Source organism: Salinicola lusitanus (assembly GCF_038648475.1).
Taxonomy (GTDB): domain Bacteria; phylum Pseudomonadota; class Gammaproteobacteria; order Pseudomonadales; family Halomonadaceae; genus Salinicola; species Salinicola lusitanus.
On the sequence record NZ_CP151919.1, the window covers coordinates 1026100 to 1141163 of the forward strand.

Genomic DNA, 115064 nt, shown 5'->3' on the forward strand with positions numbered 1-115064 from the left:
CAACGTCCATGGTCAGGCTCTTGGCGGTAATCTGGTTCTGAGCCTCTTCCGCTTTCTCTGGGTCCAGGGTTGCCAACACACTAAGGTCGTTATGCATCCGGTTCTGGGCCTGCTGCTTCAGACCATCATCGTCCAGATCGTTTATTGCCAGAAGATACTCATCCCCTTCCTCACCGGTCATCGAGGAGTAGATTTTATCTACAAGTGCATCTTTATCCTTCAACTTGTCGGTGGCATCCGACATCATTTCTTCCGAGAGCGCAGCAAAATCCTCATCACTGAGAAGTCCTTCCAGCTCCTCGCTCAAAGCCTGTTCATCAACGAGTCCCCGAACGTCACTCTCCGACATCATTTGTGTGCTTTCGGCATAGTCCGATCTATCACCACCGGCAATATTCACGACCTGATAAGGAAGAATTTCAATGCCGTTCTTTAGATCCGACTTCAACTCCATGAGCCGGATGTACTTATCCAGTTTATCCTGGAGTTCTTTATCGTCGGTATCGTCTCTTTTGTCTTTCAGGTTCTGCATGAAGAGCTCACCCACGGAAAGGGACTCTCCATCCTCTTCAACCGTGGTTTCCGCCTCCATCAGGTCCGTTTCGCTCGCCAGTGGCAGGTCCCGGTCCCGGAAGGGATCATCGGCTTCACCGCGATACTTGTCTGCGGCATAGTCCGTGATGGTTTCATAGTGCTGTGGAGTTCTGGATTCGAGCACTACCAGCGTCTCACCGTCTTTATGGATGAGCTTGACGCCTTCGACGAGTTTTCCCTTCTCGTCGGTGACGTTCTCGACCTCGTCGTCTCCACTCAGCACGGGGATGTCATCGCTGCCGTTGAGCAATTCATACTCGTCGCTGTCGACTTTTTCCTCGATTCCGTCCCAGGTATCTTTGAGATTCTTGATTTGTTGATAAACCTCGGGCGTATACTCCTCAGAAACGGCGTAGCGCTTGCCATCACTGTCTTTATAGATAAGGGTTCCACCCTCGGTGCTGAACGCGTCGATATCATCGACCGTAATCTGAACGCCGGAGTGGAAGTCATCACTGCCTCCCCCGAATTCGGAGTACTCGAGGTCATTCAGGCCGGTAGGAAGGGTAATCTCGGAATCGGGGGTAATGACCTCGAAGCCCTGGTTCTTTTTCCGGTCGAGCCAACTCTTGTCATCCTTTGGGACATCGGCGCTCGACCATGCATAGTCGTCATCGAGGCTTTCGGCATCGCCATCCTCCATTTTCGATTTGACCTGCTCGTAGAGCTCGGGAGTGATGTCTTTCTGCACCAGAAATTTGTCGCCACTCTTGGTTCTGACCTCGAGCATGTCGAACCAGTAGGAGAGGACGATACCGCCGCCGCCAACATACTCGTCGCTGACGTATTCAATGTCATCTTGCGAGATAGGCGCGTCTATGGTCACCAGTGACGGTTTGCCGTCCATGTAAGGGGCGTATTCATCGCCTTCCAGCTTATCGAGCATCTCCTGGCCTTTCTCACTTCGCTCGGGAGTTGGTAGAGTGAGACCAATAGGGCCGTTGATGGGGGCAGGGTCTTTTACGTGCCGAGAGTTTCCTGTCAACAGTTGTTCGAATCCACCGGAAGGAGCTTCACTCCAGGGATCCGAGCGACGCTCGCTGTCTCTTGACTCGATAGGCATTTGATTCACTCCTGATAATCATTGTCTGAATCATAAGCGCTGTCATCGGCACGGCTGTTTTGATAACGGTTTTTCAAAAAACCCTACACACGAACAAGCACCTTTTTATCAATCAGCTTACGGATGGCATCTCATGTCGTAGAGGCACACGTCATGAAAGTCAGCCCATAGACATAAAGCTTTTATGTCGACTTCCCTACTTTCATGTTACCTATCCACATCACCCCGCCAGCCAACAAGTATTGTCTTTTGGTTGTCGTCATGTGTGATCGAGAAACAGGTAGTGTCTGATTGTTTTGGGACCGCTCGAGCGCTCGATCATGAAATCTCTCGAGCGAATCCGGAGCAGTTTGAAGTCCAGCGTTAATTAGTCTTCAAAAACAGACGGTTGATATCGAACTCGTCGAGCTTGTCTCATGTCACCCAATTGACATCCCGGCGTCACGGCAGCGTCATGCATCAGCGCCAGACTGCAAACGTTTTCATCGTTGCAGGCAAAGTCGCTGTCATGCCGTCATCACGTCCCTCACTGGTCCAGATCGCCGAACGGGTCGGGGTTTCCCCGGCCACGGTGTCGCGTGCCTTCAACCGGCCGGAGCTGCTCAGCGACGCCACTCGCGAGCGGATACTCACTACTGCCAGGCAGCTCGGTTTCCGGCCCAGCAAGGTGGGCAGCAGCCTGCGATCGGGCAGCACCCGGACACTGGGACTACTGCTGCCGACGATGTCCAATCCGGTCTTTGCCGCCTGCTTCGAGGGTGCCGAGGAGCGTGCGCTGAAGGCGGGCTACAGCGTGATGCTGGCGACCACCGGGTACGACAGTCGACGCGAGCGGGCGGCCGCGCACAGCCTGCTCGACCACCGTGTCGAGGGCATGATCCTGACCGTTGCCGACCCGGCACGCAGCGCCACGCTGGCCGAGCTCACCGCCAGCGGCCTGCCGTTCGTGCTCGCCTACAACGAGAGCGATCGGCATCCGTTCGTCAGCGTCGACAATCTCGCCGCCGCCGGCGACATGGTCGAGCATCTGGTCGCCAGCGGTCACCGCCGGCTCGCCATGATCAGTGGGCCGCTGGACGCCTCCGACCGGGCGTCGAAGCGTCTCGACGGCGTCCTGGATCGCGCGGCCCGCCTGGATCTACCCGCACCCACCCATGTCTCGATGCCCCGGCATACCGCGGCGGATCGTGATCGCCTGCGGAGCCTGCTCTCCTCGCCCAGGCCGCCCACCGCCCTGTTCTGCTCCAACGATCTGCTGGCCGCCTCGGTGATAGCGGAGTTGGCGACCCTGGGTCTGCGCGTGCCGGACGACCTTTCCGTCTGCGGCTTCGACGGCATGGCCTTCGGCGCGCTGATGGTGCCGTCGCTGGCCAGCGTCCACCAACCCAGCAGCGAGATCGGCAGCCAGGCCTGCCATGAACTGCTCAACGCCCTCGCCGGCGGAAGCAGCCGCTCCGTGCGCCTGCCACATCGCCTGAGTGGAGGTGGCACCGTCGCCCGCCTGCCGGTCGACTAGCACCGTCGAACCACTCCAACGTCGCACCACCCAACCACCGCATCGCCAACCCAGAGGATCGGATCATCATGAAACAGACGCTTCGCACCGCCGTCATGGCACTGGGATTCACCGCCGCAGCCCTCGGGTCGCTAGCGGCCCAGGCCGCCGACAACGCCATCTGCTACAACTGCCCGCCGGAGTGGGCCGACTGGGGCACCCAGTTGAAGGCCATCGAGGCGGATACCGGCATCCACGTGCCCCAGGACAACAAGAACTCCGGCCAGTCGCTGGCCTCGATCACCGCCGAGAAGAGCAACCCGGTCGCCGATGTCGTCTATTACGGTGTCACCTTCGGCATCCAGGCCGCCGAGCAGGGGCTGGTACAGGGCTACAAGCCGGCCCACTGGGACGAGATACCTGACGGCCTGAAAGACCCTGACGGCAGGTGGTTCGCCATCCACTCGGGCACCCTGGGCTTCATGGTCAACGTCGATGCGCTCAACGGCGCGCCGGTACCGCAGTCGTGGAGCGACCTGCTCAAGCCCGAGTATCGCGGCATGGTCGGCTATCTCGATCCGTCGTCGGCGTTCGTCGGCTATGTCGGCGCGGTCGCGGTCAACGGGGCGCTGGGCGGCTCGCTGGACGATTTCACCCCGGCGATCGAGTGGTTCCGGAAGCTGCAGGCCAATGATCCCATCGTGCCCAAGCAGACCGCCTACGCCCGTGTGCTCTCCGGCGAGATTCCGATCCTGCTCGACTACGACTTCAACGCCTACCGGGCGCGCTACGACGACAAGGTCAACGTGCAGTTCGTGATCCCCCAGGAGGGCACCGTCACCGTGCCCTACGTGATGAGCCTGGTCGCCAACGACCCGCACCCGGAAGCGGGCAAGAAGGTGCTCGACTACGTGCTCTCCGACAAGGGTCAGGCGATCTGGGCCAACGCCTACCTGCGCCCGGTCCGTCCCGGCGCGGCGTCGCCGGAAGCGCAGGCGAAGTTCCTGCCGGACAGCGACTACGCCCGCGCCGGAACCGTCGACTACGCCAGGATGGCCGCGGCGCAGCGGGCCTTCTCCCAGCGCTATGCCAACGAGGTGAATTGACGCCATGGGTCGACGACGAGCCTGGTTGGTGATCGCCGCACCCGCCGTGGTGCTGTTCCTCGCCTTCTGGTTACTGCCGATGGCCAAGCTGGCCGGGATCGGTGCCGCCACGCCACAGGGCATGGACGCTTCCGCCTACTGGCTGGTGGTGACCCAACCGCGCTACTGGCAGAGTCTGATCAATACCGTGGCGCTGTCGCTGGGGGCAACGCTGGCCACGCTCGTCATCGCCCTGCCCGTCAGCCGTTTCCTGGCTCGCCACCCCGACTTCCCCGGGCGGCGGGTGCTGATGTCGCTGCTGCTCTTTCCGCTCGCTTTCCCCGGTGTGGTGGTGGGTTTCCTGGTGATTCTCGCCACCGGCCGCCAGGGCGTGCTCAACACACTCTCGAAGGCGCTTTCCGGTGACCCGATGGTACTGGCCTACGGCATGGCAGGGCTCTTCATCGGCTATCTCTACTTTCTGCTGCCGCGCACCATCGGCGTGCTGATGACGGCAGTGGAGGGGATCGACAAGCACTGGCTGGAAGCGGCGCAGACATTGGGCGCAAACCCCTGGCGCCGGTTCGTCGATATCGAGCTGCCGGCGCTGACCGGCGCGCTGACCGCGGCCGGGGCGATGTGCTTCGCCACCGCCATGGGCGCCTTCGGCACCGTGTTCACCCTCGGTACCCGGATCGACGTGCTGCCGATCACCATCTACGACGAGTTCACCAACTACGCCAACCTCCCGGTCGCCGCGGCGCTCTCGGTGGTACTGGGGCTGGCCACCTGGGCGGTGCTCTACGTCGCCAACAGCCTGGCCGCCCGTACGGCAAGGGGAAACTGAGATGACCGCAGGAGTTCCCGCATGAGGCATTCACGCTTCGACACCCGGCTCGGCCTGACCGCCACGCTCGCCGTCGCCGCCTTCCTGATCGGCCCGGTGCTGCTGTCGGTGACCGCCGGGGTGACGAGGAACTATTTCGTCGGCCTCTCCAGCGGGCTGACGCTGGACTGGATCGTTCAGGTCTGGGATCTCTACGCCGACACGATCTGGCGCTCCTATGGCGTGGCACTGGCCACCCTCGCCATCACCACCATCATCGGCGTACCCGCCGCCTGGGTGCTGACGCTGTTTCCCGGCCGGCTCTCACGCCTGCTGGAGGAGCTGCTGACCCTGCCGGTGGCCGTCCCCGGGCTCGCCACCGCGCTGGCCCTGATCGTCTCCTGGGGCAGCGTCGGCTGGTTGCGCAGCAGCGTGGCGTTCATCGTCATCGGCCATGTGCTGTTCACGCTGCCGTTCATGGTGCGCGCCGTGCGCGCCGGGATGCAGGGGGCCGACCTGGTGGTGCTGGACGAAGCTGCCGCGACCCTCGGTGCCAGTCGCCGCCGGCGCTTCTTCGACATCATCGTGCCCGCTGCCAGAAGCGGCATCGTCACCGGCGCGCTGACCGTGGTGACGCTCTCCATCGGCGAGTTCAACCTGACCTGGCTGCTGCATACGCCGCTGACCAAGACACTGCCGGTGGGGCTGGCCGACAGCTACGCCTCGATGCGACTCGAGGTGGCCTCCGCCTACACCCTCGTCTTCCTGCTGATGCTGCTGCCGCTGATGGTCGGGCTGCAGTGGATCGCCGCCCGCTCGACGCGCCACGGCGGCCTCGGTCTTGGCGCATCGACATGACTTCATCACGTACATGAGCGACTCAACGACATGACACACCCGCTGACCATCAGGCTCGACAACTGCGCCAAGACCTGGCCCGACGGCACCCGCGCCCTGGCGCCGCTGAACCTGTCGATCGACGCCGGCGAGACGCTGGCGCTGCTCGGCCCCTCGGGCTGCGGCAAGACCACCCTGCTGCGCATGATCTGCGGACTGGAGAGCGCCGACGAGGGTGGCCGGATTCGCTTCGGCGACGACGACGTCACCCAGGTAGCGCCGGAAGCGCGCGGCGTGGGGGTGGTGTTCCAGGGCTACGCGCTGTTCCCCAACATGAATGTCGCCGGCAATGTCGGCTACGGTCTGAAGATTCGTGGCGTGGATGCCGCCAGCCGGCGCCGACGCGTGGCGGAAATGCTCGAACTGGTCGAGCTGGAAGCGCTGGCGGAGCGGCGTATCGATCAGCTCTCCGGGGGGCAGCGTCAGCGCGTGGCGCTGGCCCGGGCGATCACCATCGAACCCCGCGTGCTGCTGCTCGACGAACCGTTGACCGCACTCGATGCCCGCCTGCGCCAGCAGCTGCGGGTGGATCTCGCCAAGCTGCTCAAGACACTCGGCATCACTTGCGTCATCGTCACCCACGACCAGGAGGAGGCGATGATGCTGGGCGACCGGGTCGCGGTGATGTCCGCCGGCCGCCTGGAGCAGTTGGGCGCGCCGGAGACCCTCTACCGCGATCCCGCCTCGCCCTTCGTCGCCGATTTCCTCGGCACCCTGTGCCGGCTGGAGGGCGGCGAGGTGGCCACCCGCCATGGCGTCGCGGCGCTGACCTTCCGTCCGCACGAGGTCGAACTCGCGCCCCCCGGCCGGGGATTGCCCGCCTGCGTCCAGGCACGCTTCTTCCTCGGCAGCCATATCCGCTTCGAACTGGCGCTCGCCGACGGCCAGCGCTTCACCGCCCTGGCCGCGCCAGACGCCATCTGGCAGCCGGGCGATATCGTCTCCGCTCTCATCGAGCAGGCCCGCGTGGCCTGAATCCGAACAACCTGGAACCTCTGCATGCTGATCGCACAACTCACCGACCTGCACATTCGTCGTCCCGGCCAGAAGGCCTACCGGGTGGTCGAAACCGACCGCTATCTCCCCCCGGCGGTGGCAGCGCTCAACGCGCTCGTCCCCCGGCCCGACGTGGTGCTGATTACCGGCGATGCCACCGATTTCGGCCGCCCGGAGGAGTACGCCACGCTGGCCGAGCAGGTCCAGCCGCTGGAGATCCCGTGGTACCTGATTCCCGGCAACCACGACGATCGCCAGGCGATGCGCGACGCCTTTCCCGATCACGACTATCTCGGCGGCGGCGCGTTCATTCAGTACACCGTCGAACGCTTCCCGCTAAGGCTGCTGGCACTGGACACCCTGGTGCCGGGCGAGAGTCGCGGCGAGCTCTGCGCCGAGCGGCTCGAATGGCTCGCCGCGCGGCTGGCCGAACAGCCCGAGCGCCCGACCCTGATCTTCATGCATCATCCGCCATTCGCCACCGGCATCGCGCACATGGACGCCATCGGCCTGGCCGGCGCTGCCGAGATGGCCGCGATCGTGGCCGATTACCCCAATGTGGAGCGCATTATCTGCGGCCATGTGCATCGCACGATCTTCCAGCGCTTCGCCGGCACCATCGCCAGCTGCTGTCCCAGCACCGCCCATCAGGTCGCCCTCGACCTGCGCGAGGACGGCCCCTCCGCCTTCGTCATGGAACCGCCGGGATACCAGCTCCACCTCTGGCGCGCCAATGAACTGATCACCCACCACGGCGTGATCGGCGACCATGCCGGGCCCTATCCGTTTCACGAGGCGGGCGGGCTGATCGACGAGTGAGGCACCGGTGGCGCAAAGGTCTTCCCCGCGCGGGGGTGCCCTCCGCTGTCGTCACTGGTACGCCACGCCCGGCCATCCCGCCAGCCGCCCCAGCGATCGACTGCAGGGGCACTGGATAGACCACCGTGCACCGACCCCGCACCTGGGCCTGCCCCTCTCGTCTCCGCGGCAACGGACCAGGCGGCCTACGAAGAGGCGAGCCCGCGGGGCAGCATCATCGGTGCGCGGGTTTCCAGCCATTCGCGCCGGCAGGCCAGCAGGGGGCCGGCATGGCCTTCAGGCACGTCGATGCAGTGACATCCATCGCCAAGCAGCAACCATCCCGAGCTGGAGGGTAAACCCTGGCGGCCGGGCGCCCCCACCAGGATCAGCTTTTCACCCGCCGCTTCCAGCGCCAGCGTGTCGCCGGCACCGGCGGCGCCGATCCCGATGTCATCATCCTGCAGCACCAGGCCGAGATTGCGATACACTTCCCCCGCCGGCGTTGGATTGAGCAACCGGTCACAGAGCCCAGTACGCGGAAAATAGCCGCGGTCGAGACTGTTGAAGGTGTCGATAAACAGATCCTGATCCCGCCAGGCGCACGCGGCGATGACAGCCTCGGCCACGCGGGCGGCGATCAGTGCGTCGTCATCGATGACTTCCGACGGAATTTCGGACGCGAGGCGCACGTTGACGTTGACCCCGATGCCCAGCTCGCGCGCCCTGCGGCCCAATCGCTCGACCGCGCCGATCACCCCTTCGCGCACCGGCACGGTGAAGACGAAGGCGTCGATCAAACCGGCAGCGTCAGAAGTTCGGCTGAAATCCGCGATCTCCTCCCACCGGGATTCGCTGAATCCGTAACTCACGTAGTGGGCGAACTGACTGCCCACCGTGTCGCCATCCGCGGAGCTGGTAATGCAGGCAAGGGCCAACCTGATCGGCAGCGTCGCCCGCCGCGCCGCGATCGCCGCCAGCAGCGCGTGTCGCTCCTGCCACGGCGCAATGATTTCGAAGGTGGCGATCTGCGCGGCATGGCGCTCGACCAGCGACAGCGTCGCTTCGCCAGGGATCCCGAACTGGAAGGCGGTGATCTCGATGCCGAGTTCGCAGAGCAGCTCGAGACGCTCCCGATAGCTCGGGTCGTCGAAATCCCTGAGCGGCACCCTCACCTTGCGGACACCGAAGTCGACCAGGTTGAAAAGCGTGTAGTCGTTGCGCGCCTCCTTGCGCAAAAATTCATCCATCGGCCCGTTGAACGGCAGTTTGACCACTTCCGCCCAGTCGTGACGCAGGTTGACACCGAGACGATTGCCCCTCCAGCCGACCGGCGGTATCTGGCGCATGGCGCGATGTTCAGCCGTACTGCCGGCGGCGGCTCCCCGCGCCTCGAGCTCCAGTCCGAGCGTGCGGGCGGTGTGAACGACGACCGCATCCTCGAACACGTCGATGACGAGAAAGCCCAGCTTGGCTGCATCGTCGCGGCCGAGTTCGGCGGCAGGTGCCTGGCGAAAGAACTCCGCGTAGTCCTGGCGCACGAACGACGTCGAGGGCAGCACGTAGAAATCGGTCCCGCCCACGCGGTTGTGAAAGAAGTTATGCACGTGGCCCGAAAAGACCGCCGAGACGTTGGCCTGGGCGATCAACCCCATGAGCCACGAGCGCGCCGGCTCGTCGAGGTTGTCATAGTTCGAGGGCTCATCCGGCGCGAGGATATGGGTCGGGTAGTGGGTGAAGACGAAGGTGCGTCCGGCAAACGGCCGGGCAAGCTCCGCTTCGAGCCACGCTTTCTGGACCTGCTCGCGCTCGAGGCCCGAATTCAACAACTCGACGTTCAACAATACGAAGCGGCAGCCCCCGTGTTCGAACGCCTGCCAATCCTCGCCGAAGTTGGCCCGAAATTTCTCGATGCTCTCGGCGTCGACCGGTGCCGCTGGCAGCCCCGGCATGGGTTTGTCGCCGATGTCATGGTTACCGGGAATGACATGCAGAGGCGCGTCGAGTCCGGCGAGGATCTCCTTGGCCTCGCTGATGGCATCTTCGTAGCTCGACAGCGACGGCAGCGGATGGACGACATCCCCCAGGTGCAACACGAAAGCCGGCGCTGCCCGATTGATCAGTTCGACGGCGTAGCGCGCCCGCGCATTGGCCCTGGCATTGACCGGCCAGGGCGAGGAGTCGTCGATGACGCTGGGGCGTACATGGGTGTCGGAGACCACCACGTAGCGAAACAGGAATCGGGAGTCGTTATTCATCGAGGGCGTCCTTGACGGTGGAGGATGGCGTGGATTCAGAGGATCGGTCGCGCCTGACGGCCTGCCACCGGCTCCTGACGATCGAGACGATGGCGATCAGCGTCAGTGCGTAGAAAATCAGCGAGATGGGGCTACTGAAGAGCACGGAGATATCGCCGCCCGAGGCGGCCAGCGAACGGCGCAGCCCCTTCTCGAGCATTGGCCCCAGGATGAAGGCGATGACGAACGGCACCACCGGCAGCCCGACGCGGGCAAAGATCACGCCGACCACGCCGAAGATCAGCATGGTGGCGATGTCGAACAGGTGGTTGTTGCTCGCGTAGGCCCCCAGCACACAGAGCACGAAGATCATCGGGAAGACATAGCCGGTAGGCACGCGCGTGACGTAGCGCCCGATACGAATGAACACCAGGCCGACGAGCCTGAGCGCGATATCGCAGACCAGTAGCGCCACGAAGAGCCCGTAGACCAGATCGGCATGCAGGGCGAAAAACATCGGCCCCGGCTGCAGATTGAAGACCAGCAGCGCACCCAGCATGATCGCGGTGACCACGTCGCCCGGGATACCGAGCGTCAAAAGTGGCGCCAGCGTGGCGCCGTTGACGCCGTTGTTGCCGGATTCAGAGGCCGCGATGCCCTCGAGCGACCCCTTGCCGAACAGGTGGGCCTTCTTGCTGCGACGCTTGGCCTGCTCGTAGCTCACGAAGGCCGCGGGCGTCGCGCCGAGGCCGGGAATGACGCCGAGTGCGAGACCGATCACGCCGCCGCGCAGCATATGCGGCAGGGATTCGAAGAACTCGCGTTTGGTCAGCCGGTCGTTCGCGACGGTCGCACCGCCGTCGGCCAGGGTGATCGGTCCTGTCGCCATGCGGCTGCGACGGTACTGACGCACGAACTCGGGAATGGCGAACAGCCCGATCAACAACGGCACGAAGCCGACGCCACTCAGCAGCTCGATCGAACCGAAATCGAAGCGCCCCGAGCCTTCCACCGGGTCCATGCCGATGGTCGAGAGCAGAAACCCCATGATGCCGGCGATGATCCCGAGCACGATAGAGCGCCCCGCAACGCTGCCGACGATGGTGATGGCGAAGCAGATCAGCGCGAAGTACTCCGGCGACTTGAAATAGATCGTCACCTTGGCCAGCAGCGGAAACAGCAGAATCACCAGGCAGGTACTGGTGAGGTCGCCGACCATCGACGACACGTTGGCCATCTGGAGTGCCTTGCCGGCCATCCCTTTCTGGGTCAGTGCGTAGCCATCTACCGTGGTACAGGCCGCCGCCGGCGTACCGGGCGTATTGAACAGGATCGCCGAAATCGAGCCACCGTAGATCGCGCCGACATAGACCGCCGACAGCAGCGTGAGCCCGGTGAGCGGCTCCATGCCGTAGCTGAACGGCATGACCAGCGCGACGGCCAGCGTAATGCTCAAACCCGGCAGTGCCCCGAAGAAACAGCCGATGGTGACCCCGCCGAACACCGCCAGCAGGTTGTTCCAGCTCATGAACAGGTGTGCACCGGCCCACAGCCCATGGGCGATGTCGAGCAGGTAGCTCGCCACGGCCACGGGTAAATGCAAAATCGTCTCCATATCGAGTTCCTTGCTATGGGAGCAGGTCGAAAAGCGCGCCGGCGGGAAGCGATACGGAAGCCACCACCACGAACAGCAGATAGAAGAGCGCGATGGTGATCACGGTAACGCCGCCGATTCGCCACAGGCCGGGCATGCGGAAACGCCACATCAGCCACGCCATGAGCAGACCGCAGGTCGGCAGTACGCCGAGCCAGTAAACCGCCGGATAGACCAGCAGCAGCGTGACGACGACCGCGAGCTCGCGCCGCCAGCGCGACCCCGTCGTCACCTCCGAGTCAGGCGCCAGCGAAAGCCACAGCACCTGGACCAGGCGCAGCGCGGCAAGCCCGGCGAGCATCAGGGTGAGAATTTGCGGGAAGAATCGCGGGCCAGGGCCGGCGCCACCGCCGAAAACCGCAATGTGCTGGGGAATCAGCCAGAACCAGAGCAGCAGACAGCCCGCCAGCAGGCAGAGCGGCAGCCACAGCTCGGACGTATGGACCTTGCGCATGGGGATGTCCTGGGAGGGTGTCCGTCGTCACGGCGCCATCGTCACCGCGGCGCCGTCGAATTCGCAGGCGCGCGGCCGAGGCGTGTCGAATCGACACCACCGTCGGCCGGCCACCGGAGGGGTATCAGCGGATCAGTGCGTCAGCCCCAGGCTGTCGCCAATGGCGCGATAGCGCTCGAAATCCTGCTTTGCGAATTCGGTGAAGTCCGCCCCGTTCAGGTAGGCCGGGTCATCACCGAGCTGACGGGTTGCCTCGAGCCAGGCGTCCGACCGGGTGAGCTCGGCGAGCGCCCGATTCCAGCTATCGACGACATCCTGGGGCAGGTCTTTCGGTCCGGCGACGCCGCGCCAACCGACAATGGAGACATCGGGCAGCCCCAGTTCGGTGTAGGTCGGTACGTCCGGCAGCGCGTCGATACGCTCGGGCGTCGTCACCGCCAACGCCTTGACTTGGTCGCCCTGAATGGCGGAGGCCACGGACGGCAGGTTGGCCTGCACGAAATCCACCTCGCCCTGCATCAGCGCGAGCATGGCCGCCGGGTCCGAGTCGTAGTGCACCGGCGTTGCGGCCTCGGTCGGAATGTCCAGCGCCTGGTAGAGCAGAATCGGGCCGAGATGCGTCACCTGCCCTACCCCCGCCGTGCCGTAGCGCAGCTTGCCCTGCCGGGTCTCGAGCGCCTGCTGGAACTCGGCGAAATCGGCATAGGTGCCGTTACGCACGATCAGCACGTTGGGGTTGATCTGCGTGCGTCCGAGGTAGGTCACGTCGTCGTAGTGGTACGGGAGATCCGGGTTGAGCGCCGGGCGGAGGACGTTGGAGCCGATCGCCGCCATCAGTAGCGTGTAACCGTCGGCAGCGCTGTCGATCACCTGCTTGGTGCCCACCGCACCGCCGGCACCGGGCACGTTGATCACCGCAATGTCGGCGCCGATGATCGGCGGCAGCTCCTTGGCCAGCACCCGGGCAGCGAGATCGGTCGAGCCGCCGGGGCCGAACGGCACCACCAGGCGGATCGGTTGGGAGGGGTAATCGCCATCGGCTCGCGCCGGGCCGGCAGCCGCCATGGTCAACGTCGACAGTACCGCCAGGCCGACGGCCAGCCCCTTGAGAGGGCGAGAGAGATTCGCTACAAAAGTCATGGTGTTTCCCTTCCTATTGGTGTTGTTGGATTTAGGAAAAACGCTGTTTTTGTCATTGCTGTGCGGCTTTCAGCCGTGATCCTTCACGCTCCCGTGCTAGCTCATGCCTGCATCTCGGCCAGAAAGACCTGGCGATGCAACGCCAGTCGGGCGGCAGCGTCCTCCAATCGGGTAGAGACGACCGTCAGCTCGCCGTCCCAGCCGAAAGGATCCCGCTCGTTGGGGCTCAAGGCCTGGCGAACCCCCTGTTGATAACTTTCCATCTGCGCGACCGGCCCTGACAGCGCGATACGCTCGGGCGAGGCGATGACGATGCTCGACTTCAAGGCCTCGCCGAGCTGTTCGCCGGCGCGCTCGAGTTCATACGCGATCGTGGAATCGCTCGCCGCGCACGCGAGGACCTCGAACAGTCGGCTGGCCAGCGCGGGAGAGTGCTGCTGGGGCCGCTCGTAGCCCTCGGCACTGCCCAGGCGTCGCAGTACGGCGTACCCCGACGCCACGGTGTTGAGGCACCCCCGTCGACCACAGTTGCAAAGCGCCTCGACGCCCGCCACCGGCATATGTCCCATCGAGGCCAGCGTCTGCGAGCGCGCGCGAACCACCTTGCCATCGACGATCAGGCTGGAGCCGATACCCAGCGCCACCGACACCAGCAGCGACGAGCGCGTTCCCGCCGCCGCCCCGAAAGCGCACTCCGTCGAGTTGAGTGCGTTCTGCATCGTCTCGACGAATACCGGCGGGCCGAGCGACGCCTCCAGCCACTCGGCAACCGGGATCTGGAACCAGCCGATGTCCGGTGAGCTCTCTACCCGCCTGCCCGTGGGGTCGACCTGCCCCGCGCAGGCCACCCCCGTCGCGACCACCTGGTCGAGCGCGATACCGCACTCACTCAGCGCTTCCCTGGCAGCCGTGGCCAGCGCGCTCAAGGAGGCCCTGGGGTCCGGGCTCCAGGAGCGCGAAACTCCACGCCGCGCGAGGACCGTCCCGGTCAGGTTGGCGACTGCCACCGTCTGCTGATAGGCATTGATCGCGATACCAATCACGAAATGTTCATCGGCACACAGATGCAGTTCGATGGCGCGCCGGCCGGGTTGGCGCTTCTCGATCAGCGCCTCGCCCTCGCGCAGATAGCGCGCGTCGATCAACTGCTGCGTCAGCCGGGTCACCGTCGAGGGGTTGATCCCGACGTTCGCCGCCAGCTGGCTTCGCGGCATCGGCCCGCGTAGCAGCAGTTCGGTCAGTAGCCTGCGAATTTGGAGGGTCAGCATTCACGCCTCTTGATTAATTGCTTTATCAAAGCAATTAAATAATCAGACTAACGTCGAAGAGAGTCAACAGGGTTTGGCAAGATTGTGCGATGGACTGCGATAAACGCAGCGGGAGGGAGGACGGCAGGGGAGTGGCGAGCACCTGGATGAGACATGGCACCACGGCCGATGTCCCCGGGATGGCCGCGTTGTGGTCGATTACCCCAACGTGGCGCGCGTTATCTGCGGGCACGTGCATCGCCGATCTTCCAGCGCTTCGCCGGCACCCTCGCCAGCTGCTGCTTCAGCGCCGCCCTCGATCTGCGCGAGGACGGCCCTTCCGCCTTCGTCATGGAGCCGCCGGGGTACCAGCTCCACCTCTGGCGCGCCAATGAAGTGATCACCCACCACCGCGTGATCGGCGACCATGCCGGGCCCTACCCGTTGCACGAGGCGGGCGGCCTGATCGACGATTGAGGCACCGGTGGCGCAGACGTTTTCCCAGCGCGGGGGTGCCCGGCTGTCGTTCAGGCTGCCATCAGAGCGGCTTCCCGGCGTAGCGCTGCAGCGAGTCGATCAGCGCTTCCGGCAGCTGGATGCCGTCGGCCTCGAACTGGCGTCTCAAGCCGTAGCGCCGCTGCCCCGGGAGCCGCACGCCCTCTTGCGAGAGCATCGCCGAGAACAGCCGCTCGGCCCGGGCCAGATAGCCGGCGCCGAAGCGATCGGGATCGAACGCCAGCAGCAGATGCGCGACACTGGGCGGCTCTCCCTCCGCGTCGAAGAACGAGGTCGCCTCGAAGCCGAAGTGGCCGCCCGTGAGCCCGGCCGTGAGCAGCTCGATCATCAGTGCCAGCGAAGCGCCCTTGGCGTCGCCCATGGGCACCATGCTGCCAGCGAGGGCGGCATCGGGATCGGTGGTATCGCGGCCTTCGACATCGATGGCCCAGCCGGCAGGAATCGTGTCGCCGGCCTTCTTGGCCAGCATCACCTTGCCCCGCGCCACCTTGGACAGCGACAGATCGATCACCAGCGGTTCGGCCGAGGCTCGCGGGGAGGCGAAGGCGATCGGGTTGGTGCCGAACAGCGGTACCCTTCCCCCCCAGGGCGCCATGGCGGAGGGCGCGTTGCTGAACGCCATCGCCAGCAGGCCGGACCGGGCCAGCGACTCCACCGGATGGCCGGCGACCCCGAAGTGATGGGAGCGCCGGATCGCGATAGCGGCCACCCCCAGTTCCTTCGCCACCGGCAGGACACGGTCGACCCCCGCCGCGATGGCCGGAAACGCCAGCCCGTGTCCGGCGTCGACGTGAACCACGCTGCCGCGGACCTGGACGTCGGGGACGGCGTTACTCACGACCTTGCCGCTCAGGATCTGGTCGAGATAGAACGGCAGTCGAGCCAGGCCATGGGAGGAGAGACCGTCGCATTCGGCGGCGACCAGCGCCCGGCCAGTGATATCGGCCTCGCGGGCGCCCACGCCCGCCGCCTGCAGGGCCTGCGTTGCCAGCTCGCGGGCCTGGGGGATCGACAGTCGCCGATGGCTCATGCGTTGCCCTCCAGTACCCGGCTCACGTTGCGGGCGGTCATGGCGCTGATATTGACGTTCGACTCATGGGTGACGCCGGCGACATGGGGCGTCAGCACCAGGTTGCAGCCACTGGCCCGCCTCAAGCCGCTGTCGGCGGGCAGGGGCTCGCGTTCGAACACATCGAGCATGGCGCCACCGATGCGCCCTTCGCACAAGGCATCGGCGAGTGCCGACTCGTCGACGATTCCGCCGCGAGCGGTGTTGATCAGCACGCTGCCTGGGTGCAGGGAAGCGATCGCCTCGGTCACGCCATCGCTGCGGCTTAGCAGGGACTCGAGTGTCTCGACGGTAGTGGCATCCATGAACTCGCCGATCACCACGTCAAACATGTCATGACTCCATCTGTCGGTAACAGTCGTCGTAGGGCTGCCAAGGTCGTTGGCGTGCCCAGCGTGAAACAGCATGACCGCCAAACAGCATCCCGCGCGGTAGATCGAAGATGAAATAGGGATGGATCGTTGGCAGTGCGCTGACGGCATCCAGTCTGGCACGCTGACGAGCCGATAGCGTCACCTTCAGGGCCGCGATGTTCGCCTACAGCTGTGTCGGACGACTCGGACCGAGCAACAGCACCCCCCTCCTCGTATCACCGATGAGCCAAGCGAGCGCGACTTGCGCCACGCTCACGTCGATTTCTGCGGCCACTACGCGCGCTCACCGACTTTCTCAAGGTTTGACGTACCGACCGATCCTATCGCAGCTCCGACTCCACCAATCCCTCAAGCACCTTCCCCTCCAGCGAATCGGTGGAGAGTCCCAGTAGCCGGGCGAACGTCGCCCCGGCGCTGTCCATGCGCTGGATGCCGCGAGCGGTATCGAACGCCAGCTCGACGTCGGGCCGAATGCCGGCGCCGTGGAAGAACGCCACGCCGTGGTTGGAGGCGAACCCAGTGCTGGCGGTGGGCACCTGCGGGCCGTGGTTGGCGCCGGGGGTGACGAGTTCGGCGACGGTATCGCCCCGCTGGTTGGTGCCCCAGACGAAACCGGGGGCATAGGCGAAGAGCACGTCGCCCATCCGCTCGCCCCAGTAGCCGAGCGGGCTGGCGTCCTGCTTCTTGAGCGCCAGCGCGACCACGTTGCGCTCGCCGCCCGGCGTGTCGACATACCAGGTGTTCAGCGCCTTGAGGATGCGCGTCTGCACGCGATCGATCTCGCCACTCGGCACGAGGTCGCGATTGACGAAGATCTCCAGCCCACCGCGCTCGTCCTTGAGGAAGGCCTGGCTCGTGGCCACATCAGGCTTGCCCTCGCCATCGATCGTGCACAGGTCGAATTCCGCCAACCGCCTGTGGATATCACAGAGGTGGGAGTTGGGGACGTCACCGTGATCGGAGGCGAGCACCAGCGTGGTGTCGTCATCGCAGCCGGCCAGCGCCCGGCCCACGGCGTCGTCGAGAATGCGGTACGAGTGCCGGATCACCTCGAGATAACGCGCGTGATCGCTGGCGGTGTAGAACTTGGATTCGGGATCGCACTGGGCGAGACAGGTGTGGTGGGTCTCGTCGTTGAGCCGGAACACCGTGGCGAAGAGCGAAAATCCCTCGTCGCCCAGCAGTGTCAGCGCGCTGTCGACCAGCCATTCGAGCTGGTAGCGCCCCTCCTCGAAGCTGGTCTCGAAGTAGCGGGTATCGGGGTCGGCGGAGACCGCCCACTTGGAGATGAACGGGCCGTGGCGCTCGATCAGTCGGCGCGCCAGGCCCGGCCTGCCGCTGCTGCCTTCCGGGGCGGCGATCTGGGACTGCAGCAGGTCGATCCTGCCGTTGGCGACATCGAGATCGAGCAGCTTGAAGCGCACCGCCGCCGGCTTGCCTTCGAGGGCATGCTCGTCCGCCAGCGGGAGCCAGTCGCTCCATTCGCCGACGCTGAGGCTCGCTTCGGCCCGCGCCAACTGGAGCCGAAGCCGCTCGCCGTCGAGACGCAGCATTACCGGCACCGGCTTGTCACGATGGGCAGGGATCAAGGCGACGAAACCGTCATCCGTGCGCTCGATGGCGAAGCGATTGTGCTTCTGGTGATGGGCCAGCGTGCCGGTGGGCGGCCAGCCCAGCGCCTCGCTCGACGGCGTCGAGGTCCACCGGTCGAGATCGGTGCTGTGCAGGCACGCCGGCGCCAGCTCCATCGGCGCGGGGCCACTGCCGCTCCAGAACGGGGCGAAGCAGAGATCGCGCTCGCCCGCGGGCACCAGGCTTTCGGGAAAATGGACCAGCGCGGCACGATGGCCGGCGTCGCGCATCAGCTCCAGCAGGTGTCCGGTGCCGCTGGGCGGCTGGCGCTGGCCGACCCAGCTGGTGCCGGGCGCCTGGCCGGTGAGAAAGCTGACGAAGTTGGTGTCGCCCCAGGTCGAGATATAGGGCAGCAGCCGCGTGGAGCCACCTTCGTCGCGCAGGCGCTGAATATTCGGCAGCGCGCCCTCGGCGCAGAAGCGCTCGACCAGCTCGGGGATCAACCCGTCGACGCCCAGCAGCAAGATTTTACGATTCCGACTCATGAGGCTCTCCTGGGGCACGACTCAGCGAATGGTGTAGTGATCGATGACCGCGCGATCGATCTCGATCCCGAGACCAGGCTTGTCGAGCACCTCGACGCAGCCGCTGGCGTTGAGCTGGAACTCGCCGCCAATCAGCTCCTGACGGAACGGATGCGCCGATTGATCGTACTCGAGCATCGGTTCGTCGGGGGTGAGCGAGAGCGGCTGCGGCGGCAAGGTGGCGATCAGCTGCACAGCCGCCGCCAGACCGATACCGGTGCCCCAGACGTGCGGCATCACCGGCACGTGAAAGGCCTGGGCCAAGGCGGCGATCTTGCGGCATTCGGTCAGCCCACCGGCGGCGCCGATATCGGGCTGGATCACGTCCAACGCCCCTTCGCTGATCCAGTCCCGGTAGCCGATCTTGGAGTACTCGTTCTCGCCGGCGGCGATCCAGGTACGCGAAACGCCCTTGAGCTCGCGATAGCCGTGGCGGTTCTCCGGGCTCAGCGGCTCCTCGAACAGGTGAACCCGGCTCTCCTCCAGCTCCATCAAGATGCGCCGTGCCGCCGGCACGCTGTAGGCGCAGTTGGCATCCATCATCAGCGCGATCTCATCGCCCACGGCCTCGCGCACCGCGCGCATGTCGCGCAGGTCCGCCTCGATGCCGAAGCCGGTCTTGATCTTCATCGCGCGGTAGCCGTTGGCCTGATGACGCAGCGCCTCTTCGACCACTTCCTCGGGATAGTTGCCGCCCTCGCGACGATAGAAGCCAGTGGCGTAGGGGCGTATCTGATGGCGGAACGCGCCACCCATCAAGCGGTGGATCGGCTGGCCCAGCGCCTTGCCGGCCAGATCCCACAGCGCGGTGTCGATGGCGGCGATGCCGAACAGCGCCACGCCCTTCTGACCGTAGGGGCGGGAGTGGTTGTACATCGTCTCCCACAAGACTTCGCGCTCGAAAACCGAGCGTCCGATCACCAGCGGCTTGAGCGCGTACTCGACCATCGCCTGGGCGACCTGCGGCGGCTGCAGGCCGTGGTTGACGCATTCGCCCCAGCCGACCAGGCCATCCTCGGAGTGAACCTCCACCAGCATGGCGGTGCGCTGACGCACCCAGCCCTGGGAGAACGAGAACGGCTGATCCAGCGGCGCGGCGAGAACGTGAGTCTTGATATCGGTGATCTTCATGCAGGATCCCTTATTCGGAAACGGGTTGAGCGGAGGCAGCCTTGCGGCGAGTCGCGACTCTCGCCCGCCACTCGAGCACGCCCGCCGTCACCGTCCAGATCAGAAATAGCCCGATCAGCACGAACAGCGTGGTGGCGATACCGCTATGGGTGAAGAACGACAGGAAGTCGCCCCGCGAGATCAACAGCCCCCGGCGCAGCGAACTCTCCAGCGCTGGCCCCAGCACCATGCCGATCACCAGCGGTGCCAGCGGATAGCCGCCGCGGCGCAGCACATAGGCGAGAATGCCGGTCAGCGCCGCGACCACCAGGTCCAGCGGATTGCCGCGTACCGACACGGCACCGATGAAGCTGAACATCACGATGCCGCCCATGACGAAGCCCAGCGGCAGCTTGAACAGATAGCGGAACAGGCCGATGGAGGGCTTGCTCAGAACCAGCATGGCGACGTTGACGATGATCAGCACCACGAACAGCGCGTAGACCGTCTGCGCCTGGTCCTGCATCAGCCGTACCCCCGGGGTGATGCCGTGGATCACCATGGCACCCATCATCATCGCCGTGACCACATCGCCGGGGATGCCCAGCGCCAGGGTGGGAATGAAGGCGCTGCCGGTCACCGCATTGTTGGAGGACTCCGAGGCGATGATGCCGTCCGGCTCGCCCTTGCCCAGATTGGCCCGCCGCGGCGACAGTTTCTGGGCCGCGGCATAGCTGATGAAGGCCGCCGCGGCCGCGCCGGTACCCGGCAAGGCGCCGACGAAACTGCCGATGAAAGAGCCGCGCACCAGTTCGATCAGGCGTCGGCCGATATCGCGCAGGCCGGGAAAGCGCAACCGTGCCTCCGGAATGGTGGTGGCCTCCTCGTCCCGAGAGGAGAAACGCACGAAGACTTCCGACAGCGCGAAGGCGCCCACCACCACCGGAATCAGATCCAGCCCGGAGCTGAGCGCATAGGTGCCGAAGGTGAAGCGGTCGGCGCCGGTGATGGGATCGCTGCCTACCATCGAGAAGAAGAAGCCCATCATCCCGCAGACGAGGCCCTTGAGCAGGCTGCCGCGGGAGATCCCGACGATGCAGAGCATCGCCAGGCAGACCAGCGCGAAGACCTCGATCGAACCGAAATTGACCGCGAACTTGGCCAGCTGCGGGGCGCAGAAGATCAGCAGCACGCAGGAGAGCACGCCGCCGAAGAACGAGGCGAAGGTCGCCCAGCCGAGTGCTTCGTCGACCCGGCCCTGCTGGGTCATCGGGTAGCCGTCGAACGTCGTTGCCGCCGACTGCGGCGTACCGGGCGTATTGATCAGGATCGCGGTGATCGACCCGCCGTAGACCGAACCGCAGTAGACACCGATCAACAGCGCCATGCTGGTGATGACATCCATGCCGAAGGTGAACGGCAGAAAGATCGTCAAGCCCACCACCGAGCCCAGCCCGGGCAGCCCACCGATGATGATGCCCGCCCAGGTGCCGATCACGATGGCGAGCAGCGCCTTCCAGGTGAAGGCGTCGCCGACCGCCGCCAGAATCACGTCCATCTCAGATCACTCCATTCGTAAGCAGCGCCGGCAACCGGATCATCAGCACGTGATGGAACAGGAACCACAGCCCGCCGCCGATCACGATCGTTCCCAGCACCAACGGCAGCGGCCGCCGGATTCGAAACAGCCATAGCGTCAGCGCCACCAGCGGCAGCACCGGGATCAGGAAACCGAGGCTCGCCGTGGCCACCGCGGCGATCAGCACCGCCGCCATCAAAAGCGGCAGCGGCGAGCGCGCCCTTGGCGCCTTCGCCGTGCGTTGCCTCGGTGCTTGGCGGATCAGCTCGCCGACCAATATCGCCAGGGCCATCACACACCAGATCGTGAGCACGATACGCGGCACCAGCATGGCGCTCTCGGGCCCCTGCCAGGCGGTGATCGAGAGCCCTGCACCGGCCACCAGCAGCGCCAGTGCAGTCAGGACCCGAGGATGTATCAAGGTTGCCAACATGGATCGCGACTCCTGATGAGCGGTGGACGGATTACTGTGTCAGCCCCGCATCCTCGAGCACCTGCTTGTTGGCCTCGAAGCGCTTCTGAACGAACGCCTTGAAGTCGTCCGGCCCGAGATAGGCGATGTTCGCCTTGGCCTTGTCGGCAAAGGTCTTGAACTTGTCCGATTCGACGGTCGCCTTGCACGCCTCGGCGTACTGCTTGGCACGCTCGTCCGAGATCCCCTTGGGCGCGACGACACCCTGCCAGACCGAGAAATCCAGCGCCGGCAGGCCAAGCTCCTCGATCGTCGGCACGTCGTCATAACCCTCGACGCGGTGATCGGCGAATACCGCCAGCGGGCGCAGATCGTAGTTCTCGAGGATGGTTTCGGTGTCCGCCATGATCTGGATCTCGTTGCCGGCCAGCGCGTTCATCGCCGGGCCCGAGCCGCTGTAGGGCACGTGTTCGGCCTTGAGATCACTGTTGACCACGGTCGCCGCCATGGCGAGATGCGGCAGCGTCCCCGGACCGGAGGAGCCATAGAGGAACGGCTGATCCTGGGATTCCTCCACCAGCTGCTGGAACGAGGTGATATCGGAGGACTTCGAGACCATCAGGAACATCGGGTTGGAAACGGTGCGGCAGATGTAGGTGAAGCTGTCCGGACCGTAGGGCAACTTCTTCAGCGAGGGCTGGATCGACAGCGCACCGGCAGGCTCGTAGCCGATGATATTGGGGTTGCCCTCGCTGTTGGCGACCTCCGCCGTGCCCACCGTGGCGCTGGCACCGGCGACATTGCGCACCACCGACGTGACACCCAGCTGTTGCGAAAAGGTCGGCTCGAAGCTGCGGGCGACGATATCGGTCGCACCACCTGCCGCGAACGGCACGATGATCTCCAGATTGTCGGCCGCCATGGCCGCATGAGTGGTGCCGATCAGGGCCAGGGCGGCCAGGGAATAGCGCAGTGACTTCATGGTTGGCTCCATTTCGTAGCGCTGCGAAAAAAACCGAAACCAGCGCTGCCTTTAGATAATTGGTCTCATTCGAGACCATTCAGGAGAATTCGCTCTCGACATGGCTTAAAATCGTAGCGCTACGAATGAACGCTAACAACGCGTCGACATCGTCCATTCGTCGTAGACCCCGACCCAGGTCGCGGTCCGAGCGCGGCGCTTCTCCCCTTACGAAGCGCCGCGCCAGGCCCGTTACACTAGCGGGCGGGCCCTACGCTTTGTCTGAAAAATGCTGCACTCGCCCATACGGCGTTAAAAATTGACTCAAGATGCTCATTTACACCTCGTAAACTCCGCTCTTTCGTCAATTTTTGCCTTGTCTGGTCATCGCTCGCCGGTTTTTCAGACAGAGCTGAGAGGGGGACGAAAAAATTCATCTGCTTATCCGGTCCGAGCGCGGGGTCGGAGACGAGGTAACGGAATCTTGGCCAAACGACGACGACGCGGTTCGCAGCGCGTCACCATGGGGGAAGTCGCCAGACTGGCAGACGTGTCACCGAGCACGGTGTCACTCTATCTACGTCGGCCGGACGAGGTCTCCCTTGGGCGCGCCGAGAAGATCCAGGCGGCCATCGACCGGCTGGGCTACCTGCCCAACACCATGGCCGGCGGGCTGGCATCGTCGCGCTCCAACGTGATCGGCGTGCTGGTGCCCACCATCACCAACTCGTTCTTCTCGGAGACGCTGGAAACCCTCGAGCGTCATCTGCGAAGCGCCGGTTATCAACTGCTGATCGGCAACACCGAATTCGACGACTCGCGGGAAGAGGAACTGATTCGCTCGATTCTGAGCTGGAACCCCGCCGGCCTGGTGCTGACCGGCTTCCTGCACACCCGCAAGTCGCTATCGGTGCTGGCCAACAACGATACGCCCATCGTCGAGATGTGGGACTACGGCCAGCCGGGGCTGGACATGGTGGTGGGATTTTCCCACCACACCTGTGGCCGCCTGGTGGCCGAGCACATGCTGCGGCAGGGACGCCGACGGATGGCGTTCGTCAGCACCAACTTCGAGCGCGACGTGCGCGCGCGGGATCGCTACCACGGCTTTCGAGAGACAGTGGAAGCCGCCGGCGGGACGGTCGAGCTGCGGGAGCTGAGCGGACGCAGCCACGCCGAGAAGACCGGGCGGCTGACTCGAGCGCTGATGCAGGATCATCCGGAGATCGAAGCCATTGCCTGTTCCAACGACATGGTGGCGCTCGGCGTGCTGTGCGAGTGCCAGCGACAGAAGTGGGATATTCCTGGCCACATCGCCCTTGCCGGCTTCGGCAACCTGGACTTCACCACCAGCACCGTCCCCCCGCTCACCACTATCGAACCGCCACGCCGTGAGATCGGCCAGCACACCGCCCGGCTGCTGCTGGCCAGCCTCGCCAGCGAACTCCCGGAGGCGGAGAAACGTCTGGACCTGGGAGTGAAGCTGGTGGAACGAGAAAGCGTTTGAGGGCATCGGTCATCCGAGAAGGCGAGGTAAAGCCCTGTGGCGTCCTGAGCCGCCGGTAGCGTGATGCAGCGCCTTGGATAGACATGCTCAGGATTGCCGCGGTAGGGAAAATCGTCATCGTCGGCCGGTGTGTGGGTATCAGCATCAATCAGCCCAGGTGCGTCAGAGGCAAGCGCCAGCAGCTCGTCATAAGAAACGTCGATATATTCGATCAAGTAATCGTTCCCGCCGACGACATCTCCCCTACCACCACGGCGAGCGTCATTGAAGACAGGTCAATGGCTGCCTGTCTTGCGCATTGCAATCAAAATCGCCGAACCTTGTAACCGCCAACACCTTCTGCTCCCTCAACCTGATACTTTTGATAGATAGCCACTTTATTGTGAAAACGGTTTGACCGTAAATCTAACCGCTTCGCCTGAGTCACTCGTGTACTTAGAAACCTCACACTCATCTAGGGCTTCCAACCGTTCACCTGAGTTGACTTCCGCCTTATAAACAGAAGTATGATTAGGATCACTAGACCCAATAGACCCAAGCTGTTGATGCAACTTGGCTGCCCCAGTGGCCAGCACTTCCCCCTTGCTTTTGAAAGCAATGCTCACATGACCTTCTGGGGGAGGGCCCATGACTGGGGCAGTTGCAACGACAACAGCCTTTGCATCATCTGACTTGTAGAAGATGTTGCCAGGCTCGCACTCGAGAATACTTACGACGGCTTCCACCTTATCAGGCTGATCCTCTTCGCAGCCCGACAAGAAAACCAAAAGCCCACACAAAAGAAATACGCCTATACTTTTCAAAACAAAGTCTCCCAAGAGCACCTAAAACCCAACAAAACCTGAGCCACTCTCAAACACACTCTTGTTGAAGTTTTCTTTTTCGAGCAGGCGCTTATAGAAAATATCATTACTCAAAAACTGGCCGATCCTTTCAGGCTCTGTCCAGACAGACGATCTTTGAGAATGAGAAGCACATGAGGCCTCGACAAATTCCGGCCACTTGGGCTCACGGCATGATTTCAAAGCCAACCACTGAGTAAGGATCAAGGAAAATACAAGCGGATAGTAAAAAAAGAAAAGCTTATAGCGTAGAGACAACAAGAGAGGAGGAAGATTCGAAACAACTCTAACCAAACAATTCCTCAAGCTCACTCGTGTCGAATAATAAATAAACTCATCTCCAGAGACCGGGCCCGCATCTTGGGGCCCATGCTCCATATATTTTTCCAAGAAACACCAAAGAGAGAGCACACGATAAACCTCATCCCGATGGAAGAAGTTACCTACCGAAAAGGTATCCACAGCTATAGATTCATTTAACACATGCCCTCTCAGGGTGCATACCTTGCCTGTTTCGTCCGTCCCTATATGCCAATACACATCTCTCCAATCCAGAGCCAAGACCCCGCCAAACTCTTCGCTCCTGAACACAAAAACCTTACCCGTCACCCTGTTGAATCGAACAGGAAAATACCTCCAAGAAAAAAGTCATATCTAAGATACATTCTCCAGAGAAGCCAACTTCCTCCACCCGCGACAACGACGAAGATAAAAGTAAAAACGAGTAAAAACACGGCATCGATTGCTTGCGAAAAATAATCAGACAGAAGCATAAAAAAGACAGAGACCCCGCAAGAAAAAAGCACGAAGGCCCCCAATAAACAGACTAGTGTTTTTGACATCCCCCTTTGACGTTCACTACAATCTATCATCTCGCAAAACTCAGAGTTAAAGCGAACAAGCGCACCACAAGGGTCAGGCAGATAAGAAGAAGCCTTCTGCAGTAGAAAATGAGAGCGCATCTCTTCTTGAGATACGCGTCTATTGATCTTATAGGCTCTACATCCAGAGAACATAAACCAGCTCTATTAAGGGCTTTCGATTACAATATTGCGAGTCACTTGAGGCTTCGCTAAGTAAGCAACCAGTACTATCGTTTAGGAAGCACCCCTTCCCCGCATTTATCGATCATCGCCTGTGGCCACTGAGGCAAACGGCAGCAGCAGCAAGTATGGAACGGAAACAGGCTAGATTCGAAAGAATGTCAGTCCCGACGCGCCCAGTTTCCCGAAGCGCGCGGCCAAAGGGTGCGTACACAATATTCACATGGCATTAGCAATACTGGTGATAGTTAAGTAGATGGCGGTAATGGCGATCGCACTACCGATCAAAAACCAGATAACAGGCCATGGCCCTTCGATGAAAGTAAATTTACTATTATCGCGCCAATCCTTACGCCAAGGATCATTATCATCAACCTTGCACTCTGCTTCAACTTTCTGGGGCCAGCGTGGAACGCGACTTGTGTACATGGCGATTAGCCGCCCCCAAACAATCACCGCCCAGATTGGGGACATCAATGTCTGTGCAATAAAAGGTGAAAAGGCCGCTATACCAAACCCCCGAACGATACCGAAATAAACCCCTTCTCGACGTTCACTAACTGGCATGCAAAGCTTGGTTGCCTCATAATTTTTTTTCACACCTTTGTCGTCTTCCATATAACTTCTGATATATTCCCACAGAGGGGAGAGACGCTCCTCGTCACCAAAATAGGGATACCCCAACGCAAAGGTTTCCCGAACTGTCACGCCATCTTTGTCCAGCACATGAGCACGGATATCGTAGAACTCTCTCCCCATCAAGGGTACATAATTACGACATTTGCAGACGAACAAATCGTCCCAAGAAGCCCTAACAATATTACCTTCAGGAAGAAAAGCATAAACCGTACGATTCTTGCGATTTAGTCGAATAGGGTAATGCGTTTTTCGGAAAGCTTCGAAGTGAACAAGGTAGAGAAACGCGAAACAGAAAACTGCCATCAGAAATATTGCAACAGCTATTAAGGAAGTTGCCGCCACACCATTAACATCCGGAACCGCATTTATAGACATTAGAGCAATGGCAAAAGCAGGGACTGCTCCAACAACACCATAAACCACCGCATGCCCTTTATCAGCATACCAGCGGTCAACGAGTTCTAGATACGTGCCGTTGATACGAACTACGGAGAGTTCATCACAAATATCTTCACTAGCCTTTTTGCCTTTATCAAGGTAATTCAGTCTCTCTTCATCAGTTAGCTTACGATCGACCTTATACTTCCATTTATAGGGCCCCAGCCCGGTAAAATTCATGCTCCTTCCCCCTGTTGTTGGGCAAGAGCTTCGAACGCGTCTGCTTCGGCTCTTAAGCTAGAAAATCTATCACCGGAGTCCTCGGCGCCGAAATAGCATTTTTCCACCCAGTCTTGAAGTGCATTGTTAGACCACAGCGCAATAAAAATATTAACCACTATCACTGTGGCCGCAAACAAAAAACCGACCCCCGTTGCGCTAAATATAGTCAAAAAGACAAATGCACCAAGCCCGGAAACGGCTGATGCCAAATAAAGAATAGCCATTCCGACCTGACCTTTTTTCAGCTTGTCAACAAAATTATACCCATCCCAAAATGCCATCACTGCCGCAGCCGCAAAGCCTAGCAATCTCCCGCCAATTCTCAACACACCTTGCCATATCTTTCCTGTTTTTTGTGCCAGTCTTCCGCCTATCCGGCTGGAGCGCTCCAGAATGGCATGACCGGTATCCGCGAATGATCCAGCAGCTCCAGCAACCAGTGCACAAAAACGCCATTGCGTCTCGGTGCTTTCATCGGAAATCGCCTCGTCCATGGCTTTGGACTGGGCAGAAATAGCCCATATACCCAAGACAAGACTGACAATACCTAACTGAGTTTTTCGATCCCCGATAGAGCCCCAGACCGAACCCTGTGTCTGGCGCCATTGATTGTAATCCATGACCGTACCAGCGACTCGGTTAGCGACCGTGCGCCCGTCGCTAGAGGTATCGATTTCCTCGATGGAAAGTGTATCGAAAACCATGGAAATATCGAAATTGCCTTTGCCCAGTGATTGCATATGTCGATAGTTGCCACGAGTCTCGATCCGCAACTTTTCCTTGAGCAAGGTTTGATCGGCGCCTTGCAGAGCTGGGTTGACACGCTGCATCTCTGCAATAAGACCATCGATGGCGTCGTCGACATGCCCAGACACACGCGTATGGGTTACCTTGCGGCCCGAAATAACACCCAGCGCAATCAGTGCCGGTCGAACTGTCTGCTCATCCAGCGCGCTCAGCATAGGAGCCATAACTGCGCCCAGTAATCTACCGGGAGCCGCTTGCGTGTCCGGGAATTGCTCAGTAGCAGACTGGTAGCTCGCCACCAGCCCAGTCCAAGATAGCGTGGCGACTTGATCAATCTTCAGTTTTGGCGCTGCCTGCGCATTGACAGCGTTACGCACTACTTTCAAGTTGAGAAGGAAGCCACGCAACAACCAGTTATCATCAGTAATGCTAGGCGCGGTCAGCCACTCCAGGTACTTTTCAAAAGCGGGGCCGTACTGCTGCGTGTCTTGGATGCACAACACCACTGTATCGGTAAATGCCTGTCCTGATTCGGCATCTTCGTCGTCGAAGTGGGCTTCGAATTGCTTTTGGATGGAAGATCCTGTCAGCCAAGCTTGGTGGGCATGAACCAGTGGCAACATAACGTTCTGATCGAAACGTTCCTGCTCCGGCTTGAACTGTGTCTGTTTCCAGAATTCAGGCTGGCCATCCCGTAAGCGACTACGGTATCGCTCCCAAGCGTCATCGGCTTCCCGTTGGAGCTCCTCAGGAGTGATTCCCTTGGAAACCTCTTTCCGTGCTTTATCACGCTCATGCTTGTAAAAGTCCGTGCCTGCCTCTCGACTTGCTTCCAGACGATCATGATAGGCATGAACACGTTGCTGCTCTTCCCAGGGTGGCTGTCCGGGACCGGCGAAGATGGGTCGATGCAGAGGCCCCGAATCAACTCTTTTGTCGATATAGCGAAATTTGGCCTGTTCTCGAATGGCAGGTTCCAGCGCGTTGATCGTGGCAGCAGTGGCAAGGGGCCAGCGACGTCCATCGCTGTTCATGAATTCCTTTAGACGCACCGCCATCAAACCAGCCAGATCTGCCGAAATCCCCACCGGGTCTTCCAGCGCGACCAGCATGGGTGTCATATCCAGCGGTTCGGCCTGCTCGTCTGCCCACCGCTTGAGTCCCTCGACCTGCTCTTTCATGCCATGAAACGGAAATGGGCTGAACTCGAAAGCGTGTCCGTCCTGACGTTCCCAGGTTCCCGAAGCGCCGGGTCGCCATGTGCCGGAAGCACCAAGCTGATCCGGTGGCGTCCAGACACGCCCAGCCTCGGCGACAATGTCCCCCAGTTTTTCCAGCGACTCTGCGTAGGGCGCGCTACCACCACGCCATGCCCCGAGCGAGACCTGGCGCATGTTGTCACGCCGCTGGTTCACATTCGTTGCATGCTCTTTCCACACCCGCTTGGTCCATGCCCCATCGGAAAAAGACAGATAGACCTTATCGGCCTTGTCGGCATCGGGAACCATTACGCAACGCCCCGGATAGGCGTGAGAGGGGTTGGCAGCGCAGGCGAACTCCTGCTCATCGGCAGGCGGCTGCAAGCGGCCATCGATGGGCTGCGGGCTATCGGGATCGATCGCTACCACTTCGTCATGAGAGACGTCGACGTACTCGATCAGATAGCCCTTGTCGGTGACGACATGGCCGATCCAGCGGCCACGCGTCTCGTTGAACACGTAGAGAAACCCCGCGCGCAGCAGCCTGAGCGTATAGCGTTGCCCTTCAGGTAATGGCGTTGCCGTGAGGCTTTCATCGAGCAAAGCGCCACTAATCTCGGGGCCAGGAGGGTGGCCGGACTGATCTCCCCCATCCGTCCGCGTAACGGCGTACCGCAGCGGCAAGATCGGCAACCCGCTGCGCTGGCATACGCGACAGTTGGCGATCGACTGTACGTCGTCGGATGCTCCACTCATGTGATGGTCTCCAGTTCCCGTGCCATGGCGAGTAACGACTGGGCTGAGAGGTCTTCACAGCGGCGCACGTAGCTGCCCTGTGTCTCGACCGTCTGATCGAGGCGCCGTCGCATCTCGGGGTGATCGTGAATGTGTGGGTGAAAACGAGCGGCTTGCTCGGCGTGGAGTTGTTGGTCCTCAGCGTCTGTCAGGCCGAGCTGCTGTGCCTTGACCAGCAAGCCGTCTAACTCCCCGTAATCGTCGAATGAGACCGCAGCCTCCGGCTTCAGCATGGCCAGCCGGTCGATGATGGCGTTGAGAGAGGCCATACGATCAATGGATGACCACTGCGAGGCAGACAGCAGCGGTATACGAATCGCCAGGTCGGGCGCCTCGTTGCGCTCGAGCGCCTGCCACTGGCCGTACTGGTCCGGCCAGCGCCAGCAAGTGATAGGGCCCAGCAAGCGATCCATGCTCGCGGTCTCGAGCAGCCAGCAGAGATGACGAAAGACCCTCGGGTCATAGCAGCGGAGCCACCAGCGTCTCCGGCTGCCCGGGCGTGCCTGTTCGAGCGTGAAACGAAAGTGGCTCACCATCTCATCGGCATCCGCTTCACTCTGCAGCAAGGCAGACAGAAAGGCGCTGCCACGCTTGGCATACTGCTCGATCCGCTTGGCCAGATGCTCACGTTGCGTCAGCGAAAGTGACTCCAGGCAGATCAATTGGGGCAGCAACGGATCTCGTACCTTGACGCTCGGCGTTCGCAATGTCCGGCTATCCAGGTCGTCGCGATCGCTGGATGCGACATGCAGCGGGTTCAACAACGCATACCGGTGTTTGTCTGGCTGTAGCCAGTCGAGGTCGAACGGCTTGGCCGCACCAACTCGGGAGGCCGGACTACCCTGCGTTGGGGGCATTTTTTGACACTCCATGATGTCGGCCTCTTCGGCTATAGCGCACTGCCGCCGGCAGAAACCGAGTCGTCTCCGGCAAACTGTGTCTCACAGGCGCCCTCCGGCAGCTCGGGCATCGCGACATCCATGCTCGCCGGCCCGCCAAAGCTGTGCTGAGCGCCTTTGATATCAATCGCACCGGGGCCGTGGACGTCGATATTGCCACCTTCGATACGGATATAGCCGCCGCCGCTGGTGAGCAGGATGCCGTTGGCGGCGTTGATCTCGACCCGCCCTTCGGTGGAGGTGATCTTGACGTCCTTCTCCGCGGTCAGCGCCATCTCGTCGCTCTGGGCCTGCACTTCGACCTTGCCGCGGGCGGCGAAGAGCTTGATGCCGGCGCGGTAGACGAACAGCGAGAGCTTCTCGGAGATCGAGGCGACCAGGCTCTTGCCGGTGGCGACGTTGACGTCCTCGCCGCTGGAGACACTCAGCGAACGCCCCTGGGCCAGGTGGGTCGATTCCGGCGTGCTCATGGTGATGCCGGCGGGCGAGGCCATATGCAGCCAGGGCGCTTTCATGCGCGCCGCTTCGCCACGGCCGCCGCTGTCGGTGGCGCCACGGGCGTTGCTCTGATCAGCATCCGCAAGCTGTTCGCTATTGCCGTAGCGGTCGTCGGCGTCTTCGCCGGCCTGCTTGAGGTGCTCGCGGGCCTCGAGGGCGTCGGCGTTGTGGTCCGCCGCACTCTGGCTGAGGCTGTCGCTGAGCTGGTAGGCGCTGTCGAGCTGCTGCCGTGCCGGCGTCAAATCGAGCTGGTCGCCGCTGGCGCCGAGCTGGCCCCAGCTGGTGAGGTAGAGCCCCTGATTGGCGCGGATGGCGCCATAGGCGTCGGTGCGCAGTTCGAACCCGGTGCCGCGGAAGGCGCCGCGGGTGTTGCCGGTCTGGTGGATCAGGTAGCCGAGGTTGAGCTGGCTCTTCTCCGCTTCGGAGTTGAGACGCACCCGCTCCTGGTCGGTGGCGTCGTCGAAGACGAGTTCGTTGTACTTGCTGCCACGGTAGGTCTTGCTCTTGAACCCGGAAAGCAGGCCGTGGCTGTGCCAGTCGGGGGTCTGCTCGCCGTTGTAGACCCGGCCGGTGATCAGCGGGCGGTCGGCATCGCCTTCGAGGAAGTCGACCAGCACTTCCTGGCCGATACGCGGCACGAACACCCCGCCCCAGCCGGCGCCGGCGTTGGGCTGGGAGACCCGCAGCCAGACACTGGAGTTTTCATCGTTCTGCCCCTGGCGATCCCAGTGGAACTGGACGCGCACGCGGTTGAGGTGGTCGGTGTGGATCTCCTCGTTGGCGGGGCCGACCACGGTGGCGGTCTGGGGTCCGCCGATCACCGGGCGATGGTGGGTCAACGGATGGCGGTAGGGCTGGCTGCGGCGTTGGGCCTCGAGATCGACCAGAAAGTGGCCGGTGCCGCCGGTGGCATAATCCGACAGGCGCTCGCCGGTGGGATCTGCGGTATCCGCTTCGAGACCGTGCGCCTTCTTGGCAGCGTCGAGCTGCGGCTGCAGGCTGCCCGGCAGTGCCTGGAGCTGGGCCGAGACCGGCAGCGCGTTTTCGGCGTGCACGGTCACCCCGAGCAGCAGGAACTGCCGCTCTTCTTCGCCACCGGTGTCGTGCAGCGGGTGCTGGGTGAGTTCGAACCAGCGCCCGACCTGGAGCTGGCGCGCGCCGCCGCTGCCACGGAAGCGCTTGGCGCGGGATTCATGCGATTCGAGACGGTTCTCGGTCAGGCGCTCGCCGCGCTCATAGCCGTGGTAGTAATACTCGCCGGCATAGTCGTAGAGCTCGGTCGGCGGCAGGTTACCCTGATCGCTCAAGGTATCCAGCCCGGTACGCTTGGTCAGCGACGGCTGCTTGTAGTCGAAGGTGCCGACGCTGACCCGGGTGGGCTGCTGAGCGCGCACGCCGCCCCACTGGGTCAGCGCATCCTCGCGCTCGGTGGCTGCCTGACGGTGGAAGCGGATCGCCTGGGGGCTGACCGGCTGGGTGGTATCGACATCGTCGGTGATGACCAGGCGGTGGCCGTCGAAAGTTCGACGTCCGCCCTCGTCGCCGCCGTCAGCCCCTTCGCTATCGTCGCTATATTCGAAGTAATACCAGAGCCCCTCCTCTTCACATAGCCGATTGACGAAGTTGAAATCGCTCTCGCGATACTGCACGCAGTAGCTGCGGGCGGGATAGTCACGACGCAGATCGAAGCGGTAGCGGCCCTTGGCCAGTTCATGACCGTCGAACACCTCGGTGAGGACATCGACGACACTGCGATCCTGGAAGATCCGGCTGTCGCGACCCAGCTCGAGCATGGCCAGCCACGGTACCAGGGTGAGCTGGTAGTAGGTGACGCCACCGTCCTCGCCCAGCAGCGCGGCCTCGGAGACCAGCCCGTGCAAGCGGCGATAGCTGCCGTCGGCCTGCAGGATCGAGAGCCAGGCCGGCTGAGCCATTAGCGTCTTGAGTTCGATGTCGCCCTGCTGGGAGACGCAATCGAGGGTGTAGGTGAAGGGCTCGCTGACCCGTTCCTCGCCCACCAGTCGGTGAGGAATGAACGACGTTCCGGCAAGTTCGAGCGTCAGCAGCCGCTGGGACTGCGACAGGTCGATATCGAAAGTGTCGAGTAGTTCGTTGAACATGTTGTCTTCCTGATGACGGGCTCAGGTTCCGGTGCGACTCGGATAGGCAACCGGGTAGCAGTGACCATGAATGACGCAATTCATTAGGGTAACGCGGTATTCATCGAATGTTTGTAGGAGAATTGCTATTGATGACTAAGACTTTTGATGATTCGGCGTGGAGACTGCTCTCGATAAGCCGTGCCCGAAAGGCACTTGTGTCATCTGAAGCGTTCGGGGCCCTGGGCAGATCGGCATGGCCCGATACTATTCGGTTCGGTGTCGAGGGCCTGTCGGTGTTGGCGCCCTGACTGCACCATCGCGTACTCTAGGCTTTGTACGAAAACTGCCTGCGCTCGCCGACCTTTCGTACCAACCCTAGTGACCTCGCCCATTCGACATCTCGATAAAAGATTTCCCGTATGGCACCTGCCATCCCGCAGACTTTCTCGACATTCAATATCCCCCCGACGCGAAGGCACGTCGACACCATCGACTTCCTGCTCGGGCGACCGTCGCTGGAGCTGCTGCCGGAGGCGTTGCGCCCCAGCGCCCGGAGCTTCCTGTCCTATCTCGCCACCCTGCCCGCCAGCGCCCCTCATCAATGTCCGGCCTGCGCGAGCCGCTCGATCTCACTGGCCATCCCCGCTGGCAGTCGTGGGTTGCGTCGCGATGGCTACTACTGCCGAAACTGCAACAAGCGGTTCAACGTGCTGAGCGGCACGCCGCTTCGCCTGCTGCGCTCGGAAGACAAGTGGAAGCCGTGGATGAGCTATCGGTTCCAGGGGTTCTCCCAAGAGCTGATCGCCACCTTCCTGGGGATCAGCAACAAGGCTTCGATGACCTGGAGCCGGGCCTTCATGGAGGCCATGGCCGACTACGATGCCGACCTGCATCGCTGGTGGGAGGACCATCAGTCCACGCAGGTTTCCGAACTGACGGATGAAGTCGAGGAGGCGCTGGAAGCGTGTGTCGCGGCGCTTGCCGAGCTCACTGTCTTGACCGACAGGCACTGTCCCTACTGCGGTTCCTCATCGAACCAGGTGCTGACCAGCCGGCGCGCTACGGAGTATCAATGTCATGGCTGTGGGCGCCGCTACAACAACCTGACCGAGACGCCGCTTTCACATATCCAGCATAAGGAACTGTGGCCGGAATACCTGCGCCTTCTCGTAGTGGGGTATCACGATACGGAGATCGGGGAGCGGTTGGGGCTGAGCAAATCACTGACCAACCTGTGGCGGCAGCGCTTTCTCGAGTTCATGCAGCCCCGCTGGCCGCTGTTGGCTCACTGGACCCTGTGGCAATGGTCACGGCGTCGCGCCAGCAGCTCTGGCGAGCCACTGCCCTGAAGCGCGGGCAACTCGGAGACCGTCGGTTCGCGGGCGCCAGCCAATCACGCCCACTTGGCAACCCGACGAGCCATGGACCATGCTGAGAGTCCCGCACTCGGCAAGGAGGCCAGCATGAAACCCCATACACTCTGGACCATCATCGGTACGTCCACGGCCATCATCTCCGGCGTGGCAACCCGGGAGGCTCTCAAGCACACCACCCGACGTCACGCCTTCGAACCCCCGGTCAACCCGGACGACCCCGATGTGCGTTGGCGCGAGGCGCTCTTGTGGGGCGCTGCTTCCGGCGTCGCGGTTGGCGTGGGTCGTATTCTGGGCTGGAAAATGGCTTCCAGCGGGCTGCGCCGTGCCCGTCGGACTCGCCGGGGCCAACGCCTGCTTTCACGCATCGAGGATTGAAGGCTGGGTGCGTCACCGGTCGCCCTCGTACAGGGGCCAGTCATACCACCCCTGAACCATGAACGCGAATCTAACTGAGAAATATTCTTGATTGCATAGAGGTCTCTAAGGATAATCCCCGGGCCCGCCACTAAAAAAATCGCGGGCCTGTCAACAGGGATCATTCACTCTTGGGGATCATCACGATGAGCGGCCGCAATCGCACGATCGTGGGTCGCGGGAATCCGCCATGGTGGCACCAGACCACCATGGCGCTTTTCTGCGGCTCCGCACTACTCACCCTTCCCGCGATCGGGAACGCGCAGCAGACGGAAGATCGAGACGGGGCGTATCGTCTCTCTCCCGTCATCGTCAATGCGCAAGCGGCACCCGACGACGACAGCGAAACCGTCGTCGCACGGGAGCTTTGGGTAGGCGGCAAGGTCGCCACGAGCATTCAGGACACGCCTGCCTCCGTCTCGGTCATCACCCAGAAAGAGATCGAGCAGCGCGGCGCCCAGACGACTGAGGAGGTGCTGCAATACACCCCCGGGGTCATCACCGACTACTACGGCACCGATGACCGCAACGACTATTTCCAGATTCGCGGCTTCCAGGCCACGACCTATCGCGACGGCATGACCCTGGGTTCCATGCGCGGCGTGCGAGAAGATCCCTACGCCTACGAGCGTATCGAAGTCCTGCGCGGTGCCAACTCCACGCTGTTCGGCCCGGCCGATCCGGGTGGATCGGTCAACTTCGTCAGCAAGCGGCCGCGTTTCGAACGCTTCGGCGAAGGTTTCCTCTCCTACGGCTCGTTCGATCACAAGGAAGCCGGTATCGATGTCGGTGATGTCCTGGATTCGGGCCAGACCCTCGCCTACCGCTTCATCGGTAAGATTCAGGACAGCGACCGCGAGTACGATCACTCGAAGAACAACAACGGGCTGTTGATGGGTGGCCTGACGTGGGAACCGACGGATCAGACCTCGGCGACGCTGATCGTCGACTACCTCAATCGCGACGACACCCCCAACAGCGGCGGCTATCCGCTAGATCGGGAGTACGATCGCGACGACTTCTTCGGCGAGCCGGGCTTCAACGATCATGATGTCGACCGGACCAGTGTTACCGGCCAGCTGATCCACGATTTCGAGAACGGCCTGACCCTGCGCGCCAACGTTCGCTACAGCGATCTGGAGGACGACTTCCGCTACGTCTACATCACCGACTCCGCGACGCGCGTCGGCACGTTGGTGGATCGCGACTACTTCGGCACCGATACCGATGCTCACGAATTCATCGGCAACACGATCCTGCAGTACGACGCCAGTTTCGGCGACATCGACAGCAGTACCCTGGGTGGCGTCGAGTACCGCGATGCCTCGACCGACTCCCGCTCCATCTACGGGGATGCGGCGCCCATCGATATCGCCGACCCGGTCTACAGCGGCAGCCCCGGCGACCTCACGCCCTACCGCTACGAAAAACAGGATTACCGGACTCGCTCGGTCTTCCTGACGCAGAATCTCTCGTTCTACGATCGCGTCGTCGTCAGCGCCGGCGTGCGCAACGACTCGATGGATCTCTCGAGCGAGGGGGAGTCCTATGGGGCGGCATTCGACGATAGCGACGACTTCTCGGAGACGACCGTTCGCGGTGCGCTGACCTATATCGTCAATGACGAGCTCTCCACTTACGTCAGCTACGTGGAGTCGGTGGCGCCACCGACCATCGGCGTCACGCCGGAACGGGGCAAGCAGCAGGAGATCGGGCTGAAATACTCGCCCCAGAGCATGAACGCCCAGTTCTCGGCGGCAGTCTACAACCTGGAAAGAGACGACGTGACCATCGCCGTGGTGCAGGACAACGGCGCCATCGACCAGCAGACCGTCGGCAAATCCCGGGCACGCGGCCTCGATCTCGAGGTCAAGGCCGAGCTCACCGACAGCCTGAGCGTCGTCGGTGGCTACTCCTACCTGGATTCGGAGGTCGAGGAGGGCACGCTGCGCGATGGCACCTCGATCAAGGGCAACGACTTCGCCATCGCGCCGAAGCACACCGCCATGCTGTGGGGCTACTACACGCTCCCGGGCGAGCAGATGAGCGTCGGCCTGGGCGCCCGCTACACCGACGGCTACTACTTCGACGCCGCCAATACGGCGAAGAGCGATTCGGCGACCCTGATCGATGCGGCCTTCGACTACCGGATCGTCCGGAACACCGACTTCACGGTCAACGTCAGCAATCTCTTCGACGAACAGCACATCGTCGGCTCCGGCACCGCCAACTACTACAACCCGGGACGCGAGATCCGGGCGAAAGTCAGCTACCGCTGGTAGGGCCGAGGCCGGCATGCGGTGAGATTCCGAGCGGCCCCGGCCGCTCGGAATCCACGTCTCTCCTCCTGCCATGCGCGTCGCCGGATTCTCGAGGGCCAACGAGATATCGGCATGGCGAAGGCCCGCGATCGGACCAGCGCCAACCAGAGGCGCGGCCCTAAGCCTCCGACACTGGTGCAATCGCCCGCGTCATCGAGAGGCTAGCACTGTCATGCGTCCTCTCTACTCCGCCCACCCTCTCCTCGGCTTTCACGCCGGGCTCGGCAACAGCGAGCGATTCGCTTCGACGACCTCCCTCAACACCTCGATGAAATGCTCCGCCGCCGGCGTCAGTTCTCGGCGGCGCGACGTCAGCACTCCGATGTCACGATAAAGCCTTTCCCGGATCGGGATCAGGCAGACATCGTCACGGCGAAACATCATCTTGAGCGATGACGGCAGCGCGCTGACGCCGATGTCGTTGGCAACCATGCCGAGAATGGTCGACTGATAGGCGGCAACCTGTACCGGCAGCATCGACTTGCCGGTCATGGCGAACCCCTTCTCGGTCAGGCGCCGCATGCTGGTCCGGGATTTCATGGCGATGAACGGCCACTCGACGATCTGCTGCCAGCTCACTTCGGAAGCGCCGGCCAAGGGATGGCGCGGCGAACAGACGAAATAGAGGTAATCCTTGTAGATCGGCTGGAAGTCCACCTCATCGACGGCGGTCGGAGCCACGCTGACGCCGAAATCGACATCGCCCGCTATCACCTGCTGATAGATCGGCTCGTCGCTCTCCTCCAGGTACTCCAGCCCGATATCGGGATAGCGGGCCTGAAACGAGGCCATGGCAGCAGGAATCAGGCTACCGCCGACGGTGAGCAGGGCCGCGAAGCTCAGGCGGCCCCGCTGGCCATTGGCGAGCGCACGCATATCCTGCATGCCCCGCTCCAGCCTGGCGAGGACCCGCTCCGCCACTGGCAGAAAATCCTGGCCGGCGGCCGAAAGTCGCACCTTCCGGGTTGTCCGTTCGAACAGCCGCACGCCGAGAATGTCCTCGAGCTGACGAATCAGGTGACTTAGCGAAGGCTGAGAAAGATGAAGCTTTTCAGCCGCTTCGGTGAAGCTGCCAAGATCAGCGACGGCAATAAGCGCCTCGAGCTGACGCGCAGTGACGTTATTCATCGGAATATCCAATCAATCCATTCTTCATTCGAATTTATCCGATTAATCACGCCACGTATTCTGCTTTTCCCCTCCCCCTCGCTTTCAAGGGCACACCATGCTCAAGCAAGTCATCGATCTCCACGAAATTCTCGACAGCCCGAGCGCTTCCGGCGAGCGCGTCAAAGCGTACCTGGTCGGCTGCGGCGCGGCACCGGAGACCATCAACGTCATCCGCGTGACATCGGAAAAAGGCGCGAGCGACTTTCTGCATGTGGCGATCGCCGGAAGCGCTGGCAAGCAATCCGGCGGCGGGGCACCGACGCTGGGCGTGATCGGTCGGCTCGGCGGGATCGGTGCGCGCCCGGGGATCACCGGTTATGTCTCCGACGGCGATGGCGCGCTGGCGGCGACCGCGGCCGCGGCCAAGCTGATCGGCATGGCCGCAAACGGAGACCGGCTCGCGGGCGACGTGATCGTGACGACCCACATCTGCCCCGACGCGCCGACCCGCGAGCACCATCCGGTGCCGTTCATGGATTCGCCGATCAGCTTCGAGGACACCTGGGCGCACGAGATCGATCCCGCCATGGATGCCATCGTCTCCATCGATACCACCAAGGGCAATCGCATCATCAACGTCCGAGGCGTGGCGATATCGCCCACCGTCAAGCAGGGCTACATCCTGCGCACCAGTGAAGACCTGATGGATATCCTGTCTCGCGTCACCGGCCGCCTGCCGGAAGTGTTCGCGCTGACCCAGCAGGACATCACGCCCTACGGCAACGGTTTGCATCATCTCAACAGCATTCTGCAGCCAGCGGTCGCAACCGCGGCCCCGGTGATCGGTGTGGCCTTGGCCGCCGAAACCGCCGTGGCGGGCTGTGCCACCGGCGCCAGCCACGAAGTGGATATCGAGCAGGCCGCACGTTTCGCCGTCGAGGTCGCCAAGGACTTCACCGCCGGCAGTTGCCAGTTCTTCGACACCGTGGAGTTCGGCCGGCTGATCGAGCTCTACGGTGAGCAGACCCGTTTCCAGCAGGGCGGCGCGCGAGGATGAGCAATAAGGCCTGCAAAGCGCGCCTCGGTATTGTCACCATCGGCCAGTCGCCGCGCAGCGATCTGCATGAAGATCTCGCCACGCTGCTCGACGCGAGCGTCGAGTTCGTCGAACGTGGCGCGCTCGATGCGCTGACCCTGGAACAGATCGAGCTCCGCTATCCGGTGAGCGACCAACCGCAGGTGCTGGTTTCGCGAATGCGGGACGGCCGTCAGGTCACCATCGCCGAATCCGATCTCGAACCGTTGCTGGAGGCGGCGATCAGTACCATGGCGAACGACGACGACGTCGACGCCATCGTCGTGCTGTGCACCGGCGAGCTTCCGGAGTATCGCCATCTGGACGTGCCGGTGCTGTCGCCGAAACGCCTGGTCAGCCACGGCATTCAGGCGCTGTTCCCCGGGGGCAGGCTGCTGGTGATGAGCCCGGAGCCACGGCAGATGGCGAACACCCGCACGCGCTGGGAAGCGGCAGGATTCAGTGTCGAGACCCTCAGCGCGTCCCCCTATGGTGATGCTGCCGAGCTGGATCGGGCCGCACGTCGAGCCGCGGCGATGTCCGGCGATCTGCTTTACCTCGACTGCATGGGCTACACCCTGGCCCATCGGCGGCGAATTTCGGCGCTCTCCGGTCACCGCACCGTCACGCCCAGACAACTCGTTTTCGGCGCGGCCAACCTGCTGCTGGCTGTCTGAAGCATCGAACACAACAATGAGAAAGGTCACGACATGAACGACACAACGCAGCCGGCCACGCCCGATGTCGAGGGCGCCCAGGGAAAGCGCCGTCATCCACGCTTCTTCGCACCCGGCCAGATGGTGGTCAACGTCATCGTCTGCGTGCTGGGAGCGATCATCGGCATGGAGCTGATCACCCGCGTCGGCATCACGCCCAATACCTCGATCATCGGTGCGCTGATCGCGATCCTGCTCTCCTACATTCCACTGCGGCTGTTCCGCCGCTACCGTTCGTTGGAGAGCCAGACCCTGGTACAGACGACGATATCCGGCGCAACCTTCTCGGCGGCCAACGGCCTGCTGCTGCCGCTGGCGATCCCGTTTCTGATGGGAGAATCCGGGATGCTGGTGCCAATGCTGGTCGGCGCGGCGCTGGCGGTGATCACCGACGCCTCGATTCTCTATTTCTCCTTCGACAGCAAGATCTTCTCGGCCCGCGCGGCCTGGCCGCCGGGACTGGCTACGGCGGAAGCGCTCAAGGCCGCTGCCAACAAGGGACGTAATGCCCTGCTGCTGCTGGTCGGCATGGTCTGCGGCGGGGTCGGCAAGGCGTTCGGCATTCCCGCGGACATGTTCGGCATCGCCTGGATCGCCAATGTCTTCGCCATGTGCGCGCTCGGTCTGGGCCTGATTCTGCGCGGCTACTCCGAAACGCTGTTCGGCTTCGACATCAGCACCGCCTATATTCCCCACGGGATCATGATCGGTGCCGGCCTGGTGGCGCTGATCCAGATCCTGCTGCTGATGCGGCGTGATCGCCGTCACAGCGAGGCCAACGGCGAATCGACCCAGCGCCCGACCCGGTCGGCTCTGCAGATGCGTACCGCCATGATGAGCGGCTTCGGCGCCTACCTGATCATCGCGCTGATCCTGGCGCTGGGCACCGGCATTTATACCGGTATGTCGGTCGGCATGCTGATCGGCTGGCTGATTTTCGCTGCGCTGGCGGCGATGGCATCGGAGTTGATCGTGGGCATCGCTGCCATGCATTCGGGGTGGTTTCCGTCGTTCGCCACGGCGCTGATCTTCCTTGTCATCGGTATGCTGGTCGGCTTTCCGACCACAGCGCTGGGCATTCTGGTCGCCTTCACCGTCGCGACCGGCCCGGCATTTGCCGACATGGCGTACGACCTCAAGGCTGGCTGGACCATCCGAGGCGAAGGCAGCGATCGTGAATACGAGATGGATGGCCGCCGCCAGCAATACTTCGCCGAGCTGTTCAGCTTCGGCGTGGCGATCGTGATCGTGGCGTTCGCATTCCAGGCTTACTTCGCCGCCGATCTGGTGCCACCAGTGGCGCGCGTCTACGTCGCCACCATCGACGCCGGCGCCAGCCTCGACGTCGCCAGGCAACTGCTGATCTGGGGTGTCGTCGGCGCCATCATTCAGTTCGCCGGCGGCGTGTCACGTCAGATCGGCGTGCTGCTGGCCACCGGGCTGTTGATCACCTCCCCCATTGCCGGCATCGTGATCTACCTGGCTCTGCTGGTACGCTGGATCGTGGTCAAGCGCTTCGGCTTGGCCGGCAGCCACAAGCTCTATGTCCTGGGCGCAGGCTTCATCACCGGCTCGGCGCTCTACAGTTTCTTCTCCTCGACCCTGAAACTGGGCTCGAAATAAATCCGCCAAGGCCCCCGTCATGGGTGACGGGGGCCTTGGCGTCTGGGAGTCTTCCAATGTCACGCCTTCTGCTACTGAGCAGTTCTCGAGCCGGAACCACCGGCTATCTCGATCACGCCCGGTCGCTGATCGCCGATTTCCTCGAAGCCAACCCGGCGCCGATCGAGCGAGTGCTGTTCGTCCCCTTTGCCGGTGTGGGCAAGAGCTACGACGCCTATCTCGAGCAAGTGCGCCCGGCATTCGCCTCCGTCGGGATCGAGGTCGAGAGCATTCATCAGGCGCCGGACCCGAAAGCCGCCATCCACGAGGCGCAGGCCATTGCGGTCGGCGGCGGCAACACCTTTGCGCTGGTCAAGCGGCTCTACGACGCCGACCTGCTTGGTACCCTCCGTGAGTGCATCGCGGCGGGCACGCCGTACATCGGCTGGAGCGCCGGCTCCAACATCGCCGGGCCAACGCTCTGTACCACCAATGACATGCCGATCGTCGAGCCGCCGAGCTTCATCACACTCAGCCTGGTGCCGTTCCAGCTCAATCCGCACTTTCTGTCCGGCAAGCCCGCCGGTCACAACGGCGAGAGTCGCGAGGAGCGCCTGGCAGAGTATCTCGCGCTCAACCCCGAGGCGCGGGTCGTCGCGCTGCGCGAGGGGACGGCGCTGCGCCGGGAAGTGGATACGCTCACGCTCATCGGTGAACTCGATGGGGAGTCGTTCACCAGGAACGGTCAGCAACCGCTGCCCGCCGGGAGCCGGCTGGATCATCTGCTGGCTCGGGGCGCGAGCCGGTAGCCGGCGCCTGATGACTCGCGAGGACCGGCAACCTCCCGTGTATCTCCAGCGCTGAATTCGGTCAGTCCCGCCACCCGACACACCGCAAGGTGCCGGACATTGGCCACTGCTGCGGCGCTGGATCGCGGGCGGTTCAAGAAGTCGGTGCGATCGCCGATAATGACCGAATGAGCAAGCCTGCTCGCCCGCCGCCAGCGCATGATCGTTCGAAGACGCCGTGACGGCAGAACTTTTCCGCCAAGCCACGACGGATCGACACGAACATGGCGTTCGACCCTGCCACGATATTGACCCTGACCATCGCCATCTCGGCCGCCGCTGCGCTCTACCTGCTGATGGAGTGGCGCGGCGCCCGCGACGTCTCGTTGCTGTTCTGGTCCACCGGTTTCGCCTCGATCACGCTGGGCTGTTCGCTCGCGCTGCTGCGCGCCAGCGGCCACTTCTTCATCGGCGTCTGGTTCGCCAACGGCCTGCTGGTATTCGCCCACTGGATGTTTCTGCTCGGCGTCACGCGCTTCGTCGAGCGACGGCTGTCGGCCTGGTGGTGGTTGGTCGTCGCGGTCTGGTGCGCGCTACTGCTGCTGCCGGACGGGCAGGCGTCGTCGAAACTCTATCTGATCGTCAACTCGCTGCTGGTGGCGATCGTGTCGCTCCGGGCCAGCCTGCTGCTGCGTCTGGAGGCCGACGTCGCCACGCTCGGCACTCGTCAGTTGCACTACACGCTGCTCGTCCATGGCGCGTTCTACCTGAGCAAGGTCGGACTGGCACTGGTTCCCGGTACACTGATCGACCTCGTCGTCTACCAGGGCGCAGTGATCCGCATCTCGTTGGTCGAGGGGGTGATGGCGATCCTGCTGATCGCCTTGTCGATGACCGGGACGGTGCGGTATCGGCGGGAGCGCCAGATCGAACAGCTCGCCGAGCGTGACCCGTTGACCGCACTGTTCAACCGCCGGGCCTTCGAGGCGCGCACGCCACGATTCTTGAACCACGCTTCCAGCAAGCGGCCGGGGGCGCTGCTGCTGATCGACGTCGACAACTTCAAGCTGGTCAACGACCTCCACGGCCATGCGGCGGGCGACCGACTGCTGATCACGTTGAGCGACCTGATTCGGGAGGCGCTGCCGGAAGAGGCCCTCGCCGCCCGACTCGGCGGCGACGAGTTCGCCATCATGCTGCATGACGTCATGCCCAAGGACATTCGGCAACTCAGCGAGACGTTGCGCGCGCGCTTCCATGAAACCGCTGCGCAGAACTTCGACACCCCGGATGCGGTGACGTTGAGCGTCGGCGCCACATACTTCGAGCAGCCACCCGGCGATCTCGAATCCCTGATCGGCCACGGTGACGTGGCACTTTACGACGTCAAGCGCAGCGGCCGAAACGGCACACGCATACTCGAGTTGACCGAGCATAGCCGGGCGTGACGATGCACCAGGGCCAGGCGCTACGACCCGGACTTCAATGAGGAAGCCGGCTACCGATGGGCTGCCGCCGGATAGCGATGGATCAGATCCAGCAGCACGCCATTGGTCCAGCCGAACCCATCGACGACATCGTACTCGCCGCCGCCGCCCACAGCGGGGTCGACCACGTCGTATTTCTCGACCAGTTTGCCGGTCTGCCGGTAGACCGCGCGGTTGGTCTCGATCCAGCGACGGGCGATGGTTTCGGCCAGGTCGTCGTGTCCGTAACGGTCGAGCCCCGCAACCGCCAGCCACTGCAGCGGCGCCCAGCCATTGGGCGCGTCCCACTGCTCGCCGGTCTCACGCGTGGTGGTGACCATGCCACCGGCGCGCAGCAATTCGCGCCGCACCGTTGCGGCCGTGGCGTCAGCCCGGGCCGGGTCGGCGACACCGAACGCGAGCGGGTACACCATGGCGGCGGAAATCGCATCGGTCAGGCGCCCCTCCCGCCAGTCGTAGTCGGTGTAGTACCCCCCGTCCTGCTGCCAGAAGACCCGGTTGATCGCGCTCTGGCGGCGCTCGGCCATCGCCTCGAAGCGCGCGGCCTGGGCAGCGTCGCCTTGCACCCGCCATGCCCGAGCCAGGGTGCGCTCGAGCTGATACAGCAGGGCGTTGAGATCCACCGGCAGGATATCGCGGGTCTCGATGGTGGTCTGGTGCTGGCCATCGGCCATCCAGCGCGAGCTGAAATCCCAGCCACTTTCGGCGGCGGCCCGCAGATGCCCGTACAGTTCGGGCGCCGGGCGGTCGCTGCGCGCGGCCAGCTCCCGTTCGGCGGCATAGGCCTCCGGCCGCGGCCAGTTCTCGCTGCCGTGGTAGCGGTTGAGCAGGGTGCCGTCGGCCAGCTCGACCACGTGCTCGCGCGCCTCGCCGGGGCCGATCTCATCGGCGCCGCGCATCCAGTAGTGGTGTTCTCGCATCAATTCGGGCAGGTAGCGGCGATAGACGTCGTCGCCGTCGTGCTCCGCCAGCAGTGCCACCATCGGGGCAAAGAACGGCGGCTGACTGCGGGTCAGGAAATAGGTTCTGGTGCCGTTGGGGACGAAGCCGTAGGTGTCGATCAGCCAGGCAAAATTGCCGACCATGTCACGCACCAGATCGAAGCGGTCGCTGCGCGCCAGCCCCAGCATGGTGAAGTAGCTGTCCCAGTAGAACATCTCGTTGAAGCGTCCACCCGGTACCACGTAGGGTTCCGGAAGCGACACCAGGCTGCTCCAGGGGCCTTCGTCGGTGGCCGCCGGATCCCGGGTCAGGTAGGGCCAGAGGTTGACGATATGGGCCTCGATCGAGGTGTCGGCGTCCTCGCCAAGACGCGTCTCGTTCTCCGGGCGCGGATCGAAGTTGGCATCCACGAAGGCCTGCAACCGAGCCTTGCCGATTGTCCCTTCCCGCTGTCGCAGTTGCTCGAAGTCGGCCACGATCGCCGCCGGATCGCGCTTGGGCACCAGGTCGACCACCGACTTTCCGTCCGGGTAGAGTTTCGCCATGGCGACCGCTTCCATGACCGGCCCCCAACTGCGATCCGGGGATTGGCTGGCCGTCTTGGCGGGTGGCTCTCGCGAAGGCTCCCGCTCGAGGCCCTGGGTGCTGCAACCGCCCAGCAGCAGGCCCGCCAGCAGCAGCGTGGCCCACCCTAGCCTCGCCTGCCGAAAATCCCCAATCGTCGTCATCGTCGCGCTCCTCACGGCCAGGTGTCGGAGCTCCTAGCTAGCCAGACTTCGGCAGCGAAGCCCATGCCGCTTTCGGGGTAGGCGTTTGTCCGAATGAACAACGCCCCGATCCTGGATCGAGGCGTTGCGGCAGCGAGAAGGGCGATGCCCGCCGGGCGGGCTACAAGGCGCCGTCGGCGATCGCCCGGGCCATCGTCGGGGAGAGCGGCAAACGCGGCAGCAGCGTCGCCTGATAGGCGTGGTAGAGGTCGGCCTTGCCGCTCCAGACTTCGCTGGACGGGCGGTTGTGGCGGTCGAGCTCCTGCCACCAGCTGCCTCGCTCGCGATCGATCAGGAAGCGATCGATGTAGTCCCAGAAGCGGCGATACCAGACCTCGTAGGTCGCGTCGCCGGTACGCTTGAGCAGCAGGGCCGCGGTGGCGGCCGCCTCCGCCAGGGTCCAGTGCATTCGCTCGTGCACGACCGGACGGTTGTTCCAGTCGTGGGTGTAGACCAGGCCCGGTTCCCCATCCACGTGCCAGGCCAGTTCGGTGGCGCTGCGGAACAGCCCCTGGGCATCCTCCACCAGCCAGCCGGGCGCCGCTTCGCCGTGGCGCAGCAGCCCCCCCTCGAGATGCAGCAGCAGTCGGGCCCACTCGAAGGCGTGACCGGGCGTCGCGCCATAGGGCCGGAACTGATCCTTGGGCGTGTCTTCGTTGTAGTCGCGCCACTCGTTCCAGTGACTGTCGAAATGCTCCACCACGCGGTAATCGTTGGGCTTGGCGTGGGCGTGGATGATCTTGTCGGCGATGGAGAGCGCGCGAGCCCGCCATTTGGGCTCGTCGAGGACGTCGGCCAGTTGCAGGAAGGCTTCGGTGGCGTGCATGTTGCTGTTGCCGCCGCGGTAGGCCTCGTCTTCGCGCCAGTCGTGGGAGAACCCCTCGCGCATGCGTCCTTCGTCTTCCGACCAGAAATGGGTCTCGATCACGCCGATGATGTCGTCGAGCAGCGGTCCGGCCGCTTCGTCGCCGGCCTGCCAGGCGCTGGCCGCCGCCAGCGCCACGAAGGCATGGATGTAGGCCTGTTTGGTCTGCGTCTCCCCCGCCTTCGGTCGCTCGCCATACCAGCCACCGTGTTCGTCGTCCCGCAGGCCCCCCCGCAGCGCCGCCACGCCATGGGCGACCAGCGGCATCATGCCGGGCTCGCCACGCATGGCAGCCAGGGCAAAGCAGTGGGTCATGCGGGCGGTGATCATGGTGTCGGGGTTGGCATCGGCGGGCAGCCGGCCATCTTCGTCGAGCGCGGCAAAGCCGCATTCGGGATGACGCGAGGCGCGGTAGAACGCCAGCAGGCGTTGCCCCTCGCTCTCCAGCCAGTGATGGTGTGCCGGCCGGTCCAGCCAGCTCTCCTGCCGCGGCGGCAGATTGGGAGTCGTACCTGGCATGCTGTAGGGCCTCCTCTGCCCTGTCGTCTCTCATGCGTTGTGAAAGTGCCTGCGCTCATCCACGCGGCGTCAGCCATCGCCGGGAGGCCAGCCGGGCCCGTTGCGCCGACGCTTGCCTTGCGCCCCACAAGATAGAGGGAGTGCGTTGGCCCATCGGGAACGGGCCTGGCCCTGGCTATCGCTCGCCAATCTTTCAGGCAGCGCCTGGAGAATGTCTCTGCGGGATTCGTATCGAGCGCGGGTCTATTCACCCCGCCCGGGCGGCAAAAGTCCATTCCACCTTCGCCGCCCTGTTCGACGCGGATCAGCCATTGACGACCATTCCACCATTGGGGTGAAGCGTCTGGCCACTGATGAAGGAGGCGTCGAGTGAGGCCAGAAAGACGTAGCAGGGACCCAGCTCGGAGGGCTGTCCGGCGCGCCCCATGGGGGTATCGGAACCGAAGTCCTCGAGCATCTGCGGGTCATGGGCGCCCAGCGTGGCGGGTTGGAGCGGCGTCCATACGGGGCCCGGCGCCACGGCGTTGACACGAATGCCGCGACCGACGACCTGGTTCGAGAGGGAGCGGGTGAAACCGACGATCGCCCCTTTGGTCGCGGTGTAGTCCACCAGGAAATCGGGGCCGATATAGGCATTGACCGACGTGGTGTTGATGATCGCGTCATCCTCGCCCAGGTAAGGTAGCGCCGCCTTGGTCAGGTAGAACATGCCATGCATGTTGGTGGCGAACGTCTCCCGCCACAGCTCGTCGTCGAGTTCCGTGAGGTCGGTGCACACCTGCTGGGTACCGGCGTTGTTGACCAGCACGTTGAGCCCGCCAAAGGTCTCGATCACCTGATCGAGCGCCCCGCGACAGAAGGCGGCGTCACGAATGTCACCCGCGATCAGCAGGCAGCGGCGACCCTCGGCCTCCACCAGCCGCTGGGTCTCGCGGGCGTCGTCATCCTCGCTGAGGTACATCACCGCCACGTCGGCGCCTTCCCGGGCGAAATGGATCGCCACCGAGCGGCCGATGCCGCTGTCGGCACCGGTAATCAGCGCGACCTTGTTTTCCAGCTTGCCGCTTCCGCGATAGCCGGGGCGAATGAACTCCGCGGGCGGCTGCATCAGACTCTCCTGGCCGGGTAGGGTCTGGCTCTGGGCATGAATCTTCGTTTTCTCTACCACGTTGCGATCTCCCTGCAAACGGAATGGATGAATCGAGTCACCTCCGAAAAAAAACCATGGTAAGCATTGGCACCGGAGAGTGATGATGGATCTATTCAGTCCTAGTCGAGTCGCTCCGATGCTGCAAGCCGACAACGGCCGGCGAGATGACGAATCGCCACTGGTCCGCCCCGGGAGGTGGGCGTCACATCGGCAGAGACAGCGTGGCTGGGGGAATAAAAGGTTTGGCGAGCAACACGAGGGAAAGAAGGCACATCGGAAAGAGATTCGGTGGGTCGATCCACGACAGGATCGCTTCCGTCGATACCGCTCGTCCTGAGCGCCACCGAATCGTCAAGCGCTCCTTCGTTTGACTGCAATACGTTCGACTACCGTAACGTTTCGACTCCGTCCACGCGGCGATCCGAGACACCGATGGTCCGCCGAGGAGCGGGCGGCCTGCCCGTCTTCAGGAGATCCCTCCCCTGTCGCACCTTCCTGGCGCCTCCTCGCGGTCATCACAAGATAGGCGCCCGGCGTCCCGGCCAATAGATTCAAATGCGCCGGTACAGGCAGTGCATTTGCGGGGAAAAATACTTTTCACAACATCATGTTACCCTGGGTTTCAATACTCCCCCTGAAAACCGCGCTGGCGCGCCCAGACGATCGCCTCGCCGCGACTGTGAACGCCCAGCTTCTGGTAGAGCGACGCCACGTAGTTGCGCACGGTGCTATGGGCCAGATCCAGCCGGGTGGCGATGCGCTTGTCCGAGAGTCCGGCACAGATCAGCCCCAGGACATCGCGCTCGCGGGCACTGAGGTCCGCCAGTGCCGTTTGCTGGGTTCCCGAGACATCGGTGCCCGCATCGCGAACATTGGCCAGCTTTTCCACCAGCGTACGAGTGAACCAGGATGCATCTTTCATCACCGCCTCGATCGCATCGGAAAGCTGGTTCTCGTAACGCTTGCGCTCGCTGATATCCACCAGGGTCAGCAGCAGGCAGGCACGACGATTGATTTCGACCGCCTCCGCTGCCAGCACGTAGATGGTGGGCGCGTGGACGTCATCGACGCCCTGCACCTCCATGCCCTCCACATGGCCTGACTCCCCCAGTGCCTTCAGCAACTGCTTGCGTGTCTGCGGCGTGAAGAGCGAATAGTCCTCCAGCCCGGGCGGGTCCGACGCATTGGCGCGACGGACCAGATCGCGCTCGAAGGCCGCATTCGCTTCGATCAGCGTCAGGCTGTCGGCTGAGACCAGAGCCGTGGGGACCGGCGACATCTGGAACACCGTGGCGAACAGCGCCTCGCTCTGGCGCAGGGCGTGCTGTGCCTGGCGGGCCGGTTCCAGATCGGTGAAGGTCAACAGCATGCAGGGGGCGTTCTCGACGTCGATCGGTTGACCGGCGACGATCACGCTCTTGCTGGCGTTGTCCTGTCGGCCGAGTTGCAGGACCGCTTCGGTCTGGGGGATCGACCGGCCGGCACAGAGCCGCTGGATCGCCGACTCGCGCTGAGGCGAATGGGCGAACACGTCGAACTCGTAGATCGAACGCCCCAGGATCTCCTCGGCTGCCAGCTCGGCCATGTCCAGGAAGCCCTGATTGGCGCGAATGAAACGCTGACTATCGAGGCGGCAGATCAGCGCCGGCGCCGGATTGGCGTTGAACGAGCGCTCGAAGCGCTCCTCGGCGCTCGTGAGTTCGGTGATGTCCTCGATGATCAGGGCCAACGCGTCGGGGCGGCCCTCCCGCGAGAGCGTCCTGCCTCGCACCCGGTGATGACGAACGGGCAGTTCGGGGTCGGCAGGTCGGACTTCGAGGATCACGTCCTCGAACGCTTCTCCCTCCAGCAGGCGCTCCATTGGCGACCGCCCCTCGCCGACCTCATGGTGATTGCGATAATAGAGCTCGAAGCGCCGTCGATAGGCGTCGACGTCGGGCCCCAGTTCCTCGATCGATTCGGCCCCGTGCATCTTCAGCGCCGCCGGGTTGGCCCAGCGCAGGCGTCCATCGGGATCCAGCAGCACGATGCCGTCGGAGAGATCGGCGATGAGCTGGTGCAGCGGCGACTGAATCACGCCGGGATCGTCTTTCGGTTCCGACATCTCGTTTCACCACCCTCGGTCATGCTCGGCATCGATCACGACGCCGGGCGCTGTTCGAATCGCACACGCCATCCCCGTGTCGACCGACGCTCTGCGCAGCTCGGGTCAGCTACTTGCCACACCGAACGCCCACCCCACCAGCGCCGTGACCCCCATCGCCAACGCGCCCCAGAAAGTGACCCGCACGATGGCCACCCATAGACGCGACCCCCCGATTCGGGCCGACAGCGCACCCAGCAACGCCAGCGCCAGCAACGACCCCAACGCCACCGTGACGGACGTCGCCATCGTGAACTGGGCCAGCAGCAAGCAGATCATCGGCAGCGCCGCGCCGGACAGGAACATCAAGGCCGACGCCATGGCCGCCTGAAGCGGCCTCGCCTGATTGACGGTGCTGAATCCCAGTTCGTCGCGGGCATGGGCAGCCAGCGCGTCATGGTGCATCAGCTTCTCGGCGACTTCGTGAGCCAGAGCAGGCGCCAGTCCACGGGCTTCGTAGATCTCCGCCAGCTCGCGCACCTCGTGGGCATAGTTGGCCTTGAGCTCGCGCCGCTCCCGCGCCAGATCGGCGCGCTCGGTATCCTTCTGCGAGCTGACCGAGACATATTCGCCCGCCGCCATCGACATCGCGCCGGCCACCGCCCCGGCCGCCCCGGCCGTGAGCACCCCACTCAGACCCGCACCCGCCGTCGCCATGCCGATCACCAGGCTGGCGGTCGACACGATACCGTCGTTGGCGCCCAGTACCGCGGCCCGCAACCAGCCCACGCGGTCCGAATAGTGGCGCTCCTTGGGTATGGTCATGCCCGGCTGCTGCCCTGACTCCAATTTCATGCCGCTCTCCGTCCTCTTTCCGTCGTACCCGTCGTCTCTACCGCCCTGTCCAGAGCACCGAGTCCGTCCATCTTAAGTCAAGCCGTCCACGGAGAGACAAGCTTTCTGCACCCATTCGAATTCTCTGATAAAGCGATTTCTGTCTCCCTCTCCAACCGACCGAAATGGCGCTGATCTCAGATCAACGACAGGCGCATTTTTTCCCTGGAACCGGCATCTGTCTTGTCGCCGACTTCGCCTGTCTTTTATCCGATGTAAAGATTTCCACCCGATATCCAATCGACACTTTATTCGGCTCTCGCAGGATTCTAACGCTCGCCCTTGTCGCCTCATCCGAAAGACGCCGCGACCTAGCACAAACCAATATTGGTGATATTTACCACCTTGGTATTAATCACATCAGCTACAACTCGCCAAAATCGATTATAAATTATTGATTTTTAGATAAAAATATAAACACCCAATAACCATAGTTAATACCTTTGTCTTTATAGACCATGGTTACAATGAAAGTTTACGGAGTTATGGAAATAATGGCTCCCCACAAGCGAAGCCCGATCGCACCAACGAAGGCCAATCCGGCCGATGGGGAACATCACTGGTTTTCGCCAAAACAGGCACTGCCCCAGGCAGAGGACCGAATCGACTTTGACGCCTCTTCCCGGTGATCCGTTGTCGCTGAAAAACGACAGAAAACACCGATGGCAGCATGATCGCTCCATGGCGATTGGCGGTATGGGGTCGGACCAACGGTGACGATATCCAGGGAATACGGCAACGATACTCATAGTTAATAAAAAATGGATTGACTCATATCTCTTTCGATATCGATGGCGATATTGAGTATGTCGAGCACGACGCTTTGGCAGAGCCATTCACGACTCCCCCGATACGTCGGTGGCGATTCTCTCCCAGAGCGCCTTGCGTAGCCGAATGCTTTATCCGGCTGCCCAAACAGCAATCAATGACAAGACCACGAGGGACACCAATAATGATTGCCTCACACTCCGTGCTACGCCGGCCGCTCCTCACCGCCGTCATCGGTGCCTCCTGCATCATGCCGGCCCTGGCTTACGCCGATATCAACCCCGAGTTCTTCGGCTACGCCCGATCCGGTATCGGCTCGACCTCCGGTGGCGGCAGCCAGACCTGCTTCAAGGCCTCCGGCGCGCCGGCCAAATACCGCCTCGGCAACGAATGCGAGACTTATGCGGAGATCGGCCTGGGCGCGCAGCTCTACCAGCAGCAGGACACGTCGTTCGACTTCGCCAGCCGGGTCGCCTACGTCACCGCGCAGGACAACGACGACGAATCGCTCAAGGACGACGACAACAACATCTCGCTTCGGGAGATGTACGTCTCCGGCAACAATGTCGTCGGCGGCCTTCCCGGGGCCTCGCTCTGGGCGGGCAAGCGCTTCTACAAGCGTCACGACATCCACATGAACGACTTCTACTACTGGGATGTGTCGGGTCCCGGTGTGGGGATCTCGGATATCGATGTCGGCACCGGCAAGCTCAGCTTCGCCTGGACCCGCAGCGAAGGTGACGACGACGGTGACGGCCTGTTCCCCGACTCCGGCCAGCAGATCTCCGACGACACCCTCGATGCGCGCTGGAGCGACATCCCGGTCAATCCCGGCGGCTCGCTGGAGCTCGGCATCGACTACGGTCGTTCATCGCTGTCCGAATGGCAGAAGGATTACTACGACGACCAGGGCGTCGACTACGACGAGGGCGACAAAGGCTGGATGGGCACCATCGAGCATACCCAGAATGGCTGGTTCGGCGGCAGTAACACCTTCGCGGTGCAGTACGCCACCGACGGCATCATCACCCGCGATGGCAATGCGGTGGGGCGCGGTACCGGCGCCCTGCGCCAGGAAGGCAGCATGTGGCGCGCGCTCGACCACGGTCAGGTCTGGCTGATACCGGATCAGCTCGACATGCTCTATGCCCTCGTCTACGAGGACAAGGACATGGACGACAATACCGGTCGCAAGTGGTTCTCCGCCGGGGTGCGTCCTGTCTACTACTGGAGCGATATCATGAGCACCGCGGTCGAGCTGGGCTATGACCATATCGAACCGCAGAGTGGCGTCACCGGCTACAACGACAGCGATCATCACCTGACCAAACTGACCATCGCCCAGCAGTGGTCGGCGGGACGCGGCGCCATGATCCGCCCCACCATCCGGCTGTTCGCCACCTATGCCAAATGGAGCGGTGACGCCTATACCGACGCCCGCAATGCCAACTCGCTCGATACCGGTGCCGGCCCCAACAACGTCGACTTCGACGACACCGACGGGCTGACGTTCGGCGCCCAGATGGAGGTGTGGTGGGGTAGCTGAGCCCCGACCGCGAGATCCATGCTCGCGCTGTTTCGATCCCTTGGGCTCCGGAGACTTGTCGCTCCGGAGCCGTTTTCGTCTCCAGCAGGAGTTCCCGAATGTTGAGTTCGTATCGACTCGCCGTGCCCTTGAGCACGCTCCTTTTCGCCCTGGCGGGATGCAGCACGCCGCTGATGGCACCGCACTCCCCGACCATGCCGGCCCAGCAGGGGCAGCAGGCGCTGGCCAGCGCACCGGACTGCTGCACCTCGCTGGCCAGCCTGCCGTATCGGCCGATATCGGCCCAGGAGACCCTGACGCTGGACTTCACGCCACAGGCGCCGGTTCACGATTTCGGCGACGGCAAGAGCTTCTTCCAGGCGTTCGCGCTGCCCCGCAACAACGGCCCGGTGGCGATCAGCGTCACCAGTCCGATCCGGGACGGCCAGGTGTTCGCGCCCACCCTCCTGGTCCTCGACGCGGCGTTTCAGCCGGTCAGGCAGGTCCCGAGCGATTCGCTCCGGGTACGTCGCCCCACCGGCTTCTCCGGCGCCCGGCTCGAGGGCGAGTTCAGCCTGACCCCCGGCCCCGACGCCCAGTACCTCGTCATCTATTCGAGCGCGCAGGATCGCCAGGCAACGACGAGCTACGAGTCGGAAGCGAAAGCCTATGCTCGGGTCAGAGGTCTTGCCGAGCCCCCCGGCCCGGATCCTCGCGCCGTGCATGCCGCTACCGGCACGCTCACCCTCGAGATCGCCTCGCTGACCGGCAACACCGGCCTGACGCCGCTGACCACCGCAGCCCCCCCGCCAGCGCAACGCCCGGCGCCGTCCGAAGCGCAGGGTGTGGCCCCGGCGCCCGCTTCGGCCACGACGAGCCATAACGCCGACTTCGATTACCGCCGCATGATCGATGCCGCACTCAAGGCCGGCGATATCGAGCTCGCCCTGGAGCTGGCCGATCGCGCGGAACGCAGCGGACATCCCGGCACCCGCGCCTGGCTGGCCGAGCGACTGCAGGCCAGGACGCCCTGAGTCAATCTCGAGGTTTCGGGCGATGAGGTAGCGTCGGTTACCGTCGTGGCGATACGTTGGCGCCACGACGGCAAGCCGGAGTTAAGCCAACCCTAAGCCGGTGATGCTTAGGATGGTGGCTCCCTTGTGCCTCGGAGGATTGCCCGTCGTGAACGACACGCTACCCAATCGCTATTCGGCGAAGGCCCGCCATTTTCACTGGACCGTTGCCGCCCTGGTCGTGCTGGCCTACGCGCTCATCCTGTCGACGGATATCTTCCCGCGCGATACCGGCATACCGGCCCTGCTGCTGCAAAGCCACTTCTGGGCCGGTATCGGCGTGCTGCTGCTGGCGATTCCCCGCCTGATCGAACGCCTTCGCCATACGCCCCCGTCCGTGTCGCCGCCACTGCACCCGAAGCTCGAACTGCTGTCGCGACTCACCCATTGGGCGCTCTACGCGTTTCTGTTCGCCCAGCCGCTATTGGGCATCGCAACGGTGTGGCTGAGCGACGGCGCGATCCCGATCCCCGGTACATCACTGGCGATACCCTCGCCCTTCGGCGTGTTGCCGCACTGGGGGCACTCGCTGGAGTCGATCCACAAGACGCTGGGCACGGTGTTCTACTACGTGATCGGCTTGCATATCGCGGCAGTGGTCTGGCACCAGTTCGTGCGCCGGGACAACCTGCTCAAGCGAATGTGGTGACGTGATGGCGTGAAGCGCCACGACGGTGGGCTCCGGGGAGTGGCGACGCGACGCCGTTCGCGCCGCCACGGCCCCTCACTCGAGGATATGGAAACCGTCGAGGTAGCGCTCGTTGAGGGAGAGGCCGAGCCCCGGCACGTCGTCGGCAAGATCGAGATGGCCCTCGACCGGTGCCGGGTCGCCCTCGAACAGGTAGTAGAAGAGCTCGTTGCCGATCTCGACGTCATGCACCGGGAAGAACTCCGACATTGGCGATGCCAGCGACGACATCGTCAGATGGTAGTTGTGCATCTGCCCCGCATGCGGGATCACCGGCACCTCGAACGCTTCCGCCATGGCGTTGATCTTGCGCGCCACGGTGATGCCGCCGACCCGGTTGGTATCGTACTGGATCACCGAGACCGCACGCTTTTCCAGCAACTGGCGGAAACCGTGGACGGTGAACTCATGCTCGCCGCCGGAGATCGGCGCGATGCGATTGAGCTCGGCATAGCCGTCGATATCGTCGGCGATGACCGGCTCCTCCAGCCAGCGCAGCTCGAACGGCGCCAGCCTGGGCAGCATGCGTCGGGCGTAGTCGAGGTTCCAGCCCATGTAGCAGTCGGCCATCAGGTCGATATCCTCACCGATCACCTCGCGGACCGCTGCCACGCTCTTGAGATTCTCACGCATGCCCCTTGGCCCGTCCTTGGGCCCATAGCCGAAACGCATCTTCATCGCCTGGAAGCCCTGATCGAGATAGCCCTGCGCCTCGGCCTGCATGACATCGAGATCGTCGTGGTAAAGCTTGGAGGCGTAGCACGGGATCTTCTCCTTGGTGCGCCCGCCGAGCAGCTTGAACACCGGCTTGTCGAGCGCCTTGCCCATCAGGTCCCAGATCGCGATATCGACGCCGGAGATCGCCGCCATGCCGATGCCACGCCGCCCCCAGGCCAGCGTGGCGCGGTACATGCGCTGCCACAGGTATTCATAGTCGAACGGATCCTGGCCCACGATCAGCGGCGCCAGATGCTGATCGACGATGGTCTTGGCGACCCTAGGTGCCAACGCCACGTTGCCGAGGCCGACCAGACCGCTATCGGTTTCGATTTCGATCACCGTCCAGCCGTGAAAGCGAAAGCTCTGCATCGCATCGCCGCGATCCCACAGCGCATCCATGGCGTTGGTGCAGAAGTGCGCCTTGGGCGGCACCGTCTCGCCTTTCCATTCGAAAACCCGGGCGCGGACGCGGGTGATTTTCATATCGGGACTCCTTGTCGTTTGACGGGCGGCCATCAACCCACGAAGGCGTTGGCGACCAGCAGCGCCACCAGCCCGGTGGCCCAGCCCAGGGTGGTCGGCACCGACAGCACCAGCAGCTGATGCTTGGCGGTCTTGACCCCCAGCAGCCGGTTGACGACCCAGAAATAGCTGTCGTTGAAATAGCTGAAGAAGAGTCCGCCCAGGCACGCCGCCTGCGCCGCCAGCACCATGTTGACGTCCGGCATCGAGGCCAGGATCGGCGCCGAGATCGACGCCCCAGTGATCATGGATACCGTGCCGCTGCCCTGCACGAAGCGCACCAGGGTGGCGATGAGGAACGGGATCAGCACCGCCGGCAGCGCCAGCCCGGCAATGCTCTCGCCGATGTAGTCACCGGCACCGCTGGCTCGCAGCACGGCGCCCAGTGCGCCCCCAGCACCGGTGACCAGCAGGATGATACCGGCGCTCTCGACCCCTTTTTCCAGATGCGCCAGGACCTGGTCCTTGGGCATCTTCGGCACCAGCCCGTAGACCGCCACCAGTACGCCGATGCCCACCGCGATCACCGGGTGGCCGACGAACTGAACCACCTGCACGAAGAGACCTGGCGCATCGCTGCCGCCCACCAAGGCGGTGACCAGGGTATTGAAGAAGATCAGCGCGATCGGCAAGGCGATCGGCAGCACCGACTTGAACAGCGTCGGCAGTTCGCTCTCCTCGAGGGGGGCCGCGAGCGGGTCGTCCGTCGCGTCCCGCTTCAGCGATCCCGGTACGTCACGCTCGATCATCGCCTCGATGCGCGGGCCCATGAAGCGGGCATAGAGCACCATCACGATCAGCGCCGGCGCGGTGAAGACCAGGCCCCAGGCGATCATCAGACCGATATCGACACCGAAGATGCCGGCGACGCCCAGCGGGCCCGGTGTCGGCGGTACCGCACTGTGGGTCACCGCCAGCCCCGAGGCCAGCGCGATGCCGAGGGTGAGCACCGAGCGCCCGCTGTTGCGTGCCAGTGCCCGCACCAGCGGATTGAGGATCACGTAGGCGGAGTCGCAGAAGATCGGGATCGAGACGATATAACCGGTCAGCGCCATCGCCCAATCCTCGCGCTCCTTGCCGAGCAGCTTGAGGATCGAATAGGCCATGCGCTGGCCGGCGCCGGAGACTTCGAGAATCCGCCCCATCATCACCCCGAAGCCGATCACCAGGCCGATGGTGGAGAGGGTCTTGCCGAAGCCGGTGGTGATGGCATCGATCACCGCATTGGGCGACATGCCGCCGATCAGACCGGCGATCGAGGCGGCGATGACCAGGGCGAGCAGCGCGTGAACGCGGGTCTTCAGCACCAGCGCGATCATCACGAAGATGGCGATACCCAGGCCGATGATGACCTGGGGTCCCGCAACGGTGTCTGTCATGGCGTGAACTCCTTGTGGGCTTTATTGCGTGTTGTTGCCTGCTTGGTCCAAGGAACGGGTCTAGCGAGTCGGAAGCGTCTTGTCGGAGACCGGATCAGTGATCGAGTTCGTCCTCCCGGTAGGCACGGATGATGGCGTCGAAATCGCTGTCGGCCCGGAAACCGAGCCCCAAGGGTCGTGCGGTATCCAGCCCGCCCGGCCAGCTGGCAACGATGGCGTCGATCCCGGCATCCGGCTCGAAGCGCACCCGTTGGCGGGCGGACGGGCCGGCCACGCGCTCCAGCGCGTCGAGCATCGCGGTGACCGTCACCGTGATCCCGGGCAGGTTGAGCGTGCGCCAGTCCCCCAGCGCCTCGCCCTCGATCGACAGCGCATGGGCCAGGTTGGCGACCACGGCACGGGGCGAGGAGAGCCACAGCGCCAGGCCGGCATCCACCGGACAAACCGCTTCGACGCCCGCGAGCGGCTCGCGGATGATCGCGCTGGCAAACGACGACGCTGCCCGGTTGGGCTTGCCGGGGCGCACCACGATGGTGGGCAGGCGGCAGACCCGGCCATCGACGAAGCCGCGCCGGCTGTAGTCGTTGACCAGCAGCTCGCCCATCGCCTTCTGCGCGCCATAGGAGGAGCGCGGCTGCGGGCCGATCGCCTCGGCCACTGGCAGGGCCAGCCCCGGACCGAACACCGCCAGCGAGCTGGCGAACAGGAAACGCAGCCGCTTCGGATGGGCCCGGCACGCTTCCAGCAGCGCTCGCGTGGCATCCAGGTTGACCCGCATGCCGAGCTCGAAGTCCGCCTCGGCCTGGGCGCTGACCACCGCCGCCAGGTGGCAGACGGCGCCGGTATCGTCGCCAAGGGCTCGTTCGATCAGCGCCGGATCGGCGACATCGCCGGTGAGCGATTCGACCCGGTCTTCGGCTATCGGACACGGCGCCAGATCGATCGACGTCACTCGCGTGACGGCCTGCCCTGCGATCGAGACCTCTCCCGATAGCAGTTGCCGAACCAGCCTTGCGCCGAGGAACCCGGCGCCTCCCGTCACGATCACGTGCATTCGCTCTCTCCTGATGCCGGTGAATTGCCACTTGCCTCACGCCGTCGACGGGCTCGAATTGACCAAAGGCGAATTGCGTCGACGATCGAGATTTAACATCTTGTCTGACAAATTTGGCGCACAGGCAATATCGCCATTGGTCGGAGAACGAAGCGGAGCACCGTCGTCACGGCAGTTGGCGATGGTCCGCTTCGACGAACGCATGAGAGATCCCAACCGTGAATCCAGAACCGCGAACCAGCCGCGTGAGTGAAACCCCGGACCCGCCATCGCGCGGCCCGCAGCTCTCCGAACAGGTCGCCCAACGGCTGAGCGATGCCATCCAGGCCGGCGAATGGGGCCGCGGCGCGCGCCTGCCCACCGAGGCGGCGCTGGGCGAGCGATTCGGCATCAGCCGCTCGGTGGTGCGCGAAGCGATATCGATGTTGCGCAATGGGGGGCTCGTCACCTCGCGTCGCGGCAGCGGCAGCTTCGTCGCCGAATCCCCGACGGTCTCGCTGCGTCTGGCGATTCCCGATCCCGACCTGCAGTCGGTGGTCGAGGTGCTGGAGCTGCGGCGTCCGCTGGAGGTGGAAGCCGCCCGGCTCGCCGCCGAACGCCACACCCCCTCCCAGTTGCGTCGAATCCGAAACGCCATGGCGGACATCGATGAAGCGGTCGAGGCAGGGCTTTCCGGTGTCGACCAGGATCTCGCCTTCCACCGCGCCATCGCCGAAGCGGCCAACAACAGCCACTTCACCGCCGTGCTCGATTTCTACAACCGCTTTCTGCACCAGGCGATCCGGGTGACGCGGACCAACGAATCGCTGCGCGACACCTTCATGCAGCAGGTCGTTGCCGAGCACCAGGCGATACTCGATGCCATCGCCGCCGGCGATGGCGAGGCCGCCGCCCGCGCCGCCGCCACGCATCTGGAACACGCCGAAACGCGCCTGCGCCAGGCGCCGACCGATCTGCTCGAGCGCGTGGAAGCGCAGCGCGGATCGGCCTCGATATCATCGACAGAATCCACGGGAGGCAATTCGCGATGAGTACCACACTACGACCGCGGGTCGGGGTCATCGGGCTGGGCTCGATGGGGATGGGCATGGCCCTGTCGCTGGTCCGCGCCGGCTTCGAGACCTGGGGCTGCGACCTCCGCGAGGAAGCGCGGGCGGGTTTTGCCAAGGGGGGCGGGCACGCCGTGGCGACGCCCGCAGCGATGGCGGCCGAGGTCGAGATCGTGCTGACCGTAGTGGTCAACGCCGAGCAGACCCGCAGCGTGCTGTTCGGCGGTGACGGCCTGCTGCCGGGGTTGAAGCCGGGCAGCCTGGTGATCTCGTGTGCGACCTGCGCCCCGGATGCCGTGCAGGCGCTGGGGGCCGACCTCGCCGAGCGTGAGGTCCACCTGCTCGATGCGCCGATTTCGGGCGGGTCGGTCAAGGCGGCCGCCGGTCAGTTGACGATGATGACCTCCGGCCCCGCGGCGCTGTTCGAGCGCGCCGAAGCGGTCCTCGACGCCCTCGCCGCCAAGGTGTTCCGGCTCGGCGACGAGCTCGGCCAGGGCTCCCAGGTGAAACTGGTCAATCAGCTGCTGGCGGGCGTGCATATCGCCGCCGCCGCCGAGGCGATGGCCTACGGCATTCGCGGCGGCTGCGATCCGCAGACGCTTTACGAGGTGATCACCCAGAGCGCCGGCAACTCGTGGATGTTCGAAAACCGCGTGCCGCACATCCTGGCCGGCGACTACACCCCGCACTCGGCGGTGGATATCTTCGTCAAGGATCTGGGGATCGTTCACGATACCGCCCATCGCGACAAGTTCCCGCTGCCGCTGACCGCCCAGGCGCTGAGTCAGTTCACCCTCGCCTCCGCCCAGGGGCTGGGCCGCGAGGACGACTCGGCGGTGATCAAGGTCTATCCGGGCATCGAGCTGCCCGGCACGGCGGCCAACGACGCCGGTTTCGGCACGGATGGCGCTGATACAGGCCCCAGCGCCGGGCCCGACGCCGGTCCCAACGATCACGGAGGTGCTTGAGCGATGGCAGACTCTCTTTCGAAAACGGGCGAGCGACGGCCCCGCGCCCGACCGATTCTGGGCTGCATCGCCGATGACTTCACCGGCGCTACCGATCTCGCCAGCCAGCTGGTCGGCGCCGGGATGCGCACGCTGCAGACCATCGGCACGCCCGACATACCGCTGGAAGCGGATGTCGATGCGGTAGTGGTGGCGCTGAAGTCGCGCACGATCCCTGCCAAGGACGCCATCGAACAATCGATCCGGGCGCTCGACTGGCTGCGCGAACAGGGCTGCGAGCAGTTCTACTTCAAGTACTGCTCGACCTTCGATTCGACCCCGGCGGGCAACATCGGCCCGGTCACCGAGGCGCTGATGGAAGCGCTGGAAACCGACTTCACCGTCGCCTGCCCGGCGCTGCCGGCCAATCGTCGCAGCGTGTTCAACGGCTATCTGTTCGCCAACGGCGTCCCGCTCAATGAAAGCGGCATGCAGGATCACCCGCTGACGCCGATGACCGACGCCAATCTGGTCCGCGTCCTCGGCGCCCAGACTCGCCACACCGTGGGCCTGATCGACTACACCACGCTACGCCAGGGTGATGCCGCCGTGAGCGCGCGCATCGAGGCGCTCCGAGCCGAGGGCGTCGGCATCGCGATCTGCGACGCCATCGATAACGACGACCTGCTGGTGCTGGCCCGCGCCTGCCGCGAGCTGCCGCTGGTGACCGCGGGTTCCGGCCTGGCGCTGGGCTTGCCGGCCAATGTCGCCGAGCGCCTCGGCCATACCGAAGATGCCGCCCGGCTCGACCCCGTCGCGGGTCTCGAGGCGGTGCTGAGCGGCAGCTGTTCGCGGGCCACGCTGGCCCAGATCGAACATGCCCGGCAGCACATGCCCAGCGTGCACCTCGACGCGCAGGCGCTGGCCGACGACTACCGGCGCGTCGTCGATGGCGCGCTGGAACACGCCGAAGCGTATCTGGAGGCCGGCCCCGTGCTGATCTATGCCAGCGCCTCACCCGAGGAGGTGCGTCTTGCCCAGCAGCGACTCGGCGTGCAGGAGGCCGGCGAGCTGGTCGAGCACGCCATGGCCGAGATCGCCGCCGAGCTGGTCGGCCGGCTTGGCGTGCGCCGGTTGCTGGTGGCGGGTGGCGAGACCTCCGGCGCCGTGGTCGGCGCACTCGGCGTGCAGGGGCTGCGGATCGGTGAAAGCATCGACCCCGGCGTACCTTGGACGACCACCCTCGGTACCGACGAACCGCTGGCGCTGGCACTCAAGTCCGGCAACTTCGGCGCCACCGATTTCATGACCAAAGCCTGGAAACTGATGCCATGACCGCGATTCACACTTCGACATCCGCAACCGAGAACCGCCTGCGCGAGGAGATTGCCGAGATCGGCCGCTCGTTCCGCAATCTGGGCATGGCGCCGGGCACCTCCGGCAATATCAGCGCCAAGCTCGAAGACGGCTGGCTGATGACACCGACCAACGCCAGCCTGGGCGCGCTGGATCCGGCGGAGATTTCCAAGCTCGACTGGGACGGCAACCTGCTCGCCGGCAAGCCGCCGACCAAGGAGTCCTTCCTGCACCGGGCCTTCTACGAACAGCGCCCGGATACCGGCGGCATCATCCATCTCCACGCCACGCACTCGGCGGCGGTCTCCTGTCTCAACGGGCTCGACGAGCACTCCTGCCTGCCGCCGATCACGCCCTACTTCGTGATGCGGGTCGGCCGCTTGCCGCTGGTGCCCTACTATCGCCCCGGCGACGCCGCGCTGGGCGACGCCGTGCGCGACTACGCCGCCGATCATGCCGCGGTACTCCTGGCCAATCACGGCCCGGTGGTGGCGGGAAAGACCCTGGAAGCCGCGCGCAACGCCATCGAGGAGCTGGAGGAGACCGCCAAGCTCTATCTGCTGCTGCGTCAGCACGACGTGCGCACCCTGAACGAGAAGGAGATCGACGAACTGCGCGATGCGTTTGGCGCTCAGTGGTAGCCGGAGCCTCGCCTCCGAGAACCGCACTACCGCGTCTTTCTACACACTATTGATGGGATAACCGAGGAATCAGGCCATGCCGCGCTTCGCCGCCAATCTCAGCATGATGTTCAACGAAGTCCCGTTCATGGAGCGCTTCGCCAAGGCCGCCGCCAACGGTTTCGCCGGGGTCGAGTTCCTGTTCCCCTACGACTTCGAGCCCGACGCCATCGCCGCCGAGCTGAAGCGTCACGGGCTCGAGCAGGTGCTGTTCAACCTGCCGCCGGGCGACTGGGCTGCCGGCGAGCGCGGGCTGGCTGCCCTGCCTGGCCGCGAGGCGGAGTTTCGGGAAAGTGTCGATACCGCCATTCGCTATGCCAGGGCGTTGAACTGCCCGCGCCTGCACGCCATGGCCGGGCTGGTTCCGGAGGCCGCCACCGATGGTGTTTCCCGTGAAACATTCTTTACTACGGCAAGGGATATTTACCTGGAAAATCTGAGGTTTGCAGCCAGAAAGCTTGCCGAGCACAACCTGACGCTGCTGATCGAGCCGATCAATACCCGCGACATGCCTGGCTACTTTCTCAATCACCAGGCCGATGGCCACGCCATTCTCGAGGAGTTGAACGAGCCCAACGTCAAGGTGCAGATGGATTTCTACCACACCCAGATCATGGATGGAGATATCTGGCAGACCTATCAGCGCTATCGCGATGGCGTCGGCCATATCCAGATCGCCGGCGTACCCGAACGGCATGAGCCGGATACCGGCGAGGTCAACTACCCGTGGCTATTCGAGCAGCTCGACGAGAATGGCTATGACGGCTGGCTGGGTTGCGAATACAGACCGCGCCGGGAGACCGAGACGGGGTTGGCATGGTATCGCGCCTGGCAGCAGCGCTGATGGAGAGGGGTCAGTCGCCCTCGATCCATCGAATACCATCGTCTTCGATCACGATCCGGCGCTGCTTGTAGAGCCGGCCGATGGCCTGCTTGAAGGCATTCTTGCTGACCCCGAGGCGCGCCTTGATGACATCGGCCGGGCTCTTGTCGCCAAGGGCCAGGAACCCGTCATTGGCGGCCAGCGCTGCCAGCACCTTGTCGCCGACCACATCCAGGCGTGCCTGCCCCGGCGGCAACAGCGAGAGATCCAGGCGCGCGTCGTCGCGCACCCGGCGCACATAGCCATCCAGACGATCACCCCGGCGTAGCGGGCGCGACATGTCATCGTGATACAGCAGCCCCCAGAACCGGCTGTTGACCACCGCCTTGGCGCCGAGATCGGTCAAGTCCGAGATCACCAGCGACACGCGATCCCCCGTATTCAGGCCTTCCGACTCATCCTGCAGGAACTTGTCGAGTTTCATGCTGGCCACCGGGCGCATGCGATCGTCGACGTAGATCATCACCAGCACCCGCTTGCCCTCGTCGGGGCGAAAGCGCTGCTCGCCGAACGGCAGCAGCAGATCCTTGGGGCGGCCCCAGTTCAGGAAAGCGCCGATGTCATTGACCTTCGTCACGCGCAGATAGGCGACGTCACCCACGTTGACCTGCGATTCGGCAGCAGTGGGGGCATCGGCGGGAGCGTCGTCCCGAGGGGGGCGGGTCATGGCGTACTCTGGCTGACAAGCGGTGGCTGAGAGGAACCCATTATGGCGGGCGCGGCGACGTGGAGCAAAGAGGTGGCGCTCGCCGCCCCTAAGGTCGTCTCGGCAGCCGCCTTGCCCCAGCATTCCCTGAACGCAGAAATAAGGTTTACACTATCGCCACGTCTCATGGCTTCGACCTTTGTATTAATCCCATCGATAGTCGAATTCACTACACGTGATTAGCAGACTAAAGAACAGGCTCCCATAATGTCATCACAGATTGAGGCCGAGAGGCCATCAGTAGAAAAGACATTTTGGAGGCCACACCATGAAAAATCGCATTCTCGCAGCCATCGCCATTGCCGTCGCCCTGCCCGCCGCCGCTCAGGCCAACAGCCTCGCAGCCGAGCGTCATTTCGACCAGCAGAGCGAACCGCTCAGCATCGAGCAGACCGCGCAGTACCATGCGCTGCCGACCCGCTACAGCGTCGACACCGTCAACGGTGGCCACAGCGCCGCTGCCGACCAGGCTCTGCAGAACGTTGCCGACTCGACTCAACTGAGCACCGATGTTGATCCGTCCCATAACGGCCTGATCGGCGAAGGGCAGAGCGACGCCGCACGCCAGGCGCTGCGAAACGCCACCCAGACCGTCAGCAATGACAAAGGCAATGTCGAAGTGAACTTCGCCAGCCTGTAAGTCTCCGCCTTCGGGCATGAAGACAGCGCTAGTCCATCAAGGGAGCTCTCGGCTCCCTTTTTGGTGTTTTCAGCTAAAGGAAGGGCAAACGCCAGCCTCAAGATACATTGGTGTCGACAGTCTGTTTCAGAGAACTCTGTCAGCGGCCTGACAGGGATCATCCGACAATGACGTCATGGATCGGCGCCCACTGCCCGCTTCTGCTCAGGCCAGCGATGCCATCAACGCTCTCTTCCCCGCACAGCGCGAAGCGCTCGACCTCGAGCGGACCGCTCAATACCCTGCGCTGCCGACCCGCGACAACGGCGAGACCCTGATCGGCGGACACAGTGGCGCGGCCGCCCAGTTGTTGCGAAGCGTCGGCGACGCCACGCCACTAGCCATCAACGTTCCGGCAAGCCGTAATTCGCTGGTCGGTGAAAGGCAGAGTGATGCTGCAGCGCATGCATTACGGGGCAGCGCAGCTCGCCCCACGAGGCAGTGGCGAAGTCAGTTTCACCACGCTGTAAGCTCGCTTATCCCTCCCCGAGCCGCTGGCGGCAAGATGTCAGTGGCGGCTCGTCGTTCTCCCGCCGTAGCCCCTTATTTTCCCTGCCATCCCTTCGGTACGCCGTACGCCGAGCGCCATTTCGACGGTCATGGCCCAGGAAAAAATGCAATTGACCTGGGTGCCTTTACCCGAAACAAGTCATCAAAAACAGTCCCTTACCTTGCCAAAAAGCGTCATGGAAAATAGGGAAAAGAAATCGCATTCTCCTGCCTGAGAAATTTGACTACGCTGAATGTAAGGAAATATTACCAAGCCAGACCGTGGCTTGAATGGCTCAGGGACAGTAGGCGGGGAGTCGGTCTCATGAAAATATGGATGAGGTCCATCAGAAATCGTTTGAGACGGGACTTCGTCCTTCGAGTCATCTCGCTTCTGGGTGTCTGCGAGACGCTTACCCTGCTACCATTCAGTATTTACAGATTCGCTCAGGGCAGTTTCGAAAAAGGCATCTTCGACGGCATCTGCCTCCTCCTTATCCTCTGTATCGTCGGCTACTCCTGGTGGGCCGATGACAGCCAACGAGGTGGATTCATCCTGGCGAGCACCAGCGCTCTTTTTGCCGGGATAACTACCAATGTTCTCGGGCTCGTAGGCGTATTCTGGTCGTTCCCCATGATGCTGACGAATTTCTTTCTAACGGATGCCAGACGTGCACTCCTGATCAACATCATCATGAGTATCGTGATGATTCCAATACTGCTGCAGTTCTCACGGCCCGAAAGTATTCTCTCCTTCATCGCGTCCAGCATCACGGCAAACAGCTGCGCCTATCTCTACGCCAGAAGGAGCGACCTGCAGCAGAAAGCCCTGAAGAGGCTTGCGACCCACGACGCCCTGACCGGCGCCCGCAATCGCCGATCACTCGAGGAGTCACTGGCTCACGCCAGGCATAGACTGCTCGACGAAGGGCGACCCAGCTCTCTCATCCTCCTGGATCTGGACAATTTCAAGAGTGTCAACGACCGTTTCGGACACGCCTATGGCGATGAGGTGCTGGCGAAATGCGCCAGTCTCATCCGCCGGAGTGTGAGGTTAGATGACTGTCTATTCCGCTTCGGCGGTGAGGAATTCGTACTAGTTCTGGCGGATATCGAAGAGATCCATGCTGTCAAAGTGGCGGAAGATCTGCGTGCGATTATCGCCAGCCGGCTTGGCGACCCTTCCTGCCAAATCACCACCTCCCTGGGCATTACCGGACTGCACCCTACCGACGATGTCAAGCGCTGGATGAAGAGAGCGGACGATGCACTCTACGAGGCAAAGCGTGGCGGTCGAAATCGTGCTGTTCTCAAAACCTGTGAAGAAGAAAGCAATAATAAATCGAATTCTAATCAGGTTAATTCTATATAAGTAAAACCAATATTTCCGAGAATTCTCAACCAAATCCAGGACGACAATAATAGGAAAAACCTTTTGGCACTTTGCCAAAGACCGTAAAATAACAATCACATTTCCACAGCCATTATTGTTATTATCCACCCTCATGGTCTGACTTTTGCCCAGTTTCGGCTGGGCCTTTTTATTGGCTGACTTCCTTAACATCTGATTAAAAAAACCTTCGGTTAAATCAATGAATTCGTTGCGTTATCGTGTCATCGATGCGCTACGCCCCTGCGGATGAGCATCGGTCTGCTCGGTCGAGCCTTCCGCGCCAGGCGGGTCCTCGGCGGCCAACGGGTCGCCGGCCGCCGCGAAGGGCGTCGTGGGACCGGCATTAGCCAGCAACCACGCGGCCGTGAAGGCACCCTCGCTTGCCTCGGCCATTCTCGTCGCATGGTGGGTTTCACCGGTGTACTCCGTGCGGGGCAGCCGCCCCCGGCGTAGCCACTTGCAGACCGCCGACGGCGAGACCCCGCAGATCCGGGCGCAGCGTGACACGCCACCGAGTTGCTCGACCGCAAGACGGATCGCGCTCATGACAACCCCCTTTACCTGTACTTCGAGTACATGATTATCAGGTACTGAAAGTACATTCAACCGGTGGGAACATTGAACCCATGGTTCACACCGGTAACCGGGATGAGTTCAGCTCCCGACTTCACATGGCGCTCCGTCGCGCAGGCAAGGACGGCTATGGGATGGGCGCACGCCTGGCCCGAGCCATGCGTGTCACGCCCAAGGCCGCCAGCAAATGGCTGAACGGGGAAGCTCGCCCGGGCCATGACAGAAAGGTCGCGCTGGCCCGTTGGCTCGGTATCCGTGAAGAGTGGCTAGACTACGGCCGGGGGGAGATGCTGAGAAGCGACACGCCGACGCCCCCTGACGCCGACGCCGCCTCCCTGGATGTCCGCGAACCCTCCCCCACCCGCACTCGACAGCCGTCCGAGAGGTCCGCCGAGGCGCTGCGCCAGATAGAGCAGGCCGTATTGTCCGGCGAAATGGATGAAGCCGATCTACTGCTCCTCGAACAGATCGCCAGACGTCTCTCCAATCGCGAACACCAGCGATATCGCAGCGAAGACGCCAGGGCGGACTACCTGGCAGCGACGAACGCCACGCCCCGATCCGACACCGAGGATTGACCCCACAGAGAGCGGTGCTCCCTCGCCAGACTTCATCGCCGTACGAAGTTTGTACTCAAGACCCCTTTTATGTACATTTGGTACACGAGCTATCTGCCGCGTTCCCGTGTCGAGGATGAAATGCATCGTTCCAGCCCCGATGGTCTGCCTTTATCGGAAGACGACGGTCGCGCCCGACGGCGTCACACCACGGCCTTGCAGCGGTTCGACTACGCCAGTCATCAGATCGCCACCGCCTATGATCTCCACATCTGCGAGGCGGGCGTGCCCGACGTGGAAACTCGCTACGGGGCCTGCCCCCGCCACGAGGGCGGGCGCTTGGCAGCCTATCACCCCTCGTTCCATGTACCTGGCAAGAACCACACCATCGTCATCGCCGATTGCCAATTCGATGAGGAGAACCTCGCCAAGGCCTGGATAGCCGACCGCATACGACAGCTCATCCTCAGCCGGCGCGGCCAGCGGCTGCCACCGGCCAGATACCGCCGACGAGGCTAGCCGGTCAGGCATCCACGGACCACGCCCCTGTGGAAAGTCGCGGCTGAATGCTACCGTCGTTCAGCCCTCAGCTATCCGGTCGTTTCATCGCTGACATCTCGCGGCCTGCCGCCATGCCGGAGTGAACTCTCCAGCACCTTGGTAACCAAGACTGCCTCGGGAATGGGGGCAGTGCCTATCCTGTGGCGACTCTTACCTAGGGACCCAACACCGCCGACACGCTTCCCCCCATACACGGGTCATGTCGCCGCGACGCGCGCGATTAACGTGGCGATGGCGATTGCCGGGGGCGAGCAGTTCGAAAGGGTATCGACCACGCTGCGCTCATACTCTTAGCTCACCTTGAAAGAGACTTAGCGTGGGAGAGAGACCGCCCCTCGAATAGCGAGAGTCAATGATCGATCTCTTTGCTAGTGACGACATGCTCGTATCGGGCGATGAGACGCTGGGCGCGATGATAGACCGGCAGGTCGATCATACGACCATCCAGCTTCGCCGCGCCCTTCCCGGATGCCCAGGCGCTCTCCATGGCCTTGACCGTTCGTCGCGCCGTTTCGAGCGCTTCCGCCGAAGGGGTGAATCCTCGGTTCAGCGCAGGCACGCTCGCCGGATGAATACAGGTGGCGCCATCGAAACCGTGGTCTGCCGCCCGACGGGCCATGTCGTCGAGTTCTGATTCGGCATCCAGCCGGGCGACGCTATCGAGCAGCCCGAGCGCCAGCAGCCCGGCCGCCTTGGCGGCCATCGCGACCCGCAGCTTGGGCGCGCGCAGGGTTTCGGCGCTGGGCACCAGCCCGGCTTCCGATGCCAGGTCTTCCGCCCCGAGAATCAGGGCAACGTTGCGCTGGCTGGCGCTGGCGATCGCTTCACACTGCAGCAGCGCCTGGGGCGTTTCTATCATCGGCACCAGCGCCACCGAGCCCACCGCCATATTCCGCTCGCGCTCGACCTCGGCGATATAGTCGTCGAGCAGCTCGAGATGTCCCACCGAGGCGATCTTGGGCAGAAACAGTGCGGCCACTCCTGGCCTGACCGCGGCGGCGATGTCCTCGACACAGAGGCGCAGGGCCGGATTGACGCGCACCAGAATATCGCTGCCCTGTCCTGCCAGGGCATCGATCGTCCCTGCCAGGCTCTGCCGGGTGCCGGCCTTGCACTCGAAGGGAACGCTATCCTCCAGATCGAGAATGATGGCGTCAGCGCCACGTTGAGTCGCCTTGGCGATGAAGCGGTCGTTGTTGGCCGGGACGTATAGCAGGGAGCGCCAGAGCGGTAGGGTCATGGGTGCGGCCCTCCGACAATCCCGTCACGCATCACGCTATCGATCCGTTCAGCCGGAAGACCGTAATCGGCAAGCACGGCGCGCGAGTCAGCGCCGAGTGCCGGCGCCGGACGGGAGATGGCACCCGGCGTGGCGGAGAGTCTGGGTACCGGTGCATGCATCGGCACGCTGCCGAGCTCCTCATCGGGTACGCGCACGTAGACGCCGCGCTCGATGAAGTGCGAATCCTCGGCGATGGCCGCGATATCGTAGATCGGCGAAGCGGTGATGTGTTCGCGCTCGAACAGGGCGACCAGCTCCTCGCGCTCGAAACGGCCGACCCACTCACCGACGATCTCATCCACTTGCTGACGATGCGCCACGCGGGCGGCGTTGGTAGCGTAGCGGGGATCTTCGAGCAGATCCTCGCGCTGCATCAGCCTGAACAGCCGCTCGGCCATGCTCTGCATCGACCCCGAGATGGCGATGTACTCGCCATCGGCGGTGCGATAGACATTGCGGGGGCTGGAGGTGTTGGAGCCGTTGCCGACTCGGGGCTTGGCCATGCCGGTCAGCGCGAAATCCAGCGCTTCCGGCCCCAGTGTGGAAATGATCGGCTCGAGCAGGGAAAGATCGATGACCTGCCCCTGGCCCGTCTGGTCGCGTACGCGAAGGGCCATGACCGTCGAGAAGGCGCCGTAGATGCCTGCGATCATGTCGGCCAGGGCCAGCGGTGGGAGCAGCGGCCCGCCCCCCGCTTCACCGTTGCGGTCCGCAAAGCCGGACATGCCTTCAACCACGGTGCCGAATCCGGGGCGCGAACTGTAGGGGCCGGACTGACCGAAGCCCGACACGCGCAGCACGATGAGCGAGGGGGTGGCCGCAAGCAACGTTTCCGGTGCCAGGCCCATCTTCTCCAGCGTGCCGGGACGGAAGTTCTCGATCAGCACGTCGGCGCTGGCGATGAGCTCACGCAGCAGTGCCACTGCGCCCTCGCGGCGAAAATCCAGCGCCAGACTGCGCTTGTTGCGCCCGTAGACCTTCCAGAACGAGGAAACGCCTTCACTCTGCCAGGCTCGGAGCGGGTCTCCGGCAGGCGTGGGTTCCACCTTGACGACGTCGGCGCCGAAGTCGCCGAGCTGCATCGAGGTCATGTTGCCCGCGACCAGCCGCGACAGGTCCAGGACCCTGACGCCGGCGAGCGCCGCGCTGGCCTCGCCGGAGAAGAGCTGTTCCTGCCAGCGGTCTTGTGCGGTGTGCGAATCGTGTGTGGGAGACATAGGTAAGCCTTGCCGATTGGATCGAGGGTGTCGTCTCGAGGATCAAGAAGTCGTATCGTTGCGGCGTTTTGCCAGTACTTTCTTCGCGACGCTGGCCGCCACGATCAGGGCGAGGAAGATCAGCAGCCCGAGCGATACCGGGCGCGTCACGAAGACCTCCCATGACCCCTGGGCCTGCATGATCGTCTGGCGGAAGTAGTTCTCCGTCAGCGGTGCCAGCACGACAGCGAGAATGAAGGGCCCGGTCGGGTAGTCGTTCTTCTTCATCAGATAGCCCACCGCGCCGAAGACCAGCACGATCCAGATGTTGAAGATGTCGTAGTTGAGCGAGAACGCGCCAACGACACAGAGTCCCAGCACAATGCTGGAGAGGTGGTTCTGGATCAGGCGCAGGGCGTTGATGAACACCGGGATCAGCAGCACGTTGGAGGCGAGCAGGAACACGTTGCCGACGATCAGCCCGGCGATCATGGCCCAGACGACGTCGCCCGACTGGATCATCAGCAGCGGCCCGGGTTGCATGCCGAACATGATCAGCGCCCCGAGCATGATCGCGGTGCCGCCGGAGCCAGGAATGCCCAGCGTGATCAACGGAATCAGCGAGCCTGGTACGCCGGCGTTGTTGGAGGACTCGGGGCCGGCCAGGCCCTCTATGGCGCCGTCACCGAACTTCTCGGGGCGCCGCGAGAGCTTGCGCTCCAGCGCGTAGGAGAGAAAGGTCGCGACCGTGGCGCCGGCACCGGGCAGAATTCCGACCGAGGTGCCGAGTACCCCGCCACGCATCACCGGCCAGAACGAGGTCTTCAGGCTGTCGCGATCCGGGAAGTAGTCGCTGAACCGGAATTCGGGCCTGCCCAGATTCAGGACGATCCGCTTCTCGAGATTGAAGAACACCTCTCCCAGCCCGTACAGGCCGATGATGATGGCGACGAAATCGATGCCCTCGATGAGCTCGGGGGTGAAGCCGAAACGCACGTAGCCCGAGATGTAATCGCTGCCGAAGGTGCTCACCAGCACCCCGAACAGGGTGGCGATGACGGCCTTGAAGATGTTGTCGCCCGCGAGCAGGACGATGGTCGACAGGCCGATCACCATCAGCAGGAAATACTCCGACGGCCCGAGAAAGATGGCGTATTCCGCGACCACGGGGGCGAAGAAAACCAGCACTGCCAGGCCGATGGTGCCGCCGATGAAGGAGCTCAGGGCGGATACGCCCAGCGCCAGGCCGCCGCGCCCCTGGCGCATCAGCGGATACCCCTCCAGAGCGGTGATGATGGCCGGCGCGTCGCCCGGGGTGTTGATCAAAATGGCAGTGATTCGGCCCCCGTACATGGTGCCGAGATAGACGCCGGTCAGCAGGCACAATCCTGCGGTCTGCGACATGCCGAAGGTCAGCGGCATCATCAGGGCAATACCGGCCGATGGCCCCAGCCCCGGCAGCGCACCGACGACGGTGCCTATCAAACCGGCCACGAAGATGAGCAGCAGATTCTGCGGATTCAGTATGTCCGAAAACCCACCGCCGAGACTCGCCAGTGTGTCTAACATTCACTTATCCTCAATGTTCGATAACGACGCCGGGAGGGACAGTGGCAGGCGCCATGGGCATCAGTGCAGCGGGATACGTAACCAGAGGGCGAAGACGCCGTAGATCGCGAGCATGACCAACAGCGTTACGCCGATGGATCGGATCAGGGAGTGCCCCGCGAAGTACCACGACACCAGGACCATCAGCAGAGCCAGCGGTGCCATGACGCCGATATGGCTCATACTCGCGATCGCCAACGCCATGACGCCCATCAACCCGACGATGCCCAGACCGGCATGGAGGGGGGAGGACGCCCGCTGTGCGGCCGCCGCGTCTTCGGCGTGTGAGACGCGATCCTCGCGGTCGTTCATCCCGGTCTGCGCGCCAGCGCTGGCGCTGGCACGCGAGGTCAGATCGCGTAAGACCTTCATCGCGATGGTCAGCAGCAGCGCACCGGCCATGATCAGGGGCACGAATCCCGGACCGAAGGTCATGCCCGAGGAAAATGGCATGTCCAGGCTATTGAAGAGCAGGACTCCGGCAAATATTGAAATCCCGGTCAGCAACACGATTTCCGAAGTTTTCATGTCGATTCCATGCAGGCGTTACTGGCTGATGATGCCCAGCTCGGTCAGGGAGGTTTTGTAAACGTCGTTCATCTTTTCAAGGTAATGCTCGAAATCGTCCGGGCCGAGAAAATCCGGCACCACAGAGTTTGGCTCCATGTAGGACGTCTTCCATTCCGGTGACTGACTGAGTTTGGTCACCATGTTCACCAGATAATCCTTGTCCTCTTCGCTGATATCGCCGGCGGCCACGACGCCTCGAAACAGGCTGAGTTCGATGTCGTAATTATTTTCCTTGAAGGTCGGTACATCGGGGAAAAGATCGACGCGCTCTCCGGTGCTGATCCCCAGGGCGGCGAAGCGATTCGAGGCGATGAAGTCCTTGACCGGACCGGGGTTGGTGATCACGAAATCGACCTGACCGCTCAGCAGGGCGGAAGTCACGTTGCCGTCACCCTGGAAAGGGATGTAGTTGAACTTCTTGCCCATGGCTTCGCCCAGTTGGACTGCAACGATCTGTTCGATTGAGCCGGTGCCGGTACCGCCTACATTCAACGTTTTCTCGGCGTTGGCGATATCCTCGAGGCTCTGATAGGGACCCGAAGCATTGACGACAAGGAGTTCCGGGTCGATGCCAAGGCGAGCGATCGGCGTGAAGTCGCTGTAGTCGAGACCGATGTTCGACATCAAGGGAGTGGTAATGAACGAGGAGGTTGCCGCCATGAGATAGTGCGCGTCGCCTCGATGCGAGTTCAGATACCCCATGGCGACCGATGAACTTCCACCCGGCTTGTTGACGACGTTGATGGCGGCATCGGAAATCCCCTCGCGCTGAATGACTTTCGCCATCGAGCGCAGCAGCGTGTCGTGACCGCCACCGGGGCCATAGCCGGCGACGAATTCGATGCCGCGACCGGGAAAGTCCTGCGCCATGACGCTACCCACGGGTACGAGCGCCATGGACCCAGCGAGGCAGAGTCCCATGATCGCTCGGCCGAGGGTGGCCATCTGCCCCCCGATGACGGCCTTGAACCTGCTGCCTGGCCCTTTCGTGTTTACTGTCATCGTAATCACTCCTGATGTCTGCCAACTGCTTGATGAGCCGAGGCAGTCGCCAGTGCCAGCGAGATACTCTCGGCGGTAGTAAGCAGAACCTCGAGGATCTTGTTCTGATCGCGAATCACCCTCTCTTTCGGTCCTGCAATGTTCAGCGCGGCCACGTATCGGCCTGCGTGATCGCGAATGGGGGCCGCCAGTCCGGAGGCCCCTTCCACGCGGCCCTCGAGATTGATCGCATAGCCATCTTCGCGAGTTTTCTCGATCCAGTGCCTGATCTTGTCCGGGTTGTCACTCTCGGCTGCGCGGTCACTCAGGTAGGTCTCGAGACGGTCTCTGTCCATACCCGCCAGCAACACGCGCCCACTCGCCACATGCTCTGCCACTCGCGTCATGGTGATGTCGCGGTCGTAGCGTATTTCCCGCTCGGGCAAGCATTTATTGAGGTAAACGACTCGCGAAGAAGAGTTCAGTACCGCGATAAACGCGCTCTCCTGCGTCTGGGCCACCGCCGCTTCCACGTAAGGCAGGGCCAGTCTCCAGAGCGTGCCAAAGGCCTGGTTTTGCGTGTTGTGCTCGCCGGGGAGCCGGAACAGTCGGTAATGCCCGTCGGCATCCCGCACGACATAGCCCTTGTCGACGAGCGTGCGCAGCAGCATCAAGGCGCTGCTCTTGGGGAGCTCGAGCCCGGCGACGATTTCGGTCAAAGAGCGCGCCTCGACCTGCAACGACAGCCACTCGATCAATTCGAGAACCCGCTCGGTTCCACGTCCGCTCACAAATCACCTCTTGTTCAGTATTATGAACTAAGTTCAATATCTGGAATTCAGCTTGTCAGACAGACATGACGGGGACCATTCGACTTTGGGATATTCGATACGAAAAGGGGGACTACGGTCGGCACTGCCTGAAAGGCGACGGGGGATGGCCGGATCGGCGCATCGTCACGGCAAGGATCCGCGCTAGACCACCAGTTCGAGGATCTGGAAGGCTCTACGGCTCGGAGTGGGAGGATCGGGGCTGAACGCTACCGTCGTTCAGCCCTCAGCTATCCGGTCGTTTCATCGCCAACAGCCCCAGGCTGAAGAGCAGCATCAGGCTGCCGCTGGCACGGTTGAACCACTGCATGGCTCTGCCGCTGCGCAGGTACTTGCCGATCCTGCTGCCCGGCACGGCATAGATCGCGACCGCCAACACCTCCATCGCCAGAAACAGCGTCCCCAGGATCGTGAAGCTCAGGGCATAGTGATCGGGCGCGATGAACTGCGGAAGAAAGGCCGTGACAATCAGGATCGTCTCGGGATTGCCGACGGATGGAACTGCCGATTGGTCGATCGCCTTGGATAGTGTTGTTCGGGCCAGGGGCATTATCTGGCGAAGACGAATCACTAGACTGCTTCTTGTCATCGGAACATTCATCACACCGACTCACAAGGAGTGCCGTCATGGCTGACCATACGCTTCAGAACAAAGTCGTGCTGATTGCCGGGGGTGCCAAGAACCTGGGAGGCCTGCTGGCCCGCGACCTGGCTCGCAACGGCGCCCAGGCGATCGCGATCCACTATCACAGCGACGCCTCCCACGACGCGGCCGAGGAAACGGCTCGCGAGGTGAAGGCCCTTGGCGCCGAGGCTGAGCTGTTCTCGGGAGACCTGACTCAACCCGCCAACGTCACCCGGCTGTTCGACGACGCCAAGGCGCACTTCGGTAGCCTGGACATTGCCGTCAACACCGTCGGCATGGTGCTGAAAAAGCCGATGCTGGAGATCAGCGAGGCCGAGTACGACCGCATGTTCGACATCAACGCCAAGAGCGCCTTCTTCTTCCTCAAGGAAGCCGGTCGCACGCTCGACGACCATGGCAAGATCGTCACTCTGGTGACCTCGCTACTGGGCGCATTCACCCCCTTCTACTCTACCTATGCCGGGGCCAAGGCGCCGGTGGAACACTTCACCCGAGCCGCCGCGCACGAGTTCGGCGAACGCGGCATTTCCGTCACCGCCGTCGGCCCCGGCCCGATGGACACGCCATTCTTCTATGGCCAGGAGGGCGAGGACGCCGTGGCATTCCATAAATCCGCCGCCGCCCTGTCATCGTTCAGCAAGACGGGGCTGACCGACATCGAGGACGTGGTACCGTTGATTCGTCATCTGGTCACCGAAGGCTGGTGGATGACGGGCCAGACGATCCTGACCAACGGTGGCTACACGACCAAGTAGCCTGGCGGGCAAGCGCCAGAGACTGGCGATACGAGGCGGAAGGAGAACGGCAGTGGCGGAACGCAACCACCCCCTGATACGCCGGCGCGGCGACAGGGAAGCACCGGGGCGCTGCGTCGGGCTGCCGTTCGACCGGGTTCACGCGTTCGCGAGCCGCCCGCCAGCCCACTTCCCGCGCACCTACCTGCACCTGCTCGGTACGTCGCAGAGCTTGCTGCCGTGCCTCGCCGCCCAAGTTCTGGCCTCGACACGGGTGTGGCCGCCGACGTCCCGCCGGGGAGTTCCCCCATGGTGACGCCTCCGGACGACCGCTCATCGCGGCACCTGGGCGGGCACCGCGCCGACAGGATCGACCGCCTGCGAGCCTTCGTCACGGTCGCCGAGCTGGGCAGTTTCACGCGCGCCGCGCACAAGCTGGAGTGGCCACGGGCCTCGGTCTCGCTGGCGATCCAGCGCCTGGAGAAAGCCATCGGCACGCGTCTGCTGAATCGCAGTACCCGGCAGGTTCACCTGACCCACGACGGTGAACGGCTGCTCGTCCGGGCTCGCCATCTGATCGAGGAGAACGACCGTCTTGAGCGCATGTTCCTGCCGCCCCATCTCGAACTCTCCGGGCGGCTCACCGTCGACGTTCCCAGCCGAGTCGGTCGTCGCCTGCTGACGCCGGCACTGCCCGACTGGTTGGCACGGCACACCAACCTCCAGTTGCAGTTGCGAGCCACCGACCGCCCGGTGGACCTGATCGCCGAAGGCATCGACTGCGCCGTTCGCTTCGGCCCGCTACAAGACAGCACGCTGGTGGTCCAGCGGCTTGGGCGGGTGAAGATCGTCAACTGCGCCAGCCGTGAGTATCTCTCCCGCCATGGCGTGCCCCAGACGCTCGATCAGCTCCTGACGCAGGCTCATCGTCTGGTCGGCTACGCCGCCAGCGAGACGGCCACCGGTGACGCCAGTACGTTCGACTACCATAGAGAGGGGGCCCCGCAGCGCCTGGAACTGCCCTGCCAGGTATTGGTCAACAATGCCGAGAACTACATCGCCTGCTGCGAGGCAGGGCTCGGGATCATCCAGGTCCCCCGCTACGATGTTCTCGACCAGCTCCGGGACGGCACCCTGGTCGAGCTATTGCCGACGTTTACCGCCGAGCCACTCGACGTCTCGATACTCTATCCCCACCGCCAGAATCGGACCCCGCGGGTCGACGCCTTCGTCGCCTGGTTCCGCGAGCTGATGTGCCCCCATCTCGAGCCCGACGACGCCGACACAGCCCATCAAAGGCGATCCCAGCGGGAACTCATATAGCACCCAGCAGGATTCTATAATAATTTTTAATTATTTGTTTTATAAGAAGATTTATTGGTATAGATAATTTAGGTATACCTTGTGATATACCTCCCGGCTTCAAAAGCTGGCCGTGTGGCTGTCCATCGCACGCTCCGTAGCTACGGCTCCCAACCAGCCACAAGCTCGCCGACCTGAGACTATTACCGGCATACTCGTCGAGTCACATCGTCTACGAGTTCTTGAAGTTAGCATTCAAGTCTAATTGCTCCGCAAGCTCTAGGGTTGTCTTTGGTCAGAAACGGGATCGCAGCTTGATGAAGCTAGTCAAAGCTCGAACCGCAATCGGCAATTTTTCAATATCGGCACTTCATCAAGGTCCGCTTCCTAAATCCTACTCCTTCGAAACATTACAGCACAGCCGTTTTCATGGATGGCTTCGAGAAATTACCGAAAAATAATATTGTCCAAGCTGTCCCTATGAAACGGTATAAAAAGTCGATTTATAGGCTGAGTAAAACGGCCGTTCAGATATCGCTAGCTTGCAAAAACTACTTCCCCCTAATGTCTAGCTTGCTCGATTGCCAATTTAAGCTCTATAACTTGATTAGCGAATTCACCACCTGCCATACGCTCTAAGCGCGCAGTCACATGGCCCCAGTCGAGAAAATTTGAAACCGTTTCTTGAGAAAGAGGATGATAAATTTTGTCGCTCATAGCCCATCCTCTGAGGTGGTGCAAAATAAAAATAAACCCTTCGTCAGACTCGCTATACTCATTGACCCATGCTGCAGCTTTTCCATCAGCAGCTATGTCTAACCACCCATATAGATAGGCCAAAATATCAGGAAATTTGGGTATTGAGTCTAGTATTTCTTTATGATCAAAACGAACTTTTAATATCTCGATAGCTTCATCTAGAGTGGAATCCGTAATTTCCCATTGTTCTGGGTGGCCGGCACGCTCTCCGACTCTCCCATGATCAAAAAGCTGACTTCGAAAAAATTCTCCAACAAGCCAGTTAATAGCCTTCCCTTCGCGTGCCATATACCTGACAACTTCACTCTGTCTATGGTGATTCAACTCGTGTAACCGCTTAAGGCATTTTTTTGCAACCTCATTAGCAATTCTGTCAAGCGATAGAGAAAATAGGCGCACTCCATTATCTTCTCTTAGCGCAACGTCCATCATGTGCGACAGGGCTGTGAGCACCCCGGACAACTGGTCTTCATCAAGACTTGATATAAGCTCGTCGTCTAGCCTTTCCAACACATGTTCAAACCAAGTTTTTCCCGAGCGCCGGCGCTTCTGAGCATTTTCACAGAAACGTACAGCTAATTGATCGATATCATGACGAGCTAACTCCAATAAAGCGTCAAACTCTCCATCTGGCATGACTGTCTTTGATCCAGTGAGTGCAAAATAAAACCGGTGATGAAATGGACTGCCAAGCCGCTTTAATCTAATCGTCCCTGCAAATGCGCTTTTATTTACCACGCTGAAGACTCGCTCATCAGGCTTTGCCGTATTGGCTAATCCTGGAATAAACCGTCCCAGATTCGAGATTGACCGGGATGATCTCACGTCATCAGAGGGCAAAAGTTTTTTTATCTCCTGGCCTAGCTCGCTCTTTTCTTGCTCCGATACGGTAGCATCCCCCGTGACTAACACGGATCGAACAGCAAGGTACTCTTCAATCCATTTGTATAACTTATAATTTGTTGCCTTTATCAGTTGCAGACGGCAGAGGTCTGGGAAATAAATATCAGATTTAACTTGTGGAAACACAAACCGGATACTATTTAAGGCTAGTTTAACCTCGCGCGGTGTCGTTAGTTCTGCGCCTTCTCGGTCAGCAGCTGATCTAAAATCGTCAAGTAGCTCGCCCTTTAAATCTTCACCTATTGTCTCAACGTAAATGGATTGAGCTTCGTCAAGGAATAGAGAGCGAAGGTCGAAAGGCTCTGGAAGAGGAATATTGAAAGTGAGCTGCACAATTTTCTGAAGAAATAAATCGCCATCCGTGACTTTAAGCCCGGTTTCCAAAGCTTGCGCTAAAACCTCTCGATCATAACACATTAAGTAAGCTACTTTTGGAAAATCAGCGACGGAACGAACCAACCGAATTACTTCAACGGCTTGTTCAGGCTCAAGGCGATCAAGATCATCGAGAATGACAATAAAGCCTAAATCCAATTCCTGTAACTTTTGTGCTAGCTCTTGCTTCATTTGAGACGGTGTCTGGCCATAAGGCAGCACTTGGTCTGCCACATCTGCTATCTCTCCAACCACCTTACCGACAGTCTGTGCTCCGGGCAAAACATATCCTGCCACATTTGCAACGGAAGCGATCCTCCGGGCCGTTTTTGGCCCATAGGCACGGAGCAGCTCGCTGACCTCAGCCATCTTTCGCTTAGTTACACTCTCTTGATGGCCACTAGCTGCCGCAACTTCCCCTTCTCTTTGTTTCAATATTTCTGCCATTGGCTCTAACAATGAAGAAACCAACGGCGAGGTATCTCCGTTCAACCAAGGGGCAATTGTGATGGTGTGCACCCCTTCAACTTCTGAAGCTGCCAAGTTTTTCCGAAGGAAGTTCAGCAGCGATGTTTTGCCTGATCCCCAGCGCCCCTCGAGCCCAATTACTATTCCGTCACCTTTAGATGCTTCAACGACCGATGGTGCGAGCCGTTCAGCCATTCCGGAAAAACCAAATCTATCTTTAGCCTCATCCTCGAGTGCGCGATCTGAATCGAGAGCTGTCGTCATTTAACGTCCAATTTTTATAGTTTAAGGATTAGCAGCAATACCTTTAACTTTCCAGAATTGCCGCAAAATGTTAGTTCGAGCCGATAATATAGATCTCGCCAAAAAAACTTCTAGGCGAAAATTATAATCAACAAACTCTGATGATTGAAAACTGGCAGTTTTAGGCTCAATTTAGCGTGTCTCTTGTACGAATATTGTTAATGCGGATTCGCCATCCTATTAAACATCTATTATTCCTCACCGCAGAGAGTGTAAAACACATCAATTCGCATCATTTTTCGGGCCCTTGAACTTTTCGGCATCCCCCTAAAGGCGCGCCCTGCCAACCTCTGTTTAGCGCGCAGGCGAGGCGGGGAGTCGACAGCGCGCTGACAGCGCCGATCTAAACTCAGCCGATCCGAGCCCCAACCACTACAGCGGCTTACCTGGCTGACGCCATATGTGAACACTTAGCACGATTCAGGCTTTTTAGGGAATCCCCTCATCGCGCATCGGCTAGTCTAGTGTCGCGGTTGAGAATACTGACTCTTATTCCCACTGGGACGAGAGCGTAAAACTGCATAAATCCGCATAATTTTTCTGCGCCCTTAACCCCTCATTCGCGCCAGCAATGGCGCGGCTCGAGGCCATTTCTGCACCTGCGTAATTTTCGACCCATTTAGCGCGCGGGCGGGGCGGGGTGCTGATCGCGCGGCGCGGGGGCGCACTGTCGAGGCGGGGCCATAGCGCCGCTGTAGGCAACGCACCGGGCAATCTTGGTCGATTCCGTCGGGTCGGAACCTGTCAGCCTTCTTAAGCCCTGTTTAGAATATCTTTGGTATCAATCTGCCACGTTCTGTTCCACTTCTCTTTCTTATGTCCCACGCCTTTCGTCGAGTGCGGCGCAAAACGCAACATTCCGCATCATTTTCTCGCCCCTCAAATCACCCCGCCGCCCCAGTGCTGGCGCGGCCTAGCGTCTCCTGCAACGCTGCATCAAAACCGACCCATTTAGCGCGCAGGCGGGGCGGGGAGTCGACAGCGCGCCGGGGGGAAGCAACGCTATGGAGAGGCAGGCGGTGGCCACAGGTTGTCCGTTGGCTACTCGGCTCGTTGAATGGTCAAGGCGACGTGCCGTCTCTCTACTCACTCGCTGCCGTCGAGTGAGCTTCTCGAGCCTGGCGGAAGTCTTCCGCGTGCTCGAAGATCCAGAGCCACATAGGGATGATCTTCAGGAAAAATTCCTCCCCCAACCGAGTCAGCTCGTAATCGACTCGTGGTGGAACTTCTTCGTAATCCTGGCGAAGAATCAGCCCATCGCGCTCGAGCTGTCGCAGCGTTCTCGTTAGCATCCGCTGAGTGACACCATCGAGCCGTCGGCGAAGCTCGGCGTGTCTCAACCGCCCTCCCTCCTTGAGCGCGTGGATCACCCCAAAAGCCCAGCGGTTGCCGGCGTGAGATAGCACCTCTCTCTTCAGCCAGTCGTCCTCGTTTTCCATAGCGTCACAGAGTGCCCGGGAGCGAGCGAGCAGGTCGTTTTCGTCTTTCGGTATCACTGATGTACCTACTTATGTGGGGAATCCTGACGTGCAAACATCCGCTACCTCGATCAGAGCCGTCAACGTTGGAGATAGCATGAATCGTACCGACAGGAAGGAATCGATATTGGTATTGGGCGCGGGGGAGCTGGGCTTCGAAGTACTGCGCCACCTGGCAAACCACGCTCGCAAGCATCAATCAGCGCGTATCTACGTCCGGTTGAGACAATCCACGATAGAGACGACCGATCCGGTCAAGAAGCAGCAAATCGAGCAGTTGCGGGCATTGGGCGTCGAGACTGCTCCTGGCGATGTCGCAACCGGCACGGATAAGCTGGCCGCCCTTCTCGCCCCCTACGATACGGTCATTTCCTGCATCGGCTTTTCCGCCGGACGTGGCACGCAGACCAAGATTACCCAGGCAGTGCTCCAGGCCGGTGTGAAGCGCTATGTGCCGTGGCAGTTTGGCGTCGACTACGACACGATTGGCCGAGGTAGCGCCCAGGACGTATTCGACGAACAACTCGATGTGCGCGACCTGCTCCGGGCGCAGAACCGCACAGAGTGGCTCATTGTCGCCACGGGAATGTTCACCAGCTTTCTGTTCGAACCGGCTTTTGGCGTCGTGGACCTTGAGCAGAGCGAGGTTCACGCCCTGGGTAGCTGGGATAACCAGGTTACCGTGACAACGCCGGAAGACATCGGACGCTTGACCACAGCGATACTGTTTCACGAGCCACGGTTCCAGAACGAAACCGTGTTCGTCGCAGGAGACACCATCAGCTACGGGGCATTGGCGGATGAGCTGGAGCGGCAGCTCGACCGCCCTTTCAATCGAGAAGCGTGGTCGATTTCCTACCTTAGCGATGCGCTACGTGCCGATCCCGATAATAACCTGTTCAAGTATCGCGCCGTGTTCGCGGCAGGCGTTGGCGTCGCATGGCCCAGGGAAACGACGTTCAATTATCGCGAGGGACTCGAAACGATTGATGTCCCAACCTGGATACACCGCCACTTGGTTGAGTAATGGCCAGCCCGTTTATGGTTGAGAAGGACGGGCACCGGATTCCCCCACACGCTGGCCAGTTGGATAGTGATGGCCGGTACCGACCTGATGCGAGTGCGAGACATGCTCGGTCACGCCTCAGTCGAGCAGACGCAGCTCTACGCGACCTGTACCCGGATGCACTGATCGAGAGGCTATGAATAACTGGGTTCCCGCACGAAATAGTCACGTGCCGAATTGAAAGGGAGAGAAAGGCGTTTCGAGAGAGGGAGAAAACGTCAAACTTCATTGACTTAGATGGCGCGCCCAGCAGGATTCGAACCTGCGACCCCTGCCTTCGGAGGGCAGTACTCTATCCAGCTGAGCTATGGGCGCGCGATGACGTGACGTCGTGCCGAATGGCGTGGATAGCCGAATGGCCCGCCAACAGCGCGGCCATCCTACCCGCTCGGCCATTGGCTGTCCAGCCACGGTGCGGGGTGGCGGCGGCTTTCGCGCTGACGAGTCGTGATTATACTGGAACGGACGTATCCCCGATAAACGACCGGCGACAAGGGCGACCTGCGCGCGATACGTTTTCCGGCCGTGCCGGCGCTTCTGCCGGCCTGGCGTCTGGCGACCTGGAGCAGCGCCCGTCGCCCGGTTCGCCGAGAAAACCGATGACGACATGACCGATACACCGCTTCAAACGACCGAATGGCAGAGCCGCCTGCTGGCAACGCACGTCCGCCTGCGCCAGCAGGCGCCGCTGGTGCACTGCCTGACCAACCAGGTCACCGTCAACTTCGTCGCCAATGTGCTGCTGGCCGCCGGGGCGTCTCCGGCGATGACCGATCATCCCGATGAAGTCGAAGGTCTGGCCGCGGCGGCGGATGCCTTGCTGATCAACCTGGGTACGCCCAGTGCCGACAGCATCGCCGCGATGCGAAGGGCGAGCCAAGCCGCCAGCCGGTCGGAGACGCCCTGGGTGCTCGACCCCGTCGGCGCGGCGGCACTGCCGTTGCGGCGAGCGCTGAGTCTGACCTTGATGGCCCATCGGCCAACGGTGATTCGCGGCAACGCGTCGGAAGTCATGGCGCTGGCGGAGACCGGTACCGACGGGCGCGGCGTCGATACCCAGCACGACTCGAGGGAGGCACTGGCGGCCGCCCGTCGGCTACTGGCGCAGACCGACGGCGTGGCGATCTCGGGCCGGACCGACCGCCTGCTGGGCCGTTCGGCCGCCACGGCCGATGCCGTGACGGTCGGCATCCATGGCGGTAGCGCCTGGCAACCCCGCGTGACCGGAACCGGCTGCGCCCTGGGGGCGCTGATCAGCGCCTATCTCGCCGTCGCCGATACCCCGCTGGATGCGATGATCTGTGCCCATGTGCACGCCGCCGCTGCGGCCGAACGGGCCGAACTGACGGCGCATGGCCCCGGCAGTTTCGCGGTAGCCTGGCTGGATGCACTGGATCGTGTCGATCTGTCCGGTTTTCTCGCGGATCGCCTGACGCTGGAGTGACCCCGTCGACTAGCGCCCGCAGCAGAGCTTGCCGTTAGCGGGCACGGGGCGTGCCGAGGTTTCCGGCTCCAGGGGCTTGTCGAGGCAGTGCCGCATTTCCCGCGAGGGCGCCGCGCAGCCGGCATCGCCGACGATACGCGCCGGAACGCCAACCGCGGTGGTGTGAGGCGGCACCATCTTCAGCACCACCGATCCGGCGCCGATGCGGGCACCCTCACCGATCTCGATGTTGCCGAGTACCTTGGCGCCGGCACCGATCAGCACGCCGCGGCGCACCTTGGGGTGGCGATCTCCCGCTTCCTTGCCGGTGCCGCCCAGGGTCACGCCCTGCAGCAGCGAGACGTCGTCCTCGATGACCGTGGTCTCACCGATCACCACCCCGGTGGCGTGATCGATGAACACGCCGTTGCCGACCCTGGCCGCAGGGTGGATATCGGTCTGGAACACTTCCGAGCTGCGGCTCTGCAGATAGCGCGCCATCTGCCGACGACCGCTCTGCCACAGCACGTGGGCGAAGCGATGCACGGTCAAGGCGTGGAACCCCTTGAGATAGAGCAGCACTTCGGTGACCTGGCGAATCGCCGGATCGCGCTCGATCACCGCCGTCAGATCCTGGCCGATGCCTTCGCCGACCGCGGGGTCGCTGACCAGCAGTTCGTCGAACAGCTTGATCAACTGATTGGCCGCCAGATCCGGGTGCGCCAGGCGCTGGCCCAGGCGATAGGCCAACCCCGCGCCCAGTGTCGAGCGATTGAGCACCGCGCCCAGCATCAAGGGGGTCAACAGCGGCTCCTGCCGCGAGATCGTCATCGCCTCGTCGCGGGCCTGCTGCCATAGTTCGATCGTGTTCATCGTCTCTCCTTGAAGTGCCTACCCGCGACTGTCGCCATCGGCGCCACAGGGAATCTCTAGCCTAGCAGCGAACGCAGCCCGGCGATGGCGCTCTGGCCACGCTCCTGCTTCTTCTCGGGGTTCTCCTTGTCGGCGCGGCCTTCCCACTCCAGATCGTCCGCCGGCAGTTCGTCGAGGAAGCGGCTCGGCGTGCAGTCGAGCAGTTCGCCGTAGGCCTTGCGCTGGCGCGCCAGGGTCAGTGTCAGCGTGCGCCGGGCGCGGGTGATGCCGACATAGGCCAGGCGCCGCTCCTCCTCGATGGTGCCGGATTCGATCGAGTTGCGGTGCGGCAGCAGCTCCTCTTCCAACCCCATCAGATAGACGTGGGGAAACTCGAGCCCTTTCGAGGCGTGCATGGTCAAGAGCTGGACCCGGTCGGAGTCGTCCTCCTCGGCCTGCTGCTCTAGGATGTCGCGCAGCACCAGCCGCGAGATCGCCGACTGCACATCGTCGGTCTCCTCACTGGCCTCGCCCTCCTCGTCGTCGCGGTGCATCGACTTCTCGAGCTGGTCAATCAGGGTCCAGACGTTGGCCATGCGGCGCTCTGCGATGGTCGGCGCGCTGGCGTTCTGATAGAGCCAGGCTTCGTAGTCCATGTCGCGGATCATCTCGCGGATCGCGGCGATGGCGTCGCCCTGGTCCATGCGCTTGCGCACGCCGTCGATGAAGTGGGCGAAACGCCCCAACCGCTCGACGGCACGCGTCGGCAGCACCTGCTCCAGCCCCATCTCGTGGCAGGCGGAGAACATCGAGCCACCACGCTCGCTCGCGTAGTTGGCGAGCTTTTCCAGCGTGCCGGGGCCGATCTCTCGGCGCGGCACGTTGACGATGCGCAGGAAGGCGTTGTCGTCGTCCGGATTGATCAGCAGCCGCAGGTAGGCCATCGCATCCTTGATCTCGTTGCGCGAGAAGAACGAGGTGCCGCCGGAGAGCTTGTAGGGAATCTGATGGTGCTGGAGCTTGAGCTCTAAAAGCCGCGCCTGGAAGTTGCCGCGATAGAGCACGGCGAAGTCGCGCCACTCGGCACGCTCCTTGATTCGGCGGGTCAGGATCTCGCCGGCCACGCGCTCGGCCTCGGCCTCCTCGTGGCGGTTGACCACCACCCGGATCGGATCGCCCTGGCCCATGTCCGACCACAGCGTCTTCTCGTAGACGTGAGGGTTATTCGCGATGAGCGTATTGGCGGCGCGCAGGATGGTCGCGGTGGAGCGGTAGTTCTGCTCCAGTTTGATCACGTTCAGGCGCGGGAAATCCTCGCCCAGCGTCACCAGATTCTCCGGCCGGGCGCCGCGCCAGGCGTAGATCGACTGGTCATCATCCCCCACCACGGTGAAGGTGGCGCGCTCGTCCATCAGCATCTTCACCAGCTGGTACTGGCTGACATTGGTGTCCTGGTACTCGTCCACCAGCATGTACTGGATACGTTTGCGCCAACGCGCCAAGGCCTCGGGATCGGTCTTGAGCAGCACCACCGGCAGCATGATCAGGTCGTCGAAATCGACCGCGTTGTAGGCCTTGAGATGGCGGTTATAGGCTTCGTAGATCCGCGCGGCGTACTGCTGGTCCTCGTCTTCCGCATGGGAAATCGCCGCCCCGGGTAGCACCAGGTCGTTCTTCCACTGGGAGATCTGGTTCTGCACGCCGTTGATCTGTTCGGCATCGGTGTCCGCCTCTTTCTGCATCAGGTCCCGCAGCAGCGCCTTGGCGTCTTCCGGGTCGAACAGCGAGAAACCGGGACGGAAGCCTAGCGCCTTGAGCTCGCGACGGATGATGTTGAGCCCCAGGTTGTGGAAGGTGGAGACGGTCAGGCCGTGCCCCTCGCGCCCCTTGAGCATCTGCCCCACGCGCTCCTTCATCTCGCGCGCCGCCTTGTTGGTGAAGGTGACCGCGGCGATCTTGCGCGCGCTCATCCCGCACTCCTGGACCAGATAGGCGATCTTGGTGGTGATCACGCTGGTCTTGCCGGAACCGGCGCCGGCCAGCACCAGGCAGGGGCCATCGATAAAGCGCACCGCCTCCTGCTGGCGCGGGTTGAGCTTGGCAAGACGTTGGCGAATATCGGACATGAGGGCAGAATCGCAGAGGTGAAGAAAGCGTCGAGAAAGAGAACGACGGAATCAGGACGACAGAGTCAAAACAACAACGCGGGAATGATACACCTCATGCAGATCAAAAGAGACGATCTCCACGGCCCCGAGATTGCCGCCATGCTGGAAGCGCATCTCAAGGACTTCGAGCCCCACTCTCCGCCCGAGAGCCGTCACGCGCTGGATCTCGACGGGCTGCGACGCCCGGAGGTTCACTTCTACACCGCCTGGGAAGATAACGAGCTGCTGGGCTGCGGCGCATTCAAGCGCCTCGACGATACGCACGCCGAGATCAAGTCGATGCGCACCGATCCGAACCATCTACGCAAAGGCGTGGCGCGGGCGATCCTGGCGCACCTGATCGAGGAGGCGCGTGCCGCCGGCCTGCAGCGGCTGAGCCTGGAGACCGGCCCGATGGCGCACTTCGCCCCGGCCCGAGCGCTTTACGAGGCATTCGGATTCACCTACTGCGAGCCGTTCGGCAGCTACCGGGAAGACCCGTACAGCGTGTTCATGACTCGACGGCTGTAGGCCAACGGATCACGCCGCGCTCAGACATCCACCGCACCGGCGAAATCCATCTGGCGCCACGCTTCGTAGACGATCAGCGCACAGGCGTTCGACAGGTTCAGGCTGCGGCTATCGGCGAGCATCGGGATGCGAAGGCGCTGCGCGGGAGGCAGCGCTTCGAGCATCGATTGGGGCAGGCCGCGGGTTTCCGGACCGAAAACCAGAGCGTCGCCTTCGCGGAAGTGGATGTGATGATAACCGTGGCGACCCCGGGTCGAGACCCCGAACACACGCTCCGGCCCGACGGTTTCGAGAAACGCCGCCCAGTTGGCGTGGACCTGGACCCGGGCCCACTCGTGATAGTCGAGCCCGGCGCGGCGCAAGCGCTTGTCGTCGAGTTCGAAGGCCATCGGTTCGATGATATGCAGGCGAAATCCGGTATTGGCGCACAACCGGATGATATTGCCGGTATTGGGCGGGATTTCGGGCTCGAACAGCACGATATCAAGCATGGCGGCCAGCTCGGAGGCGGGTGACTCTCGCATCATACGCAATCGACACAGCTTTCTACAGCGCCCCCACAACGGCGCCGGCCTCCTCGTTCTACCGCGAAGCCGGCGCCGTGGTCTGGAATGTCCTAGAAGCCGACGCTGACGCCGAGCACCGGCCCGCTGTCCAGCGTACGGCCGTCGTCGTTATCGAAGTCGGTACGCATATAGCGATAGCCGCCGTAGACGTAGGTCTGCGAAATGATGTTGACCCGCGCCTGGGCGCCGTACTCGTAGCTCTTGTCGATGTCGCCGTGGGCCAGCCCTTCCGGCGTGTAGAAACCGTAGGCACCGATGGAGGTCAACGGAATGGGCGTGTCGACGAACGCGGAACCGCCGAGCCCCAGGCCGCCGCCATTGCCGTAGTGGGTGTCCTGGTACTGGTAACGTCCGCCAACGGCGAGATCGATGCCGGGAATCCATGGCGTGAACATCAGCGAACCGGAGTAGGCCTTGGCGTTATGGCCACTGTCGTCGGTGTTCAGGTAACCGACGCCGGCCCGCACCGAGGGCAGGATGGTCTGGCTGGCTTCGACACCGAAGGAGTCGTCACCACCGTTGGCGGAAACGCTCAACGCCATCGCCTGTTGACTGGCGAAGACAAAGGTCGCTGTGGCAAGGGCAAAGCCCCACGGTTTCATCCTGTTGCGCTTGATCATGATACGTCTCCCGAGATTCGCGTCGAAACGCGTTGGACCACTCGCTTAAGCGTGACATAATCTGGGAAATTATCAAACGGTGTTTTTAAACCTTTTGTAACACCCTGCCGCGAGCCGGCTGCAACCGATCGAGGCAGCCATGAGCAGGCTGCCGGACACGGGGTCAGGGCTCGGCTCAGTGGGCGTCGGTGACGCCGTAGCGATCACGGTAGGCGCGGATGGCTTCGGCGTGCTGGGCGATGGACGTGCCATCGTCACCTTGGCCTGGCCGGGTTTCGAGATAGGCAAGCAGTTGATCGAGGTTGACGATGCTGACAACCGGCATATGATACGTCGCCTCGACTTCCTGGATGGCGCTGTGCGGCTTCAAGCCCTCGTCACCCTGGCCACGCTCCTGACGGTCGAGCGCGATGACGACGCCAGCGGCCCGGGCACCGGCCGCTCGGATGATCTGCATGACCTCGCGGATTGCCGTTCCGGCGGTGATGACATCGTCGATGATCAGGACGTTGCCGCGCAGTTCGGCGCCCACGATGTTGCCACCCTCACCGTGGGTCTTGGCCTCCTTGCGGTTGAAGGCAAAAGGCAGATCGCGCTGATGGTGATCGGCCAGAGCAACGGCTGTGCTCGCCGCCAGCGGTATACCCTTGTAAGCTGGACCAAATAGTACATCGGCTTCGATGCCGCTGTCGGCGATGGCACTGGCGTAGAAACGCCCCAGGCGAGCCAGGGCACGGCCGGAGCGGAACAAGCCGGCATTGAAGAAATAGGGACTGACACGACCGGACTTGAGCGTGAACTCACCGAAGCGCAACACCCCTTCGGCGATCGCAAACTCGATGAACTCCTGCTGATACGGCTGAATCTCGACGCTCACCCCGGGGTCTCCCTAAGTCCTTATTGCATGGCCTCGTGAATCTTGACTGACCGCTACCGTTTTGGCCAAACGAAGCAGTCATTTACCTAAACCTTTCAAGCTCGGGTATCATACACGCGCGACAAAGAAGGAACACTGTATGAAAATCGCCAGCATCAATGTGAACGGGATCCGAGAGGCCGTCGAGCGGGGCTTCCTCGACTGGCTGGCCGAACAGGATGCTGACGTCGTCTGCGTGCAGAACCTGAAGGCCAAGAGCTTCGAGCTCGATGACAGTATCCTTTATCCAGAAGGTTACGAAGGTTATTTCCTGGATGCGGAGAAGGATGGATTCTCCGGCGTGGGGCTCTACTGCCGCAAGATTCCCAAGGCCATCATGTACGGGCTTGGCTTCGAGCAGTGCGACAACGAAGGGCGCTTCCTGCAGGCCGACTACGACCGCTTCAGCATCGCGACCTTCCTGATGCCCAGCGGCGACGACGATCCGGCCGCCAAGCAGACGTTCATGACCCAGTATCTGGAGTACCTGAACAAGATGGCTCGCAAGCGTCGCGAGTACATCATCTGCGGAACCTGGCACATCGCGCACAAGACGCTCGATCTCGCCAACTGGACCGACAATCAGACGACGCCCGGCTTCAAGCCCGAAGAGCGCGCCTGGATGGATCAGGTGTTCGGACCGACCGGCTTCATCGACACCTTCCGCGAGGTCAATCGGGATGCCGACCAGTACACCTGGTGGCCCAAGCTCGATCAGGAAGTGTCGCGGACCCGTCAGGAAGGCTGGCGCCTCGATTACCAGATCGTCGGTCCCAACTTCCGGCGCAACGTGAAGGACGCCTGGATCGATACCGACGCGACCTTCAGCGAGTTCGCCCCGCTGATCGTCGAGTACGATCTCGAGCTGTAATCGCCCGGCACGACGCACGCCAGCAGCTGTCAGCGATTGAATGTCAAAACACCCCGCCAACCGGATCTTCGGCTGGCGGGGTGTTTTTGTTGGCCGGCATCCGGTGCCAGACCGCGCGACGCACCTGGCCTGCGGCTAAAGATCCCCGTAGTGGTGCTGCAGCAGCGTCAGCGCGACCACCGGCGCTGTCTCGGTACGCAGAATGCGCGGTCCGAGGGTGAGCGGTTGGAAGCCGGCGCGGCGGGCGGCATCGACTTCGGTGGCGCTGAGCCCACCTTCGGGGCCGATCAGCAGCGCGGCAGCGTCGACCGCATCCGCCGGCCGCCAGCTATCGTCGGTGGCGGGATGCAGCACCAGACGCAGCGCTTCGTCACGCTCGCCGAGCCACTCCGCCAGCGTCCGCGGTGGGTGAACTTGCGGTATCGTCGCCCGCCCGCACTGCTCGCAGGCGCTGATCGCCACACCCTGCCAGTGCGCCAGTTTCTTCGCCTCGCGATCGCCCTTGAGCCGCACATCGCCGTGCTCGACATAGAGCGGCGTGATCGCGGCCACGCCCAGTTCCACGGACTTCTGGATCGCATAGTCCATGCGATCGCCCTTGGAGATCGCCTGCCCGAGATGAACCCGCAGCAATGATTCCGTCGCGATCTCCGTCACCGCCTCGATCCGGGCGACGACCCGCTTGCGACCCACCTCGATCAGCCGCGCCTGCGCCTCGCGACCCTCGCCATCGAACAGGATCAACGGCGCGTCCTGACGAAGCCGCAATACCAGCGCGACGTGACGCGCCGGCCCCTCGGGCAGAACGACATCGCCGCCAGCGATCAGGCTGGCGGCGACATGGATGCGTGGCTTGACCATGACCCGGGCTTACTGGGTGGTTTCGCTGGCCTGGGCGGTGCGCTGCTTCTTCTGGGCGTACATCGCCTCGAAGTTCACCGGCGCCAGCATCAGCGGAGGGAAGCTGCCACGGCCGACCAGGCTGTCGATGCACTCCCGGGCGTAGGGGAACAGGACGTTGGGACAGAAGGCGCCCAGCGTGTGGTCCAGCTGGTCGCCGGCCAGGCCGGCAATGCGGAACAGACCGGCCTGCTCGACCTCGACCAGAAACGCCGTGGCGCCATCTTCGTTGTTCGAGACCTGAGCGGTCACCTTGACCACGACCTCGTAGAGGTCCTCACCCACCGACTGGCTGGTGGTATCGAGATCCAGACCGACCTTGGGCTTGAACGGCTGCTGAAAGACGCTCGGCGCGTTGGGCGACTCGAACGAGATGTCCTTGACGTAAATGCGCTGCAGGGAGAATTGCAGCTGCGGCTTTTCCTGGGAACCCTGCTGATTGTTGTCTTCCGCCATGATGCGTTTCCTTTACGTACGTTCCTGAATGACTGGCCATGCCGACCGGCCGGCGTGCCGGGCAGCATGGCGATGGCGATTCGGCGAGCGGGGCCCTGCTCAGCGGCGCACCACCGGCAGGCTGTCGGCCTGCCACTGTGCCATGCCGCCCTTGAGCTTGTAGACCCGGGTGAAGCCGGCCTGGGTGAGTTCGGTGACGGCGGCACCGGCAGACTGCCCCTGCTTGCAGACCACGATGACCGGCGTCTCCTTGTACTTCTCGAGCTGCGTCAGACGCTCCTTGAGCCGGGACTGCGGAATGTTCTTGGCACCGGCGATATGCCCGGCCTTGAACTCGCTGCTCTCGCGGATATCGATCACCACACCGTCTTCACGGTTGATCAGCGAGGTGGTCTCGGTGGTGGAAACACCGGAGGCACCGCCACGCTTGGCCTCGAACGCCAGCCACGCGAGCAGGACGACCAGAAAGGCGCTGACCAGCAGCGGATGGTTTTCGACGAATTCGAACAACTGATCGATCATGGGTCTGCCGACACTCTAAATCTGGGGCCAATGGGATCGCGAAACGCCTTCACGGCGTGCGACTCCGCCCTTGGCGCGTCTGCGTCAAACCGCGTCTTGCACCTCGGCGTGGAAGCCTTCGTGGCTCGGGACGCGAACGGCTGAAAATCCTGGCCCGCTAGCGGGCGCCGGCCATTATACACGAGGGCGTCGGTGAAACGAGGCAAGCGCAAGGCAGACGGCTGACCCGACTCGCCCGGTGCGCTATCCTTTGAGGCCTTCGTTCCAAAACGACGAATTCCAGAACGGCAGGTTCCAGCATCTCCGGTGCCGAACGATAGGTTTCGACACGACTCACGCCGCCCATCCGATTTTTCGAGGCTTGTCATGGCAGATACTTCCCGCACTCCGCGTCCCGTCGCACTGTTGATTCTCGATGGCTACGGCCAGAACGACGACAGCGCCAACAACGCCGTCGCCGCCGCCGATACCCCGGTGATGGATCGCCTCAAGCGCGACTATCCCAACACCTTGATCCACACCGATGGCAACTACGTCGGTCTGCCCGAAGGCCAGATGGGCAACTCCGAAGTCGGCCACATGAACATCGGTGCCGGCCGGATCGTCTACCAGGATTTCACCCGCATCACCAAGGCGATCGCCGACGACGAACTGAAGACCATCGAACCGCTCACCGCACCGATCGACGACGCGGTCGCCAACGACAAGGCCGTCCACCTGATGGGCCTGCTCTCTCCCGGCGGCGTCCATAGCCACGAAGATCATCTGCTGGCCGTGGCCGCCCTGGCCGCCGAACGCGGCGCCAAGCGAATCTATCTCCACGCCTTCACCGACGGTCGCGATACCGCGCCGAAAAGCGCCGGCGCCTCGATCGAGCGCACCAACGCCCGCCTGGCCGAGCTGGTCGGTGCCGACAACGGCTTCGTCGCCTCGATCGTCGGCCGCTACTTCGCGATGGATCGCGACAATCGCTGGGACCGTGTCGAGAAGGCCTATCGGGTGGTGCGTTTCGGCGAGGGCGAGCACGTTGCCGACAGTGCCGAAGCCGCCCTGGCAGCGGCCTACGAACGCGGCGAGACCGACGAGTTCGTCGCCGCCACGGCGGTGCGGCCGAGCGGCGACAAGATCGCCATGGCCGATGGCGACGCGGCGCTGTTCCTCAACTTCCGCGCCGATCGCGCCCGCGAGCTGACCCGCGCTTTCGTCAATCCGGACTTCGACGGCTTCGACCGGGGGGAAAGGGTCAAGCTGGCCGGCAAGGGGCTGGTGATGCTGACCCAGTATGCCGACGACATCGACACGCCGGTCGCCTTCCCGCCGCGAGACCTGGTCAATACCCTGGGCGAGGTGGCGGAGAGCCACGGTCTCACCCAGCTGCGCATCGCCGAAACGGAGAAGTACGCCCACGTGACGTTCTTCTTCTCCGGCGGTCGCGAGGCGAAGTTCGACGGCGAGGATCGTGCCCTGATCCAGTCGCCCAAGGACGTCAAGACCTACGACGAGAAGCCGGAGATGAGTGCTTTCGAACTCACCGACACGCTGGTCGAGGCGATCGAGGGCGGCAAGTACGACCTGATCATCTGCAACTACGCCAACGGCGACATGGTGGGGCATACCGGTGACCTAGGCGCCGCCACCAAGGCGATCGAGGCCGTCGACACCTGCCTGGGCCGCGTCGTCGAGGCGATCGAGAAAGCGGGCGGCGAATGCCTGGTCACGGCCGATCACGGCAATGCCGAGATGATGGTCGACCCCGAGACCGGCAATCCGCACACCTCCCACACCACGTTCATGGTGCCGCTGGTCTACGTCTGCCGCGACAAGGCCGCCAGGCTCAAGTCGGATGGTCGGCTTTGCGACCTGGCGCCGACGCTGCTGCACATGCTGCGCCAGCCGGCTCCCGAAGAGATGACGGGTGACGTGCTGATCGATGATGCGTAACGCAGGCTCGTCTCAGACCATCGTCCATGCCAGGGTTCGCCCGACGTGAGACCCAGCGAGGACACCCTCTCCTGTCGGCGCGGGCAACGCAGAATCGGGCTCTCTCTCCTGCTGGCCGGCAGCTTGCTGCTGGCCGGCTCCGTCTTCGGCCAGGCCAACCCGCAGGAGGCCCGGGCGCGGCTGGACAGCCTGGCGACCGATATCCAGGCGCTGCAGGGCAAGCTGGACAATACCCAGGCCGCTCGCGGCGACGCCCAGGATGACCTGAAGCAGGTGGAGACGGCGATCGGCCAGACCCACCAGCGTCTCGACTCGCTGCAGGCGGAGCGACGGCAGCTGGACGACGAGGTCGCCGATCTCGAACGGCGTCGCCAGGGCCTGGCCGCCGATCGCCAGCGGCAGCGCGAGGCGCTGGCGCGGCAGTTCGATGCGCTCTATCGCCTCGGCACCACGCCGCAGCTCAAGCTGCTGCTCAATCAGGACGATCCGGCCGAGGTCGATCGACTCCAGCACTATCTCAATGCGCTGTCGTCGGCACGCCGGGAGCGCCTCGACCAGCTCCGGGAGATCAATCGTCAACTGGACGACAACCTGGCGGAGATCGATCGGCGGCGCTCACGCCTGGATGACGTCCAGGCCGATCTCGAACAGCAGCAGCAGCGCCTGGCGAAGAACCTGAAGGAGCGTCAGGCCCTGGTGGCCAAGCTGAACGGCCGCTACGACAGCGAGCAGGCTCGTCTCGAGGATCTCAACCAGGATCGTGCCCACGTCGAACGCCTGCTGGACCGGATGCAGAAAGAGCTCGCCAACCTGAAGAAGCCGCCCCCTTCGACCGATATCCGTCAGACCAGAGGCGGCCTGCCATGGCCCGTCCAGGGAGCGATGCTGTCGAGGTACGGTAGCGGCGAGGGCGTCAATCGCAACGGCATTCTGATCGGGGCGCCCACGGGGACGGCAGTCAAGGCCGTGCATGCTGGCCGGGTGGTCTTCGCCAACTGGATGCGCGGCTTTGGCAACCTGCTGATCCTCGACCATGGCGACGGCATTCTCACGCTCTATGCCCATCTCCAGCAGATCGATGTCGACCCCGGCCAGCAGGTCTCCAACCGGCAGACGGTCGGGGCCGTCGGCGATACCGGCGGTCAATCGAGGCCGGCACTCTATTTCGAGGTGCGTCAGAACGGCAATCCGATCAATCCCGGCAACTGGATTGCCAAACGCTGATCGGCAAGCTGGATCATCGGCCCGGCGAAACGCTATGCTGGGTTATCAAACGCCGTTCCTTCACGGATATCGGTATCGCCAGACGCCTCGGGTATCGGCGCCAGCGAATCCACCCAGCTCGAGTCGCGGAGACCGCATGAATTCAAGCCGCCTGAAGCCAGGGCCTGCCCGCGCGGATCTTCTCGCCCGGAGAGCCGCCTTCGTTCCCACGCTGGGCGCCGCGCTGATACTGATCCTGGGTCTGGCCCCGGTCGCCCAGGCCCAGCAGGACAGTACCGCCGGCGCTCCCACCCAGGCCGAGCATGATGCCGCCAACGGCTTGCCGGTGGAGGACGTCCAGACCTTCGCCGAGGTCTTCGAGCGCATCAAGCGGACCTATGTGGAGCAGGTCGACGACAAGACCCTGCTGCGCAACGCCATGCGAGGCATGCTCAGTCAGCTCGACCCCCACTCCGAATATCTCGACGCCGATGCCTTCCAGAACCTGCGCGAGACCACCGAGGGCGAATTCAGCGGCGTCGGCATCGAGATCGGCCTGCGTGACGACCAGCTCACCGTCATCGCGCCCATCGACGACACCCCGGCCGCCCGTGCCGGCATTCAGCCGGGCGACCGAATCGTGGCCATCGACGGCACGCCGACCAGCAATCTGAGCCTGCAGGAAGCCGTGGACCTGATGCGCGGCGAGGCCGGTACCGATATCGAGCTGTTGCTGCTGCGGGACGGCGAACAGGAGCCCCGCAACCTGACGCTGACCCGCGAGTCGATCCAGTCCGAGAGCGTCTCCAGCCGCCTGCTGGAACCCGGCTACGGCTATCTGCGGATCAGCCAGTTCCAGAGCCGGACCGGCCAGCAGACGCATGACGCGCTGGAGTCGTTGCTGAAACCGGGGCCGCTGAAGGGGCTGGTGCTCGACCTGCGCAACAATCCCGGCGGCGTGCTCTCCAGCGCCGTCGACGTGGCCGATCAGTTCCTCTCCAGCGGCCTGGTGGTCTACACCAAGGGCCGGCTGGTCGATGACGACATGCGCTTTACCGCCCACGCCGACACGACCGCTCCCGACGTGCCACTGGTGGTGCTGATCAACGGGGGCAGCGCCTCCGCCGCCGAGATCGTCGCCGGGGCGCTGCAGGATCAAGGACGTGGCGTGCTGATGGGCACGCGCAGCTTCGGCAAGGGTTCGGTGCAGCAGGTGATGCCGCTGGGCAACGGCGACGGGCTCAAGCTCACCACGGCGCGCTACTACACCCCCAGCGGGCGCTCGATCCAGGCCGAGGGCATCGCACCCGACGTCCGCGTGGTCAGCGGCCGCCTGGAGGTCGAGGAGAACAGCGGCTTCCAGCTTCGCGAGTCCAACCTGCGCGGGCACCTGTTGAACGGCAATCCCGACCAGGCGGCGGACAACCCCGACACCCCGGTCGCGGCCAACGACTACCAGTTGGGGGAGGCGCTGAACCTGCTCAAGGCGCTCAACGTGGTGCAGCGACCCAAGGCGGCGTCAGGTGTCGCTACCCAGGGAAGCGCCGAGCCCGCTCCCTGACACACCGCAAGCCGGCATCGATCGGATGAGAACCGCGAGACGGCTGCCCAGAAGGCAGCCGTTTCACGGTGAGGGGCCGATGGGCGCTCCCTGATGGAATCGCAACTGCCAGCCATGTGGCGTCAACCACCACAACGAGCAGCGTCTGGCCCAGCGCTCGCACGACCCATCGGCACGAAGATTGGCGGAACGATAGAAAAGCAGCGCGGATTCTGCCGAAAGACGCAGACAATAATCTCCTTCTGCATGGATTCTGATATCCAGGCTCGCCTGCTCCTCGCACGCTGATTTGAGCACGTCGTCACGCGTGTAATGCTGCCCGGAGCGACCCACTTCATAGAAATCAGGATGCAAATACCGGCAAATGGCCATCGGCGAGCGTCTGACGGTTGGCTGATGCAACCTTCTCTCTCGCTCAGCGAGAACTGTCAGAAGTGTCGAATCCTCAGGCCAGTCCTTCATCGACAGCGCTCGGGAAGATCGCCGTACTCCCCCAGCGCCTGGCGGATCAGCAGCCGCTTCACCGGCATGAGGCGGTTCACGCCGGAGAGCCCCCAGTTGCGGGCGAGCCGAAGCGCCGGTTGCCGGCTGCCGAACAACCGCTGGAAGCCCTGCATGGCGGCAAGCATGGCCACGTTCTCGTTGCGGCGGCGGCGCTCGTAGCGAACCAGGATGCGCCGATCCCCCGGCGGCGCACCGCGCCGTCTGGCACGCACCCACTCCTCGGCGAGCACGGCGGCATCCATCAATCCGAGATTGACGCCCTGCCCCGCCAGCGGATGCAGGCTGTGGGCGGCATCGCCGATCAGCGCCAAGCCGTCGTCGACATAACGCTGCGCATGGCGCTGGGTGATCGGGAAGTGCGGCGCGGCATCGATGACCTCGACGTCGCCCAGCCGCTCCCCCAACCCGCGGGCGAGTTCGATGCCCAGTTGCGCTCGCCCCTCGTCGGTGGCGGCCAGTGCCGTCAACCGCCGGGCCTCGCCGGGGGTGGTCGACCAGACGATCGAGCAGTGATCGTCCCGCCCGTCGACGATCAGCGGCAGGAAGGCCAACGGACCGGTGGCGAGAAAAGCCTGACGTGCAACGGCGCCATGGCCGACAGCGGTGCGCACGGTGGTCACCAAGGCAGCCTGGCCGGTCTCACGTTCGCTGACCGGGATACCGGCCATCGCCCGCAGCGGGGAGTTGGCGCCGTCGGCACCGACGATCAGCGGTGCCCGCCGCTGGGTGCCGTCGTCCAGGGTGATCACGGCGTCACTGGCATGGCGGGCGCCGGGGCGAGCCGCACTCTCTCGGCGTTCGTAGCCGGTCACTCGAACCTCGTGCAGCCACTCGACGTTGGGTAGCGACTGCAGGCGTCGGGCCAGTCCGGCCAGCAGCAGGTCGTTCTCGACGATATGTCCCAGTGCATCGACACCGACCTCGTCGGCATCGAAGTCGATCTCACCGCTACCCTCGGCATCCCAGACCTGCATGCCCCGGTAGGCCGACACCCGGCGGGAGGCGATCCAGGGCCAGACGTCCAGCGCCATCAGCAGACGCTGCGAGGCCGCCGTCAACGCACTGACGCGAAGCGCCGGTTTTCCCTGCCCCAGGCGCGCATCGCCTGCGGGCGCCGGGGCCGCATCGACCACGGCCACCTGCCAGCCGGCTTCGCCCAGCAGCAGGGCCAGCGTGGAGCCGACGACCCCGCCGCCGACGATGATGACATCACTCTCGCTCTGGTCCATTCCGCGTACTCCTTGTCTCGTCGCATGCCGCATCACCTGCCCGCCCGATCACGCCCAGGCTCGTCCACCGGCGGCGCTAGCGCTCGATGCCCATTGCGTGTCTCGCCAGGGTCCGGCGCAACGGCCCCAGCGCGTTGAGGCCGACCAATCCGGCGGCACGAGCCGGCCCCAACGCGGCATGATCGATGCCGAACAGCCGGATCAGCCCGTCGCTGAAGCGCACGATCCGATGCGTGTCCGCCGTTCGTCTCGCCTCGAAGCTCGCCAGCGTTCGGGGGTCGCCGGCGGCGACGCCCTCCGCCCGCGCCGCACCGATGGCGCCGGCCAGATCCATCACCCCACGCAGGGCCAGGTTGAAGCCCTGCCCGGCAACCGGATGCAGCGCGTGCGCCGCGTTGCCCAGTATGGCCAGATGCGGGCGAACCGTCTCCCGCGCCGTGATCAACGACAGCGGATAGGTGTGCCGCTGCCCCACCCGTCGAAAGCGGCCCGCCCGATCGCCGAAGGCCTGCTGCAGGCGCTCCAGAAAGGCGCCGTCGGAGAGCGCCAGCGCCTCGTCAAAGGCGCCCTGGCGGTGGGTCCAGACCAGCTCCATCCGGCGTCCGTCGAGCGGCAGCAGGGCCATCGGCCCTTCGCGGGTGAAGCGTTCGAAGGCCCAGCCGCCGTGGGCACGGCTGACCTCGACGTTGGCGATCAGCGCGGTCTGCTCGTAGGGGTGATGATCGCTCTCGATACCGAGGCGCTCCTTGAAACCGGCTCGCCCACCGTCGGCCAGTACGGTCAGGCCGGCGTGAATGACCTCGCCGCTGTCCAGCGCGAGCCGATAGCCCCCGCTCTCGGGCTCCAGCGATTCGACGCGTGCCGGACAGCGCCAGTCGATGGGCAGCGACTCGAGGCGAGCATGCAGCGCTCGCCCCATCCAGACGTTGGGGATGACGTAGCCCAGCGCCTCGACGCCCAGCTCGGAGGCGTGCAGCCGGGTTGCGCCCAGCCGGCCACGCTCGCTGACATGGATATGGCGGATCGCAGACGCCTCCGCCGCCATCGCCGACCACACGCCGAGCCGCTCGAAGTGGCGTCGAGAGCCGTAGGCAATGGCGCTGGCCCGGGCGTCGAAGCTGGGTTGATACGTGCTCGCCTCGACGCTGCTGGGCAGCGGCCGAGGCTCGATGATGGCAACGCGCAGGGGCGCCCGCTCATCGCCAAGCTCGCGCTCCGCCGCGATGGCCTCGCCCAGGGCGCAGGCGAGACTGGCGCCTACCAGGCCACCGCCGATGATGGCCACGTCGACCGTGGTGGATTGCCGTGTCTGAGACATCTGCACCAGCCACTCCCTTACGATTGAAAATTCAGAAGCCAGTTTCCACGCACCCTACACTGCCATTACATCGGTTACGTAATTTTCCGGCTCGATTCGGGATCGATCAAAAAACGATCAACTCCGCTCCTGCATCAGCGCCTCGATATCCTCCGGCGCCTTGGGTACGTCCGAGGTCAGGACCTCGCGGCCGGACTCGGTGACCACGACATCGTCCTCGATGCGAATCCCGATGCCGCGATAGGCCGACGGCACGTCTTCGGCATCCGGGATATAGAGCCCGGGCTCGATCGTCAACACCATGCCCGGCTCGAGCCGGCGGGGTTCGCCATCGACCCGATAACTGCCGACGTCGTGGACATCGAGGCCGAGCCAGTGCGAGGTCGAGTGCAGATAGAAGCGGCGGAAGCGCTGGGACTCGATGTTCTCTTCCAGCTCACCTTCCAGCAGGCCGAGCTCGATCAGGCCCGCAGTCAGATCGCGCACCACGCCCTGGTGAATGGCCTCCAGCGTGACGCCGGGTTCCACCGCGGCGACGGCGCTCTCTTCCGCCGCCAGCACGACGTCGTACAACGCCCGCTGAGCGTCGCTGAAACGGCCGTTGATCGGAAACGTGCGGGTAATGTCGCCGGCGTAGAGGTCGAACTCACCACCCGCGTCGATCAGTACCAGCTCGCCATCCTTCAGCGGCGCGGCGTTCTCGATATAGTGCAGCACACAGGCGTTGGCTCCGCCGCCGACGATGGTGCCGTAGGCGGGCGAGCGCGCACCGTGCCAGAGGAACTCGTGCTCGAGCTCGGCCTGCAGCTGATATTCGAAGCGCCCGGGGCGGCTCGCCTGCATGGCGCGGCGGTGCGCCAGCGCACTGATCTGCGCGGCGTGTCGCATCAGCGCCAGCTCGGCCTCGCTCTTGGTCAGGCGAAGTTCGTGGATCAAGGCGCTGACGTCGGCAAACCGGGTGGGGGCGACGGCACCCCGTCGCGCCCGGGCGCTCAACTGTCCGCGCACGCCCTCGGCGATGCTCATGGCGGCGGTGTCGGCCAGCGGCAGATAGAGGGTTTGGCGGCCATCCAGCAGTTCGGTGAGGTCGTGGCGCTGGGTGTTATCGAACGCCTCGTCCATGCCGTAATCGCGCACGGCCCCTTCGGGGCCGATACGAATGCCAGTCCAGGCCTCCTTCTCGGGGTCCTTCTCCTGACAGTAGAGGATGGCCTCGCCGGCTTCCCGGCCGGGCAGCAGCACCAGCAGCGCGTCGGGTTCGGGAAAACCGCACAGATAGTGGAAATCGCTGTTCTGGCGGAACGCGTACTCGCTGTCGTGATTGCGCGTCCTGAGCGCGGCACCCGGCAACAGCACGGCGCTGTGTTCCGGCAATTCGGCCATCAGGCGCTCGCGACGGGCCGCGAACTCCTCTGGCGAGATGGGGGCGGGACGCGGTAGCGGCTCGGGTCGCATGTCTCTCTCCTTGAGCGAAGCGCCCCGGGATTCGCCGGGACGCCTGGAATATCGTCGATCACGCGCCTCGCGGCGCGGGCGGACTCAATGCAGCGCTGGCGGTGTCTCGTCCTCGCCGCCGGCGGTATCGCCACTCTCGTTCTCCACCTGCTCCACCTGGGGTTCTCCAGGGTGCTGTTCGGTGTAGAGCAGCATCGCCGCCATCCGGGCATGTTCGGTCAGCGCGAAGAGATCGTTCTCGTTTTCGGGGTCGTCGGCGATATCGATATCGATCGCCGACAGCTGGCCGAGATCCTCCAGCGCCTCTTTCAGCGGCGAGGACCAGTTCTCGTAGGTTTCGCCATCCACTTCGTTGACGACCTCGAGAAAGCCCTGGGTCCACTCCTTGAGCCCCTGGGCGCGCTCGGAGAGCGAAAACAGCTCGTCCGGCAGCAGCGGCTCGAAGTTGAGCTCGGCGGCGGAGAGCGCGTCCAGTGTCTGGCGGCGCCAGCCCAGCAGCACGTCCGCATCCTCGCGGTTTTCCGGCTGTTCCACGTTGAGCGACAGGCAGACTTCCTCCAGCCACCCCTCGGCACTCAGATCGTGCAAACCGAGCTCGGCGCACAGTCGGCCGTCGAGAAACGCTGGCGACTGCATGCTGCCATGGGCCAGAAAGACATTGGCGACGGTGGAAAAGTCGAGCTGGTCGTTGATGATCGACATGTCGGCATCCATGATTGGGTGATCGCAAGAGCCGGTGGGCGCGTGGCGCCGGCGCGGCGGCGCGGCGGCGCGTTGACCGCCAATAACCGGCTCTCTATAGTGATTCCTCAATCGCGGCGGCACGCTCCCCGGGCCTTCGACCCCGCCCGGCGCAGCCGGTCACCGACCGCAGGCAGGGTAACGAATCCGGACGCGCTCGGCGCGAATGCCTGCCATCTTACCGCATCGATCTTCACCGCCCACCCCGGAGCGACAACATGAGCGACACGTCTCGCCCGACGACCGAAGTCACCCTGCTGGGCAAACCCTACGTGATCGCCTGCCCGCCCGAGGAGCAGGATCAGTTGAAGCGCTCCGCCCGCTACCTGGATCGCGCCATGCACGGCATCCATTCGCGAGGCAAGGTGCTGGGCGCCGAAAAGATCGCGATCATGGCCGCCCTCAATATCACCCACGAGCTGCTGACGGCGCTGGACTCGCATCGCGCCGGCGAGCAGAGCCTGAGTGATCTGAGCGAGAGGCTGGAACGTGCGCTGGCCAAGGCGGGCGAACCCGGCCGACAGGCACCGTGATGTCGAAAGCGCCATCGGTATCGCAATCCGCCATTGGGCAACGGAAGCCGCTCTGCTACGATGGTGGGGTTTCCTGGAGTGTGCGCCAGTCATTACAAGTCCCTCGAGCCTATGCGCAGTACCCAGGGGGCCAATTGCTAGGCAGGCCCGTGTGCATGTCCGCGCGTCGGAAAGCCTGAAGGCCTGCCTGCGGCCACCCACCTTGAACCAATAGGTTCAGGGCCAGAATGACAGCGGCACTCTGGGGAACTCTTCTTGTCGTTCAATAATCCCATCGCCACGATCGACCCTGACGCTGCCCGGGCTGCCACGACCCTGTCGTCGGCCGTCGATGGTCGTCTCGATCGGCGCGAGCTTCGACGCGAACTGCGTCGCCGCCGTCGCGCACTGACCCCGGACCAACGACGCCGGGCCTCCCGCGAGCTATGCCGTCGCCTCAGGTGTCTGCCCGAACTGCAGCGCGCCCGCCGCGTGGCGCTCTATCTGCCCAACGATGGCGAGATCGATCCGCGCCCGCTGATCGACTGGTTCACCGCCCGTCGCGCCCATGTCTATCTCCCGGTATTACGCCCCCTGGTTGAGAACCGACTGTGGTTCGTGCGCTATCGCGCCGGCACCCGGATGACCCGCAACCGCTTCGGTATCGCCGAGCCGGACACCCGCTTCGGCGCCCATCGCGCCAACCGTTTGCCCGCCTGGGCGCTGGATACCGTGCTGCTGCCACTGGTGGGGTTCGACGACGACGGGCAGCGAATCGGCATGGGCGGTGGATTCTACGATCGCACGTTCGCCTTTGCCCGACGCCAGCGCCCCAGGCCTCGGCTGATCGGGCTCGCCCACGACTGCCAACGGGTCGACTCGCTGCCCGTCGAGGGCTGGGACGTGCCGCTGGACGCCATCGTCAGCGACCGGCGCATCGTCCGACCCGGTCGCTGAAGCGCGAGGCCGGCCGACACCGAACGGCTGCAACGAAAACGGCCGGCAGCGTTTCCGCTACCGGCCGTTTCGAGCCACACCCCACCAGCCGATCCTCTTCACCACGCCCTCATTCGCCGGCCGTCGCCAGCCGAATGATCCGGCGTGTTCCCGGGCCTCAGGCGCCCAGCAGCGTCTGCGCGTAGCCTGTTGCCACCACGCCGACGCCGAAGATCAATACCAATGCCATTACCAAGTCGGGCTTGCGTCTCATGTCGACTCCGCTGCGTTGGGTTCGGTCGCTGCCCCCCGCAGCGACGCGCACGACTATAGGGTCAGGCCAAAAACTTGACAAGAGTGTTTCCGGCCCGGATGACACCTTTTTTCGTTACCCAATAGTATCGGCACCAACACAAAAAGTTTGAGATCGGATTCAGGGGCTTTTAGCGCCTATTTCATCCTTTCACGACGGCTCCCGACGAAGTCTAGGCCATGAACAGCCGGTAGGCCGTATTGTCGGTCTCCTTCCAGTAACGATAGCCGATGCGATCGAAGTGTTCCTCGGCATGGGCGCGGTCGCCATTGGGCATCTGCAATCCCACCAGCACCCGGCCGTAGGCGGCGCCGTGATTGCGGTAGTGGAACAGCGAGATGTTCCAGTCCGCCGGCAGGTGGGTGAGAAAGTTCATCAGCGCGCCGGGGCGTTCGGGGAATTCGAAGCGATAGACCTCCTCCTCGAAACGCTCCCGGGGTCGACCGCCGCCCAGATGGCGAATGTGAAGCTTGGCCAGTTCGTTATCGGTGAGATCCTCGACCGGATAGTCGGCCTCGCGCAGGCGGCGGATCAGCTCCTCGCGATCCTCGCCCCCCGGTTTGACCTGAACACCGACGAAGATGTGCGCATTCTCCGGATCGGCGTAGCGATAGTTGAATTCGGTCACCATGCGCCGCCCGATCACCCGGCAGAACTGCTTGAAGCTGCCCGGCCGCTCGGGGATCTCCACCGCCAGGATCGCCTCGCGCTGCTCGCCCAACTCGGTGCGCTCGGCAACGTGCTGGAGCCGGTCGAAATTGATGTTGGCGCCCGAGTTGATGCACATCAGTGTCTGGTCGCGGGCCTGGGTCTGCTGGATATACTTCTTGAGCCCCGCCAGCGACAGCGCCCCGGAGGTCTCCGCCACCGCCCGGGTGTCATCGAAGGTGTCCTTCACCGCCGCGCACATCTCGTCGGTATTGACGGTGATCACGCCGTCGATGTGATGACGCAGGATCTCGAACGGCGCCTCGCCGATCTGCGCCACCGCAACGCCCTCGGCAAACACGCCAACCTTGTCCAGCGTCACCCGCTCGCCGGCCTCCATGGCCGCCTTGAGGCAGGCGGAGTCCTCGGCTTCGACACCGAACACCTTGATCTCCGGTCGCAGATACTTGATGTAGGCCGCGATACCCGCCAGCAGCCCGCCGCCGCCGACGGGGACGAAGATCGCATCGAGCGGCCCGGCGTGCTGGCGCAGGATCTCCATCGCCACCGTCCCCTGGCCGGCGATCACGTCGAAATCGTCATAGGGCGGGATATAGGTATAGTCATGCTCGGCGATCAGCTCCCGGGCGTGGCTCAGGGCTTCACCGAAGGCGTCGCCCTTGAGCACCACCCTGGCGCCCCAGCCCCGGACCGCCGACACCTTGATGTCCGGCGTGACCCGCGGCATCACGATCACCGCCTTGACCCCCATCTGCCTGGCCGCCATCGCCAGCCCCTGGGCATGATTGCCCGCGGACGCCGCGATCACGCCCTTGGCCTTCTGCTCGTCGCTCAGCTGCGCCATCTTGTTGTAGGCGCCGCGAATCTTGAACGAGAAAACCGGCTGCAGGTCTTCGCGCTTGATCAGAATCCGGTTGGAAAAGCGGCGGGAGAGCGCAGGCAGCGGGGAGATCGGGGTCTCCCGGGCCGCCTCGTAGACACGGGCCTGGAGGATCTTTTTGACGATGTCTTCGAGTTGCATTCGGGTATGTCCTGGCGAACAGCTGGGGTGCAGCGCTCCCGCCGCGAGAGCGGCGGGCTTTGATGGACCCGTATTGTTAACAGACCCCGGCCCCGAGCGTCCAGCGACATCGGCAGCGTGTGCCGCTTGCTTTATACTGGCCGCGCTCCGAGCGTACCCGAATCGAACCCTTCTCCACTCAGCCTGCCGGAACCGACATGACCCAGGACGACCTCAAGCGCGCCGTCGCCGCCGCAGCCCTCGAAGACATCGACAACCTGCTGACCCCGGATGCGGTGATCGGGGTGGGCACGGGCTCCACGGCCAACCACTTCATCGACCTGCTGGCCGCTCGCCGACACGATTTCCGCGGCGCGGTCGCGAGTTCGGAAGCGACGGCAGCGCGGCTGAAGTCCCACGGCATCGACGTGCTGGAACTCAACCATGTCGGCACCGTCCCGGTCTATGTCGACGGCGCCGACGAGATCGACGCCAGGCTGCGCATGATCAAGGGCGGCGGCGCGGCACTGACCCGGGAGAAGATCGTGGCCGCCTGCGCCGAGCGCTTCATCTGCATCGCCGATGCCAGCAAGCGGGTCGAGGTGCTGGGTGGCTTCCCGCTGCCGGTCGAGGTGATTCCGATGGCGCGCTCCTATGTCGCCCGCGAAATGGTCAAGCTGGGCATTACGCCGGTCTATCGGGACGGGGTGCTGACCGACAACGGCAACCGCATCCTCGACGGTTACGACAAGCTGTTCGACGAGCCCGAGGCCATGGAAACGGCGCTGGATGCGCTGGTCGGCGTGGTCACCAACGGCCTGTTCGCCAAACGCCCGGCCGATGTGCTGATGCTGGGCAGCGACGCCGGGGTGGAGCGCTTGACCCGCTGACCCGGCCCGCTACAGCCGGTTGGGGCACTCGATGCCCTCGGCGTAGGCCATCAGGTTGGCCCGGGTCACCTGGGCGATCTCGCGCAGCGCCTCGACAGTGAAAAACCCCTGGTGTCCGGTGATCAGCACATTGGGGAAGCTCGCCAGGCGCGCGAACACGTCATCGTCGATGATCTCCGCCGAGTGGTCGCGGAAGAACAGTTCGCTCTCCTGCTCGTAGACATCGATGGCCAGCGCCCCCAGCTGACGCGATTTCAGCGCGCCGATGACTGCGGGCGTATCGATCAGCGCCCCTCGTGAGGTATTGACCAGCATGGCGCCCGGCTTCATCGCCGCCAAGGTCCCGTCATCGATCAGGTGATGGGTCTGCTCGGTCAGCGGACAGTGCAGCGAGACGATATCGGAGCGAGCCAGCAGCGCCTCGAGCGGGACCGCTTCCCCGTAGGCCTGGAACGCGTCGGCGGGATAGGGGTCGTAGCCCAGCACCTCGCAGCCGAGCCCCTTCAGGATGCGTGCCATGCACAGCCCGATCCGCCCCGTCCCGATCACGCCCGCCGTCTTGCCGTGAAGGGTGACGCCCAGCAGCCCGTCGAGTGCGAAGTTGCCCTCGCGCACGCGGTTGAAGGCCCGGTGAGTCTTGCGGTTCAGGGTCATGATCATCGCCAGCGCGTGCTCGGCCACCGCCTCCGGCGAGTAGGCCGGCACCCGCGCCACGAACAGCCCGAGCCGATGGGCAGCCGCGAGATCGATATTGTTGAAACCGGCGCAGCGCAACACGATCGCGCGGATCCCGAGGGTGGCCAGGGTGTCGAGCACGGCGGCGTCGAGGCAGTCGTTGACGAACACGCAGACCGCATCGCTGCCCGCCGCCAGCGCTACGGTGCCGGCATCGAGACCGGCTTCCTGGTAGTGCCACTCGATGTCGTCATCGGCATCTTGTACGGCAGCGAGTTCGTCGAAAAAGCGGCGATCGTAGGGCTGGGCACTGAAAACGGTAACTCGCATGGCGAAGAACTCGCGGCAACGGAGGGCATCTACCAGCGTAGCGATCCCTGGCGCCGCCGCCAGGGACCAATTGCCGCGGCCCAGTACCCACGGCGCTTCCAACGACCCGAGCGGAGGTCACTCGAGCGTGCTCCCCATCGTCCACCACCCCGGCTACAGCATCGAATGGCCCGAGCGCCATCCGTTCCCGATGGCAAAATTCCGAGTCCTGCGCCGACGCCTGTCGACGCTGGCGTTCGACGACCGTGACGACGTTGGCTGGATCACCCCTGCCCCGGCGACCGGCAAGGCGCTATTGCGCGGGCACACCGCCGACTACCTGCAGCGTTTCTATCTGGGCGAGATCGCGACCACGCGGCGCACGCCGAGCGGCTTCCCCTGGTCACCTGCGCTGGTCGAACGCACCCTGCTGGAAGTCGGCGGGACGCTGGCCGCGGTGGACAGCGCCATGGAGACCGGGCTGGCGCTCAACACCGCCGGCGGCACCCACCACGCCTACGCCGATCGTGCCAGCGGCTACTGCCTGCTCAACGATCTCGCGGTCGCCGCCCACCACCTGCTGGCCGAGTATCGCCTCGAGCGGGTCCTGATCGTCGACTGCGACGTGCACCAGGGGGATGGAACGGCCTGGATCTTCCGCGACGAGCCACGGGTCTTCACGCTGTCGCTCCACGGCGAGGCCAACTTCCCGTTCGAGAAGCGCCAGAGCGATCGCGACGTGGCGCTACCGCGCGGTACCGGGGACGACGCCTACCTGGCGCGCCTCGAGGCGGCACTGGACCCGATTCTGAACGACTTCCGGCCGCAGTTCGTGCTGTTCGACGCCGGCGCCGACGTCCACGCCGACGACCGGCTGGGCCACCTGGCGCTGAGTGACCACGGCCTCTACCGCCGCGATCACCGGGTACTGGCGGCCTGCCGCAGGCGCGGCATTCCCGTCGCCGGCGTCATCGGCGGCGGCTATGACCGCGACCTCGAAGCGCTGGCCGAGCGTCACGCCCAGTTGTTTCTCGCCGCGCTGGCGCTGATCTCCGAGTGAAGGGGCAGCGGCGCGGACCGGGGCGAGAGCTGGCCGGAAAGCACGAAATACCGGTGCATCACCAGCAGCGAGATCAGGTGCTCGAGACGCGTGTCGCGAAATCGATCCACGTGGGCGTTGGCGTTGCGGATGATCGCTTCGGCTTCCTCCGGACGCGCCGAGTAGTAGTCCATCTTCTCCTCGAGATCGTGGCAATCCTCGGCCAGCGGCACATAGTGGACATAGGGTTCCAGCGTGCCTTCCATGAACCAGGTCTCGTACCGCGGAGGCGGCATCAGGCAGAGCGAGTTCGACGACAGGATCCACTTCAGATTGGTGGCGACGTCCTTGCCCTCGAGGCTCAGCACGAACTTGTACTGCAGCTGCGCCTCGATCGACAGGTAGGGTCGATAATCCGACTGATGGCGCCGCTTGGCATGGCTCTGGCCGATATCCATCCGCGGGTGCCGGCAGAACTGGCGCAGCACCGCTGCCCGGTGCTCATGGAAACACTTCCCCCGCCAGACGACGCCCGTCTTCTTGTCGGTGTGCCGTAACCGGTCGTTGGCAAAATGGAAGTGGCGCACGCTGTTGAGTTTCAACAGCAGGTTGTTGGCGTTGCTCGGCGGGGTCTGGCGACAGATCGGACGGCTCTTGACGATCGTTGGCGTCTCGGCCACCCAGGTCACATCGCCGAAGCGGTAGTTGAAACGCAGCTCGGGATCGAAATGACGAACCACCCGTTTGGCATCCAGATAGTAGGCGCCGCGTCGTTCGTAGCGGAAATCACCGATGCGCACCGCGGCCTCGTCGAGATCGAAGGGGTTCTGCTGGCGATGATAGTAGTCGACCCGTGCCAGCACGGCCTGCCGCTGCATGGGAGAGAGCGACTCGACCAGCCGGTCCAAGCGCTGGCGATACAGGCTGTCGGGCAGTAGCAGGCTGGCGATGCCGCCAGCGTAGAATCGCAATTTGCGACTCCTGAAGCGCAGGTTCATGGAGTGACACCGGAAGAGGAGTGCAGGTCATCCCACGATTGTCGTCGCTGCCGATGACAAGCGTCTGACACTTCGGCCCGGCAGTCGCCCGACGATTCAGCGCCCGGCGACAGCTCCCGGAGGCACGCTCACGCCTGCCCTGCCGCGCCCCCTTCACGGGGCTCTGCTGGCGTCCCCGACGGCCCGAACAGATCGAGATGCGCATCGCCCCAGGTCTTGAGCGCCATCAGCACCGGCGTCAGCTCGCGCCCCAGCGCCGTCAGACTGTACTCCACCCTGGGTGGCACCTCGGCGTGGACCTCGCGATGGATCAGGCCATCGACCTCGAGTTCGCGCAACTGGTTGGTCAGCATGCGTTGGGTGACGCCACCGATGCGCCGCCGCAGCTCACTGAAGCGCAACGTGCCCTCGTCGAGCAGATACCACAGCACCACGCCTTTCCATTTACCGCAGATCAGACTCACCGCCGCCTCCACGGCGCAGCCGGGGCTACCATCGAAACGGGAAAATCGCGCTTTGGCCATCCGGGTATCCTTTTTGACACTAGGGTAACGACAGGGAACTAACAGCGTTCGTTGTACGTACGTGGCCTCCGCGATTTTACTCTAGGATTCACGCAGACACCTCATGACTGGAGAACCCGAATGAAAGCCGTCGCCTACCGCAACGCCGGGGCCATCGATCGCGATGACGCCCTGATCGACATCGAACTCGACGAACCCACGCCCGGTGACCGCGACCTGCTGGTCGAGATTCACGCCGTGTCGGTCAACCCGATCGATACCAAGGTGCGCGGCAACATGGCACCCGAGGCCGGCACGGCCCGGGTACTGGGCTGGGACGCGGCCGGCGTGGTCAAGGCCGTCGGCCGCGACGTGAAGGGCTTCACGCCGGGAGACGAGGTCTGGTATTCGGGCGATCTGCAGCGCCCGGGGACCAATGCCGAATATCACCTCGTCGACGAGCGGCTGGTGAGCAGGAAGCCGACATCGCTGAGCTTCGCCGAGGCGGCTGCCCTGCCGCTGACGTCTCTCACCGCCTGGGAGATGCTGTTCGACCGGCTCGACGTGACGCGCTCCGTTCCCGGTGCGGCCAACGCCGCTCTCATCGTTGGCGGCGCCGGCGGCGTGGGTTCGATCGCCATTCAACTGCTGAAGCGGCTGACCGATCTCACGGTCATCGCCACCGCCTCGCGTCCGGAGACCCGCGAGTGGGTGGAAAGCCTGGGTGCCGACGCCGTGATCGATCATCGCCAGCCGCTGCCCGCGCAGATCGAGGCGCTGGGGTTCGGTGCCCCCGGCCTGGTCTTCTCGACCACCCACAGCGACAAGCATCGCGATGACATCATCGCGCTGATGGCGCCCCAGGGCCGGTTCGGATTGATCGATGACCCGGTCGGCTTCGTGATCGACGACTTCAAGCGCAAGTCGATCTCGATCCACTGGGAGCTGATGTACACCCGCTCGCTGTTCCAGACTCCGGACATGCACGCTCAGGGTGACATTCTCGAGCGGGTGGCGGCGATGGTCGATCGTGGCGAGATTCGCACAACGCTGACCGAGACGCTGGGCACCATCGACGCAGCCAATCTCAAAAGAGCCCACGCCCTGATCGAGAGTGGGCGGGCGCGAGGCAAGGTGGTGCTGGAAGGCTTCTAGGTCTCGTTTGTCGAGGCGACGAGCATCGCCGCCACTGCCCGGCGGGTCTGCTGGAGCGCTCCCCGGTTGGCCTCGACCACGGCCCGCCCGGCCGCGCCAAGGCGGTGACGGCGATCGTCGTCCTCGAACAGCGAGATCAGCGTGGCGCCGAGCTCCCCGCCATCGACGACCTCGAGCCTGGCCTCGCTGGCCGCCAGGGTGTCGGCAATCTCGCGCAAGTTGTCGAGATAGGGGCCGCTAACCACCGCCACGCCCAGCGCCGCCGGTTCGAGCAGATTGTGACCGCCGATCGGCTCGAGCGAGCCACCGACGAAGGCGACGTCGGCGCAGCCGTAGAGCCGCATCAGATCGCCCATGGTATCGCCCAGCAGTACCGCGGTTTCCGCGGTGACCGGCCGCTGCGCGCTCAATCGCACGACCGACTCCCCTCGCTCGCGGCAGATCGCGTCGACGGTATCGAAGCGCTGGGGGTGGCGCGGCACCAGAATCAGCAGCGCATCGGGGAACCGGCGTCTGAGCGCGGCATGCGCGATCAGCGCCTGCTCGTCTTCTCCCGGATGGGTGGAGCCCGCGATCCAGACCGGCCGCGCGCCCCAGTTCGCCCGTAGTCGCCGGCTCGCGGCCACAGTCTCGCCGTCGACGGCGAGGTCGAATTTCAACGCCCCGGTGACCGTCACCCGCGTCGCCGGAGCGCCCAGCGAGACGAAACGCTCGGCGTCCAGTGGCGACTTGGCACCGATCCAGGCCACCGTTTCGAGCATGCCCCGGCTCAGGGCTCCGAAGCGCTGGTAGAGCCGGAAGGCACCGCCGCTCAAGCGGCCATTGGCCACCACCACCGGCACGCCCCGGCGTCGACACGCCGCCAGCAGGTTGGGCCAGAGCTCGGTCTCGGCGATGACCGCCAGGCGAGGCTTCAATCGGGCGATGAAACGTCGCGCGCTGATCGGAAAATCCAGCGGCAGGAAGTGGTGGGAGACCCGTTCGCCGAACGTCTGGCGAACGCGCTCGGCACCGGTGGCGGTCATGGTGGTGACGATCAGGTCGTGATCCGGATGATCATCGAGCAGCGAGCGGATCAGGGGCGCCGCCGTGACGACTTCACCCACCGATGCGGCATGCAGCCACAGCCGCGGACGATCGCCCTCCACGGTAATGAAGCCCAGCCGCTCGCGACGGGGGTGAGTGGGCAACCACTCACGCCACACCCGCCACCAGATCAGCGGCGACAACAGGTAGGCGGCCAGCGAGTAGAGCCAGCGCGCGAGCCGCGACGGGAGGCCGTGTCGAGCGCGCACCTCGGCTCAGCGCTCGCGGTCGAGAATGGTGTCGATCATGGTGGTGGTCGAGACGCCATCCTCGAAGCCCAGCACCAGGACTTCGCCGCCATTGGCGATGACCGCCTCGCCACCGGCGATATCCTCCGGCCGGTAGTCGCCGCCCTTGACCAGCCGATCCGGCAGGATCGCCTCGATCAGCCGCGCCGGCGTGTCTTCGCCGAAGGGAACGACCCAGTCCACCGCGGCCAGCCCCGCCAGCACCTGGGCCCGGCGCGCCAACGTATTGATGGGCCGTTTCGGCCCCTTGAGCCGCGCCACCGAGGCGTCGTCGTTGACCGCCACGATCAGGCGGTCGCCGAGGCGCTTGGCCTGCTCCAGGTACGCCACGTGGCCGGCATGCAGGATGTCGAAGCAGCCGTTGGTCATCACCACACGCTCGCCGCGGGCCTGCGCGGCACGCACCGCCCCGATGAGCGGGCCCTCCCCGATGACGCCGTATTGGGCCAGGCTGTCGCCGTGCAGTGCCGTGTAGAGCTCCGCCACCGACAGCACCGCGGTGCCGGGTTTCGCCACCACCAGTCCGGCGGCGAGATTGGCCAGCATCACCGCCTCGCCGAAGCCGTGGCCGGCGGCCAGCGCCAGCCCCAACACTCCGATCACGGTGTCGCCGGCGCCGGTGACGTCGAACACCTCCCGCGCATGGGTCGGCAGGTGGAGCGGGGCGTGGCCCTCACGAATCAGCGTCATGCCGCGCTCGCTGCGGGTGACCAGCAGCGCTTCCAGCGCCAGCGAGGCTCGCAGCGCCTCGCCCTTCTCCGCCAGCTCGGCATCACCGGCGCAGGGCCCGACGATCGCCTCGAATTCGGCCAGGTTGGGCGTGATCACGCTGGCACCGCGATAGCGGCTGAAATCGCTGCCCTTGGGATCGACCAGCACCCGCTTGCCGGCCGCTCTGGCCGTGGCGATCAGCGTCTCGACCCGATTCAGGCTGCCCTTGCCGTAGTCGGAGAGAATCACCACTTCGGCATCGCCCAGCGCCGCCTCGACCTTGGCGATCAGCGGCGAGGTGTCGACGTTCCACAGCGGCGATTCGAAGTCGAGCCGGATCAACTGCTGGTTGCGACTCATGACGCGCAGCTTGGTGATCGTCGGTACTTCGGGGCTGCGCTGAAAGTGAGCGCTCACATTGGCGGCTTCCAGCGCACGTTCGAGATGGTCTGCATTGT

The 115064-nt window shown here is 63.3% G+C and carries 102 protein-coding genes, 1 tRNA gene and 1 other RNA gene (2 of these 104 only partly in view); 45 read left to right on the forward strand and 59 right to left on the reverse strand.

Features of this window, described 5'->3' with window-relative positions; all coding sequences use genetic code 11:
- Positions 1-1657: the beginning of a hypothetical protein gene (locus tag AAGT95_RS04785; RefSeq protein ID WP_342595699.1), read on the reverse strand. Its footprint begins 3074 nt before the window's first position; only the first 1657 of its 4731 coding nucleotides appear in the window; the start codon lies at positions 1655-1657; its stop codon lies beyond the left edge, outside the window.
- 508 nt (positions 1658-2165) lie between these two features.
- Between AAGT95_RS04785 and AAGT95_RS04790 the strand changes: the two genes are divergently transcribed.
- From AAGT95_RS04790 to AAGT95_RS04815, 6 genes are all read left to right on the forward strand, one after another.
- Positions 2166-3173, forward strand: a complete 1008-nt coding sequence (locus AAGT95_RS04790; RefSeq protein ID WP_342595700.1) for a LacI family DNA-binding transcriptional regulator — start codon at positions 2166-2168, stop codon at positions 3171-3173.
- A gap of 68 nt (positions 3174-3241) precedes the next feature.
- Positions 3242-4258, forward strand: a complete 1017-nt coding sequence (locus tag AAGT95_RS04795) for an ABC transporter substrate-binding protein (protein ID WP_342595701.1) — start codon at positions 3242-3244, stop codon at positions 4256-4258.
- A gap of 4 nt (positions 4259-4262) precedes the next feature.
- Positions 4263-5084: an ABC transporter permease gene (locus AAGT95_RS04800; RefSeq protein WP_342595702.1), complete on the forward strand. Its 822-nt coding sequence runs from the start codon at positions 4263-4265 to the stop codon at positions 5082-5084.
- Between the two features lie 21 nt (positions 5085-5105).
- Positions 5106-5921, forward strand: a complete 816-nt coding sequence (locus tag AAGT95_RS04805; protein WP_342595703.1) for an ABC transporter permease — start codon at positions 5106-5108, stop codon at positions 5919-5921.
- Positions 5922-5951: 30 nt separating this feature from the next.
- On the forward strand, positions 5952-6935 hold the full coding sequence (locus AAGT95_RS04810; RefSeq protein ID WP_342595704.1) for an ABC transporter ATP-binding protein: 984 nt from the start codon (positions 5952-5954) through the stop codon (positions 6933-6935).
- Between the two features lie 24 nt (positions 6936-6959).
- Positions 6960-7775, forward strand: coding sequence for a phosphodiesterase (locus tag AAGT95_RS04815; protein ID WP_342595705.1), 816 nt, complete (start codon positions 6960-6962; stop codon positions 7773-7775).
- Positions 7776-7960: 185 nt separating this feature from the next.
- On the opposite strand, the gene AAGT95_RS04820 is transcribed toward AAGT95_RS04815, so the two are convergent.
- From AAGT95_RS04820 to AAGT95_RS04840, 5 genes are all read right to left on the reverse strand, one after another.
- Complete coding sequence (locus AAGT95_RS04820) at positions 7961-10012, reverse strand: metallophosphoesterase (protein WP_342595706.1); 2052 nt, start codon at positions 10010-10012, stop codon at positions 7961-7963.
- Positions 10005-11606: a tripartite tricarboxylate transporter permease gene (locus AAGT95_RS04825; protein WP_110601407.1), complete on the reverse strand. Its 1602-nt coding sequence runs from the start codon at positions 11604-11606 to the stop codon at positions 10005-10007. Before AAGT95_RS04825 ends, AAGT95_RS04820 begins: the two co-directional genes overlap by 8 nt.
- A 13-nt stretch (positions 11607-11619) precedes the next feature.
- The gene (locus tag AAGT95_RS04830) at positions 11620-12099 is read right to left on the reverse strand and encodes a tripartite tricarboxylate transporter TctB family protein (RefSeq protein ID WP_342595707.1); all 480 of its coding nucleotides are present in this window, start codon (positions 12097-12099) and stop codon (positions 11620-11622) included.
- A 132-nt stretch (positions 12100-12231) separates the two neighbouring features.
- On the reverse strand, positions 12232-13239 hold the full coding sequence (locus AAGT95_RS04835) for a Bug family tripartite tricarboxylate transporter substrate binding protein (RefSeq protein ID WP_110601412.1): 1008 nt from the start codon (positions 13237-13239) through the stop codon (positions 12232-12234).
- A 101-nt stretch (positions 13240-13340) separates the two neighbouring features.
- Entirely contained in the window at positions 13341-14507 is a 1167-nt protein-coding gene (locus AAGT95_RS04840) for an ROK family transcriptional regulator (RefSeq protein ID WP_342595708.1), read from the reverse strand.
- 153 nt (positions 14508-14660) lie between these two features.
- Here AAGT95_RS04840 and AAGT95_RS04845 point away from each other — a divergent pair, with 153 nt between their 5' ends.
- A complete protein-coding gene (locus AAGT95_RS04845) occupies positions 14661-14963 on the forward strand; it encodes a hypothetical protein (RefSeq protein ID WP_342595709.1) in 303 nt (100 codons plus the stop codon).
- 61 nt (positions 14964-15024) lie between these two features.
- On the opposite strand, the gene AAGT95_RS04850 is transcribed toward AAGT95_RS04845, so the two are convergent.
- From AAGT95_RS04850 to AAGT95_RS04880, 7 genes are all read right to left on the reverse strand, one after another.
- Positions 15025-16032, reverse strand: coding sequence for an Ldh family oxidoreductase (locus tag AAGT95_RS04850; protein WP_342595710.1), 1008 nt, complete (start codon positions 16030-16032; stop codon positions 15025-15027).
- A complete protein-coding gene (locus tag AAGT95_RS04855; protein WP_342595711.1) occupies positions 16029-16403 on the reverse strand; it encodes an NAD(P)-dependent oxidoreductase in 375 nt (124 codons plus the stop codon). Before AAGT95_RS04855 ends, AAGT95_RS04850 begins: the two co-directional genes overlap by 4 nt.
- A 362-nt stretch (positions 16404-16765) precedes the next feature.
- Positions 16766-18562 (reverse strand): alkaline phosphatase family protein, encoded by a 1797-nt coding sequence (locus AAGT95_RS04860; RefSeq protein ID WP_342595712.1) that lies wholly within the window; start codon positions 18560-18562, stop codon positions 16766-16768.
- 21 nt (positions 18563-18583) lie between these two features.
- Complete coding sequence (locus AAGT95_RS04865) at positions 18584-19732, reverse strand: mandelate racemase/muconate lactonizing enzyme family protein (RefSeq protein ID WP_342595713.1); 1149 nt, start codon at positions 19730-19732, stop codon at positions 18584-18586.
- Positions 19733-19742: 10 nt separating this feature from the next.
- On the reverse strand, positions 19743-21269 hold the full coding sequence (locus AAGT95_RS04870) for a tripartite tricarboxylate transporter permease (protein WP_342595714.1): 1527 nt from the start codon (positions 21267-21269) through the stop codon (positions 19743-19745).
- Between the two features lies 1 nt (position 21270).
- The gene (locus AAGT95_RS04875) at positions 21271-21723 is read right to left on the reverse strand and encodes a tripartite tricarboxylate transporter TctB family protein (RefSeq protein ID WP_110601424.1); all 453 of its coding nucleotides are present in this window, start codon (positions 21721-21723) and stop codon (positions 21271-21273) included.
- A 31-nt stretch (positions 21724-21754) separates the two neighbouring features.
- A complete protein-coding gene (locus AAGT95_RS04880) occupies positions 21755-22684 on the reverse strand; it encodes a tripartite tricarboxylate transporter substrate binding protein (protein ID WP_342595715.1) in 930 nt (309 codons plus the stop codon).
- 463 nt (positions 22685-23147) lie between these two features.
- Here AAGT95_RS04880 and AAGT95_RS04885 point away from each other — a divergent pair, with 463 nt between their 5' ends.
- The gene (locus tag AAGT95_RS04885) at positions 23148-24170 is read left to right on the forward strand and encodes a LacI family DNA-binding transcriptional regulator (protein ID WP_342595716.1); all 1023 of its coding nucleotides are present in this window, start codon (positions 23148-23150) and stop codon (positions 24168-24170) included.
- Between the two features lie 377 nt (positions 24171-24547).
- On the opposite strand, the gene AAGT95_RS04890 is transcribed toward AAGT95_RS04885, so the two are convergent.
- From AAGT95_RS04890 to AAGT95_RS04915, 6 genes are all read right to left on the reverse strand, one after another.
- Positions 24548-24973: a hypothetical protein gene (locus AAGT95_RS04890; RefSeq protein ID WP_342595717.1), complete on the reverse strand. Its 426-nt coding sequence runs from the start codon at positions 24971-24973 to the stop codon at positions 24548-24550.
- 21 nt (positions 24974-24994) lie between these two features.
- Positions 24995-25621 (reverse strand): DUF6708 domain-containing protein, encoded by a 627-nt coding sequence (locus AAGT95_RS04895; protein WP_342595718.1) that lies wholly within the window; start codon positions 25619-25621, stop codon positions 24995-24997.
- A 653-nt stretch (positions 25622-26274) separates the two neighbouring features.
- Positions 26275-27312: a DUF6708 domain-containing protein gene (locus AAGT95_RS04900; protein WP_342595719.1), complete on the reverse strand. Its 1038-nt coding sequence runs from the start codon at positions 27310-27312 to the stop codon at positions 26275-26277.
- Positions 27309-30056, reverse strand: coding sequence for a T6SS effector BTH_I2691 family protein (locus AAGT95_RS04905; RefSeq protein WP_342595720.1), 2748 nt, complete (start codon positions 30054-30056; stop codon positions 27309-27311). Before AAGT95_RS04905 ends, AAGT95_RS04900 begins: the two co-directional genes overlap by 4 nt.
- Entirely contained in the window at positions 30053-30952 is a 900-nt protein-coding gene (locus tag AAGT95_RS04910; protein WP_342595721.1) for a DUF4123 domain-containing protein, read from the reverse strand. The genes AAGT95_RS04905 and AAGT95_RS04910 overlap by 4 nt, the downstream gene beginning before the upstream one ends.
- Before the next feature lie 32 nt (positions 30953-30984).
- A complete protein-coding gene (locus AAGT95_RS04915) occupies positions 30985-33612 on the reverse strand; it encodes a type VI secretion system Vgr family protein (RefSeq protein ID WP_342595722.1) in 2628 nt (875 codons plus the stop codon).
- A 401-nt stretch (positions 33613-34013) separates the two neighbouring features.
- On the opposite strand from AAGT95_RS04915, the gene AAGT95_RS04920 reads away from it, so the two are divergent.
- From AAGT95_RS04920 to AAGT95_RS04930, 3 genes are all read left to right on the forward strand, one after another.
- Positions 34014-34943 (forward strand): hypothetical protein, encoded by a 930-nt coding sequence (locus AAGT95_RS04920; RefSeq protein WP_110601440.1) that lies wholly within the window; start codon positions 34014-34016, stop codon positions 34941-34943.
- 114 nt (positions 34944-35057) lie between these two features.
- Positions 35058-35345: a DUF4235 domain-containing protein gene (locus AAGT95_RS04925; RefSeq protein WP_157958434.1), complete on the forward strand. Its 288-nt coding sequence runs from the start codon at positions 35058-35060 to the stop codon at positions 35343-35345.
- A 185-nt stretch (positions 35346-35530) separates the two neighbouring features.
- Positions 35531-37666 carry a TonB-dependent siderophore receptor gene (locus AAGT95_RS04930; RefSeq protein ID WP_342595723.1) on the forward strand — a complete coding sequence of 712 codons (2136 nt, stop codon included), beginning with the start codon at positions 35531-35533 and terminating at the stop codon, positions 37664-37666.
- Positions 37667-37915: 249 nt separating this feature from the next.
- On the opposite strand, the gene AAGT95_RS04935 is transcribed toward AAGT95_RS04930, so the two are convergent.
- On the reverse strand, positions 37916-38833 hold the full coding sequence (locus tag AAGT95_RS04935) for a LysR family transcriptional regulator (protein WP_342595724.1): 918 nt from the start codon (positions 38831-38833) through the stop codon (positions 37916-37918).
- A 97-nt stretch (positions 38834-38930) separates the two neighbouring features.
- Between AAGT95_RS04935 and AAGT95_RS04940 the strand changes: the two genes are divergently transcribed.
- From AAGT95_RS04940 to AAGT95_RS04960, 5 genes are all read left to right on the forward strand, one after another.
- Entirely contained in the window at positions 38931-39872 is a 942-nt protein-coding gene (locus AAGT95_RS04940; RefSeq protein WP_342595725.1) for a DUF1177 domain-containing protein, read from the forward strand.
- Complete coding sequence (locus tag AAGT95_RS04945) at positions 39869-40567, forward strand: AroM family protein (protein WP_342595726.1); 699 nt, start codon at positions 39869-39871, stop codon at positions 40565-40567. The genes AAGT95_RS04940 and AAGT95_RS04945 overlap by 4 nt, the downstream gene beginning before the upstream one ends.
- 33 nt (positions 40568-40600) lie before the next feature.
- Entirely contained in the window at positions 40601-42229 is a 1629-nt protein-coding gene (locus tag AAGT95_RS04950; protein ID WP_342595727.1) for an OPT/YSL family transporter, read from the forward strand.
- Between the two features lie 56 nt (positions 42230-42285).
- Positions 42286-43017, forward strand: coding sequence for a dipeptidase PepE (pepE, locus tag AAGT95_RS04955; RefSeq protein WP_342595728.1), 732 nt, complete (start codon positions 42286-42288; stop codon positions 43015-43017).
- A gap of 263 nt (positions 43018-43280) precedes the next feature.
- A complete protein-coding gene (locus AAGT95_RS04960) occupies positions 43281-44444 on the forward strand; it encodes a GGDEF domain-containing protein (protein ID WP_110601443.1) in 1164 nt (387 codons plus the stop codon).
- Between the two features lie 50 nt (positions 44445-44494).
- On the opposite strand, the gene treA is transcribed toward AAGT95_RS04960, so the two are convergent.
- The 5 genes from treA to AAGT95_RS04985 all read right to left on the reverse strand — a co-directional run bounded on the left by treA (position 44495) and on the right by AAGT95_RS04985 (position 51664).
- Positions 44495-46153, reverse strand: a complete 1659-nt coding sequence (treA, locus tag AAGT95_RS04965; protein ID WP_342595729.1) for an alpha,alpha-trehalase TreA — start codon at positions 46151-46153, stop codon at positions 44495-44497.
- Between the two features lie 160 nt (positions 46154-46313).
- A complete protein-coding gene (locus AAGT95_RS04970) occupies positions 46314-47576 on the reverse strand; it encodes an AGE family epimerase/isomerase (RefSeq protein WP_110601467.1) in 1263 nt (420 codons plus the stop codon).
- Positions 47577-47880: 304 nt separating this feature from the next.
- Positions 47881-48744: an SDR family oxidoreductase gene (locus tag AAGT95_RS04975; protein WP_205909470.1), complete on the reverse strand. Its 864-nt coding sequence runs from the start codon at positions 48742-48744 to the stop codon at positions 47881-47883.
- A 604-nt stretch (positions 48745-49348) separates the two neighbouring features.
- On the reverse strand, positions 49349-50830 hold the full coding sequence (locus AAGT95_RS04980) for a PAS domain-containing protein (RefSeq protein ID WP_342595730.1): 1482 nt from the start codon (positions 50828-50830) through the stop codon (positions 49349-49351).
- Between the two features lie 105 nt (positions 50831-50935).
- Entirely contained in the window at positions 50936-51664 is a 729-nt protein-coding gene (locus AAGT95_RS04985; RefSeq protein WP_342595731.1) for a VIT family protein, read from the reverse strand.
- A 991-nt stretch (positions 51665-52655) separates the two neighbouring features.
- Between AAGT95_RS04985 and AAGT95_RS04990 the strand changes: the two genes are divergently transcribed.
- From AAGT95_RS04990 to AAGT95_RS05000, 3 genes are all read left to right on the forward strand, one after another.
- Positions 52656-54017, forward strand: a complete 1362-nt coding sequence (locus AAGT95_RS04990; RefSeq protein WP_342595732.1) for a maltoporin — start codon at positions 52656-52658, stop codon at positions 54015-54017.
- Between the two features lie 98 nt (positions 54018-54115).
- Positions 54116-55030, forward strand: a complete 915-nt coding sequence (locus AAGT95_RS04995; protein WP_342595733.1) for a MalM family protein — start codon at positions 54116-54118, stop codon at positions 55028-55030.
- A 148-nt stretch (positions 55031-55178) separates the two neighbouring features.
- Positions 55179-55718 (forward strand): cytochrome b, encoded by a 540-nt coding sequence (locus AAGT95_RS05000; protein ID WP_198655651.1) that lies wholly within the window; start codon positions 55179-55181, stop codon positions 55716-55718.
- A gap of 75 nt (positions 55719-55793) precedes the next feature.
- On the opposite strand, the gene AAGT95_RS05005 is transcribed toward AAGT95_RS05000, so the two are convergent.
- From AAGT95_RS05005 to denD, 3 genes are all read right to left on the reverse strand, one after another.
- Complete coding sequence (locus tag AAGT95_RS05005) at positions 55794-56960, reverse strand: L-rhamnonate dehydratase (protein WP_342595734.1); 1167 nt, start codon at positions 56958-56960, stop codon at positions 55794-55796.
- 32 nt (positions 56961-56992) lie between these two features.
- Positions 56993-58378, reverse strand: a complete 1386-nt coding sequence (locus AAGT95_RS05010) for a gluconate:H+ symporter (RefSeq protein WP_342595735.1) — start codon at positions 58376-58378, stop codon at positions 56993-56995.
- Between the two features lie 94 nt (positions 58379-58472).
- A complete protein-coding gene (denD, locus tag AAGT95_RS05015) occupies positions 58473-59432 on the reverse strand; it encodes a D-erythronate dehydrogenase (protein WP_342595736.1) in 960 nt (319 codons plus the stop codon).
- A gap of 245 nt (positions 59433-59677) precedes the next feature.
- On the opposite strand from denD, the gene AAGT95_RS05020 reads away from it, so the two are divergent.
- The 5 genes from AAGT95_RS05020 (at position 59678) to otnI (ending at position 64308) form a co-directional block, all read left to right on the forward strand.
- On the forward strand, positions 59678-60463 hold the full coding sequence (locus AAGT95_RS05020) for a FadR/GntR family transcriptional regulator (protein WP_110601483.1): 786 nt from the start codon (positions 59678-59680) through the stop codon (positions 60461-60463).
- Positions 60460-61449, forward strand: a complete 990-nt coding sequence (gene ltnD / locus AAGT95_RS05025; RefSeq protein WP_342595737.1) for an L-threonate dehydrogenase — start codon at positions 60460-60462, stop codon at positions 61447-61449. Before AAGT95_RS05020 ends, ltnD begins: the two co-directional genes overlap by 4 nt.
- Positions 61450-61452: 3 nt before the next feature.
- Positions 61453-62763 (forward strand): 3-oxo-tetronate kinase, encoded by a 1311-nt coding sequence (gene otnK, locus AAGT95_RS05030; protein WP_342595738.1) that lies wholly within the window; start codon positions 61453-61455, stop codon positions 62761-62763.
- On the forward strand, positions 62760-63425 hold the full coding sequence (gene otnC, locus AAGT95_RS05035; RefSeq protein WP_110601487.1) for a 3-oxo-tetronate 4-phosphate decarboxylase: 666 nt from the start codon (positions 62760-62762) through the stop codon (positions 63423-63425). The genes otnK and otnC overlap by 4 nt, the downstream gene beginning before the upstream one ends.
- Before the next feature lie 76 nt (positions 63426-63501).
- Positions 63502-64308, forward strand: a complete 807-nt coding sequence (otnI, locus tag AAGT95_RS05040) for a 2-oxo-tetronate isomerase (RefSeq protein WP_342595739.1) — start codon at positions 63502-63504, stop codon at positions 64306-64308.
- A gap of 10 nt (positions 64309-64318) precedes the next feature.
- On the opposite strand, the gene AAGT95_RS05045 is transcribed toward otnI, so the two are convergent.
- Positions 64319-65014, reverse strand: a complete 696-nt coding sequence (locus tag AAGT95_RS05045; RefSeq protein ID WP_342595740.1) for a CvfB family protein — start codon at positions 65012-65014, stop codon at positions 64319-64321.
- A 307-nt stretch (positions 65015-65321) separates the two neighbouring features.
- On the opposite strand from AAGT95_RS05045, the gene AAGT95_RS05050 reads away from it, so the two are divergent.
- The 3 genes from AAGT95_RS05050 to AAGT95_RS05060 all read left to right on the forward strand — a co-directional run bounded on the left by AAGT95_RS05050 (position 65322) and on the right by AAGT95_RS05060 (position 67593).
- The gene (locus AAGT95_RS05050) at positions 65322-65693 is read left to right on the forward strand and encodes a hypothetical protein (protein ID WP_342595741.1); all 372 of its coding nucleotides are present in this window, start codon (positions 65322-65324) and stop codon (positions 65691-65693) included.
- Between the two features lie 175 nt (positions 65694-65868).
- The gene (locus AAGT95_RS05055) at positions 65869-66429 is read left to right on the forward strand and encodes a hypothetical protein (RefSeq protein ID WP_342595742.1); all 561 of its coding nucleotides are present in this window, start codon (positions 65869-65871) and stop codon (positions 66427-66429) included.
- 117 nt (positions 66430-66546) lie between these two features.
- Entirely contained in the window at positions 66547-67593 is a 1047-nt protein-coding gene (locus tag AAGT95_RS05060; RefSeq protein WP_342595743.1) for a GGDEF domain-containing protein, read from the forward strand.
- A gap of 234 nt (positions 67594-67827) precedes the next feature.
- On the opposite strand, the gene AAGT95_RS05065 is transcribed toward AAGT95_RS05060, so the two are convergent.
- Positions 67828-68160, reverse strand: a complete 333-nt coding sequence (locus AAGT95_RS05065) for a YdaS family helix-turn-helix protein (protein WP_342595744.1) — start codon at positions 68158-68160, stop codon at positions 67828-67830.
- A gap of 161 nt (positions 68161-68321) precedes the next feature.
- Here AAGT95_RS05065 and AAGT95_RS05070 point away from each other — a divergent pair, with 161 nt between their 5' ends.
- Both AAGT95_RS05070 and AAGT95_RS05075 read left to right on the forward strand, forming a co-directional pair.
- Positions 68322-68765 carry a hypothetical protein gene (locus tag AAGT95_RS05070; RefSeq protein ID WP_342595745.1) on the forward strand — a complete coding sequence of 148 codons (444 nt, stop codon included), beginning with the start codon at positions 68322-68324 and terminating at the stop codon, positions 68763-68765.
- Positions 68766-68885: 120 nt separating this feature from the next.
- Positions 68886-69263 carry a hypothetical protein gene (locus AAGT95_RS05075; RefSeq protein ID WP_157958438.1) on the forward strand — a complete coding sequence of 126 codons (378 nt, stop codon included), beginning with the start codon at positions 68886-68888 and terminating at the stop codon, positions 69261-69263.
- Positions 69264-69654: 391 nt separating this feature from the next.
- Here AAGT95_RS05075 and AAGT95_RS05080 read toward each other — a convergent pair whose 3' ends face one another.
- The 7 genes from AAGT95_RS05080 to AAGT95_RS05110 form a co-directional block, all read right to left on the reverse strand.
- On the reverse strand, positions 69655-70545 hold the full coding sequence (locus AAGT95_RS05080) for a CoA ester lyase (protein WP_342595746.1): 891 nt from the start codon (positions 70543-70545) through the stop codon (positions 69655-69657).
- On the reverse strand, positions 70542-71804 hold the full coding sequence (locus tag AAGT95_RS05085) for a CoA transferase (protein ID WP_342595747.1): 1263 nt from the start codon (positions 71802-71804) through the stop codon (positions 70542-70544). Before AAGT95_RS05085 ends, AAGT95_RS05080 begins: the two co-directional genes overlap by 4 nt.
- A gap of 42 nt (positions 71805-71846) precedes the next feature.
- Complete coding sequence (locus AAGT95_RS05090) at positions 71847-73352, reverse strand: tripartite tricarboxylate transporter permease (protein WP_342595748.1); 1506 nt, start codon at positions 73350-73352, stop codon at positions 71847-71849.
- 60 nt (positions 73353-73412) lie between these two features.
- Complete coding sequence (locus AAGT95_RS05095; protein ID WP_342595749.1) at positions 73413-73919, reverse strand: tripartite tricarboxylate transporter TctB family protein; 507 nt, start codon at positions 73917-73919, stop codon at positions 73413-73415.
- 18 nt (positions 73920-73937) lie between these two features.
- A complete protein-coding gene (locus AAGT95_RS05100) occupies positions 73938-74831 on the reverse strand; it encodes a tripartite tricarboxylate transporter substrate binding protein (RefSeq protein WP_342595750.1) in 894 nt (297 codons plus the stop codon).
- 137 nt (positions 74832-74968) lie between these two features.
- Positions 74969-75700, reverse strand: a complete 732-nt coding sequence (locus AAGT95_RS05105; RefSeq protein WP_342595751.1) for an IclR family transcriptional regulator — start codon at positions 75698-75700, stop codon at positions 74969-74971.
- 298 nt (positions 75701-75998) lie between these two features.
- A complete protein-coding gene (locus AAGT95_RS05110; RefSeq protein ID WP_342595752.1) occupies positions 75999-76361 on the reverse strand; it encodes a LysE family translocator in 363 nt (120 codons plus the stop codon).
- 38 nt (positions 76362-76399) lie between these two features.
- Between AAGT95_RS05110 and AAGT95_RS05115 the strand changes: the two genes are divergently transcribed.
- Positions 76400-77173: an SDR family oxidoreductase gene (locus tag AAGT95_RS05115; RefSeq protein WP_342595753.1), complete on the forward strand. Its 774-nt coding sequence runs from the start codon at positions 76400-76402 to the stop codon at positions 77171-77173.
- Positions 77174-77461: 288 nt separating this feature from the next.
- Positions 77462-78475 (forward strand): LysR family transcriptional regulator, encoded by a 1014-nt coding sequence (locus tag AAGT95_RS05120; protein WP_342595754.1) that lies wholly within the window; start codon positions 77462-77464, stop codon positions 78473-78475.
- Positions 78476-79015: 540 nt separating this feature from the next.
- Here the strand turns inward: AAGT95_RS05120 and AAGT95_RS05125 are convergent.
- Both AAGT95_RS05125 and AAGT95_RS05130 read right to left on the reverse strand, forming a co-directional pair.
- Positions 79016-81223 carry a KAP family P-loop NTPase fold protein gene (locus tag AAGT95_RS05125; RefSeq protein ID WP_342595755.1) on the reverse strand — a complete coding sequence of 736 codons (2208 nt, stop codon included), beginning with the start codon at positions 81221-81223 and terminating at the stop codon, positions 79016-79018.
- 1121 nt (positions 81224-82344) lie between these two features.
- Positions 82345-82758 (reverse strand): helix-turn-helix domain-containing protein, encoded by a 414-nt coding sequence (locus AAGT95_RS05130; protein ID WP_342595756.1) that lies wholly within the window; start codon positions 82756-82758, stop codon positions 82345-82347.
- A 79-nt stretch (positions 82759-82837) separates the two neighbouring features.
- Here AAGT95_RS05130 and AAGT95_RS05135 point away from each other — a divergent pair, with 79 nt between their 5' ends.
- Together AAGT95_RS05135 and AAGT95_RS21635 are read left to right on the forward strand one after the other, a co-directional pair.
- A complete protein-coding gene (locus AAGT95_RS05135; protein ID WP_342595757.1) occupies positions 82838-83767 on the forward strand; it encodes an aromatic alcohol reductase in 930 nt (309 codons plus the stop codon).
- Between the two features lie 87 nt (positions 83768-83854).
- A complete protein-coding gene (locus AAGT95_RS21635) occupies positions 83855-83932 on the forward strand; it encodes a hypothetical protein (protein WP_425356053.1) in 78 nt (25 codons plus the stop codon).
- A gap of 112 nt (positions 83933-84044) precedes the next feature.
- Here the strand turns inward: AAGT95_RS21635 and AAGT95_RS05140 are convergent.
- A tRNA-Arg gene (locus AAGT95_RS05140) sits at positions 84045-84121 on the reverse strand.
- Between the two features lie 292 nt (positions 84122-84413).
- Here AAGT95_RS05140 and thiM point away from each other — a divergent pair.
- Positions 84414-85250: a hydroxyethylthiazole kinase gene (thiM, locus tag AAGT95_RS05145; RefSeq protein WP_342595758.1), complete on the forward strand. Its 837-nt coding sequence runs from the start codon at positions 84414-84416 to the stop codon at positions 85248-85250.
- A 9-nt stretch (positions 85251-85259) separates the two neighbouring features.
- Here thiM and cysE read toward each other — a convergent pair whose 3' ends face one another.
- Positions 85260-86102 carry a serine O-acetyltransferase gene (cysE, locus tag AAGT95_RS05150; protein WP_342595759.1) on the reverse strand — a complete coding sequence of 281 codons (843 nt, stop codon included), beginning with the start codon at positions 86100-86102 and terminating at the stop codon, positions 85260-85262.
- 56 nt (positions 86103-86158) lie between these two features.
- Complete coding sequence (gene rep / locus AAGT95_RS05155; RefSeq protein WP_110707438.1) at positions 86159-88207, reverse strand: DNA helicase Rep; 2049 nt, start codon at positions 88205-88207, stop codon at positions 86159-86161.
- Positions 88208-88303: 96 nt separating this feature from the next.
- Between rep and AAGT95_RS05160 the strand changes: the two genes are divergently transcribed.
- On the forward strand, positions 88304-88759 hold the full coding sequence (locus AAGT95_RS05160; protein ID WP_110601537.1) for a GNAT family N-acetyltransferase: 456 nt from the start codon (positions 88304-88306) through the stop codon (positions 88757-88759).
- Between the two features lie 20 nt (positions 88760-88779).
- Here AAGT95_RS05160 and trmL read toward each other — a convergent pair whose 3' ends face one another.
- The 3 genes from trmL to pyrE form a co-directional block, all read right to left on the reverse strand.
- Positions 88780-89250: a tRNA (uridine(34)/cytosine(34)/5-carboxymethylaminomethyluridine(34)-2'-O)-methyltransferase TrmL gene (gene trmL / locus AAGT95_RS05165; protein ID WP_110602090.1), complete on the reverse strand. Its 471-nt coding sequence runs from the start codon at positions 89248-89250 to the stop codon at positions 88780-88782.
- A 125-nt stretch (positions 89251-89375) separates the two neighbouring features.
- The gene (locus AAGT95_RS05170) at positions 89376-89945 is read right to left on the reverse strand and encodes a YfaZ family outer membrane protein (RefSeq protein ID WP_232822152.1); all 570 of its coding nucleotides are present in this window, start codon (positions 89943-89945) and stop codon (positions 89376-89378) included.
- 175 nt (positions 89946-90120) lie between these two features.
- The gene (pyrE, locus tag AAGT95_RS05175; RefSeq protein ID WP_342595760.1) at positions 90121-90822 is read right to left on the reverse strand and encodes an orotate phosphoribosyltransferase; all 702 of its coding nucleotides are present in this window, start codon (positions 90820-90822) and stop codon (positions 90121-90123) included.
- A gap of 139 nt (positions 90823-90961) precedes the next feature.
- Here pyrE and AAGT95_RS05180 point away from each other — a divergent pair, with 139 nt between their 5' ends.
- The gene (locus tag AAGT95_RS05180) at positions 90962-91732 is read left to right on the forward strand and encodes an exodeoxyribonuclease III (protein ID WP_110601541.1); all 771 of its coding nucleotides are present in this window, start codon (positions 90962-90964) and stop codon (positions 91730-91732) included.
- Between the two features lie 135 nt (positions 91733-91867).
- Here AAGT95_RS05180 and AAGT95_RS05185 read toward each other — a convergent pair whose 3' ends face one another.
- The 3 genes from AAGT95_RS05185 to AAGT95_RS05195 all read right to left on the reverse strand — a co-directional run bounded on the left by AAGT95_RS05185 (position 91868) and on the right by AAGT95_RS05195 (position 93610).
- Positions 91868-92593, reverse strand: coding sequence for a 16S rRNA (uracil(1498)-N(3))-methyltransferase (locus tag AAGT95_RS05185; protein WP_342595761.1), 726 nt, complete (start codon positions 92591-92593; stop codon positions 91868-91870).
- 9 nt (positions 92594-92602) lie between these two features.
- On the reverse strand, positions 92603-93088 hold the full coding sequence (gene secB, locus AAGT95_RS05190) for a protein-export chaperone SecB (protein WP_110601544.1): 486 nt from the start codon (positions 93086-93088) through the stop codon (positions 92603-92605).
- 99 nt (positions 93089-93187) lie between these two features.
- On the reverse strand, positions 93188-93610 hold the full coding sequence (locus tag AAGT95_RS05195; RefSeq protein ID WP_110601545.1) for a rhodanese-like domain-containing protein: 423 nt from the start codon (positions 93608-93610) through the stop codon (positions 93188-93190).
- A gap of 366 nt (positions 93611-93976) precedes the next feature.
- Between AAGT95_RS05195 and gpmI the strand changes: the two genes are divergently transcribed.
- The 3 genes from gpmI to AAGT95_RS05210 all read left to right on the forward strand — a co-directional run bounded on the left by gpmI (position 93977) and on the right by AAGT95_RS05210 (position 98315).
- Positions 93977-95551 (forward strand): 2,3-bisphosphoglycerate-independent phosphoglycerate mutase, encoded by a 1575-nt coding sequence (gene gpmI / locus AAGT95_RS05200; RefSeq protein ID WP_342595762.1) that lies wholly within the window; start codon positions 93977-93979, stop codon positions 95549-95551.
- Positions 95552-95596: 45 nt separating this feature from the next.
- Positions 95597-96775, forward strand: a complete 1179-nt coding sequence (locus AAGT95_RS05205) for a murein hydrolase activator EnvC family protein (protein ID WP_342595763.1) — start codon at positions 95597-95599, stop codon at positions 96773-96775.
- Positions 96776-96911: 136 nt separating this feature from the next.
- The gene (locus tag AAGT95_RS05210; RefSeq protein WP_342595764.1) at positions 96912-98315 is read left to right on the forward strand and encodes a S41 family peptidase; all 1404 of its coding nucleotides are present in this window, start codon (positions 96912-96914) and stop codon (positions 98313-98315) included.
- 63 nt (positions 98316-98378) lie between these two features.
- Here AAGT95_RS05210 and AAGT95_RS05215 read toward each other — a convergent pair whose 3' ends face one another.
- The 5 genes from AAGT95_RS05215 to AAGT95_RS05235 form a co-directional block, all read right to left on the reverse strand.
- On the reverse strand, positions 98379-98777 hold the full coding sequence (locus AAGT95_RS05215) for a DUF4440 domain-containing protein (protein ID WP_342595765.1): 399 nt from the start codon (positions 98775-98777) through the stop codon (positions 98379-98381).
- Complete coding sequence (locus tag AAGT95_RS05220) at positions 98774-100048, reverse strand: FAD-dependent monooxygenase (RefSeq protein ID WP_342595766.1); 1275 nt, start codon at positions 100046-100048, stop codon at positions 98774-98776. Before AAGT95_RS05220 ends, AAGT95_RS05215 begins: the two co-directional genes overlap by 4 nt.
- A gap of 76 nt (positions 100049-100124) precedes the next feature.
- Complete coding sequence (gene ubiH, locus AAGT95_RS05225; protein WP_342595767.1) at positions 100125-101366, reverse strand: 2-octaprenyl-6-methoxyphenyl hydroxylase; 1242 nt, start codon at positions 101364-101366, stop codon at positions 100125-100127.
- A gap of 117 nt (positions 101367-101483) precedes the next feature.
- Positions 101484-102821, reverse strand: coding sequence for a Xaa-Pro aminopeptidase (pepP, locus tag AAGT95_RS05230; RefSeq protein WP_342595768.1), 1338 nt, complete (start codon positions 102819-102821; stop codon positions 101484-101486).
- Between the two features lie 84 nt (positions 102822-102905).
- The gene (locus tag AAGT95_RS05235) at positions 102906-103523 is read right to left on the reverse strand and encodes a UPF0149 family protein (RefSeq protein WP_342595769.1); all 618 of its coding nucleotides are present in this window, start codon (positions 103521-103523) and stop codon (positions 102906-102908) included.
- A 257-nt stretch (positions 103524-103780) separates the two neighbouring features.
- Here AAGT95_RS05235 and AAGT95_RS05240 point away from each other — a divergent pair, with 257 nt between their 5' ends.
- The 3 genes from AAGT95_RS05240 to AAGT95_RS05250 all read left to right on the forward strand — a co-directional run bounded on the left by AAGT95_RS05240 (position 103781) and on the right by AAGT95_RS05250 (position 105031).
- A complete protein-coding gene (locus tag AAGT95_RS05240; protein ID WP_110601556.1) occupies positions 103781-104095 on the forward strand; it encodes a cell division protein ZapA in 315 nt (104 codons plus the stop codon).
- A 67-nt stretch (positions 104096-104162) separates the two neighbouring features.
- Positions 104163-104347, forward strand: a non-coding RNA gene (gene ssrS, locus AAGT95_RS05245) — 6S RNA.
- Positions 104348-104410: 63 nt separating this feature from the next.
- On the forward strand, positions 104411-105031 hold the full coding sequence (locus tag AAGT95_RS05250) for a 5-formyltetrahydrofolate cyclo-ligase (RefSeq protein ID WP_342596517.1): 621 nt from the start codon (positions 104411-104413) through the stop codon (positions 105029-105031).
- A 464-nt stretch (positions 105032-105495) separates the two neighbouring features.
- On the opposite strand, the gene ilvA is transcribed toward AAGT95_RS05250, so the two are convergent.
- Complete coding sequence (gene ilvA / locus AAGT95_RS05255; RefSeq protein ID WP_342595770.1) at positions 105496-107013, reverse strand: threonine ammonia-lyase, biosynthetic; 1518 nt, start codon at positions 107011-107013, stop codon at positions 105496-105498.
- 197 nt (positions 107014-107210) lie between these two features.
- Between ilvA and rpiA the strand changes: the two genes are divergently transcribed.
- On the forward strand, positions 107211-107882 hold the full coding sequence (gene rpiA, locus AAGT95_RS05260) for a ribose-5-phosphate isomerase RpiA (RefSeq protein ID WP_110601559.1): 672 nt from the start codon (positions 107211-107213) through the stop codon (positions 107880-107882).
- A 9-nt stretch (positions 107883-107891) separates the two neighbouring features.
- On the opposite strand, the gene AAGT95_RS05265 is transcribed toward rpiA, so the two are convergent.
- Positions 107892-108887, reverse strand: a complete 996-nt coding sequence (locus tag AAGT95_RS05265) for a 2-hydroxyacid dehydrogenase (RefSeq protein ID WP_342595771.1) — start codon at positions 108885-108887, stop codon at positions 107892-107894.
- A gap of 127 nt (positions 108888-109014) precedes the next feature.
- On the opposite strand from AAGT95_RS05265, the gene AAGT95_RS05270 reads away from it, so the two are divergent.
- Positions 109015-109926 carry a histone deacetylase gene (locus AAGT95_RS05270; protein ID WP_342595772.1) on the forward strand — a complete coding sequence of 304 codons (912 nt, stop codon included), beginning with the start codon at positions 109015-109017 and terminating at the stop codon, positions 109924-109926.
- Here the strand turns inward: AAGT95_RS05270 and AAGT95_RS05275 are convergent.
- Positions 109881-110876 (reverse strand): glycosyl transferase family 90, encoded by a 996-nt coding sequence (locus AAGT95_RS05275; protein WP_342595773.1) that lies wholly within the window; start codon positions 110874-110876, stop codon positions 109881-109883. The genes AAGT95_RS05270 and AAGT95_RS05275 overlap by 46 nt on opposite strands.
- A gap of 155 nt (positions 110877-111031) precedes the next feature.
- Complete coding sequence (locus tag AAGT95_RS05280) at positions 111032-111427, reverse strand: helix-turn-helix domain-containing protein (protein ID WP_342595774.1); 396 nt, start codon at positions 111425-111427, stop codon at positions 111032-111034.
- A gap of 120 nt (positions 111428-111547) precedes the next feature.
- Here AAGT95_RS05280 and AAGT95_RS05285 point away from each other — a divergent pair, with 120 nt between their 5' ends.
- Positions 111548-112561, forward strand: a complete 1014-nt coding sequence (locus tag AAGT95_RS05285; protein WP_342595775.1) for a zinc-binding alcohol dehydrogenase family protein — start codon at positions 111548-111550, stop codon at positions 112559-112561.
- Here AAGT95_RS05285 and waaA read toward each other — a convergent pair.
- Both waaA and hldE read right to left on the reverse strand, forming a co-directional pair.
- A complete protein-coding gene (gene waaA, locus AAGT95_RS05290; RefSeq protein WP_342595776.1) occupies positions 112558-113856 on the reverse strand; it encodes a lipid IV(A) 3-deoxy-D-manno-octulosonic acid transferase in 1299 nt (432 codons plus the stop codon). The two genes, AAGT95_RS05285 and waaA, sit on opposite strands and share 4 nt — an antisense overlap.
- A gap of 6 nt (positions 113857-113862) precedes the next feature.
- A protein-coding gene (gene hldE, locus AAGT95_RS05295; protein WP_342595777.1) for a bifunctional D-glycero-beta-D-manno-heptose-7-phosphate kinase/D-glycero-beta-D-manno-heptose 1-phosphate adenylyltransferase HldE crosses the window boundary here: on the reverse strand, positions 113863-115064 show its 3' portion. It continues 229 nt past the right edge of the window; the window shows 1202 of its 1431 coding nt (coding positions 230-1431); its start codon lies off the right edge, out of view; the stop codon is at positions 113863-113865.

Coding starts and splice junctions, on each gene's coding strand:
- AAGT95_RS04855 (WP_342595711.1), bottom strand. CDS start 16,403: ATGTTTGACGTGGTGATCGGCGAGTTCATGGATGCCACTACCGTCGAG.
- AAGT95_RS05180 (WP_110601541.1), top strand. CDS start 90,962: ATGAAAATCGCCAGCATCAATGTGAACGGGATCCGAGAGGCCGTCGAG.
- AAGT95_RS04905 (WP_342595720.1), bottom strand. CDS start 30,056: ATGAGTGGAGCATCCGACGACGTACAGTCGATCGCCAACTGTCGCGTA.
- AAGT95_RS04985 (WP_342595731.1), bottom strand. CDS start 51,664: ATGAAATTGGAGTCAGGGCAGCAGCCGGGCATGACCATACCCAAGGAG.
- pepP (WP_342595768.1), bottom strand. CDS start 102,821: ATGCGACCCGAGCCGCTACCGCGTCCCGCCCCCATCTCGCCAGAGGAG.
- AAGT95_RS04790 (WP_342595700.1), top strand. CDS start 2,166: ATGCCGTCATCACGTCCCTCACTGGTCCAGATCGCCGAACGGGTCGGG.
- AAGT95_RS05090 (WP_342595748.1), bottom strand. CDS start 73,352: ATGTTAGACACACTGGCGAGTCTCGGCGGTGGGTTTTCGGACATACTG.
- AAGT95_RS04870 (WP_342595714.1), bottom strand. CDS start 21,269: ATGGACGTGATTCTGGCGGCGGTCGGCGACGCCTTCACCTGGAAGGCG.
- AAGT95_RS05100 (WP_342595750.1), bottom strand. CDS start 74,831: ATGGCGCAGGACTTTCCCGGTCGCGGCATCGAATTCGTCGCCGGCTAT.
- AAGT95_RS04950 (WP_342595727.1), top strand. CDS start 40,601: ATGAACGACACAACGCAGCCGGCCACGCCCGATGTCGAGGGCGCCCAG.
- AAGT95_RS05265 (WP_342595771.1), bottom strand. CDS start 108,887: ATGCGAGTTACCGTTTTCAGTGCCCAGCCCTACGATCGCCGCTTTTTC.
- pepE (WP_342595728.1), top strand. CDS start 42,286: ATGTCACGCCTTCTGCTACTGAGCAGTTCTCGAGCCGGAACCACCGGC.
- AAGT95_RS05195 (WP_110601545.1), bottom strand. CDS start 93,610: ATGATCGATCAGTTGTTCGAATTCGTCGAAAACCATCCGCTGCTGGTC.
- AAGT95_RS04925 (WP_157958434.1), top strand. CDS start 35,058: ATGAAACCCCATACACTCTGGACCATCATCGGTACGTCCACGGCCATC.
- AAGT95_RS04940 (WP_342595725.1), top strand. CDS start 38,931: ATGCTCAAGCAAGTCATCGATCTCCACGAAATTCTCGACAGCCCGAGC.
- AAGT95_RS05125 (WP_342595755.1), bottom strand. CDS start 81,223: ATGACGACAGCTCTCGATTCAGATCGCGCACTCGAGGATGAGGCTAAA.
- AAGT95_RS05050 (WP_342595741.1), top strand. CDS start 65,322: ATGAAAAATCGCATTCTCGCAGCCATCGCCATTGCCGTCGCCCTGCCC.
- AAGT95_RS04995 (WP_342595733.1), top strand. CDS start 54,116: ATGTTGAGTTCGTATCGACTCGCCGTGCCCTTGAGCACGCTCCTTTTC.
- AAGT95_RS05075 (WP_157958438.1), top strand. CDS start 68,886: ATGCATCGTTCCAGCCCCGATGGTCTGCCTTTATCGGAAGACGACGGT.
- cysE (WP_342595759.1), bottom strand. CDS start 86,102: ATGAACACGATCGAACTATGGCAGCAGGCCCGCGACGAGGCGATGACG.
- AAGT95_RS04935 (WP_342595724.1), bottom strand. CDS start 38,833: ATGAATAACGTCACTGCGCGTCAGCTCGAGGCGCTTATTGCCGTCGCT.
- AAGT95_RS05215 (WP_342595765.1), bottom strand. CDS start 98,777: ATGAAGGACTGGCCTGAGGATTCGACACTTCTGACAGTTCTCGCTGAG.
- AAGT95_RS04915 (WP_342595722.1), bottom strand. CDS start 33,612: ATGTTCAACGAACTACTCGACACTTTCGATATCGACCTGTCGCAGTCC.
- AAGT95_RS04840 (WP_342595708.1), bottom strand. CDS start 14,507: ATGCTGACCCTCCAAATTCGCAGGCTACTGACCGAACTGCTGCTACGC.
- AAGT95_RS21635 (WP_425356053.1), top strand. CDS start 83,855: ATGCGAGTGCGAGACATGCTCGGTCACGCCTCAGTCGAGCAGACGCAG.
- gpmI (WP_342595762.1), top strand. CDS start 93,977: ATGGCAGATACTTCCCGCACTCCGCGTCCCGTCGCACTGTTGATTCTC.
- AAGT95_RS05060 (WP_342595743.1), top strand. CDS start 66,547: ATGAAAATATGGATGAGGTCCATCAGAAATCGTTTGAGACGGGACTTC.
- AAGT95_RS04945 (WP_342595726.1), top strand. CDS start 39,869: ATGAGCAATAAGGCCTGCAAAGCGCGCCTCGGTATTGTCACCATCGGC.
- AAGT95_RS05280 (WP_342595774.1), bottom strand. CDS start 111,427: ATGGCCAAAGCGCGATTTTCCCGTTTCGATGGTAGCCCCGGCTGCGCC.
- otnK (WP_342595738.1), top strand. CDS start 61,453: ATGGCAGACTCTCTTTCGAAAACGGGCGAGCGACGGCCCCGCGCCCGA.
- AAGT95_RS04830 (WP_342595707.1), bottom strand. CDS start 12,099: ATGCGCAAGGTCCATACGTCCGAGCTGTGGCTGCCGCTCTGCCTGCTG.
- AAGT95_RS05010 (WP_342595735.1), bottom strand. CDS start 58,378: ATGACAGACACCGTTGCGGGACCCCAGGTCATCATCGGCCTGGGTATC.
- otnI (WP_342595739.1), top strand. CDS start 63,502: ATGCCGCGCTTCGCCGCCAATCTCAGCATGATGTTCAACGAAGTCCCG.
- AAGT95_RS05110 (WP_342595752.1), bottom strand. CDS start 76,361: ATGACAAGAAGCAGTCTAGTGATTCGTCTTCGCCAGATAATGCCCCTG.
- AAGT95_RS04815 (WP_342595705.1), top strand. CDS start 6,960: ATGCTGATCGCACAACTCACCGACCTGCACATTCGTCGTCCCGGCCAG.
- AAGT95_RS04875 (WP_110601424.1), bottom strand. CDS start 21,723: ATGTTGGCAACCTTGATACATCCTCGGGTCCTGACTGCACTGGCGCTG.
- AAGT95_RS05235 (WP_342595769.1), bottom strand. CDS start 103,523: ATGTCGATCATCAACGACCAGCTCGACTTTTCCACCGTCGCCAATGTC.
- AAGT95_RS05220 (WP_342595766.1), bottom strand. CDS start 100,048: ATGGACCAGAGCGAGAGTGATGTCATCATCGTCGGCGGCGGGGTCGTC.
- ltnD (WP_342595737.1), top strand. CDS start 60,460: ATGAGTACCACACTACGACCGCGGGTCGGGGTCATCGGGCTGGGCTCG.
- AAGT95_RS04805 (WP_342595703.1), top strand. CDS start 5,106: ATGAGGCATTCACGCTTCGACACCCGGCTCGGCCTGACCGCCACGCTC.
- AAGT95_RS05080 (WP_342595746.1), bottom strand. CDS start 70,545: ATGACCCTACCGCTCTGGCGCTCCCTGCTATACGTCCCGGCCAACAAC.
- AAGT95_RS05045 (WP_342595740.1), bottom strand. CDS start 65,014: ATGACCCGCCCCCCTCGGGACGACGCTCCCGCCGATGCCCCCACTGCT.
- AAGT95_RS05055 (WP_342595742.1), top strand. CDS start 65,869: ATGGATCGGCGCCCACTGCCCGCTTCTGCTCAGGCCAGCGATGCCATC.
- trmL (WP_110602090.1), bottom strand. CDS start 89,250: ATGCTTGATATCGTGCTGTTCGAGCCCGAAATCCCGCCCAATACCGGC.
- denD (WP_342595736.1), bottom strand. CDS start 59,432: ATGCACGTGATCGTGACGGGAGGCGCCGGGTTCCTCGGCGCAAGGCTG.
- secB (WP_110601544.1), bottom strand. CDS start 93,088: ATGGCGGAAGACAACAATCAGCAGGGTTCCCAGGAAAAGCCGCAGCTG.
- AAGT95_RS05085 (WP_342595747.1), bottom strand. CDS start 71,804: ATGTCTCCCACACACGATTCGCACACCGCACAAGACCGCTGGCAGGAA.
- AAGT95_RS05065 (WP_342595744.1), bottom strand. CDS start 68,160: ATGAGCGCGATCCGTCTTGCGGTCGAGCAACTCGGTGGCGTGTCACGC.
- AAGT95_RS04880 (WP_342595715.1), bottom strand. CDS start 22,684: ATGAAGTCACTGCGCTATTCCCTGGCCGCCCTGGCCCTGATCGGCACC.
- ilvA (WP_342595770.1), bottom strand. CDS start 107,013: ATGCAACTCGAAGACATCGTCAAAAAGATCCTCCAGGCCCGTGTCTAC.
- AAGT95_RS05160 (WP_110601537.1), top strand. CDS start 88,304: ATGCAGATCAAAAGAGACGATCTCCACGGCCCCGAGATTGCCGCCATG.
- AAGT95_RS05115 (WP_342595753.1), top strand. CDS start 76,400: ATGGCTGACCATACGCTTCAGAACAAAGTCGTGCTGATTGCCGGGGGT.
- AAGT95_RS05005 (WP_342595734.1), bottom strand. CDS start 56,960: ATGAAAATCACCCGCGTCCGCGCCCGGGTTTTCGAATGGAAAGGCGAG.
- AAGT95_RS04900 (WP_342595719.1), bottom strand. CDS start 27,312: ATGAATTTTACCGGGCTGGGGCCCTATAAATGGAAGTATAAGGTCGAT.
- AAGT95_RS05135 (WP_342595757.1), top strand. CDS start 82,838: ATGAATCGTACCGACAGGAAGGAATCGATATTGGTATTGGGCGCGGGG.
- AAGT95_RS04970 (WP_110601467.1), bottom strand. CDS start 47,576: ATGCCAGGTACGACTCCCAATCTGCCGCCGCGGCAGGAGAGCTGGCTG.
- AAGT95_RS04930 (WP_342595723.1), top strand. CDS start 35,531: ATGAGCGGCCGCAATCGCACGATCGTGGGTCGCGGGAATCCGCCATGG.
- rep (WP_110707438.1), bottom strand. CDS start 88,207: ATGTCCGATATTCGCCAACGTCTTGCCAAGCTCAACCCGCGCCAGCAG.
- AAGT95_RS04810 (WP_342595704.1), top strand. CDS start 5,952: ATGACACACCCGCTGACCATCAGGCTCGACAACTGCGCCAAGACCTGG.
- AAGT95_RS04850 (WP_342595710.1), bottom strand. CDS start 16,032: ATGAGCCATCGGCGACTGTCGATCCCCCAGGCCCGCGAGCTGGCAACG.
- AAGT95_RS04845 (WP_342595709.1), top strand. CDS start 14,661: ATGGCACCACGGCCGATGTCCCCGGGATGGCCGCGTTGTGGTCGATTA.
- AAGT95_RS05285 (WP_342595775.1), top strand. CDS start 111,548: ATGAAAGCCGTCGCCTACCGCAACGCCGGGGCCATCGATCGCGATGAC.
- AAGT95_RS04960 (WP_110601443.1), top strand. CDS start 43,281: ATGGCGTTCGACCCTGCCACGATATTGACCCTGACCATCGCCATCTCG.
- thiM (WP_342595758.1), top strand. CDS start 84,414: ATGACCGATACACCGCTTCAAACGACCGAATGGCAGAGCCGCCTGCTG.
- AAGT95_RS04800 (WP_342595702.1), top strand. CDS start 4,263: ATGGGTCGACGACGAGCCTGGTTGGTGATCGCCGCACCCGCCGTGGTG.
- AAGT95_RS04835 (WP_110601412.1), bottom strand. CDS start 13,239: ATGACTTTTGTAGCGAATCTCTCTCGCCCTCTCAAGGGGCTGGCCGTC.
- AAGT95_RS04795 (WP_342595701.1), top strand. CDS start 3,242: ATGAAACAGACGCTTCGCACCGCCGTCATGGCACTGGGATTCACCGCC.
- treA (WP_342595729.1), bottom strand. CDS start 46,153: ATGACGACGATTGGGGATTTTCGGCAGGCGAGGCTAGGGTGGGCCACG.
- rpiA (WP_110601559.1), top strand. CDS start 107,211: ATGACCCAGGACGACCTCAAGCGCGCCGTCGCCGCCGCAGCCCTCGAA.
- otnC (WP_110601487.1), top strand. CDS start 62,760: ATGACCGCGATTCACACTTCGACATCCGCAACCGAGAACCGCCTGCGC.
- AAGT95_RS04910 (WP_342595721.1), bottom strand. CDS start 30,952: ATGCCCCCAACGCAGGGTAGTCCGGCCTCCCGAGTTGGTGCGGCCAAG.
- AAGT95_RS04990 (WP_342595732.1), top strand. CDS start 52,656: ATGATTGCCTCACACTCCGTGCTACGCCGGCCGCTCCTCACCGCCGTC.
- AAGT95_RS05095 (WP_342595749.1), bottom strand. CDS start 73,919: ATGAAAACTTCGGAAATCGTGTTGCTGACCGGGATTTCAATATTTGCC.
- AAGT95_RS04980 (WP_342595730.1), bottom strand. CDS start 50,830: ATGTCGGAACCGAAAGACGATCCCGGCGTGATTCAGTCGCCGCTGCAC.
- AAGT95_RS04860 (WP_342595712.1), bottom strand. CDS start 18,562: ATGAGTCGGAATCGTAAAATCTTGCTGCTGGGCGTCGACGGGTTGATC.
- AAGT95_RS05120 (WP_342595754.1), top strand. CDS start 77,462: ATGGTGACGCCTCCGGACGACCGCTCATCGCGGCACCTGGGCGGGCAC.
- AAGT95_RS04920 (WP_110601440.1), top strand. CDS start 34,014: ATGGCACCTGCCATCCCGCAGACTTTCTCGACATTCAATATCCCCCCG.
- AAGT95_RS05240 (WP_110601556.1), top strand. CDS start 103,781: ATGAGCGACACGTCTCGCCCGACGACCGAAGTCACCCTGCTGGGCAAA.
- AAGT95_RS04820 (WP_342595706.1), bottom strand. CDS start 10,012: ATGAATAACGACTCCCGATTCCTGTTTCGCTACGTGGTGGTCTCCGAC.
- AAGT95_RS04825 (WP_110601407.1), bottom strand. CDS start 11,606: ATGGAGACGATTTTGCATTTACCCGTGGCCGTGGCGAGCTACCTGCTC.
- AAGT95_RS05070 (WP_342595745.1), top strand. CDS start 68,322: ATGGGCGCACGCCTGGCCCGAGCCATGCGTGTCACGCCCAAGGCCGCC.
- AAGT95_RS04865 (WP_342595713.1), bottom strand. CDS start 19,732: ATGAAGATCACCGATATCAAGACTCACGTTCTCGCCGCGCCGCTGGAT.
- AAGT95_RS05210 (WP_342595764.1), top strand. CDS start 96,912: ATGAATTCAAGCCGCCTGAAGCCAGGGCCTGCCCGCGCGGATCTTCTC.
- AAGT95_RS05185 (WP_342595761.1), bottom strand. CDS start 92,593: ATGGTCAAGCCACGCATCCATGTCGCCGCCAGCCTGATCGCTGGCGGC.
- ubiH (WP_342595767.1), bottom strand. CDS start 101,366: ATGTCTCAGACACGGCAATCCACCACGGTCGACGTGGCCATCATCGGC.
- AAGT95_RS05170 (WP_232822152.1), bottom strand. CDS start 89,945: ATGATCAAGCGCAACAGGATGAAACCGTGGGGCTTTGCCCTTGCCACA.